Source organism: Pseudomonas sp. MWU12-2345 (genome assembly GCF_023242385.1).
GTDB classification, from domain to species: domain Bacteria; phylum Pseudomonadota; class Gammaproteobacteria; order Pseudomonadales; family Pseudomonadaceae; genus Aquipseudomonas; species Aquipseudomonas gingeri_D.
In genome coordinates, this window is the sequence record NZ_JALLJA010000015.1 from 1 (window position 1) to 115,343 (window position 115,343).

98 protein-coding genes, 1 tRNA gene and 3 pseudogenes (1 of these 102 running past the window's edge) are annotated in these 115,343 nt (G+C 60.4%); 64 read left to right on the forward strand and 38 right to left on the reverse strand.

The window, feature by feature from the left end; genetic code table 11:
- The first annotated feature begins 89 nt into the window (after window positions 1–89).
- From M5C71_RS24535 to M5C71_RS24550, 4 genes are all read left to right on the forward strand, one after another.
- Entirely contained in the window at window positions 90–7,109 is a 7,020-nt protein-coding gene (locus M5C71_RS24535; RefSeq protein WP_248768907.1) for a hemagglutinin repeat-containing protein, read from the forward strand.
- 450 nt (window positions 7,110–7,559) lie between these two features.
- Window positions 7,560–7,829, forward strand: coding sequence for a hypothetical protein (locus M5C71_RS24540; protein ID WP_248768979.1), 270 nt, complete (start codon window positions 7,560–7,562; stop codon window positions 7,827–7,829).
- Complete coding sequence (locus tag M5C71_RS24545) at window positions 7,778–8,032, forward strand: MafI family immunity protein (RefSeq protein WP_248768908.1); 255 nt, start codon at window positions 7,778–7,780, stop codon at window positions 8,030–8,032. The genes M5C71_RS24540 and M5C71_RS24545 overlap by 52 nt, the downstream gene beginning before the upstream one ends.
- Window positions 8,033–8,318: 286 nt before the next feature.
- On the forward strand, window positions 8,319–8,621 hold the full coding sequence (locus tag M5C71_RS24550; protein WP_248768909.1) for a hypothetical protein: 303 nt from the start codon (window positions 8,319–8,321) through the stop codon (window positions 8,619–8,621).
- A 53-nt stretch (window positions 8,622–8,674) separates the two neighbouring features.
- On the opposite strand, the pseudogene M5C71_RS24555 reads toward M5C71_RS24550, so the two are convergent.
- Window positions 8,675–8,812 (reverse strand): annotated as a pseudogene (locus tag M5C71_RS24555) (IS481 family transposase); the annotation flags it as partial.
- A gap of 199 nt (window positions 8,813–9,011) precedes the next feature.
- Between M5C71_RS24555 and M5C71_RS24560 the strand changes: the two are divergent.
- The 4 genes from M5C71_RS24560 to M5C71_RS24575 all read left to right on the forward strand — a co-directional run bounded on the left by M5C71_RS24560 (window position 9,012) and on the right by M5C71_RS24575 (window position 10,822).
- Window positions 9,012–9,260, forward strand: a complete 249-nt coding sequence (locus M5C71_RS24560; protein ID WP_248768910.1) for a hypothetical protein — start codon at window positions 9,012–9,014, stop codon at window positions 9,258–9,260.
- A gap of 331 nt (window positions 9,261–9,591) precedes the next feature.
- Entirely contained in the window at window positions 9,592–10,053 is a 462-nt protein-coding gene (locus tag M5C71_RS24565; RefSeq protein WP_248768911.1) for an RDD family protein, read from the forward strand.
- Window positions 10,054–10,203: 150 nt separating this feature from the next.
- Entirely contained in the window at window positions 10,204–10,467 is a 264-nt protein-coding gene (locus M5C71_RS24570; protein ID WP_248768912.1) for a hypothetical protein, read from the forward strand.
- Window positions 10,451–10,822 (forward strand): hypothetical protein, encoded by a 372-nt coding sequence (locus M5C71_RS24575; RefSeq protein WP_248768913.1) that lies wholly within the window; start codon window positions 10,451–10,453, stop codon window positions 10,820–10,822. Before M5C71_RS24570 ends, M5C71_RS24575 begins: the two co-directional genes overlap by 17 nt.
- 949 nt (window positions 10,823–11,771) lie before the next feature.
- Here the strand turns inward: M5C71_RS24575 and M5C71_RS24580 are convergent.
- A complete protein-coding gene (locus M5C71_RS24580) occupies window positions 11,772–11,981 on the reverse strand; it encodes a hypothetical protein (RefSeq protein WP_248768980.1) in 210 nt (69 codons plus the stop codon).
- On the opposite strand from M5C71_RS24580, the gene M5C71_RS24585 reads away from it, so the two are divergent.
- The 7 genes from M5C71_RS24585 to leuD all read left to right on the forward strand — a co-directional run bounded on the left by M5C71_RS24585 (window position 11,935) and on the right by leuD (window position 17,637).
- Window positions 11,935–12,618, forward strand: coding sequence for a CsgG/HfaB family protein (locus M5C71_RS24585; RefSeq protein ID WP_177101895.1), 684 nt, complete (start codon window positions 11,935–11,937; stop codon window positions 12,616–12,618). The two genes, M5C71_RS24580 and M5C71_RS24585, sit on opposite strands and share 47 nt — an antisense overlap.
- 36 nt (window positions 12,619–12,654) lie before the next feature.
- Window positions 12,655–13,026 carry a DUF4810 domain-containing protein gene (locus M5C71_RS24590; RefSeq protein ID WP_248768914.1) on the forward strand — a complete coding sequence of 124 codons (372 nt, stop codon included), beginning with the start codon at window positions 12,655–12,657 and terminating at the stop codon, window positions 13,024–13,026.
- Complete coding sequence (locus tag M5C71_RS24595; RefSeq protein WP_177101898.1) at window positions 13,023–13,682, forward strand: DUF799 domain-containing protein; 660 nt, start codon at window positions 13,023–13,025, stop codon at window positions 13,680–13,682. Before M5C71_RS24590 ends, M5C71_RS24595 begins: the two co-directional genes overlap by 4 nt.
- Window positions 13,683–13,890: 208 nt before the next feature.
- A complete protein-coding gene (locus M5C71_RS24600; RefSeq protein ID WP_103494757.1) occupies window positions 13,891–14,655 on the forward strand; it encodes an SDR family oxidoreductase in 765 nt (254 codons plus the stop codon).
- Window positions 14,656–14,905: 250 nt separating this feature from the next.
- Entirely contained in the window at window positions 14,906–15,406 is a 501-nt protein-coding gene (locus M5C71_RS24605; RefSeq protein ID WP_152740272.1) for a hypothetical protein, read from the forward strand.
- 198 nt (window positions 15,407–15,604) lie between these two features.
- Window positions 15,605–17,026, forward strand: coding sequence for a 3-isopropylmalate dehydratase large subunit (gene leuC / locus M5C71_RS24610; protein WP_248768915.1), 1,422 nt, complete (start codon window positions 15,605–15,607; stop codon window positions 17,024–17,026).
- Window positions 17,023–17,637, forward strand: a complete 615-nt coding sequence (gene leuD, locus M5C71_RS24615; RefSeq protein WP_248768916.1) for a 3-isopropylmalate dehydratase small subunit — start codon at window positions 17,023–17,025, stop codon at window positions 17,635–17,637. Before leuC ends, leuD begins: the two co-directional genes overlap by 4 nt.
- 68 nt (window positions 17,638–17,705) lie before the next feature.
- On the opposite strand, the gene M5C71_RS24620 is transcribed toward leuD, so the two are convergent.
- From M5C71_RS24620 to M5C71_RS24640, 5 genes are all read right to left on the reverse strand, one after another.
- Complete coding sequence (locus tag M5C71_RS24620; protein WP_103494762.1) at window positions 17,706–18,620, reverse strand: LysR substrate-binding domain-containing protein; 915 nt, start codon at window positions 18,618–18,620, stop codon at window positions 17,706–17,708.
- 71 nt (window positions 18,621–18,691) lie between these two features.
- Window positions 18,692–20,005 (reverse strand): dicarboxylate/amino acid:cation symporter, encoded by a 1,314-nt coding sequence (locus M5C71_RS24625; protein WP_248746981.1) that lies wholly within the window; start codon window positions 20,003–20,005, stop codon window positions 18,692–18,694.
- Window positions 20,006–20,107: 102 nt separating this feature from the next.
- Window positions 20,108–20,983, reverse strand: coding sequence for an alpha/beta hydrolase (locus M5C71_RS24630; protein ID WP_248768917.1), 876 nt, complete (start codon window positions 20,981–20,983; stop codon window positions 20,108–20,110).
- A gap of 198 nt (window positions 20,984–21,181) precedes the next feature.
- The gene (locus M5C71_RS24635) at window positions 21,182–22,123 is read right to left on the reverse strand and encodes a DUF3829 domain-containing protein (protein WP_248746982.1); all 942 of its coding nucleotides are present in this window, start codon (window positions 22,121–22,123) and stop codon (window positions 21,182–21,184) included.
- Entirely contained in the window at window positions 22,123–23,760 is a 1,638-nt protein-coding gene (locus M5C71_RS24640; RefSeq protein WP_248746983.1) for a J domain-containing protein, read from the reverse strand. The genes M5C71_RS24635 and M5C71_RS24640 overlap by 1 nt, the downstream gene beginning before the upstream one ends.
- A 236-nt stretch (window positions 23,761–23,996) precedes the next feature.
- Here M5C71_RS24640 and M5C71_RS24645 point away from each other — a divergent pair, with 236 nt between their 5' ends.
- The 6 genes from M5C71_RS24645 to M5C71_RS24670 all read left to right on the forward strand — a co-directional run bounded on the left by M5C71_RS24645 (window position 23,997) and on the right by M5C71_RS24670 (window position 30,818).
- On the forward strand, window positions 23,997–25,013 hold the full coding sequence (locus tag M5C71_RS24645) for an AraC family transcriptional regulator (RefSeq protein WP_177101909.1): 1,017 nt from the start codon (window positions 23,997–23,999) through the stop codon (window positions 25,011–25,013).
- A 128-nt stretch (window positions 25,014–25,141) separates the two neighbouring features.
- Complete coding sequence (locus tag M5C71_RS24650) at window positions 25,142–26,788, forward strand: AMP-binding protein (RefSeq protein ID WP_248768918.1); 1,647 nt, start codon at window positions 25,142–25,144, stop codon at window positions 26,786–26,788.
- A 135-nt stretch (window positions 26,789–26,923) separates the two neighbouring features.
- On the forward strand, window positions 26,924–27,691 hold the full coding sequence (locus M5C71_RS24655; RefSeq protein ID WP_248768919.1) for an SDR family NAD(P)-dependent oxidoreductase: 768 nt from the start codon (window positions 26,924–26,926) through the stop codon (window positions 27,689–27,691).
- An 11-nt stretch (window positions 27,692–27,702) separates the two neighbouring features.
- Entirely contained in the window at window positions 27,703–28,893 is a 1,191-nt protein-coding gene (locus M5C71_RS24660; RefSeq protein ID WP_248768920.1) for an acetyl-CoA C-acyltransferase, read from the forward strand.
- Window positions 28,894–28,901: 8 nt separating this feature from the next.
- A complete protein-coding gene (locus M5C71_RS24665) occupies window positions 28,902–30,029 on the forward strand; it encodes an acyl-CoA dehydrogenase (protein WP_248768921.1) in 1,128 nt (375 codons plus the stop codon).
- A gap of 15 nt (window positions 30,030–30,044) precedes the next feature.
- Window positions 30,045–30,818 carry an enoyl-CoA hydratase gene (locus M5C71_RS24670; protein ID WP_248746988.1) on the forward strand — a complete coding sequence of 258 codons (774 nt, stop codon included), beginning with the start codon at window positions 30,045–30,047 and terminating at the stop codon, window positions 30,816–30,818.
- 76 nt (window positions 30,819–30,894) lie between these two features.
- Here the strand turns inward: M5C71_RS24670 and M5C71_RS24675 are convergent, their stop codons facing one another.
- Together M5C71_RS24675 and M5C71_RS24680 are read right to left on the reverse strand one after the other, a co-directional pair.
- Window positions 30,895–32,046: an acyl-CoA dehydrogenase family protein gene (locus tag M5C71_RS24675; RefSeq protein WP_103494773.1), complete on the reverse strand. Its 1,152-nt coding sequence runs from the start codon at window positions 32,044–32,046 to the stop codon at window positions 30,895–30,897.
- 3 nt (window positions 32,047–32,049) lie between these two features.
- Window positions 32,050–33,156: an enoyl-CoA hydratase/isomerase family protein gene (locus M5C71_RS24680; RefSeq protein WP_103494774.1), complete on the reverse strand. Its 1,107-nt coding sequence runs from the start codon at window positions 33,154–33,156 to the stop codon at window positions 32,050–32,052.
- A 278-nt stretch (window positions 33,157–33,434) separates the two neighbouring features.
- On the opposite strand from M5C71_RS24680, the gene M5C71_RS24685 reads away from it, so the two are divergent.
- The 4 genes from M5C71_RS24685 to M5C71_RS24700 all read left to right on the forward strand — a co-directional run bounded on the left by M5C71_RS24685 (window position 33,435) and on the right by M5C71_RS24700 (window position 37,679).
- Window positions 33,435–33,914, forward strand: coding sequence for an Lrp/AsnC family transcriptional regulator (locus M5C71_RS24685; RefSeq protein WP_103494775.1), 480 nt, complete (start codon window positions 33,435–33,437; stop codon window positions 33,912–33,914).
- A gap of 256 nt (window positions 33,915–34,170) precedes the next feature.
- Window positions 34,171–35,454, forward strand: coding sequence for a hypothetical protein (locus M5C71_RS24690; RefSeq protein WP_248768922.1), 1,284 nt, complete (start codon window positions 34,171–34,173; stop codon window positions 35,452–35,454).
- A gap of 111 nt (window positions 35,455–35,565) precedes the next feature.
- On the forward strand, window positions 35,566–36,069 hold the full coding sequence (locus tag M5C71_RS24695; protein WP_103495338.1) for a hypothetical protein: 504 nt from the start codon (window positions 35,566–35,568) through the stop codon (window positions 36,067–36,069).
- A gap of 98 nt (window positions 36,070–36,167) precedes the next feature.
- Entirely contained in the window at window positions 36,168–37,679 is a 1,512-nt protein-coding gene (locus tag M5C71_RS24700; protein WP_103495337.1) for a tyrosinase family protein, read from the forward strand.
- 41 nt (window positions 37,680–37,720) lie between these two features.
- On the opposite strand, the gene M5C71_RS24705 is transcribed toward M5C71_RS24700, so the two are convergent.
- The 10 genes from M5C71_RS24705 to M5C71_RS24750 all read right to left on the reverse strand — a co-directional run bounded on the left by M5C71_RS24705 (window position 37,721) and on the right by M5C71_RS24750 (window position 50,899).
- Window positions 37,721–39,676 carry an acetoacetate--CoA ligase gene (locus tag M5C71_RS24705; RefSeq protein ID WP_103495336.1) on the reverse strand — a complete coding sequence of 652 codons (1,956 nt, stop codon included), beginning with the start codon at window positions 39,674–39,676 and terminating at the stop codon, window positions 37,721–37,723.
- Window positions 39,677–39,839: 163 nt separating this feature from the next.
- Entirely contained in the window at window positions 39,840–40,610 is a 771-nt protein-coding gene (gene hbdH / locus M5C71_RS24710) for a 3-hydroxybutyrate dehydrogenase (protein WP_103495335.1), read from the reverse strand.
- 10 nt (window positions 40,611–40,620) lie between these two features.
- On the reverse strand, window positions 40,621–42,012 hold the full coding sequence (locus M5C71_RS24715; RefSeq protein ID WP_248746995.1) for a GntP family permease: 1,392 nt from the start codon (window positions 42,010–42,012) through the stop codon (window positions 40,621–40,623).
- A 298-nt stretch (window positions 42,013–42,310) separates the two neighbouring features.
- Window positions 42,311–43,726 (reverse strand): sigma 54-interacting transcriptional regulator, encoded by a 1,416-nt coding sequence (locus tag M5C71_RS24720; RefSeq protein WP_103495333.1) that lies wholly within the window; start codon window positions 43,724–43,726, stop codon window positions 42,311–42,313.
- Between the two features lie 35 nt (window positions 43,727–43,761).
- Window positions 43,762–45,342: an ABC transporter ATP-binding protein gene (locus M5C71_RS24725; protein WP_248768923.1), complete on the reverse strand. Its 1,581-nt coding sequence runs from the start codon at window positions 45,340–45,342 to the stop codon at window positions 43,762–43,764.
- Between the two features lie 14 nt (window positions 45,343–45,356).
- Window positions 45,357–46,379, reverse strand: coding sequence for an ABC transporter permease (locus tag M5C71_RS24730; protein WP_248746998.1), 1,023 nt, complete (start codon window positions 46,377–46,379; stop codon window positions 45,357–45,359).
- A complete protein-coding gene (locus M5C71_RS24735; protein WP_248746999.1) occupies window positions 46,379–47,446 on the reverse strand; it encodes a microcin C ABC transporter permease YejB in 1,068 nt (355 codons plus the stop codon). Before M5C71_RS24735 ends, M5C71_RS24730 begins: the two co-directional genes overlap by 1 nt.
- Entirely contained in the window at window positions 47,446–49,311 is a 1,866-nt protein-coding gene (locus tag M5C71_RS24740; RefSeq protein ID WP_103495330.1) for an extracellular solute-binding protein, read from the reverse strand. The genes M5C71_RS24735 and M5C71_RS24740 overlap by 1 nt, the downstream gene beginning before the upstream one ends.
- Window positions 49,312–49,398: 87 nt before the next feature.
- Window positions 49,399–49,680, reverse strand: coding sequence for a peptidylprolyl isomerase (locus M5C71_RS33770; RefSeq protein WP_100939307.1), 282 nt, complete (start codon window positions 49,678–49,680; stop codon window positions 49,399–49,401).
- A 127-nt stretch (window positions 49,681–49,807) separates the two neighbouring features.
- Window positions 49,808–50,899 (reverse strand): 3-deoxy-7-phosphoheptulonate synthase, encoded by a 1,092-nt coding sequence (locus M5C71_RS24750; protein ID WP_248768924.1) that lies wholly within the window; start codon window positions 50,897–50,899, stop codon window positions 49,808–49,810.
- 629 nt (window positions 50,900–51,528) lie between these two features.
- On the opposite strand from M5C71_RS24750, the gene M5C71_RS24755 reads away from it, so the two are divergent.
- Window positions 51,529–52,287, forward strand: coding sequence for a carbon-nitrogen hydrolase family protein (locus M5C71_RS24755; RefSeq protein ID WP_248768925.1), 759 nt, complete (start codon window positions 51,529–51,531; stop codon window positions 52,285–52,287).
- Window positions 52,284–52,742 (forward strand): GNAT family N-acetyltransferase, encoded by a 459-nt coding sequence (locus tag M5C71_RS24760; RefSeq protein ID WP_248768926.1) that lies wholly within the window; start codon window positions 52,284–52,286, stop codon window positions 52,740–52,742. Before M5C71_RS24755 ends, M5C71_RS24760 begins: the two co-directional genes overlap by 4 nt.
- Window positions 52,743–52,809: 67 nt before the next feature.
- Here the strand turns inward: M5C71_RS24760 and M5C71_RS24765 are convergent, their stop codons facing one another.
- On the reverse strand, window positions 52,810–53,031 hold the full coding sequence (locus M5C71_RS24765) for a DNA-binding protein (protein WP_103495327.1): 222 nt from the start codon (window positions 53,029–53,031) through the stop codon (window positions 52,810–52,812).
- Between the two features lie 81 nt (window positions 53,032–53,112).
- Between M5C71_RS24765 and M5C71_RS24770 the strand changes: the two genes are divergently transcribed.
- From M5C71_RS24770 to M5C71_RS24790, 5 genes are all read left to right on the forward strand, one after another.
- Complete coding sequence (locus M5C71_RS24770) at window positions 53,113–53,478, forward strand: helix-turn-helix transcriptional regulator (RefSeq protein ID WP_103495340.1); 366 nt, start codon at window positions 53,113–53,115, stop codon at window positions 53,476–53,478.
- A 151-nt stretch (window positions 53,479–53,629) separates the two neighbouring features.
- Window positions 53,630–54,268, forward strand: coding sequence for a UvrY/SirA/GacA family response regulator transcription factor (gene uvrY, locus M5C71_RS24775; RefSeq protein WP_100939313.1), 639 nt, complete (start codon window positions 53,630–53,632; stop codon window positions 54,266–54,268).
- 2 nt (window positions 54,269–54,270) lie between these two features.
- A complete protein-coding gene (uvrC, locus tag M5C71_RS24780; RefSeq protein WP_248768927.1) occupies window positions 54,271–56,094 on the forward strand; it encodes an excinuclease ABC subunit UvrC in 1,824 nt (607 codons plus the stop codon).
- A gap of 32 nt (window positions 56,095–56,126) precedes the next feature.
- A complete protein-coding gene (pgsA, locus tag M5C71_RS24785; protein WP_248768928.1) occupies window positions 56,127–56,696 on the forward strand; it encodes a CDP-diacylglycerol--glycerol-3-phosphate 3-phosphatidyltransferase in 570 nt (189 codons plus the stop codon).
- Window positions 56,697–56,759: 63 nt separating this feature from the next.
- Window positions 56,760–56,835: transfer RNA gene (locus M5C71_RS24790), tRNA-Gly, on the forward strand.
- A gap of 236 nt (window positions 56,836–57,071) precedes the next feature.
- Here M5C71_RS24790 and M5C71_RS24795 read toward each other — a convergent pair.
- The 7 genes and pseudogenes from M5C71_RS24795 to M5C71_RS24825 all read right to left on the reverse strand — a co-directional run.
- Window positions 57,072–57,309: pseudogene (locus M5C71_RS24795) on the reverse strand (IS3 family transposase); the annotation flags it as partial.
- A gap of 26 nt (window positions 57,310–57,335) precedes the next feature.
- Window positions 57,336–58,241, reverse strand: coding sequence for a biotin/lipoyl-binding protein (locus M5C71_RS24800; protein WP_103497306.1), 906 nt, complete (start codon window positions 58,239–58,241; stop codon window positions 57,336–57,338).
- Complete coding sequence (locus tag M5C71_RS24805; protein ID WP_103497305.1) at window positions 58,238–58,990, reverse strand: ABC transporter ATP-binding protein; 753 nt, start codon at window positions 58,988–58,990, stop codon at window positions 58,238–58,240. The genes M5C71_RS24800 and M5C71_RS24805 overlap by 4 nt, the downstream gene beginning before the upstream one ends.
- Window positions 58,991–58,998: 8 nt before the next feature.
- Entirely contained in the window at window positions 58,999–60,129 is a 1,131-nt protein-coding gene (locus M5C71_RS24810) for an ABC transporter permease (protein ID WP_248768929.1), read from the reverse strand.
- On the reverse strand, window positions 60,129–61,550 hold the full coding sequence (locus M5C71_RS24815) for a TolC family protein (protein ID WP_247263050.1): 1,422 nt from the start codon (window positions 61,548–61,550) through the stop codon (window positions 60,129–60,131). Before M5C71_RS24815 ends, M5C71_RS24810 begins: the two co-directional genes overlap by 1 nt.
- Before the next feature lie 383 nt (window positions 61,551–61,933).
- A complete protein-coding gene (locus tag M5C71_RS24820) occupies window positions 61,934–62,995 on the reverse strand; it encodes an ATP-binding protein (protein WP_103497303.1) in 1,062 nt (353 codons plus the stop codon).
- The gene (locus tag M5C71_RS24825; protein ID WP_103497307.1) at window positions 62,992–63,741 is read right to left on the reverse strand and encodes a response regulator; all 750 of its coding nucleotides are present in this window, start codon (window positions 63,739–63,741) and stop codon (window positions 62,992–62,994) included. Before M5C71_RS24825 ends, M5C71_RS24820 begins: the two co-directional genes overlap by 4 nt.
- A gap of 454 nt (window positions 63,742–64,195) precedes the next feature.
- On the opposite strand from M5C71_RS24825, the gene M5C71_RS24830 reads away from it, so the two are divergent.
- Window positions 64,196–64,813: a TetR/AcrR family transcriptional regulator gene (locus M5C71_RS24830; protein ID WP_248768930.1), complete on the forward strand. Its 618-nt coding sequence runs from the start codon at window positions 64,196–64,198 to the stop codon at window positions 64,811–64,813.
- Window positions 64,814–65,065: 252 nt separating this feature from the next.
- A complete protein-coding gene (locus tag M5C71_RS24835) occupies window positions 65,066–66,337 on the forward strand; it encodes an outer membrane protein transport protein (protein ID WP_248768931.1) in 1,272 nt (423 codons plus the stop codon).
- A gap of 67 nt (window positions 66,338–66,404) precedes the next feature.
- Here M5C71_RS24835 and M5C71_RS24840 read toward each other — a convergent pair whose 3' ends face one another.
- Window positions 66,405–67,190 carry an SDR family oxidoreductase gene (locus M5C71_RS24840; protein WP_103497301.1) on the reverse strand — a complete coding sequence of 262 codons (786 nt, stop codon included), beginning with the start codon at window positions 67,188–67,190 and terminating at the stop codon, window positions 66,405–66,407.
- Window positions 67,191–67,256: 66 nt separating this feature from the next.
- Window positions 67,257–68,717, reverse strand: coding sequence for an efflux transporter outer membrane subunit (locus tag M5C71_RS24845; protein WP_248768932.1), 1,461 nt, complete (start codon window positions 68,715–68,717; stop codon window positions 67,257–67,259).
- Window positions 68,718–68,941: 224 nt separating this feature from the next.
- Here M5C71_RS24845 and M5C71_RS24850 point away from each other — a divergent pair, with 224 nt between their 5' ends.
- Both M5C71_RS24850 and M5C71_RS24855 read left to right on the forward strand, forming a co-directional pair.
- On the forward strand, window positions 68,942–70,051 hold the full coding sequence (locus tag M5C71_RS24850) for an efflux RND transporter periplasmic adaptor subunit (protein ID WP_248768933.1): 1,110 nt from the start codon (window positions 68,942–68,944) through the stop codon (window positions 70,049–70,051).
- Complete coding sequence (locus M5C71_RS24855) at window positions 70,048–73,110, forward strand: efflux RND transporter permease subunit (RefSeq protein WP_248768934.1); 3,063 nt, start codon at window positions 70,048–70,050, stop codon at window positions 73,108–73,110. Before M5C71_RS24850 ends, M5C71_RS24855 begins: the two co-directional genes overlap by 4 nt.
- A gap of 104 nt (window positions 73,111–73,214) precedes the next feature.
- Here the strand turns inward: M5C71_RS24855 and M5C71_RS24860 are convergent, their stop codons facing one another.
- The 3 genes from M5C71_RS24860 to M5C71_RS24870 are packed head-to-tail and all read right to left on the reverse strand — an operon-like array spanning window position 73,215 to window position 76,261.
- A complete protein-coding gene (locus M5C71_RS24860; protein ID WP_248747022.1) occupies window positions 73,215–73,565 on the reverse strand; it encodes a RidA family protein in 351 nt (116 codons plus the stop codon).
- Window positions 73,566–73,593: 28 nt separating this feature from the next.
- Entirely contained in the window at window positions 73,594–74,838 is a 1,245-nt protein-coding gene (locus M5C71_RS24865) for an FAD-binding oxidoreductase (RefSeq protein ID WP_248768935.1), read from the reverse strand.
- A gap of 4 nt (window positions 74,839–74,842) precedes the next feature.
- Entirely contained in the window at window positions 74,843–76,261 is a 1,419-nt protein-coding gene (locus tag M5C71_RS24870; protein ID WP_103497295.1) for a PLP-dependent aminotransferase family protein, read from the reverse strand.
- A 444-nt stretch (window positions 76,262–76,705) separates the two neighbouring features.
- On the opposite strand from M5C71_RS24870, the gene M5C71_RS24875 reads away from it, so the two are divergent.
- The 4 genes from M5C71_RS24875 to M5C71_RS24890 are packed head-to-tail and all read left to right on the forward strand — an operon-like array spanning window position 76,706 to window position 79,829.
- Window positions 76,706–77,671 (forward strand): transporter substrate-binding domain-containing protein, encoded by a 966-nt coding sequence (locus tag M5C71_RS24875; RefSeq protein ID WP_248747024.1) that lies wholly within the window; start codon window positions 76,706–76,708, stop codon window positions 77,669–77,671.
- 48 nt (window positions 77,672–77,719) lie between these two features.
- Window positions 77,720–78,496 (forward strand): amino acid ABC transporter ATP-binding protein, encoded by a 777-nt coding sequence (locus tag M5C71_RS24880; protein WP_248747025.1) that lies wholly within the window; start codon window positions 77,720–77,722, stop codon window positions 78,494–78,496.
- Window positions 78,497–78,499: 3 nt separating this feature from the next.
- Entirely contained in the window at window positions 78,500–79,180 is a 681-nt protein-coding gene (locus tag M5C71_RS24885) for an amino acid ABC transporter permease (protein ID WP_103497292.1), read from the forward strand.
- Window position 79,181: 1 nt separating this feature from the next.
- Complete coding sequence (locus tag M5C71_RS24890; protein ID WP_248768936.1) at window positions 79,182–79,829, forward strand: amino acid ABC transporter permease; 648 nt, start codon at window positions 79,182–79,184, stop codon at window positions 79,827–79,829.
- A gap of 66 nt (window positions 79,830–79,895) precedes the next feature.
- Here the strand turns inward: M5C71_RS24890 and M5C71_RS24895 are convergent, their stop codons facing one another.
- Entirely contained in the window at window positions 79,896–80,810 is a 915-nt protein-coding gene (locus M5C71_RS24895) for a LysR family transcriptional regulator (RefSeq protein WP_248768937.1), read from the reverse strand.
- A gap of 109 nt (window positions 80,811–80,919) precedes the next feature.
- Here M5C71_RS24895 and M5C71_RS24900 point away from each other — a divergent pair, with 109 nt between their 5' ends.
- From M5C71_RS24900 to M5C71_RS24915, 4 genes are all read left to right on the forward strand, one after another.
- Entirely contained in the window at window positions 80,920–81,732 is an 813-nt protein-coding gene (locus M5C71_RS24900; RefSeq protein WP_103497289.1) for a phytanoyl-CoA dioxygenase family protein, read from the forward strand.
- Window positions 81,733–81,819: 87 nt separating this feature from the next.
- A complete protein-coding gene (locus M5C71_RS24905; protein WP_248768938.1) occupies window positions 81,820–82,788 on the forward strand; it encodes an ABC transporter substrate-binding protein in 969 nt (322 codons plus the stop codon).
- Window positions 82,789–82,858: 70 nt separating this feature from the next.
- Window positions 82,859–83,710 carry a proline/glycine betaine ABC transporter permease gene (locus M5C71_RS24910; RefSeq protein WP_248768939.1) on the forward strand — a complete coding sequence of 284 codons (852 nt, stop codon included), beginning with the start codon at window positions 82,859–82,861 and terminating at the stop codon, window positions 83,708–83,710.
- Entirely contained in the window at window positions 83,707–84,537 is an 831-nt protein-coding gene (locus M5C71_RS24915) for a glycine betaine/L-proline ABC transporter ATP-binding protein (RefSeq protein ID WP_248768940.1), read from the forward strand. Before M5C71_RS24910 ends, M5C71_RS24915 begins: the two co-directional genes overlap by 4 nt.
- A gap of 104 nt (window positions 84,538–84,641) precedes the next feature.
- Here M5C71_RS24915 and M5C71_RS24920 read toward each other — a convergent pair whose 3' ends face one another.
- Together M5C71_RS24920 and M5C71_RS24925 are read right to left on the reverse strand one after the other, a co-directional pair.
- Window positions 84,642–85,364: a FadR/GntR family transcriptional regulator gene (locus M5C71_RS24920; protein ID WP_103499737.1), complete on the reverse strand. Its 723-nt coding sequence runs from the start codon at window positions 85,362–85,364 to the stop codon at window positions 84,642–84,644.
- Window positions 85,365–85,411: 47 nt separating this feature from the next.
- Window positions 85,412–87,148 (reverse strand): IlvD/Edd family dehydratase, encoded by a 1,737-nt coding sequence (locus M5C71_RS24925; RefSeq protein ID WP_248768941.1) that lies wholly within the window; start codon window positions 87,146–87,148, stop codon window positions 85,412–85,414.
- Window positions 87,149–87,339: 191 nt separating this feature from the next.
- Here M5C71_RS24925 and M5C71_RS24930 point away from each other — a divergent pair, with 191 nt between their 5' ends.
- From M5C71_RS24930 to araH, 6 genes are all read left to right on the forward strand, one after another.
- Window positions 87,340–88,662, forward strand: coding sequence for an MFS transporter (locus M5C71_RS24930; RefSeq protein ID WP_248768942.1), 1,323 nt, complete (start codon window positions 87,340–87,342; stop codon window positions 88,660–88,662).
- 21 nt (window positions 88,663–88,683) lie between these two features.
- Complete coding sequence (gene araD1, locus M5C71_RS24935; protein WP_248768943.1) at window positions 88,684–89,676, forward strand: AraD1 family protein; 993 nt, start codon at window positions 88,684–88,686, stop codon at window positions 89,674–89,676.
- A 10-nt stretch (window positions 89,677–89,686) separates the two neighbouring features.
- The gene (locus M5C71_RS24940) at window positions 89,687–91,267 is read left to right on the forward strand and encodes an aldehyde dehydrogenase (NADP(+)) (RefSeq protein ID WP_248768944.1); all 1,581 of its coding nucleotides are present in this window, start codon (window positions 89,687–89,689) and stop codon (window positions 91,265–91,267) included.
- 80 nt (window positions 91,268–91,347) lie between these two features.
- Window positions 91,348–92,352 (forward strand): substrate-binding domain-containing protein, encoded by a 1,005-nt coding sequence (locus M5C71_RS24945; protein WP_103499732.1) that lies wholly within the window; start codon window positions 91,348–91,350, stop codon window positions 92,350–92,352.
- A 63-nt stretch (window positions 92,353–92,415) separates the two neighbouring features.
- The gene (gene araG, locus M5C71_RS24950; RefSeq protein ID WP_248768945.1) at window positions 92,416–93,957 is read left to right on the forward strand and encodes an L-arabinose ABC transporter ATP-binding protein AraG; all 1,542 of its coding nucleotides are present in this window, start codon (window positions 92,416–92,418) and stop codon (window positions 93,955–93,957) included.
- A 9-nt stretch (window positions 93,958–93,966) separates the two neighbouring features.
- Window positions 93,967–94,935: an L-arabinose ABC transporter permease AraH gene (gene araH / locus M5C71_RS24955; protein ID WP_152740335.1), complete on the forward strand. Its 969-nt coding sequence runs from the start codon at window positions 93,967–93,969 to the stop codon at window positions 94,933–94,935.
- Window positions 94,936–95,118: 183 nt separating this feature from the next.
- On the opposite strand, the gene M5C71_RS24960 is transcribed toward araH, so the two are convergent.
- A complete protein-coding gene (locus M5C71_RS24960) occupies window positions 95,119–96,267 on the reverse strand; it encodes an aldose epimerase family protein (RefSeq protein ID WP_248768946.1) in 1,149 nt (382 codons plus the stop codon).
- 139 nt (window positions 96,268–96,406) lie between these two features.
- Between M5C71_RS24960 and M5C71_RS24965 the strand changes: the two genes are divergently transcribed.
- On the forward strand, window positions 96,407–97,189 hold the full coding sequence (locus tag M5C71_RS24965; RefSeq protein ID WP_103494901.1) for an SDR family oxidoreductase: 783 nt from the start codon (window positions 96,407–96,409) through the stop codon (window positions 97,187–97,189).
- On the opposite strand, the pseudogene M5C71_RS24970 reads toward M5C71_RS24965, so the two are convergent.
- A pseudogene (locus M5C71_RS24970) lies at window positions 97,186–97,290 on the reverse strand (type I glyceraldehyde-3-phosphate dehydrogenase); the annotation flags it as partial. The gene M5C71_RS24965 and the pseudogene M5C71_RS24970 sit on opposite strands and share 4 nt — an antisense overlap.
- Before the next feature lie 127 nt (window positions 97,291–97,417).
- Between M5C71_RS24970 and M5C71_RS24975 the strand changes: the two are divergent.
- The 13 genes from M5C71_RS24975 to M5C71_RS25035 all read left to right on the forward strand — a co-directional run bounded on the left by M5C71_RS24975 (window position 97,418) and on the right by M5C71_RS25035 (window position 113,494).
- Window positions 97,418–97,744 (forward strand): hypothetical protein, encoded by a 327-nt coding sequence (locus M5C71_RS24975; protein WP_248768947.1) that lies wholly within the window; start codon window positions 97,418–97,420, stop codon window positions 97,742–97,744.
- Window positions 97,745–98,502: 758 nt separating this feature from the next.
- A complete protein-coding gene (locus tag M5C71_RS24980) occupies window positions 98,503–100,950 on the forward strand; it encodes a TonB-dependent receptor (RefSeq protein WP_248768948.1) in 2,448 nt (815 codons plus the stop codon).
- Window positions 100,951–101,025: 75 nt separating this feature from the next.
- The gene (locus M5C71_RS24985) at window positions 101,026–101,997 is read left to right on the forward strand and encodes an amino acid ABC transporter permease (protein ID WP_103494885.1); all 972 of its coding nucleotides are present in this window, start codon (window positions 101,026–101,028) and stop codon (window positions 101,995–101,997) included.
- A complete protein-coding gene (locus M5C71_RS24990) occupies window positions 101,990–102,775 on the forward strand; it encodes an amino acid ABC transporter ATP-binding protein (RefSeq protein WP_248768949.1) in 786 nt (261 codons plus the stop codon). Before M5C71_RS24985 ends, M5C71_RS24990 begins: the two co-directional genes overlap by 8 nt.
- Before the next feature lie 29 nt (window positions 102,776–102,804).
- Window positions 102,805–103,752 (forward strand): ABC transporter substrate-binding protein, encoded by a 948-nt coding sequence (locus M5C71_RS24995; protein ID WP_103494883.1) that lies wholly within the window; start codon window positions 102,805–102,807, stop codon window positions 103,750–103,752.
- A 22-nt stretch (window positions 103,753–103,774) separates the two neighbouring features.
- A complete protein-coding gene (locus M5C71_RS25000) occupies window positions 103,775–105,358 on the forward strand; it encodes an FAD-dependent oxidoreductase (protein WP_248747037.1) in 1,584 nt (527 codons plus the stop codon).
- A 23-nt stretch (window positions 105,359–105,381) separates the two neighbouring features.
- Window positions 105,382–105,816, forward strand: coding sequence for a RidA family protein (locus M5C71_RS25005; RefSeq protein WP_248747038.1), 435 nt, complete (start codon window positions 105,382–105,384; stop codon window positions 105,814–105,816).
- A 232-nt stretch (window positions 105,817–106,048) separates the two neighbouring features.
- Window positions 106,049–106,987 (forward strand): aliphatic sulfonate ABC transporter substrate-binding protein, encoded by a 939-nt coding sequence (locus M5C71_RS25010; protein ID WP_248747064.1) that lies wholly within the window; start codon window positions 106,049–106,051, stop codon window positions 106,985–106,987.
- Window positions 106,984–108,309: an LLM class flavin-dependent oxidoreductase gene (locus M5C71_RS25015; RefSeq protein ID WP_248768950.1), complete on the forward strand. Its 1,326-nt coding sequence runs from the start codon at window positions 106,984–106,986 to the stop codon at window positions 108,307–108,309. Before M5C71_RS25010 ends, M5C71_RS25015 begins: the two co-directional genes overlap by 4 nt.
- Before the next feature lie 29 nt (window positions 108,310–108,338).
- The gene (locus M5C71_RS25020; protein WP_248768951.1) at window positions 108,339–109,412 is read left to right on the forward strand and encodes an ABC transporter substrate-binding protein; all 1,074 of its coding nucleotides are present in this window, start codon (window positions 108,339–108,341) and stop codon (window positions 109,410–109,412) included.
- The gene (locus tag M5C71_RS25025) at window positions 109,399–110,397 is read left to right on the forward strand and encodes an ABC transporter permease subunit (RefSeq protein ID WP_248768952.1); all 999 of its coding nucleotides are present in this window, start codon (window positions 109,399–109,401) and stop codon (window positions 110,395–110,397) included. The genes M5C71_RS25020 and M5C71_RS25025 overlap by 14 nt, the downstream gene beginning before the upstream one ends.
- Window positions 110,391–111,185: an ABC transporter ATP-binding protein gene (locus M5C71_RS25030; RefSeq protein WP_248768953.1), complete on the forward strand. Its 795-nt coding sequence runs from the start codon at window positions 110,391–110,393 to the stop codon at window positions 111,183–111,185. The genes M5C71_RS25025 and M5C71_RS25030 overlap by 7 nt, the downstream gene beginning before the upstream one ends.
- Window positions 111,186–111,220: 35 nt before the next feature.
- Window positions 111,221–113,494, forward strand: a complete 2,274-nt coding sequence (locus tag M5C71_RS25035; RefSeq protein ID WP_248768954.1) for a molybdopterin guanine dinucleotide-containing S/N-oxide reductase — start codon at window positions 111,221–111,223, stop codon at window positions 113,492–113,494.
- 2 nt (window positions 113,495–113,496) lie between these two features.
- Here M5C71_RS25035 and M5C71_RS25040 read toward each other — a convergent pair whose 3' ends face one another.
- On the reverse strand, window positions 113,497–115,343 hold the 3' portion of the coding sequence (locus tag M5C71_RS25040) for a TonB-dependent receptor (RefSeq protein WP_248768955.1). It continues 286 nt past the right edge of the window; the window shows 1,847 of its 2,133 coding nt (coding positions 287–2,133); the start codon falls outside the window, past its right edge; it ends in the stop codon at window positions 113,497–113,499.

The window sequence follows — 115,343 nt, forward strand, 5'->3', positions numbered from 1 at the left end:
GCGGCCTGATTCAGGCCCAGCGCCTGGACCTGCAAGCCTGGGGCGGACTCGATAACTACGGTGGCCGCATCGCCGCGCTAACGGGTGATGTGCTGGTCGATACCGGGGCAGGGGACTTCGACAACCGTAATGGCGCGATCCATGCCAATGGGCTGGTCCAGGTCTCGGGCAACAACTTCGATAACAGTGGTGATAACGACGGCCAGATCTCCGGTCGCCAGATCAATATGAAGCTCGCGGGCGCCCTGAACAACCGTTTGGGCATTATCGAGAGCGACAGCACTCTTTCGATCACTGCCGCCAGCCTGGATAACCAGACCGGCCAGCTACGTGCACTGGGCGGCAGCGGCAAGACCGAATTCCAGATCGGCGGGTTGTTTGACAACAGCAACGGCAAGCTGGAAACCGCCAACAGCGATCTGACCCTGGGCGTCGGCAGTTTCATGAACCAGGGTGGCAGCGTGCTGCACACCGGTACCGGCATCTTCGACACCGCCACGGTCAATCTCATCAGGGCCGGCGGTAGCTTGGTGACCCGTGGTGGCCTGACCTTGACGGCCGATGACTGGACCAACAGCAGTGTGATCCAGGTCGGGCGGCTGACGGTCAATGTCAAGAACCTGACCCAGACCGGCAGCGGGCAACTGCTTGCCACAGACAGCTTCACCGGCACTGGCGTCAACTGGAGCAATGATGGGTTGATTGCCAGCGATGGCGCGGCCAGTTTGACCCTGAGTGGCAACTACAGCGGTAACGGACGTTACACCAGCCTGAGTACTTTGGGGCTGAGTGCTGCGCAGGTGAGCTTGGGCAACACCGCCAGTATTGCCGGTGGTGGCAATACCACGATCAATGTCGGCGGTCAGTTGAATAACTACGGCCGCATCACATCGGCTGGCGGCTTGAGCGTCAATGCCGGCTCAATCAATAACTACGGAACCTTGGGTAGCAACGGCAACCTGTTGCTGAGCGCGCCCACCCTGTTGAACCAGGGCGGCCTGATCTTCAGCGGCGGCGACATGGCGTTGCAGGTCAACAGTTTCACCAACCATTCGGCCCAGCTCTACAGCTTTGGCGCGGTCAGTATCGACGGCTATGGCGGTGCGGCGCAGGCGACCGAGGTCATCAATATCTCCGGGGCGATGGAAAGCACCGGCAAGTTCAGCATCAATGCCGCCAACTTCGAGAACCGCACTGAGAGTTTCAGTATGGGGCGCACGTTGGTCTCGGGTGCCATCGCCTACAACTGCACCAAATGCTGGGGGCACGACTATATTTTCAGCACCGTCGTTCGTGAGGTTTACGAAGGGCAGGACAACGACACCAGTGCCTCCGCGTCGCTTTCGGCGGGCAGCGACTTTGTTTTTCGCGGTGGCAACTTTCTCAATAGCAAAAGCACCATCAGTGCCGGCGGCAATATTTCCATCCAGGCTGACAACCTGAAAAACGTCGGTGCGGTTGGCGGTACCATCGAACGAACCCGTAGCTATCAGGAAATAGAGCTCTGGCGTGGGTTCACCGTGCCATTCTTCGGTGAGGTGATTGCTTACAACCAAAGAAACAATCCCGACTTTCCGAACATCTACTACATCAATGGCTCCGGTGGCCTGAGTATCGCGATCCCGGAGAACTATCGCCATCGTGAAGGTGGGCGCGACGGTGACACCATTGAGGAAGTCCGGTTCAAGGATTCTGTCACCGGCCAAGTAGTGACCGGCGTTGATTTCAGTTATGCATACCAGCAGATCCCAACTTCGCAGTATGACCGTAACAACCTGGCGCCGTTGCCTGATCGACTGCAATCCCTGGTTTTGCTCAGCGACGTCGAAGTCGCCAAGGATGGCGCCGGCTCGGGCCGCAGTGCCGTTATCCAGGCGGCTGGCAATGTCTCGATCAGCGCAACCCAGGATCTGAACAATAGCGTTATTCACCAGGACTACGGGTTCAGTGCGGGGGCCAATAAGGTCCAGGGTACCCAGGTGGCGGGCACAGGTGCGCCCGTTGCGGTCCGACTCAATGCTCAACTACCCCCGGACCTTGCCCAGCAGCAGGTGAACCCGCTCGCACTGCCGGGCTTCAGCTTGCCCACCGGGCAGAACGGTCTATTCCGCTTGAGCGGGCAGAGTGGCTCCGCTCAGCAAGGCGCCGTGGTGCCGGGCTGGAGCGTCGTGGGCACCTCCATCGGTATCGCCCAGCGTCTGGCAGGTACAACGGATGTTCAAGCACGTAGCGTCCCGCTATCCAGTGCTGATGGCGCGGTTGCCGCCAGCGGTGGCCAGAGCCTGGCACGTGTCCAGGGCTTGCCGGATACCTCGGGCAAGACCAGTCCGCAGAAGTACCTGATCGAAACCAACCCGGTGTTGACCGACCTCAAGCAGTTTATGAGCTCGGACTACCTGTTGGCCGGTTTGGGCTACAAGCCCGATGAAAGCGCCAAGCGCCTGGGCGATGGTTTCTATGAGCAGAAGCTGATTCAGCAGGCAGTGGTTGCGCGTACCGGGCAACGCTTTATCGACGGCCAGACCTCGGATGAAAAGCTGTTCAAGTACCTGATGGACAACGCCATCAGCAGTAAGCAGCAGCTCAATCTGTCGGTTGGCGTGAGCTTGACTGCGCAGCAGGTCGCGGCCCTGACCCACGACATCGTCTGGATGGAAACGCAGGTCGTCAACGGTGAAGAGGTATTGGTGCCGGTGCTCTACCTGGCCCAGGCCACCAATCGCCTGGCGCCAAATGGCGCTTTGATTCAAGGCGCGGATGTCACCCTGATCGCCGGGGCTAATCTGGAAAACAGCGGGACTTTGCGTGCCAGCGACAACCTGTCGGCGGTGGCGGGCAAGGATCTGCTTAACACCGGCTTGGTTGAAGCGAGCAATCGTCTGGATGCATTGGCGAGTAACAACATCGTCAACAAGTCGGGCGGGATCATTGCCGGGCGCGATGTGAGCCTGACAGCCACTCATGGAGATGTCGTTAACCAGCGTGATATCACTCGTATCGACTCCAACTATGGTGGAACCGCCCAGCATCGAGACTATCTGGATAGCGTTGCACGTATCGAAGCCGCCAATAATCTGAGCGTCAGTGCTGGTCGGGATATTTCCAACGGTGCATCCGTGCTCAGCAGCGGTGCGGACATGAAACTCAGCGCCGGTCGTGATCTGAACGTCAATGCCATAGCTGAGCGCACGACGGATGCTCGTGGAGGTTCCTATCTGAGTCAGCAGATCACCCAGCACGGCGCGGTCGTGACGGCTGGCCGTGACCTGCAAGTGAGTGCTGGGCGTGATATCAGTGCGATCGCCAGTGCTATCGAAAGCAAGCGCGATATGGCGTTAGCTTCCGATGGCGACATCCGCATTGAGTCTGCTGCAAACGAAAACCAATTTGCCTCACGGGGCAGAAGCACACTGGAAACGCGCAGTGTCAGCCAGCAATCCAGCGAGCTCAAAGCGGGGGGCAATATTTCTGTCGACTCAGGTAAAGACCTCGACATTATTGCCAGCCGTATAAAGGCAGGTGGCGATATTGCCTTGAATGCGGTTCAGGACATGACCATCGCTTCCGCCAAGAACGAAAGCTCTTATTACTATTACAAGAAGAGCAGTGGGTCGTTTGGTCGAAGCAGTAGTAAGCAGGTGGAGAGCTACGATAGTACCAACGTAGCTTCGGTGATCGATGCTGGACACGACCTGACGGTTAACTCCACCAAGGCAGCAGACGGCAGCGTCGGCATCAACGGCGGCCGGGACCTCAGTATTGTTGGTAGCAAGCTCAAAGCGGGTGACGACCTGATATTGGCTGCGACCAATAATGTGGCGGTGCTTTCAGGGGTTGAAGAACACGGTTCCTATAGTAAGAAAACCAGTTCTGGGTTCCTGGGGCTCTCCAAAAGTGGAAAGAGCCAGCTGAAAACGGCTGCCAGTCAGGTAGGTAGCGAGCTGGATGCTGGCAACGATGTGGTTGTAGCGTCAGGCAACGATATCCGTCTTCGCGCCAGTCAGATGGCGGCTGGCAATGATGTTGAGCTGAGAGCGGGGTTGGTCACCAAGACCGGTGATATCAACCTGGTTTCGGCCAACGATACCGCCTACAGCAAAACGGAGGAATACAAGAAGAAGGCCGGCCTTTCTGTCTCGGGCGGTTTCATTTCCTTCTCCTCGGCCAAAGAGGCCGGTCGTGAGGCTCAAAGTAGTACCAGTGTGGGCAGTCATGTCATTGCTGATCGTGACGCAACCTTGCAGGCCGAGCGCGATATCAACGTCAGTGGCAGTGGTGTAAAGGCTGGGCGTAACGTCACTTTGGACGCCGGGCGTGATGTGAATGTCGTGGCTGCACAGAATAGTGCCGCGCAGCAGGACTGGGAAAAGAAAAAGCAGTCCGGCATCGGGTTTTCCAGTGACGATAACGGCATCAATGTTTTTGTCGGAACGGATATCAAGAAAGAGAATAATCGTAGTGAGCAACAGACTGCCGCTGCCAGTCAGATTGATGCCGGTGAGAATCTGACCGTTAACGCCAAGCGCGATATCAATCAGGTGGGCTCGGATCTCAGAGCCTCCAATGACATCAATCTGACCTCTGGACGCAACATCAACATTGATGCGGCGCGCGAGACACAGCTTACGGAGCAACAACGTGAGGCCGAACGAAACGGTGTTAGTGCGACTATCAACCACAATTTCGGCAAAACCAAGGACGCTGTTAATGGAGCAGGCAAAGGAGAAGACAATGTCAGTAAAGGCTCAAGCACGCTCAAGGCTGTAGATGCGGTCAGCCAGTTTCTCGCGGGCCCAACTGCGGACGACAAGATTGGCAATAGCAAGCAAAGCGCTACCCAGCAAGTTATTGAGCAAACCAATCGTTCCTCGACGATGAATGCGGGCAACGATCTGAACCTGCACGCTGGCAACGACGTCACGGTCAAGGGCGGTCAGTTGCAGGCCGGACGCGACATCAATGTCAAAGGTAGAGATGTCACCCTTGATGTGGCCAAGGGCAGTGCCAGCCAGGAAAGCAGTCAGAGCGAAAGCTGGGGCGGCATTCATGGTGGTACCAGTGGTGGCTTCAAGATCGGTATTGGTGGTAGCTACGGGGTGGCCACAAGTGACGGCGTTCATGGCTCATCCACCGGGACCCAGGTTGCGGTAGGGCGGGATGTCAATCTGGATGCCAGTCACGATCTGAGTCTGATCGGAACCCAGGTCAAGGCCGGTAGAGACATAGCGCTCAATGCCGGTAATGACCTGAATGTTCGCTCGGTACAGAACGATAGCAACAGCGGGAGCAACCGGCACAATGGCGGCGGCGAGGTTGGTCTTGTCTTCGGTTCTGAAGGTATAGGTGTTTACGCCAGCGTAAGCATGGGCAAGGGGGACCTTGACCGCGAGGGCAAGCGCCAGCAGGAGGCTTATCTTTATGCGGGTGATCGTCTGGGCTTCCATAGCGGCAAGGACACCAATATCGCTGGTGCTACCTTGCGCGGCAATGAGGTTGTCGGTCGAGTCGGGGGGGATCTCAATGTCTCCTCGGCAGTGGATACGGGGACGGTCAAAGGCAAAGAGTTCGACATCAGCGTCACCGCAACTATCGGTCCAGGAGCTGGCGTCAGCGGATCAGTAGGGTATGGTCAGACGACAGGAAAGACTAACTGGGTTGAGCAGCAAACCAGCGTCACTGGTAAAGACAAGGTCGATATCCGTACCGAAAATCACACACAACTTGATGGTGCGTTGATTGCTGCTGACAACGGAAATCTCAAACTGGACACCGGCACCCTTGGGTTCAGCGATATCGCAGGTGCAGACAAAGAACATGGCTACTACCTGAACGTCGGCGGTAGCTACAGCAAGAGCGGCGGCAATGCGCAAGACAGCAGCCAGGTCGGTAAAGGTAAAGAAGGAGAAACTGGTTGGAGTGTCAGCGGCTGGAATTATGAGAAGGATCGAGAGCAGGTTGTACGAGCAACGGTTGGTTCTGGCGAAATTGTGGTACGGAAAGATTCTGAAACAGGAGGTGACTCTTCTAATGGGTTGAATCGTGATGTTGGTAAAGCATACGACATCACCCGAGACCGAGAGAGTCTCACAGACCTTTACGCCAGCAACTCTTCGATCGATGCGATCTCTCATCCGGTGGTAACCACCAAAGAGTGGGCAAAATCGTTCACGGAGTATGATCAGAACGCCAAAGACAATTTCGCACTTCTGGGAAGGGTTGTTGAAGATCAGCTCGACAAATTCAGGTCACCAGGTCCTGGAGATGGTGCCATTGCTGCCGGGGGAGAGCAGATCGCGGAGGAGGCAATGTCTGCGCTGTTGGAGGCGGGTTATCGGCGCAAGGATGCGAGGGAATTACTGGAAGACAAAGATTTCCAGACCCAAGTGTTGCAAATGCTCAAAGAGTTGAACAGCTCGCCGGGGACGTCGGCTGAAAAAGTTAACCAAGTCCAACAAGACTTGATTGAGAAAAATATACAAGTGACTCTTCGCGTCACAAACGCAGAGTTAGCTCTGGACAAAGTGTCGGCGATTAACAAGTACATGACAGATAACCCGCAGAATAGGGAAGCGGTGGAGCTGATCATGGCGGCCTCACAAGGTCCTAAAGGTGTTATCTTGCTAGTGGCCCAGCGAGCCTTGGGCGAGACAGACCTGATGAAGGGGCTTGCGCAACTGCAAGGAGATTTGCAGGCTTATACAGGTCGTCTGTTGGCCGAGAAAATCGAAGGTAAGGATCTTGATCCGGACGTCAATCTGGATGCCTTTCGATTAGGTGGTGGCACGCTGATGGCGGGCGTGCTGATTGGCATGGCAACCGCTAGTACCAATAAATCCAAAGGTGCAAAGGAACCCCGAACACTTGCCTCGCCAGTTTACAAAACTACAAAGGAAGCTAGGCAAGCAGCAGAAGCTTTAGGCTTTGAGAAGATTAATGAAACTGTTCACGGTGGCCAGGCTGTATTTAAGAATGGGAAAGATTACATTACTAGAGATCTTGATGGGCATAATGGTGGGGCGTGGAAAATGGCAGATTCGGTTAAGGCTCTTGGGAGTAAGGAAACGCGGGCAGGAACTTTTGATGTCAATCTCAACCGTATAGGTGATTAATATGAAAAATGATGCTGGGCAACCGGATTGGATTGTCAGGGGGAAGACAATTAAACAATTGATAAAGGAGCTTCAAGGGTTCGAGGATCAGGAACTCTTGGTCGAAATTTCAGTTGATGACGGGGAGACAAAAAAACCTATAAGTCTCGTCAAAAAATATGGAGGGGTATGTCTGCTGGTGAATTGCGAGACGAGATATGTATAATTCGCAGGAATTAAGAGCGAAAGGGGGGGCGCTCATTGGCCAGTCTTGAGTCAAGTCTGAAAATAACCATTCCCTGCAGTTTTTTAACTGCAGGGTTTACTCTTCAGCTCAAATTGACCGGTTGAACCTGTTTCCTCCTTGCTGACTACGAACGAGTCGTGCCTGACGCCCATATGGATCAAACGGCCGCGATACAATATATGCCGCCCTGGCAGTAACTGCCCAGAGAAACGTTGATGCCGCCAATGTTCAAAACACGCCGGCTAATGGGTGTCCCCTTTTTACCCTTTTTAGGAGCCGGTGGGACTTATACAGCTAAAGGAGATGCTGCTAAATGGGTCGCTTATGAAACTCGTGATGGCGTGAGAATGCGAGTTGTATATCAGCCGGCTACAGGAAAGGTTGTCACTGCATTTTCTGATGATGCCCCAATTCCACCTTGCAAACCAATTAAGTGGGATTTATGTTTGCGGATCGTATCATTAAGTTTGGAAAAAAATTTGAAGGTCGATTAAATTCCGATCTTCTCCGAAACGCATTGGATTACGTCGCGTATAGCGAAGAGAGTCTAGCCTTTGAGATACTGTGTGATCATATTTGCGAATATGATATTTCTATAGCGGACGAAGAATATAGAGAGGCTGTTCTGCTGGTTCTGGATATGGGCCTTGATTTAGATGAAGGTCCATTTAAGCACCTGCAGGGGTTGAAACAGTAAATAACTAGAAGTTAGCTGGTGCAAAAGGCGCAGGTGCCGCTGGGAGTGATGTTGAAAAGGTTGTAACAGTCAGCAGGAAGGAAAAGGGGACACCCATTAGCCGGTCTCGAGTCAAGGCAGCGTTGAATGATCCTAATCAAACTGTGGGGCAGACGACCATAAAGTTTAATCGAGAAAATCCAGGATCGGTTAGGCCGGACTCCCTAGAGTTGACTTATACCGTCAACGGTAAAACAGAAACGTTGCGATTTTTAAATGAGCCTAATGTGATTCCGGAGAGTATTTGATGGTTACTGAAGATCTTGAGCTTGTGAAGCAGATTTTTTCGCTGGTAGAGTCAGGCATCGTGAGTGGCTATGATGCGTTTCGTTACGAAGCAGAGGTTTTTGAAGGGTATATGCGAGAGCAGCTTTCAGTTGAAAATAACGGAGTGGAAGTGACGAATGCCGAAAGAGATTTTAATGGGGCTATTTTGTATCGCTTGCTAAGAGAGTTGAAAAATAATGCCGTGAAACGAGGTGAGGACTGGGCTGTGTTTATTATGTCCTGTAGGCGTGGTGGAGAAGTGAAGGCTAATTTCGAATACTAATAAGTGGGGGGGTGGACGAAATAAGGGGAAGAAGGGGGGGTAATGGCACTTACTTAGGTGTTCGGTCCCGGAATTAGATGGTGCGGATCAATTGTGAATCGGTCTGAATTTTGACTCCAAGCCTCGCGGATCACCTTGAAGGGAGTACGCCATCGTAAGGCCTTCAGATGCCTAGCGAAGTTGTACGAGGAAAAGGGGACACCCATTAGCCGGTCTCGAGTCAAGGCTAATGGGTGTCCCCTTTTTACTGTTTTTACTAAAGCAAATCCCTATGTTCCTGGGAGCACTCGTCCTATAAAATTTGACGATGCTCTTGATAATAAGGGTATTAAGCGCTCGCCAGCCAAAGAAGAGCTTGACTGGTTTAATAGCATTAAGTGGGATTAGGTTATGATTGATTTGATTACTGGTCAAAAAATTGTGGTCTTGATTGATGGCGTCTATGGACCCTATGTAAGGGTTTCAAGCTTTCAGGATGCGGGGGCGCTGGAAGATATTCTGGATGAGAAATATTATGTTCCTTACTGGACAAAGGCACCGATAGAGTTGAGGGATACTGGAGGATGTGAATACTATTTTGGGCTGGCGGCGGATCCTGAAAAATTACAAAAAATCCTTGATGATATAGAGTTTGATTGATTGTCGCTCTTAGATCGGCTAATGGGGAGCAGGGCGCTGAGAAAAGGGGCAGCTATTAGCCTGTTTTGAGTCAAGGTTAAAAAACGCCGCTACTTGCGGTTCTTAACTATAGCGTTTTCCCTTTAATCCAATCTGGTCGATTGAATCCGCCGAGCCTGCCTCCCCGTCACTGGCTACGTCCGAGCCGTGCCTGACACTCATGTGGGGCAAACAGTTGTACGAAGAGAAAAGGGGGCAGATTTTAATGCTCCTTCCTTAGCTGCTAAGTACTTGAGTCGAAAGTGAGAAATTGCAATTGGGCGCTGAGCCATAAATTTAACCAAGGAGTTCTATGAAGGGTATTGTCGGCACTAACGCTTCAACGTTCTCTTATGATCTTGCCAGTCCTGGGAAAAGATTGCTTGCTTACATGATTGACCTATTTGTTGTTTTTCTACTCGTCGCTATGGAAGTCGCGCTGGATTTTCTCCCAATTCCAGACAACTCTTTCACAAGGGGGCTTTTCGCAGTGGTAGATAATCTCCTGTTGATTGCAGCCCTTGGTTATTTTTTGTTGGGTGATGCGTTGCCGAACGGGCAGACGGTGGGGAAGCGACTGATGAACATTTCGGTCGTGGGGTTTCCGGTGAACACCCGATGCTCTGTGCTCCAATCGTTCTTGCGCAACGTTCCGAAGGTGCTGTTCAGTGCGGTGGATGCGATTTTTGTGCTTTTTGGTTTCCGACGGCGCTTGGGTGACATGCTTGCCATGACCGTGGTGATTAATGCCAGACAGCCATCTCCTGCTGAATAAAGCCAACTGAAAATGAATAGCTGAAGGGAGGGCGACCGCACGCAGGTTAGTCGATCGAAAACCAGGGAACCGGCGCACCCGAAGTTGCCCTGCGCACGGGCACTGATGAGTGGGAAAAGGGGGCACCCATTAGCCGGTCCCCTTTTTACCGTGACATCATATTACGGAGCCGATAAAACAGGCAGCAGAGTCGGCGACGGAGGATTGGCGGATGCCGTACGCTATGAAAAAACAACAGGCGATATGCTGTCTCCTGCTGGGCATGAACAGAAAGCTATAGAGGTTGGTAATAGATTAAGTGATCTTGTTCGTAATGCTGATAATCAACCGCCCGGTAAATGCCCTTACAGTCAGCGGGATATTGATTTCGCTAAACAGCTTATAAAGGATATTGATAATGCTCTTGGTCGATGAACGGTTTAGAAAGTTTGCTTTGTGGTTGGCTTCTTTACCCTTCTTTTCAGTTGGGGCTCTGGAGGCTGCACTGGAGGAGCTAGGTGGGCTGAATGGCGTTATAGAGAATGAATATTATATTTCCGCATACGAGTGTTTAGGATGCGCTCTAGTACAGGAAAACTCATTTGAGCAAGTGTTGAAATTCCTCCGGGCGGAGGGGGCGTGCCTGAGTGAAAGCCCTGAGTATTTGTATTATTTTGTTGAATCTATAATCGATCATTCTTTGATTCGAGGCGATGAGCCTGAGGTATTAATAAATGCGGCTCCAGACGGTTATAAGATCTTTTTGAAAAAGCGATTTTTGCCGAGGTAAGTTTTTCGTTGTTTGATAATTCAACGAAAACCATTGTCATGAGGGGCGGAGAGGTGGAGCTACTATTTTCGAACGGAAAAGGGGGGGCGGAAAAGGGGCCTGATTTTAATGGCACCTACTTAACGGCTAAATACTGGAGTCGAAAGCAGAAAGTGAAGCAGACAGGTCTTCGATAGACGGGGCCGCTGAGCCCAGCATACCCACTTTTTCTTATAGCAATAAGTTGAAATGTCGAATGGCGTTCACGAAACGGGGAGGCTTGCTCCCCGTCCCGGACCCGATGTGGTATCAGCCACTGACATCTGTCATACGTTTATCCAGCACCGAATCCACCCACAGTTGCGCCACTTATCGCATAACTCCCTAGTTTGATTGGAGCCGCCGCTGATCGCGACTAAACGATGGGGTGGCGGCCGCGCGCAGGTTAGTCGACCGGAAACTAGGGAACCGGCGCACCCTAAGGTGCCCTGCGCACGACCACCATAAAGTGCAGGCGATAAAAAAGCGCCCGTCTCAAGGATGGCGCTGTGCGCCGTAGTTTCGCGGGCGACTAAACCCGATCACTGATGAGCAGTGACAAGGAGGAGACTAGCCAGCGGAATAGGCAGGCGCAAGCGAGTTGGATTTTCTAGGAAATTTCACTCAATGGAAAGAGAGTTATCTTGGTTGGATAACCCGATCGCAGCCTCACTTACCTCTCCACATAAAAAGCTTGCGGAATATATCGTCGATATTCGGCGCAGAGGGTCTTGCGCGGCTTGTGCGCTTGGCCCGTATTCAGCCTTCCGATTTCTTGACGCGCTATTGTCACCACCTTATGATGCGGCCATTAATTTGATATCAAATGTTTCAAGGAATGAACATGTGTGTTTCCACCCTCGGGATGAGGTCCCCCGCGGCCATGCCGTGCCGTTACCCGAGTCTCTTCGTTTCTTCGCAATCCCCCCGTTCAAAACCCTGGAGCGCTTTCAGCAGCCTCCGGCGATAACCCCTTGATGATCACAGGTCCGGCTTCGCCCACGGTGAAGGCCGTTGCCTTGCTGTTCGCCTGAAATTTTTGTCCGCCTGTTTCCCAATATCCCCAGGTCCGATTTTCCCCAGGAGTGTGCTGCATGAAAAAAATCTCACAGGTCGCCATTTTCGGGATGGCAGCGATCACGCTGACCTCCATCGGTGGTTGTGCCACCGAGAGTTCCCGAGCCTTGCCGGTGCAGCAAGTGGAAACCGCCAACCAGGCCTACGCCGGTGTGCGTACCCCCATCGCTGTCGGCAAGTTCGATAACCGTTCCAGCTATATGCGTGGGATCTTTTCCGATGGTGTCGACCGTCTCGGCGGCCAGGCCAAGACCATCCTGATCACCCATTTGCAGCAGACCAACCGCTTCAGCGTGCTGGACCGCGACAACCTGGCGGAGATCCAGCAGGAAGCGAACATCAAGTCCCAGTCGCAGAAACTCAAGGGCGCGGATTTTGTGGTCACCGGCGACGTCACCGAGTTCGGCCGCAAGGAAACCGGCGATCGCCAGTTGTTCGGCATTCTCGGGCGCGGCAAGACCCAGGTGGCCTACGCCAAGGTCGCTCTGAATATCGTCAATATCGTCACCTCGGAAGTGGTGTATTCCAGCCAGGGCGCGGGTGAGTACGCGCTGTCCAACCGCGAAGTCATCGGTTTCGGCGGGACTGCCAGCTACGACTCGACCCTCAACGGCAAGGTCCTGGACCTGGCCATGCGTGAAGCCGTGAACAAGATGGTTCAGGCGATCGACAGCGGCACCTGGAAACCGGGTCGGCCATAAGTACCTCTACAACAAAAACAGGGAGCTTCACGCGTCATGGGTAAAAAGTTCGGTTTGCTAGGTTACATCGCGGCAATAGCAGCAGGCGGCGCCTTGTTGGCGGGCTGCGCTCCGCAGGTCAAGACGCTGTATCAGTGGGAAGGCTATCAGCCTCAGGTTTACCAGTACTTCAACGGTGAGGCCAAGGAGGCGCAAGTCGAGGCCCTGGAAGCCGACTTGCAGAAGATCAAGGCCACCAATCGAGCCGCGCCACCGGGTTATCACGCCCACCTGGGCATGCTCTACGGCAGCCTTGGCAAGGACGACCAGATGGTGCAGCAGTTCCAGACCGAGAAAGCATTGTTCCCTGAATCGACGGCTTACATGGACTTTTTGTTGAACAACGCCAAGAAGGGGATCAAGCAATGAATTCGCGTTTTCTGAGTGCTCTGGCCGCTCTGCTGCTGGTGAGTCTGCTGGGTGGTTGCGCAGCCCCCAAGACGGTGGATTATTCGGCCTACAAGCAGGCTCGCCCAAGGACGATCCTGGTATTGCCACCCCTGAACGAATCTCCGGATATCAAGGCCACCTACAGCCTGTTGTCCCAGGTGACATTTCCGCTGGCGGAAGCCGGTTATTACGTCATGCCGGTGGCGCTGGTGGATGAAACTTTCCAGCAGAACGGCCTGAACACGCCAACCGACATCCACAACACTTCTCCGGCAAAGCTGAAGGAAATCTTCGGCGCGGATGCGGCCTTGTACATCACGGTGACCCAGTACGGTACGCAGTACCGGGTGATCAGCAGCGCGACCATCGTGACGGCCAGTGCCAGGCTGGTGGACCTCAAGACCGGGACCGCGCTCTGGACCGGTAGCGCCACGGCTTCCAGCGAGGAGGGGAATAACAACAGTGGCGGCGGTCTGGTCGGTGCGCTGATCACCGCAGCGGTCAAGCAGATCATCAACAGTGCCAACGACGTCAGCCATCCCATTGCTGGGATCACCAGCCAGCGGCTGTTGTCCGCCGGGCATCCGGCAGGTTTGTTGTATGGACCGCGCTCGCCGAAGTACGGCACGGACTGAGGCCTGGGATAAATAAGGGGGCACGATTCAAGCCTGGTTTGGTCGTGTACAAAGGCTCGAACTGCCCCCTTTTTAACATTTTGATCCTTATCGGGAGGGCGACAAGATGAAAGAGATCGCTGAATGTGACAGCAAGAAACGGATAGGTCGCAGAGCGCCGGGTCACTAGGCTGAGGTTCCGAAATGGAATTGATGCAAGGCTTGGAAAATGAAACAGTTATCAGGAAAAGTGGCAATTGTAACGGGTGCGAGTTCAGGCATTGGCTACGAGACGGCAAAGTTATTCGCGAAGGAGGGCGCGAAAGTCGTCGTAACGGCGCGCCGTCAAGTCGAGTTGGACTCACTTGTCGCCGAGATTGAAAATGGCGGAGGCGAAGCGATTGCCGTCGCAGGAAACATCAAAGACGAGAAACTCGCGCAAACATTGGTGGCGATCGCCGTCGGTCGTTTTGGCGGGCTCGATATTGCCTTCAACAACGCCGGTTCGACAGGGGAGAGTGCATCGGTTCCCGACATTTCAGCTGATGCCTGGAATGCTATTCTCGATACAAACCTGACCAGTGCGTTCCTGGGTGCGAAATATCAGATCCCGGCGATGCTAAAGCGCGGCGGCGGTTCCATCATATTTACATCGACCTTCGTTGGCCACACCGCCGGCTTCCCGGGAATGGGAGCCTATGCGGCCAGCAAGGCCGGGCTGATCGGCCTGATGCAAGTGATCGCTGTCGAGTATGGTTTGCATGGCATCCGAGCCAATGCCCTTCTACCGGGAGGCACGGATACTCCTATGGGACGCGCCGCCACCAATACCCCGCAAGCCCGTGCCTTCGTCGAAGGACTACATGCGCTAAAGCGCCTGGCACTGCCAGAGGAGATTGCGCGATCAGCGCTCTACCTCGCCTCTGCAGCATCGAGTTTCACCACGGGATCGAGTTTGATGGTCGATGGTGGCGTTTCCATTAATCGGACGTAATCAGCGCTTCCTGTTTCCACGGGCGCCTGCCGAGGTCCAGGCGTCCGTTGACGGTCTCAGGCCTCCCCACAATTCCAATACATCTTTTCGATGGGCGATCTGTAACAAAGATTGTATATTTGTACATTCATGTTACATGACTGGAATCATCTCTTTTCTCTCTCTTTGACAGGACACTGCATATGCTCGCCTTGAAAGGACCTCAGCAGCACGGCGACACCACCCGCGCCCGTATGGCCGGAGGTCGGGCATGAGCGGCGGATCAGTAGTCGCCTGGGCCACGGCGCTCAGCACCCGGGTCTTTGAGCGCAAGGCCTCCGATGCGAAGAACGCCAACCTGCAGGAAATCAAGAACAAGCAGGTGCTCAACAACATCCCGAGGGATCCGACCGCCCTCGACACCACGAAGATGCAGAAGGACAAGCTGCAGTCGCAGTTCCAGGGCTTCGACCCGAAATCGGTCACCCCGGATCAACTGGCCAAGTACAGCAGCATCCTCCAGGAAAATGGCCTGATCAGCGCCACCACCGCCGGCCTGCTGTCCAGCGCCGGGGCGAAAGGCAAATCGGGCGAGAAATTCAACGCGCTGGACTATTTCGCCAGCCAGATCAGCACGCTGCAAAGCGGCAGCTCGAACGACCAGTTCTCCAACCATATGATCCCGGAATACAAGAAGGCGATTAACGTGCTGCTGAACCTGCAGCAGTTCGCCAGTTCCGGCGCCAGCATGTCGATCAATACGAAAGTCTGAAACCCTTGCGGTATTGATGGCTGTCTTCGTCGGCCAGGCGCTTGCACAACGCAAGCGCCGATCAAACACGATCCATGTTCCCAGCCATCACCCTCCCGCCATTGATGGTCCGTTCCCGCCGCCTATGATGACGGTGACGCCTGTCGGCCTGCCCGTGATCCGACAGCCTCGCGTACTTTCATTTCTGCGAGCGCCACCATGACTCAAACAAGAACCCTCTACGACAAGCACATCGATTCCCATACGGTGTGTCGCCTCGATGACCAGGGCCATGTCCTGCTGTATATCGATCGTCAGGTCATCAACGAATACACCAGCCCGCAAGCCTTCAGCGGCCTGCGGGAAGCCAGGCGCGGTGTCTGGCGCGCGGAAACCGCGCTGGCCGTGGTCGACCATGTCAACCCCACCGCGCCCAAGCGCGTCGCCGCCATGCCGGACGCCGGCGGTGCCCGCCAGGTGTCGTACCTGGCCGAAAACTGCACCGACTTCGGTATCGAACTGTTCGATGTGCTCGACAAACGCCAGGGTATCGAGCATGTGATCGCCCCGGAGCAGGGCTTTATCCTGCCGGGCATGGTGGTCGCCGCCGGTGACAGCCACACCACCACCTATGGGGCCCTGGGGGCGTTCGGCTTCGGTATTGGCACCTCGGAGATCGAACATCTGCTGGCGTCGCAGACGCTGGTCTATAAGCGCCTGAAAACGATGCGAGTAACGGTCAGCGGCGAACTGGCGCCGGGACTGACATCCAAGGACGTGATCATGGCGCTGATCGGCAAGATCGGCGCTTCCGGGGCCACCGGTTATGCCATCGAGTTCCGCGGCTCGACCATTGATGCCCTGAGCGTCGAGGCGCGCATGACCATCTGCAATATGGCGGTGGAGGCGGGCGCGCGTGGGGCCTTTATGGCACCCGACGAGAAAGTCTTCGCCTACCTCAAGGACAAACCCCGGGCACCCAAGGGCGCACTGTGGGAGCAGGCCGTGACCCGTTGGCGGGAGCTGCACACGGATGCCGGCGCGCAGTTCGACCGTGAAGTCGAACTGGATGCCAGCGCGCTGGAACCCATGGTCACCTGGGGCACCAGCCCGGACCAGGCCGCGCCCATCGGGGCGAACGTGCCGGACCCGCAAGACATCAGCGACCTGATCCTGCGCCAGGACATGCGCCGCGCCCTGAATTACATGGGGTTGGAAGCCGGCATGCCGCTGAACGAGATCGTGATCAGCCATGCGTTTATCGGTTCCTGCACCAATGCGCGGATCGAGGACCTGCGTGACGCGGCCCGTGTGGTGCGTGGTCAACACGTGGCCAAGCATGTGCGGGCGATGATCGTGCCGGGCTCGACCCAGGTGCGTGATCAGGCCGAGGCCGAAGGTTTGGCGGCGGTGTTTATCGACGCCGGTTTCGAGTGGCGGCAGTCGGGTTGCTCGATGTGCCTGGCGATGAACGATGACGTGCTGGAGCCGGGCGACCGCTGCGCCTCCAGCACCAACCGCAATTTCGAAGGGCGCCAGGGGGCCGGGGCTCGTACGCATTTGATGAGCCCTGCGATGGTGGCCGCGGCAGCCATTGCCGGACACCTGACCGATATTCGCCATCTGGAGCCAAGGCCATGAGCATGCAGCCGTTTTCCCAAGTCACCGGCAAGGCCGCGCCGATGCTGGCGGCCAATATCGACACCGATGTGATCATGCCCAAGCAGTTTCTCAAGGGGATCGATCGCAACGGGTTGGACCGTGGTTTGTTCTTCGACCTGCGGGTGTTGCCGTCGGGTGAACCCAATCCTGAGTTCGTGCTGAATCAGCCGGCCTGGAAAGGTGCCAGTTTCATGGTGGTGGGGCCGAACTTCGGTTGCGGTTCCAGCCGTGAACATGCGGTGTGGGGTTTGAAGCAAGTGGGGATCCGGGCATTGATCGGCAGCAGTTTCGCCGGGATTTTCTACGATAACTGCCAGCGCAACGGGGTGCTGTTGATCACCCTGGACGAGGCGACGGCGCAGCGCCTGGGGCAGGTGGTGAGCCAGCCGCAGAGTGCCGAGATCACCATTGACCTTGAGAGTCAGCAGATCCGTTTGCAGGATGACAGTGTGATCGAGTTCCAGATCGATACGTTGCGCAAGACGGCATTGATGCTGGGGTTGGATGCCATTGGCAGCACCTTGCAGCGCAGTGAGGAGATCAGGGCGTTCGAGCGGGCGCATTTGCAGGCCAGTCCCTGGTTGAGCTGAGCCGGGGGCCGGTTCACCGATTCAGGGGACTCATCACATGAGAGTCATGTGGTGAGTCCCGACGGCAGCTAGATCGACAGCTGTCGAAAATGCTCCTGCAAGAACTCCACACACACCCGCAATTTCCCCGAATACGCCAGCCGCGTCGGGTACACCGCCCAGACATTCGCGCTCTGGGTGTAGTCGTGCAGCACCCGCACCAGTCGCCCCTGTTCCAGCAGCGGTTTGACGTCCCACAGCGAGCGCAGCAGGATGCCGCGTCCGTCCAGTGCCCATTGCAAGACAATCTCGCCGCTGTTGGACGACAACGGGCCGCGCACCCGCACGCTGTCCTGGCTGCCGTCGCGCTCCAGATTCCAGATACCGAAGGCGTTGTCACGCTCCTTGAGCACCAGGCAATCGTGCTGCTCCAGGTCGCTCAACTGCTGCGGTGTGCCACGCCGTTCCAGGTAGGCCGGTGCCGCGCAGAGTACCCGGCGATTGCTCACCAGGCGCCGGCCGATATGCTGGCCGGGAATATCGTCGCCCACGCGGATCTCCAGGTCGAAACCTTCGCTGACGATGTCCACCACGCGGTCGAACAGGTCCAGGCGGATTTCCAGGTCCGGGTAACGCTCTGCCAGAAGCGACAGCGCCGGAGCCACATGATTGCGCCCGAAACCGAAGCTGCTGCACAGGTGCAGGCGGCCGCTGGGGCTGTCGTGGGCTTCGGAGAGTTCGTCGTTGAGTTGCTGGAAATCTTCGAGAATACGCACGGCCCAGCGTTGCACTCGCTCGCCGTCCTCGGTCAGGGCGATACGTCGGCTGGTGCGGTGCAGCAGGCGGGTGGCGAGGGTGGTTTCGAGGATCTGGATACGTTTGCTGACGTAGGCGGGCGACAGTCCCAGTTCATCGGCGGCGGCGGCAAAGCCGGCCTTGCGGATAACGGTGAGGAATACGCGCAGGTCTTCGGGCAGGGGCACGGTGTCTTTCTTTTGGCTCATGGGAAAAGCAACGAACGCTGGCGGCAGGAGCCGCCAGAATAGCATTGGATGGCAAGTCGGCTTCTACAGGGCTATGCGCTCTGTTTGGCGGCATCGGCAGCCGCCTGGGCTTCGAGGGCCTTGCGCCCACGCTTGAGGGCGATCGGCGCCATCTTGCTGCGGTCCAGTTCGCCTTCCCAGGCGGCCACCACCAGCGAGGCGACGGCGTTGCCGATGATATTGGTCAGGGAGCGACACTCGGCCATAAAGCGGTCCACCCCGAGGATCAGCACCATCGCCGCCACCGGTACGGTCGGCACCACCGCCAGGCTCGCGGCCAGGGCGACAAACCCCGCACCGACCACCGCACCGGCGCCCTTGGAGGTGAGCATCGTCACCGCCAGCAGGGTCAGTTGCTGCTCCAGGGTCAGGTCGATATTGGTCGCCTGGGCCAGGAACATGACCGCCAGGGTCATGTAGATATTGGTGCCGTCGAGGTTGAAGGTGTAGCCGGTGGGCACCACGATACCCACCACGCCCTTGGAGCAACCCAGGCTTTCCAGCTTCTGGATCAGCTGCGGCAGGGCCGACTCCGACGAACTGGTGCCGAGCACGATCAGCAGTTCCGACTTGATGTAGCCCAGCAGGCGGAAGATGCTGAAACCGGCATAACGGGCGATGCTGCCCAGTACGCAGGTAATGAAGATGAAGGCGGTCAGGTAGAAGGTGCCGACCAGCTTCATCAGCGGCAGCAGCGAGCCCAGGCCGTATTTGCCGATGGTGAAGGCCATCGCGCCGAACGCGCCGATCGGTGCCACCCGGGCAATCATGCCGACAATACGGAAGAACACCTCGCTGGCCTGGTGGATCACGCCGACCAGCGGACGGGCCTTTTCACCGACCATCACCAGCGCCAGGCCGAACAGGATCGAGACGAACAGCACCGGCAGGATCTCCCCCTGGGAGAAGGCGTCGAAGAAGGTGGTGGGGATCACATGCAGCAGGAAGCCGGTGATGCCTTCGCCATGCTGGGCCTGGCCGACAAAGTTGGCGATGGCCGAGGTGTCGAGGGTTTTCACGTCGACGTTGAAACCCGAGCCGGGATGCAGGGCATGGGCCGCCACCAGGCCGATCGCCAGGGCGAAGGTGGAGACGATTTCGAAATACAGCAGGGCCTTGCCGCCAACCCGCCCGACCTGTTTCACGTCGTGCATGCTGGTGATACCGGAGACCACGGTGCAGAAGATGATCGGGCCGATGATCATCTTGATCAGTTTGATGAAACCGTCGCCCAGGGGCTTGAGGTCGATGCCGGTCTGCGGCCAGTGGTTGCCGATCAGCACCCCCAGCACGATGGCGATGACCACCTGGATATACAGGGTTCCCAGCAGTTTGCGGATTGTCATTGTTATTATCTCGTCACAGTTTTTGGGCAAGCCGATCCCGTCCTGGGTCGTTGGCGGCGGCCCAGGGGGAAGGGGTGGATCAGGTTCTTTGCGTCAGGCTGTTCAGCGCAGGAAGGTCAGGACTTCGCCGAGCAGCTGTTCCGGGATTTCTTCGGCCAGGTAGTGCCCGCCGGGCAGGGCCTTGCCGCGTACATCGGTAGCCACCTGCCGCCATTCGTGCAGCGGATTGAAGCAGCGACCGACAGTGCCTTCGGCGCCCCAGAGCGCCAGCAGCGGCATATTCAACTGGCGTCCGGCCTCGAGGTCGGCGCGGTCGTGTTCCAGGTCGACGGTGGCGCTGGCGCGGTAGTCTTCGCAGATGCCCCGGGCGCTACCGGGCAGGCTGATGCAGCGCAGGTATTCGCTGAAGGCTTCGCCGGTAAAGGGCTTGAGGCCGGCACTGCGGCTGCCCATCACGCTGCGCAGGTATTGTTCCGGGTTGGCTTCGATCAGGGTTTCCGGCAGCGGTGCCGGACGGATCAGGAAGAACCAATGCCAGTAGGCGCGGGCAAAGGCTTCGTCGGTCTGGGTGTACATCGACAGGGTCGGGGCGATATCCAGCAACACCATGCGTTGCACCACCTGGGGATGGTCGAGGGCCAGGCGATGGGCAACGCGGGCGCCGCGGTCGTGGGCGAGGACCGAGAACTCGCTGAAACCCAGGGAGTCCATCAGGGCCACGCCGTCGCGACCCATCTCGCGCTTGGAGTAGTTGAGGTGCTGTTCGTCGGCTGCTGGCCGGGCGCTGTCGCCATAGCCGCGCAGGTCGGCGGCGACCACGGTGAAGTGCTTGGCCAAGTCGCCTGCGATCTTGTGCCAGATGACATGCGTTTGCGGGTGGCCGTGCAGCAGGAGCAGGCCCGGTCCGCTGCCGCCGATGCGGTAGGCAATGTCCACACCGTTGACGTGGCGCTGGTCTTTCTGGAATCCGGCGAACATGGAGTGACTCCTTATGATTGTTGCGTACATCCTAAGACCCACAGCGCACGGGGCAAGGCGCAAAGCGTGGTGCACTTGTTCATGAAGTGTGTTGTTGGACCAGTTCATGTCATTGCGGGGCGATGACTTCCGGCTTTCATCCGAGGCGCCGCCACGCCGCCCGTCGCCTTGGTTGCTCTGGCGGTTTCGAACCGAGGGTTAGAAATCGATGTCCGCCTGTTTGTTGTAGCGGTCCAGCAGGACATCGTAGCGGTGGGTCACGTTCCAGAAATCGTCGCTTAGCACTTGCGGTTCGGCGTGATTGCGCCAGTCCGTCGCCAGTTGCTCCAGGGCGGCCTGGTAACGCTGTGCGGGCTGTTCCAGCGAGGACCACAGATCATGAACCGGGCCTTTGCGTTGATTGGTGGGGAGGCTGTCGCGATAGGTCTCGCCCGCTTGTCTGGCCTGGCGCACAGTCTCGGTGGTAGCGCTCAATAGGGGCAGGTCCAACTGCTGGCTATTGGCGGCTTCGGTCAGGCGGTTGACACTCTGCCGGGCCTGAATCATGTAGTTCAACAGGTGCCAGTGAAGGTCACGGCCCAATCGCAACTCCAACTGTTTGAGCTGTTTCGGGCGTAGCGCGAGATCGAGCCATTCGAGTTCGTGGCGCAGCGCATTGGAGGCCGGTAGAAACGCTTCGATCCTGCCATCATAGTAGTCGTCATGGAAGCTCCATCCCAGTTTAGCGCTCGCCGGAGAGGCACGTTGTAGCTCCTGGTGACGTTCCAGTACATCGGCGAGTGTCGAGGTATAGCGATCCACCAGCGGCGTTATCTGCTGCGTACCTTTGAGCAGGCCGGCCTTTAAGGCGATGGCCGGCTTGCAGATGTCATGTCGTACGGCGTTGAGATCATGGCGTTGCAAGTAGAGGAAGTCACCGCTGTTGTTGGCGGCCTGAGGTACTCGGTCGAGCCGCCAGGGCACGTCGGCAACGTTGATGCATTTGATCAAGGGGCGCAGCGCATTGGCCTCGGCAATTTCCTCGCTGCTTTGGCGATCGAGCCAGAGGCCGAAGCGGCTCTGCTGCTGTTCGGTACCGATGGTCACATAGATCAGGCAGGTCAGCACCACGCCGAGGGTAAGAAACCAGCGCATGTCCATCAGTGGCGCTCCTTGCCGTACCATTGTTCCCGGGTCGCCGGTGGGCGGCAGTCTTCGACGCTGGCCGGTATTCGACTGCACAGGCGTTCGGGCCAAGGCTGCAGGCCCTGGTTGCGCCCGGCGACGGTCAGGCCGTGAGCGGCATACAGGGCCAGGGTGGCCAGTGAGATGATCAGGATCAGGCTCCAGGCCAGCCACCAGGAAGTCGGGTGGGCCGAGGTTGTTTTCGGCGCGGCGCGGCTTTTCTTGGGGCGGTCGAGCCAGGCCATCCCCAGCATCGCGCCACCGTAGGCAAGCAGAGGGATGATGCCGAGCCAGGTGCCAATGATGCCTGCCACCAGCCAGCAAGGCAGCAGCTCACGCAACACCAGTGGCGGTGGGCGGCGCGGGCTGAGTCTTGTCGAAAGACGCTGGCTCAGGCGTTGGTCGAGCGTCCAGAGGGTGTCGGCGATACCAGGCCAGTACAACAACAGGATGCCGTTCAGCCCGCACAGCAGCAGCGACCAGAGCGCAATGGCGCTGGCGGTTTCGTTCAGCTCGTTGCCCGGCAGCAGATGGCGCTGCACCGCCGCTACGCCGCAGGCCAGCATCACGGCGGCGAAGCCGAGCCAACCGGTGCCAGGGGACTCCCATTCGCGCCAGAAAAAGGCATCGGCGCCGGGCAGCAGGCTTTGCAGTCGTGGATGGTTGGCCTGTATCGATCGGGCCAGTTGATGGCAGGCCTGCCAGTCTTCTTTATGGAAGCGGCGAGAGAAGTCGCGGCGTTGGGCCAGTGTCATATCGGCAAACAACAGCTGCGCTACCCGGTTGTCGGGGGTGTCCGGTGGCAGGCCGAGACGGTGTTGCTGGTTGGACAGGAAAGTTTCGCTGCGGCTGCGCTCCAGCAGGCGTGTCCAGTAGGGTTCCGGGCAGTTTGGCGTTAGACTGCCGCTGTTCCAGTGATTGAGCTTGCAGACGGTGTTGAACAGCTTGGCCGACCAGAACGGGCTTTCCAGCAGCAACTTCGCCAGCAGCTCGTTGAGGCGCGCTCGCCGCTCCAGGCTCTTGAGCCAACCGAGCTGCTCCAGGTTGGAGTATTCGCGCCAGAATCCTTCGACATCCCCGCGCCCAAGCAGGCCCGCCAGGGGCTCTTCCAGGCTCTTGAACAGACGCTGATCGAGTTCGAGCAATGCTTGTTTCGGCAAGTCGGCGCGTTGCCAGGGGCTCAGCCACTGGAAATGCTCCAGCCCCCAGTGGGCGAGGGCCTGGAAGTCCTGCCCGGGCTCCAGGCTGCGCAGCAGCAGTTGTTCTTCGAACTCGCGCTGAGAGTAATAGAGGGTCGCCCGGGCAAAACGCTCGTCGAGCAAGGCCGGGGTGATGCCTTCGAGCAATTCTCTGGCAACCCGTTGTGCAGCGGTGGGGCCAGAGGGGAGGATAGGCAGGCCGGTTTCGGTAGAACGTAGGACCGCTTCGACGACAGGCGCCGGCTCCCACGCCTGCGGGTTCCAGTCGAGGGCCTGCTCGTAGGCTTCGCGTAGCCGCTGGAAGCCCTCCGGGTCGTCGTCCGGGCGGGTCTGTTTGAGCAGGGTCGCGTATTGGCGTTTGATGCTGCGGGTATCGGCGTCCGCTGACAGCCCGAGAATCTCCCAGCAACTCATCGAGCGGACACCGAGCCTGGTCTCGACGCAGGAAAGTTGCCGCTGTGCGACGCTGTTACCACGACCATATCGAATAAAACTCCCTGGAAATGCGACTCCGTACTGGCGACGAATCATAACAACGCCGAGTCTATCGACGCTACGGCGGGTTTTATGAAGGGATCACGCTGGCTTTTTGCTCGGTGCTGCCTAAGATGGCCGTCAAAAGGATCAGCACAGGGCTTGAGTGACGGCCAATGTCGGAAAAAGACACCATCTCCATCCATCTGGTGCACGAGGCACTGTTGCAGAGTTGCGCTCCCGGTGCGGACACCGTGCAGGTGCTGGACAAGGTCGGGATCGACTCGACGCTGCTGGAACAGCCTGATGCCCGGGTGCCGGCCAGTGACTATGCGCGCTTGTGGCGCCTGTTGGCGCGGCGCAACGATGACGAATTCTTCGGCATGGACCCGCGCAAGCTGCGCGCTGGCAGTTTCGCCTACCTGTGCCGCGCCGGCATGGCGCAGCCGACGGTGACGGCCGGGCTGGACTCGGTGCTGGATTTCCTGTCGTTGATGCTTGAACGTCTGCCGGCTCAACTGGTGCGCCAGCAAAGCCTGGCGGAAATCGTCCTGCTGGAGCCGGAAGGCGAGGGGCGACGGCCGTTTACCTATTTCGCCTACTGGATGATCGTCCACGGCGTGGCCTGCTGGCTGGCCGGGCGGCGTATCCCGATCCTGGCCATCGAGCTGCGCTGCGCCGAACCGGATTACTGCGAGGACTATCGGGTGATGTTTTCCGAGAACCTGCGTTTTGACCGGCCGCGCACCCGGATGATCTTTTCCGCCGACTGCCTGGACCTGCCGATCAAGCGCAGTGCCGAGGAACTGCAACGCTTCCTGGCGCTGGCGCCGGCCAATATCCTGGTCAAGTACCGCGATGCCCAGAGCCTGGCCAGTCGGATCAAGCAGGACCTGCGCCAACAGCCGGCTGAAGACTGGCCGGAAACCGAAGGGCTGGCCGTGCAATTGTGCATGTCGGCCTCGACCCTGCGCCGGCGGCTGGCGGAAGAAGGGCAGACTTACCAGGGCCTCAAGGACAGCGTGCGCAAGGAATGGGCGATTGCCTGGCTGGCGGAACCGTCGATCAGCTTCGCCGAGATCGCCACCCGGCTGGGCTTCGCCGACGCCAGTTCGTTCTACAAGGCCTTTCGCAAATGGTCCGGGTCCAACCCGGGGCATTACCGCAGCCTGATCCTCAACGAGGTGCACTAGGCCGCTTATTGGCCAAACCAGTCAATCAGGTTGAAAGCTTTGACCATTGTCCCAAGTCCCTGACAGCGCGACTATTTCCAGGATTTTTCTACGGTTCCTTCCAATAACAAGACCGAGAGATTCTGGACATGCGCGACTATCAGACTGCCACTGCGGACTTCGATTATCAGCAAGCGGCCCAAGCGGGCCTGAAAGGGACTTTGACGGCGCTCAACGCCTGTGTCGAATGCTGCGACCGGTATGCCTTGCCAGGGCGCATCGCGCTGTTCTGGGAAGGCCGCGACGGCAGCAGTGCGATCTACACGTTCAGTGAATTACAGGACAAGGCCGCGTGTTTCGCCAATTTCCTGCTGACCCAGGGCGTGCGACGTGGCGACAAGGTTGCCGCGCTGTTGCCGCGCAATGTCGAACTCCTGATCACGCTGTTCGCCACCTGGCGCATCGGCGCCGTCTACCAGCCGCTGTTTACCGCTTTTGGCCCCAAGTCCATCGAGCACCGCCTGGGCGGCTCCGGGGCCAAGCTGGTGGTTACCGACGCTGCCAACCGCGACAAACTCAGCGAAGTCGCCGATTGCCCGGCCATTGTCACGGTCGGCGGCCCCAAGGGGCAGGGCATCGTGCGTGGTGATTTCAGCTTCTGGGCCGAACTGGACAACTACCCGGCTTACTGCGAACCGGTGCTGCTCACCGGCGAAGACCCATTTCTGCTGATGTTCACCTCGGGCACCACCGGCCCGGCGAAACCCCTGGAGGTGCCGCTCAAGGCGATCATCGCCTTCCAGAACTACACCCGCGATGCGGTCGGCCTGCGTCCTGAAGATGCGTTCTGGAATGTCGCCGATCCGGGTTGGGCCTACGGCCTGTATTTCGGCATCACCGGGCCCCTGGGCATGGGTCATCCGATCACCTTCTACGATGGCCCGTTCACGGTGGAAAGCACCTGCCGGATCATCGAGAAATACGGCATCACCAACCTCACCGGATCACCTACCGCCTACCGGTTGCTGATTGCCGCCGGCGAAGCGTTCGCCAGCAAGGTCAAGGGCCGCCTGCGGGTGGTCAGCAGCGCCGGCGAGCCGCTGAACCCGGAGGTGATCCGCTGGTTCGCCGATAATCTGGGGGTGACCATTCTCGACCATTACGGCCAGACCGAAATGGGCATGGTGCTGTGCAATCACCACGGCCTTGAGCACCCGGTGCATATCGGCTCGGCGGGGTTCGCGTCGCCCGGGCATCGCATCGTGGTGCTGGACGAGCAGCAGCGCGAGTTGGATGTCGGGCAGCCGGGGATTCTCGCGCTGGATCGTTCCCAGTCGCCGATGTTCTGGTTCAACGGCTACCAGGGGTTCGAGACCAAGGCTTTCGTTGGCCAGTACTACCTCAGCGGTGACACCGTGGAACTGAATCCGGACGGCAGCATCAGCTTTGTCGGGCGTAGCGATGATGTGATTACCACTTCGGGCTATCGGGTCGGCCCGTTCGATGTCGAAAGCGCCCTGGTGGAGCACCCGGCGGTGGTGGAGGCGGCGGTGGTCGGCAAGCCTTGCCCGGAGCGCACCGAGGTGGTGAAGGCCTTTGTCGTGCTCAGTGCGCGCTACCGTGCCGAGCCGCAACTGGCCGAGGAGTTGCGCCTGCATGTGCGCAAGCGCCTGGCGGCCCATGCCTATCCACGGGAAATCGAATTCGTCGACGAGCTGCCCAAGACCCCGAGCGGCAAGTTGCAGCGTTTTATCTTGCGCAATCAGGAAATTGCCAAGGCCCAGGCCGCGACCTGAATACAAGAACCCCTTGTGGGAGCTGGCTTGCCAGCGATGGCGGCCGGACAGGCGATGCAGGGCTTACGGGCCTCATCGCCGGCAAGCCGGCTCCCACAGGAGAGCTTATTTACGGTTTTAACGAAGGACACTGCAATGGACATTCAAGACAAGGCTTTCATGGTCAGCGGCGGGGCTTCCGGCCTCGGTGCGGCCACCGCTGAAATGCTGGTGGCCGCCGGCGCCAGGGTGATGCTGGTGGACCTCAATGCCGAGGCCGTCGCCGCCCAGGCAAAAAAGCTCGGCGCGCAAGCCCGTAGCGTGGTCGCGGACATCACCCAGGAAGCCCAGACCCAGGCGGCGGTGCAGGCTGCGGTCGAGGCTTTCGGCGGCTTGCATGGCCTGGTCAACTGCGCCGGTATCGTGCGCGGCGAGAAGATCCTCGGCAAGAACGGCCCGCACCTGCTGGAAAGCTTCAGCCAGGTGATCAATGTCAACCTGATCGGCAGCTTCAACCTGCTGCGCCTGGCTGCCGCGGCCATTGCCGAAACCGAGGCGAATGCCGACGGCGAGCGCGGGGTGATCATCAATACTGCCTCCGCCGCCGCCTATGACGGCCAGATCGGTCAAGCCGCCTACGCCGCGTCCAAGGGCGCCATTGTCAGCCTGACCCTGCCGGCGGCCCGTGAACTGGCACGTTTCGGCATCCGCGTCATGACCATCGCCCCAGGCATTTTCGAAACCCCGATGATGGCCGGCATGACCCCGGAAGTCCGCGCTTCGCTCGCGGCCGGCGTGCCGTTCCCGCCGCGCCTGGGCAAGCCCGGCGAGTACGCCGCACTGGTACGGCATATCATTGAAAACAGCATGCTCAATGGCGAGGTGATCCGTCTCGACGGTGCCTTGCGCATGGCCGCGAAATAGGAGAAACGATCATGACCAGCAACGATCCCATTGTTATCGTCAGTGCCGTACGCACCCCCATGGGCGGCTTCCAGGGCGACCTGAAAAGCCTCAGCGCGCCGCAACTGGGCGCCGCCGCGATCCGTGCCGCCGTCGAGCGCGCGGAACTGGCGTCGGACGAAGTCGAGCACGTGCTGTTCGGCTGCGTGCTGTCCGCCGGTCTCGGCCAGGCTCCGGCTCGCCAGGCGGCCCTCGGCGCCGGGCTGGACAAGTCGACCCGCTGCACCACCCTGAACAAGATGTGCGGTTCCGGCATGGAGGCGACCATCCTCGCCCACGACATGCTGGTGGCCGGCAGCGCCGAGGTGGTGGTGGCCGGCGGCATGGAAAGCATGTCCAACGCGCCGTACCTGCTGGACCGTGCCCGTAGCGGCTACCGCATGGGCCACGGCCAGGTGCTCGACCATATGTTCCTCGACGGCCTGGAAGATGCCTACGACAAGGGTCGCCTGATGGGCACCTTCGCCGAGGACTGCGCCGAGACCCACGGTTTCAGCCGTGAAACCCAGGACGCCTTTGCCGTGGCCTCACTGACCCGTGCGCAAGCCGCGATCAGCGAGGGCCGTTTCCGCGCGGAAATCGTGCCGCTGACGGTTACCGTGGGCAAGGAGCAGCGGCTGATCAGCGACGACGAACAGCCGCCCAAGGCCAAGCTGGACAAGATCGCCAGCCTGAAGCCGGCGTTCCGTCCGGGCGGTACGGTCACGGCGGCGAACTCCAGTTCGATTTCCGACGGCGCGGCGGCGTTGGTGCTGATGCGTCAGTCCGAAGCGCAGAAACGGGGTCTCACGCCCTTGGCTGTGATTCGCGGGCATGCGGCGTTCGCCGATACCCCCGGGCTGTTCCCGGTGGCACCAGTAGGCGCCATTCAGAAGTTGATGAAAAAAACCGGCTGGTCCCTGGATCAGGTCGATCGCTTTGAAATCAACGAAGCCTTCGCCGTGGTCACCCTGGTGACCATGCAGAAGCTGGAACTGCACCACGACAAGGTCAACGTCCACGGCGGCGCCTGTGCCCTGGGCCATCCGATCGGTGCGTCCGGCGCGCGGATTCTGGTGAGCCTGCTCTCGGCCCTGCGCCAGAGCGGCCTGAAGCGCGGGGTCGCGGCCATTTGCATCGGCGGCGGTGAAGCCACGGCCATGGCCGTCGAGTGCCTGTACTAGGAGTTCCCATGCTACCCACCGATGAACAACAACAGATCGCCGAAGCGGCCCGGGATTTTTCCCAGGAGCGCCTGAAACCCTTCGCCGCCGAATGGGACCGCGAGCACCGCTTTCCGAAGGACGCCATCGGCGAAATGGCCGGGTTGGGCTTTTTCGGCATGCTGGTCCCGGAGCAGTGGGGCGGCTGCGACACCGGCTACCTGGCCTATGCCATGGCCCTGGAAGAAATCGCCGCCGGCGACGGTGCCTGCTCGACCATCATGAGCGTGCACAATTCGGTCGGCTGCGTGCCGATCCTCAAGTTCGGCACCGAGGAACAGAAAGCCCGTTTCCTGCCACCACTGGCCAGCGGTGCCATGCTCGGTGCCTTCGCCCTGACCGAGCCGCAAGCGGGCTCCGATGCCAGCGGCCTGAAGACCCGTGCCAGGCTTGAAGGCGACCATTACGTGCTCAACGGCTGCAAGCAGTTCATCACCTCCGGGCAGAACGCCGGGGTGGTTATTGTCTTTGCCGTGACCGATCCGGCCGCGGGCAAGCGTGGTATCAGTGCCTTTATCGTGCCCACCGACTCGCCGGGCTATATCGTCGCCCGGGTCGAGGACAAGCTCGGCCAGCATGCCTCCGACACCTGCCAGATCCTTTTCGAAGACGTGAAGGTGCCCGTGGCCAACCGCTTGGGCGAGGAGGGCGAGGGTTACCGTATCGCCCTGGCCAACCTGGAAGGTGGCCGGGTCGGTATCGCCGCGCAATCGGTGGGCATGGCCCGGGCTGCCTTCGAGGCCGCCCGCGACTATGCCCGCGAGCGGGAAAGCTTCGGCAAGGCGCTGATCGAGCACCAGGCCGTGGCGTTCCGCCTGGCTGACATGGCCACCCAGATCGCCGTGGCCCGGCAGATGGTGCATTACGCCGCCGCCCTGCGTGACAGTGGCAAGCCGGCGCTGGTGGAGGCCTCCATGGCCAAGCTGTTCGCGTCGGAAATGGCCGAGAAGGTCTGCTCCCAAGCCTTGCAAACCCTGGGGGGCTATGGCTATTTGAGCGACTTCCCGTTGGAGCGGATCTACCGCGACGTGCGGGTCTGCCAGATTTACGAAGGCACCAGTGACATTCAGCGCATGGTCATTTCGCGCAACCTGTGATCAAGGAATCTATCGATGAGTTATGAAACCATTCTGCTGGACATCAAGGACCGTGTCGGCCTGATTACCCTGAACCGCCCCCAGGCGCTCAACGCCCTGAACGCGCAGATCGTCAGCGAGCTGAACCAGGCGCTGGACACCCTGGAAGCCGATCCGAACATCGGTTGCATCGTCCTGACCGGCTCGAAAAAAGCCTTTGCGGCGGGTGCCGATATCAAGGAAATGGCCGAGCTGACCTACCCGCAGATCTACCTCGACGACCTGTTCAGCGACAGCGACCGGGTGGCCAACCGGCGCAAGCCGATTATCGCCGCGGTGTCCGGTTTTGCCCTGGGCGGCGGTTGCGAGCTGGCCCTGATGTGCGACTTTATCCTGGCCGCTGACAACGCCAAGTTCGGCCAGCCGGAAATCAACCTCGGCGTGCTGCCGGGCATGGGCGGTACCCAGCGCCTGACCCGCGCGGTGGGCAAGGCCAAGGCCATGGACATGTGCCTGACCGGGCGCTTTATCGATGCGGTGGAAGCCGAGCGTTGCGGGATCGTGGCGCGGATCGTGCCGACCGATGAACTGCTTGAGGAAGCGCTGAAGGTCGCGGCACTGATTGCCAGCAAATCGGTGCCGATCAGCATGATGGTCAAGGAAAGCGTCAACCGCGCCTTCGAGGTCAGCCTGTCGGAAGGTGTGCGTTTCGAGCGCCGGGTATTCCACGCGGCGTTCGCCACCCAGGATCAGAAGGAAGGCATGGCGGCGTTTATCGCCAAGCGTGAGGCGCAGTTCAAGGACAGTTGAGTCGCAGGATGATTGGGTAGGGTGGGTGAGTGTGGCGAGCGGGCTTGCCCGCTCGCCATAAGGCCGTGCTCTGCAGTTACACCAGGTAGTGCTTCAGTTCCCGCGCGATCAGCATCCGCTGAATCTCGCTCGATCCTTCATAGATCTGCGTGATCCGCGCATCGCGGTAATAGCGCTCCACCGGATAATCTTCCAGGTAGCCATAGCCACCATGAATCTGCATGGCCGAGGAGCAGACCTTCTCGGCCATTTCCGAGGCAAACAGCTTGGCCTGTGAAGCCTCCGACAAACACGGCCGCCCGGCACTGCGCAGGCGCGCCGCGTGCAGGATCAGCAGGCGTGAGGCATTGATCCGGGTGTGCATGTCGGCCAGCAGGTTGGCGATGCTCTGGTGCTCGATAATCGGCTTGTCGAACTGCACCCGTTCCCGGGCATAGGCCAGCGCCGCTTCGAACGCTGCCCGGGCGATGCCCAGTGCCTGGGCGGCGATACCGATACGACCGCCTTCCAGGTTCGACAGGGCAATGGCCAGGCCCTTGCCGCGTTCGCCCAGCAGGTTGGCTTCAGGCACGCGGCATTGGTTGAGGGTCACCGCGCAGGTATCGGAGGCGCGGATGCCCATCTTGTGTTCGGTACGGTCGACGATAAAACCCGGCGTATCGGTGGGCACCAGAAACGCTGAAAGGCCCTTCTTGCCCAACTCAGGATCAGTGACGGCAAATACAATCGCCAGCTCGGCGCGCTTGCCGTTGCTGACAAACTGCTTGGCGCCATTGATCACCCACTCGCCGTCCTTCAGTTCGGCCCGGGTCCGCAGGTTGTGGGCCTCGGAGCCGGCCTGGGGTTCGGTGAGGCAGAAGCAGCCGATGGCCTGGCCGGTGGCGAGGCGTTCCAGCCAGGTTTCTTTCTGGGCCTGGCTGCCGTAGTTGAGGACCGGCCCGCAGCCGACCGAGTTGTGAATGCTCATCAGGGCGCCGGTGGCACCGTCACCGGCGGAAATTTCTTCCACGGCCAGGGCGTAGGCCACGTAGTCGACATAGGTGCCGCCCCATTCCTCGGGCACCACCATGCCCAGCAGGCCCAACTCGCCCATCTTGGCGACCAGGCCGTCATCGATCCAGCCGGCCTTTTCCCAGGCCTGGGCATGGGGCGCGATCTCGCCGCGGGCGAAGTCCCGGGCCATGTCGCGGATCATCACTTGTTCTTCGCTCAGTTCGATATCGTGCATGCTTCAGTTCCCGCTCGTGTCGAGGCCATGGAAAAAGCTGGCGACCTGTTCGGCATCCAGTTCGCGCAAGGTCGGTGGGTTCCAGCGCGGGGACTTGTCCTTGTCGATCAGCAGGGCGCGCACGCCTTCCATCAGGTCGCCACGGTCGAACCACTGGCGATCCAGGTGCAGTTCCAGGGCGAAACAGTCCTCCAGGCTCAGGTGGCGGCCACGGCGGAGCATTTCCAGGGTGACGGCCATGGCCAGGGGCGAGCGGCTCTCCAGCAGGTCGGCGGTTTCCCGAGCCCATTCATGGCTGTCGGCGACGGTCACTTCGCGCAGTTGCTCAACCATGCTCGGGACATCCGGCAGGGCGAAGAAGTGGTCGATGGCCGGGCGCAACGCGTCGAGCGGCGCATCGGGCAGGGTTTGCACGGCGAGTTTGGCCAGCAGGCCCTGGAGGTCCTTGAGCGGTGTTTCGTGCCACTGCAAGCGGTCGAGGCGTTCGTCCAGTTGGGCCAGTTTGTCGCTGGTCAGGTACCAGTCGGCCAGGTCGCAGTAGAGGGCGTCGGCGGCGCGGATCTGTACGCCGGCGACCCCCAGGTAGATGCCCAGTTCGCCGGGAATGCGCGGCAGGAAATGACTGCCGCCGACATCCGGGAAATAGCCGATGGCGACTTCCGGCATGGCCAGGCGACTGCGCTCGGTGACCACCCGCAGGTCGGCGCCTTGTACCAGGCCCATGCCGCCACCGAGGACAAAGCCGTCCATCAGCGCCAGCACCGGTTTGCGGTAGCGGTGGATCGCCAGGTCCAGGGCGTACTCCTCGACGAAGAAATCTTCGTGCAGGCGCCCGCCGCTCTGGTAGCTGTCATACAGCGAACGGATATCGCCACCGGCGCAGAAGGCCCGCTCACCGGCACCGCGCAAGACCACCGCGTTCACCTCGGGGTCGTGGGCCCAGGCGTCGAGCTGCTGCTGCAGGGCGCGGATCATGTCCAGGGTCAGGGCGTTGAGGCCGGCGGGGCGGTTGAGGGTCAGGTGACCGATATGGTTGCGCACGTCGGCCAGGACATCGGCGCCGGTGGTGTCGAGGTCCGGGGTGGCGGAGGATGAAACCCGAGCAGTCATTGCTAACTCCCTGCTTTTATTGTCTTTTTTGATGTGTTCGGCGGGCGAACGATACCCGATCGTAGCAGTGCAAATTTGCCGTGTACAACCCGAATATTCGCAGGTCGAATCTGCGTTTTTGCCTGGATCGATTCGGTGTGCAGATGCCGCCCCTAGACCTTAGTCGTGCCTGGGCTTCAACGCGAACAAGGCCGTACAATGCGCGGATGCAGGACCCCGCGCAAAGCAGACGACTGCAAGCGTTTCTCTCTGACCGTTTGAAGTGAGGCAAGCCATTTATGGCGGATGTTCGTGACCTGTCGATCATTCTGGATCGTATCGACCAGGCAATTATCGAGGTGCTGCGCCACGATGGGCGTATCACCTACCAGAAGCTCTCCGAACGTGTGCACCTGACCCCCCGACCTTGCCTGGAACGGGTGCGCAAGCTGGAGCAGTTGGGTGTGATCCGCGGCTATGGGGCGATTATCGACGAGAAGAAACTCTCGGCGGGGTTGTCGCTGCTGGTGCTGGTGGCGTTGTCGAACCAGAGCGGGCGGGCGGCGCAGAAGGCCTTCGAGGCCAAGACCCGAGACTGCCCTCAGGTGCTGGAGTGTCACTTGATCAGCGGTGCGTTCGACTACAGCCTGCGCATGCGTTGCCGCGACATGGAGCATTATCGGGTCCTGACGGAAACCTGGCTGGAAGACCCGGAGCTGCATATCGACAAATTGGTCAGTCATCCCGAGTTGGCCATGGTCAAGACTTCGATGGAATAGCGGGTGGTGCCTGGCGGGGGATTGCGTCGAAAAACCTGTCGATCAACCGTCATCTGCCAACCCTGTTCTTGGCCTGAAAGTGTTTCGGATGCCCGGGGGAATGAAAAAGGGCTGCAAAGTCAGTGTTCTGGCTCGGAAAAGCGGTAGAACTGTCATTTCTGACAGTTGTGGGGCGCGGCGATGAACGATTGAATAGCCGGCAGCCCCACCTGCCGGCACGGTATGGAAGGGCGCCACTCCCAGGGAGGACCCGCTCATGATACTGGAGGAACTGCGAGGCTATCGACTTGGCCCGGCGGGCGAAGCGGATTCGACGTTTGGGCAGTCGGGTACGGTCAGGTTGCAGTTCCCCGGTTGTCTGTCGAGCCTGGCCAATGACGTAGTGGCCTGTGCCGATGGCAAGGTCCTGGTGGCACTCAAAGTGGGTTTTGCCGACGGTTGCCGTTTTGGTCTGGCCCGCCTGCATGAGGATGGTGCGCCGGACGCTTCCTTCGGTGACGGCGGTTTTGTCTGCGGTAGCTTCCAAGCCGGTATCGAGGCCATGGCCAGTAGCGTGCAGTTGCTCGCCGATGGACGCATCCTGCTGTTCGGCCTGCACTACCTGGACGACGAGCATACCTTGCCGGGCGTGGTGCGGTTTGACGCCGATGGACGCCTGGATCCGACCTTCGGCGACCAGGGCGTGAAAGTGCTGCGCTTGCCCGGCGGCCTCGCCGAGGGCCCGCGGGACGGCTGGTTACCACCCGGGCTGCCGGGCGTCGAGGCCTGCGCGGGCGTGGTGCAGGAGGACGGCAAGATCCTGCTGATCGCCAACCACACCTACACCTTCGCCGACTATGTCGGATTATTGATCCGTCTTCAGCCCGACGGCACCCTGGACCCGGCGTTCAACGGGCGGGGGTTTGTCGTGGTGCGGCATTTGTTGATGAACTCCTGGCTGAGCTGCGTCCGGGTCCAGGCCGACGGCAAGATCCTGGTGGGTGGCTCGGTGGGCTTTCCCCAGTTGGGACTGATGGTGCGCTACGAGGCCGACGGTCGTCTCGATCATGACTTTGGCGACCTGGGGTTTCTCTCGTTCGGCTTTGCCGGGGCCAGCTCCCTGGTAACAAACCTGGCGGCTGGCAATGAAGGGCGACTGCTCTGTGTCGGCAACCGTTTCAATCCCATGCGCGGTGCCTTGCAGGGGTTCAGCGCCCACGGCGGCATGGACTCCGGTTTTAATGATGCGGATGCGGCGATGCTTGAGCTCGATACCCCGGGCAGTCTTTGGGCCGACCTCGTGGTCCAGGCCGACGGATCGATTCTGGTGGCGGGCTCGACGCTGATGGGCTTTGGCTCGGACTTTGTACTGGCGCGTTACCTGGCCGACGGCCAACTGGACCGGGACTTCGCCGGTGGGCGCGGCTGGGTGCGTACGAGCCTGGGCCACAGCCTGGACACTGTCACCAGCCTGGCGGTGCAGGACGATGGGCGGATCCTGGTGGCCGGCCATTCGTTGTTCGGCAGTTTCAGGGCAGTGGTGTTGCGTTACCGGGGCTGATGGGCCTGCACGGGCACACGACCGTTGGGCTGCCAGATCGTTGCGCGGGCATGGGGGTGCCATAGTAAAGAGCAGCGGATGTAAAAAAACGCTCTGTTTTGGAAGGTGGGTATGTGGCGTTTCAGCCTGTTGTTTGGCGTGATCCTCGCGTTGTCTTCTACGGCTTGGGCGGACGATATGCTCTATGATGTTGTGCAGCCGGTCGAACTCGGCGTCGGAAGGACGCAGGTCGAATTGCAGGCATCGATGCCCACTGATCAAGGGTTGGCGTCCTGGATGGGGCGAGGGCCGTTGGTCCTGGCCTTGTCCGGTATCTGGGCGGCCGAGGCGCCGGCGGTCGCCTATCATCTCTACCTTGATTTGCCGCGGGACAGCATTCCCGGCGTTGATGATCCCGGCTACCTGGGGGGGCTGAATTTTTACGACACCCCCGACCGCTACGTGGCCGAGAATCCCAAACGGCTCAGCTTTCTGCTCGACCAGGCGCTGGTCCGCTTGCGCGATGCCGGGCGGTTGACGCAGCCGCCTACCTTGACCTTCATTCCTGTGCGCCCCGAAGAGCCGGGCTATTCGCCGCGGGTCGAGCATATTTCGATCATCATGACATCTGACTGATGTAAAGGTTCCCACTTTTCTGGAGGAAAACCCCTTCGCTGCTACTCTGAGCGTGCTGTTGATTGTGGAGATCAATTCGTACGGCTCAAGGAGTGAATATGACTGTCAGTCGAAGGAAGGTGCTGAAAGCAGGGCTGGTGGGCGGTGGGATGGCGATGCTGCCGTTCGGTCTTATGAAAAACGCCTGGGCGGCCCCAGGCAAGACCCTGGTGCGTTACAACGTGCTGTCCCAGGAAGGGCAGAAGATGTTGGCGATTTATGCCGATGCCGTGAAGAAGATGATGGCCAAGGATCCCAGGGATCCGCTGTCCTGGACCTTCCAGTGGTACACCCATGCCATGCCCGGCGATCGACCCAAGGCGGAGACCATCGAGAAGATGTACGGCCCCGGTAGCAGTCCGAACAAGGAGTTGGCGAAGGCCATGTGGTGGACCTGCGAGCCCCACGCCAGCAAGGGTGTCAATTCCAATGCCTTTCTGCCGTGGCACCGTATGTATGTGTTGTATTTCGAGCAGATTATCCGCGCTGTTTCGGGCCGGCCCGATTTCACACTGCCGTACTGGGACTATACCGGTCCCTACAGCGCCAGCGGCAACAACTACAGTGTCATGCCCAAGCAGTTTCTGCTGGAGAAGGACCCCGTCTGGGGGCCCCTGTATCGTCCCGATCGCAACCCAGGGTCGAATGCGGGTAAACCCGTGGTCGATGCGGGTAACCCGCTCGACTTGTCCTGCATGAAATGGCCCAACTATGCTGACAAGGGTACGGTGGCGGGGTTCTGTTCCAACATCAATGGCAACCCCCACGGCGCCCTGCATGGCGATGTCGGCAATCAGAAAGGCATGGGCCAGGTCCCTTGGGCGGCGAACGATCCGATTTTCTGGCTGCACCATGCCAATATCGACCGTATCTGGGCCAGTTGGAACAAGAGCGGCGGAAAGAACCCCAATGACAGTGCCTTCCTGAACGAGACCTGGGTCTTTGCCGATGGGGCGGGCAAGGGCATCAAGGTCAAGGTGTCGGAAGTGCTCGACACGACGACCCTGGCCTATCCCTACGTTTATGCGGAGTATGCCGAGCGTCCCAAGGGCAGCCTGCCGTTTCCCTCCGCTCAGAAAAACTTCCAGCTGCGTGCCGAGAGTGTCGCACCTGGCGCCACGGCCAAGGCGATCGCCTTGGGTGGAAAGGCCACCAGCGTGGCCTTGCAGGTGCCCGTCGCCGTCAATGCGCTCAAGCAATCCTTTGGTGCGCAGCTCAAGGCGCTGCCTTCCAACAGTGTCTACGCCTTGTCGTTCGATGCCATCGACGCGAACGGAGAGCCAGGCAACAACTACCTGGTCTATCTGGGGTTGCCGGCCGGGGCCGCGCCGACACCGGAGTATCTGGTGGGCGGCATCAGTATGTTCGGGGTGGGTATGCAGGGCATGCATGGCGGGCATCATGCCTCCTCCACGCGTGTGAGCTTCCTGGTCGGCGAGCGCATACACGGGCTGCTCGCCGCAGGGGGACTGGAGGCCGCGCCCACGGTGACCCTGGTGCCCATCGGTGAGCCAAATCCGGGCACCGAGCCGACGATTGGCAGCATCACATTGCAGTCCCTGGCGGTCTAGCACGTTGGCAGGAGCCGGTCAGCCGGCTCCTGTCGTATGCGTCAGGACTGGAGCTCCGTCCTATCTCTGAACTGCTCCAGCGCCTCGGGATTGGCCAGGGCGTCGGTGTTTTTCACCGCCAACCCGTGCACTACGTTACGCACCGCCAGTTCCACGATCTTGCCGCTGAGGGTGCGCGGAATGTCCGTGACCGCGAGGATCTTCGCCGGCACATGCCGGGGCGTGGTGTTGGCGCGGATCACCTGGCGGATCTGTTGCTCCAGGGCCTCGTCCAGTTCGACGCCCTCGCGCAGACGGACGAACAGCACCACCCGCACATCGCTCTGCCATTGCTGGCCTATGGCGATGCTCTCCAGCACCGGTTCAACCTTTTCCACCTGCCGATAGATTTCCGCCGTGCCGATGCGCACGCCGCCGGGGTTGAGCACGGCGTCGGAGCGACCATGGATCACCATCCCGCCGTCGGCGAATTCTTCGGCATAGTCGCCCTGGGCCCAGACTCCGGGAAACTGGCTGAAATAGGAGGCCTTGAGCTTCTCGCCCTGGGGGTCGTTCCACAAACCCACCGGTATGGCCGGAAAGTGCCGGGTGCAGACCAGCTCGCCTTTGGCATCGAGCACCGGCTGGCCGTTGTCGTCCCAGACCTCCACCGCCATGCCCAGGCTCTTGCTCTGCATCCGGCCACGCACCACGGGCAGTGTCGGGTTTCCGCTGACGAAGCAGGAAACGATATCGGTGCCGCCGGACATGGAGGACAGGCAGAGCTCCTCCTTGATCTGGCGATAGACGTAGTCGTAGCTGCGCAGCGACAACGGTGAGCCGGTGCACAGCAGGGTTTTCAAACTGTCCAGCCGATGGCTCTGGCGTGGTACGAGCCCGGCGTCCTCCAGGGCGGCGAGGTATTTGGGGCTGGTGCCGAAGGCACTGATGCCTTCGCTGTCGATCAGGTCCAGCAGGCGTTGCGGGCGGGGGTGGAACGGCGAGCCGTCGTAGAGCACCAGGGTGGCGCCGACCGCGAGGCCCGAGACCAGCCAGTTCCACATCATCCAGCCACAGGTGGTGTAGTAGAACAGGCAGTCGTCACGGCCCAGGTCGACATGCAGGCCGTGCTCCTTGAGGTGTTGCAGCAAAACCCCGCCGGTGCTGTGAACGATGCACTTGGGCACCCCGGTGGTGCCGCTGGAATAGAGGATGTAGAGCGGATGAGCAAACGGCACGGGAGTGAATTCGGGATCGCCGCCGGCCTGGTAGAAGTTGTTCCATAGCGCCACGTTGGCCTGGGTGCGGAAGTCTTCGGCGCGCGCTTCGGGACGGGCGTAAGGGACGATCACCAGTTGCTGCAAGCCGGGCAGGCGTTCGAGGATTTCGTTGAGCTTGGCGGTCTGGTCGATCAGCTTGCCGGCATAACGATAGCCGGCGCAGGTGATCAGCACCTTGGGTTCGATCTGGCCGAAGCGGTCGATCACGCCCTGGGTGCCGAAGTCCGGCGAGGAGCAGGACCAGATCGCCCCGAGGCTGGTGGTGGCGAGCATGCCCACCAGGGTTTGCCAGGTGTTGGGCATGCAGGCGGCGACCCGGTCGCCGAGGCCGACACCGGCGGCCCGCAGGCTTTTTTGCAAACCCGCGACCTGGGCGGCGAGTTCGCCGTGGGTCAGGGTCTCCCGACGTCCGTCTTCGCTGACGGCGACCACGGCCAGGTGTTCGTCGCGGCGGCGCAGCAGGTGTTCGGCGAAGTTCAGGGTGGCCCCGGGGAACCACTGGGCGCTGGGCATCTGCGGGCCTTCGTGCAGTACCGCGCTGGCCGGGCTGTGGAATTCGACGTCGAAGAAGTCGACGATGGCCTGCCAGAAGTCCTCCCGGCGCTCGATGCTGAAGCGGTGCAGGGCGGGGTAGTCGTCCAGTTGCAGGTCGTGGCGATGATTGACGAAGCGCCGGAACGCTTCGATCCGGGTCTTGCTGACACGCTCGGCGTCGGGGCGCCAGAGGACTTCGGCCATGGTCTTTACCTTGTTTTTTTCGAACCGGTCTTTGGCAGCGCACGATCATTGTGGGAGCTGAGCTTGCTCGCGAAGGGGGCCGCGAGAACGCCAAAAGCTTCGCGGGCAAGCCCTGCTCCTACAGGTGTGGTGGTGTTTTCGAGAGCGGGTGTCAGGCAATCAACTATTGTGCCAACCAGCCACCATCGATATTCCACGCCGCGCCGCGCACCTGGCTACCGGCCTCGCTGCACAGGAACAGCACCAGCTCGCCCAGGTGCGCCGGGGTGACAAACTCCAGCGACGGCTGTTTCTCCGCCAGCAGATCGTGTTGCGCCTGTTGCGGATCGACCCCGCCGGCGGCACGGTCGTCGATCTGTTTCTGCACCAGCGGGGTGAGCACCCAGCCCGGGCAGATGGCATTGCAGGTGACATTACTCGTGGCGGTTTCCAGGCCCACCACCTTGGTCAGGCCGATCACCCCGTGCTTGGCCGCGACATAGGCGGCCTTGCCCACGGAACCGACCTGCCCATGCACCGAGGCGATATTGACGATCCGCCCCCAGCCCTTGGCGCGCATCCCCGGCAGCGCCAGGCGTGTACTGTGGAACACCGACGACAGGTTGATGGCGATAATCGCATCCCAGCGCTCCACCGGGAACTCTTCCACGGTGGCGACATGCTGGATGCCGGCATTGTTGACCAGGATATCCACCCCGCCGAACTCGCGCTCGGCGTAGGCGAACATCTCGGCGATCTGCGCCGGGTCGCTGACATCGGCCGGGTGATGGCCGACCCGGCCACCAAACTGCTGGACCTCGGCGATGACCGCGCCGGCATCACCGAAGCCGTTGAGCACTACGTCAGCCCCGGCCCGGGCCAGGCCCAGGGCGATACCCAGGCCGATACCGCTGGTGGAGCCGGTGACCAGGGCGGTTTTACCTTTGAGACTCATAGTCGATTCCTCACACGATGCCGGTGGCATAGAAGGTGGCGATCACCACGAAGACCGCCACGGTCTTGATCAGGGTAATGCAGAAAATATCTTTATAGGCTTCCCGGTGGGTCAGCCCGGTGACGGCCAGCAGGGTGATCACCGCGCCGTTATGGGGCAGGGTGTCCATGCCGCCGCTGGCCATGGCCGCGACCCGGTGCAGGACTTCCAGCGGGATATTCGCGGCATGGGCGGCGCTGATAAAACTGTCGGACATCGCCGCCAGGGCGATGCTCATGCCGCCGGAAGCCGAGCCGGTGATCCCGGCCAGCAGGGTGACGGTAATGGCTTCGTTGACCAGTGGATTGGGAATGCTCTTGAGCCAGTCGGCCAGCACCAGGAAACCCGGCAGCGAGGCGATGACCGCGCCGAAACCGTATTCCGAGGCGGTGTTCATCGCCGCCAGCAGGGCACCGCTCACCGCGCTTTTACTGCCTTCGGCGAGCTTGCCGCGAATGGTCCGGAAGCCGAAGATCAAGACCATGATGATGCCCACCAACAGAGCGGCCTGCACCGCCCAGATGGCGGTGATCTTGGCGATATCGGTCTGTACCGGCGTGGCCATGCCCGCCAGGCTGAGGGTGTGGGTCTTGCCGTACCAGAGCGGAATCCACTGGGTGAACAGCAGGTTCATGATGCCCACCAGCAACAGTGGCGAGAGGGCGATCCAGGGGTTGGGTAGGCGGATGTCCTCGGCGGTTTCCGGCTCATTGCGCAGTTCGGTGCCGTAGCCTTCGCCGGCGCGCTGGGCCTTGTTGCGCTGGCGTTGGAGGAACAGCATGCCGGCGCAGAACACGAAGATCGTGCCGATCAGCCCCAGCCAGGGCGCGGCCCAGGCAGTGGTATTGAAGAAGGTGCTGGGAATGATGTTCTGGATCTGTGGCGTGCCGGGCAGGGCATCCATGGTGAAGGAGAACGCGCCGAGGGCAATGGTCGCCGGCATCAGGCGCTTGGGGATATTGCTCTGGCGGAACATCTCGGCGGCGAAGGGGTAGACCGCGAACACCACCACGAACAGCGAGACGCCGCCGTAGGTGAGCAGGGCGCAGACCAGCACGATCACCAGCATCGCCTGGCGGGTGCCGAACAGGCGGATGGCGGCGGCGACGATGGAGCGCGAGAAACCGGACAGCTCGATCAGCTTGCCGAATACGGCACCAAGCAGGAAGACCGGGAAGTAGAGTTTGACGAAACCGACCATCTTTTCCATGAACACCCCGGTAAAGGCGGGGGCGACGGCGGAAGGGTCGGTGAGCAGGACGGCGCCGAGGGCGGCGATGGGGGCAAACAGGATGACGCTGTAGCCACGGTAGGCGGCCAGCATCAGTAATGCCAGCGCCGCGAGGGCGATGATCACACTCATGGTGTGTCTCCAAATTGTTATTTTTGTAGGTTAGGTCTGAATCTCCTGTGGGGTCTGCGAGTTTTGTGCCATTTATTCAAGTGATTGAAATATATGGTTTTTTTAGTGAGGTTGGTGAGCGAGGGGGATTTTTGTCTCTGTAGTGAGACGTTGGCGTGTTCGAAGGCCTCTTCGCTGGCAAGCCAGGCTCCCACAGGACAGCGTCGAACACCCCTCTGAGGTACAACAAAATACTGTAGGAGCTTGGCTTGCCAGCGATAGAGTGCAGGGCACTCTCGCTAATGAGATGGATATCTCTCTATTGAGACTCGACAATCCCCAACGCCACCATCTTCTTGTACAGCGTCGACCGCCCCAGCCCCAATCGCTTTGCCGCCTCCACGACCTTTCCGGCACACTGCGCCAACGTCGCTTCAATCAATTGCCGATCAAAACGCTCCCGGGCCGCGCTGAACGTCTCGTTGCCCAGCGGCTCCATGGTCCGCTCCGGCGGCCGTTCCAACGGTTTGAACGTACCAATCGCCCCACGAATATCCGCCGCACTCAACACCTGTGCATCACTCAACAGCGCCGCCCGTTCCAGCACATTGCGCAACTCGCGGACATTCCCCGGCCAGGCGTGCCGGCCCAGCAACTCCAAGGCCTCGGCCGCCAGTTCATGGTGGCTGCGCAGCTCTTCGAGAATCGCTTCGCTCAACGCCGGCAAATCTTCCAGACGCTCACGCAAAGGCGGTACCTGAATCGGCAGGACATTGAGCCGGTAATACAAGTCCGCGCGAAACTCGCCGCGCTGGATAGCCGCCTCAAGGTCGGTGGACGTAGCGGCGATCACCCGCACATCGCTGCGCAGCACCTCGTTGGAACCCACCGGCTCGAACTCCTTCTCCTGCAACACCCGCAACAACTTGCTTTGCAGGGGCAGCGGCATATCGCCGATCTCATCGAGAAACAGCGTGCCGCCCTGGGCGATCTGCAGCTTGCCGGGACGGCCCTTGCGATCCGCGCCGGTAAAGGCCCCTGGCGCGGTGCCAAAGAACTCGGCCTCCAGCAAGGTCTCCGGAATCGCCGCGCTGTTGATGCTGACAAAGGCCTTGTGCGCCCGTGGCGAAGCACTGTGGATGGCCTGGGCGAGCAGTTCCTTGCCGGTGCCGGTTTCCCCCAGCAGCAGGACCGGTGAGTCGCTGCTGGCGCCACGCCGGGCCCGGCGCTTGACCTCCAGGCTCGCGGCGCTGGTGCCGATAAAATGGGCGAAGTTGTATTTGGTCTGCCGCGAGCGCAGCAGCGAGCGCGTTGACGCCAGTTCGGCCTGCATGCCCTGGTAGCGCTTGAGCACGGGCGACAGGCTATGCAGCTCGTCGAACAGGGCGAAGCCGATGGCGCCGATCACCGTCCCGGCGGCATCGTGGATCGGCAGGCGCATGACCACCAGGGGTTCCTTGGGAGTGTCTTGCAGATCCAGCAGGATCGGCTGTCCGGTGCGCACCACCTCACGCAGCAGGCTGCTCGGAATCACACTCTCGCAGGCGCGGCCGATGGCTTCGCTGGCATTGGCCAGGCCGAAACGCCGGGCATAACGCTCGTTCATCCAGACGATGTTGGCATCGCGGTCGACGATCACCGTGCCTTCGCTGGATTGCTCGATGATTTCGAACAGCGAACGAATCGCGAGCAGGCGAACCTGCTGGTAGTCCTTGAGGCTTTCGGTGTCGGTCATGGCAGGTGCGTCCATTGCCGGCGGGCGGCGATCGATCAGGTCGGGGTCAGCAGCGTAGCGGCGAGCAGTTCTCGAGTATAGGGATGCTGCGGCGCATCGAATACCGCGCAGGTGGCGCCGTGTTCGACCACCTGGCCGTCCTTGATCACGATCAGGTCGTGGGCCAGGGCGCGCACCACCGACAGGTCATGGCTGATAAACAGGTAGGTCAGGCCGTGTTTTTCCTGGAGATCGCGGAGCAGGGCGACCACCTGTTTCTGCACCGTGCGGTCCAGCGCCGAGGTCGGTTCGTCCAGCAGGATCAGCGCCGGCTTGAGCACCAGGGCGCGGGCAATGGCGATGCGCTGGCGCTGGCCACCGGAAAACTCATGGGGGTAGCGGTGACGGCTTTGCGGATCGAGGCCGACTTCTTCCAGCGCACGGATCACCAGGGCGTCGCATTCAGCGGGGGTGTTGGCGCAGTGCACCTCCAGGCCCTCGCTGATGATCTGCGCCACCGACATGCGTGGGCTGAGGCTGCCGAACGGATCCTGGAAGACCACCTGCATCTGTTTGCGCCAGGGCCGCAGTTGCTTCTGGTTCAGGCCGTCGAGGGCCGTGCCCTGGAAACGGATGCTGCCCTTGGAATCCAGCAGACGCAGGATCGCCTGGCCGAGGGTCGACTTGCCGGAGCCGGACTCGCCGACAATGCCCAGGGTCTTGCCGCGCTGCACACTGAGACTGATGCCGTCCACCGCCTGCAGGTATTCCTTGCGTCGGAACAGTCCGCCGCCGACCTGGAAGCGCACGCGCATGCCCTCGGCCTGCAACACCACCTCGTTGTCGTCCAGCGGTAGTGGCTGGCCCGCCGGCTCGGCGTCCAGCAGCACGCGGCTGTAGGGATGCGCGGGGTGGTTGAACAGGGTTTCGCAGTCCGCCTGTTCGACAATTTCCCCGGCCTTCATCACGCAGACCCGCTGGGCGATGCTGCGCACCAGGTTGAGGTCGTGGCTGATCAGCAGCAGCGACATGCCCAGGCGCTGTTGCAGGGATTTGAGCAGCAGCAGGATCTTGCGCTGCACCGTCACGTCGAGGGCGGTGGTCGGTTCGTCGGCGATCAGCAGCTCCGGCTCGCAGGCCAGGGCCATGGCAATCATCACCCGCTGGCGTTGGCCGCCGGAGAGTTGATGGGGATAGGCCTTGAGACGTTCCCGGGGTTTCTGGATGCCCACCAGTTCCAGCAGTTCGAGAATCCGTGCCTGGGCCGCCTTGCCGCCCATGCCCTTGTGCAGCAGCAGGGTTTCGCCGATCTGCTTTTCCACGCTGTGCAACGGGTTGAGGGAGGTCATCGGCTCCTGGAAGATCATCGCGATGCGGTCGCCACGGATGCTGCGCAAGGTGCCATCATCGGCCCCCAGCAGTTCCTGGCCGCGATAACGCACGCTGCCGTCGGCCTGGCAGCCGCTGCGTGGCAGCAGTTGCAGGATCGAGTGCGCGGTGACCGATTTGCCCGAGCCGGACTCGCCCACCAGGGCCAGGCATTCGCCGGCGCGGATATCCAGGCACAGGTTGCGCACCGCCGGCTGGCCGTTGAAGGCAACATTGAGCTGGCGGATTTCAATCAGGTTGTCGGTCATCGCGGGCGCCTGGTTCATGAGCGGGGGTCGAAGGCATCGCGTAGCGCCTCGCCGATAAACACCAGCAGCGAGAGGATCAGCGCCAGGGTGAAGAAGGCGGTGAAACCGAGCCAGGGTGCTTGCAGGTTCTGTTTGCCCTGGCCGATCAATTCGCCCAGGGAGGCGCTGCCGGCAGGCATGCCGAAGCCGAGGAAATCCAGGGCCGTCAGGGTCGAAATCGCCCCGGTGAGGATAAACGGCAGGTAGCTCAGGGTGGCGTTCATGGCATTGGGCAGGATATGCCGCAGGATGATCTTGCGGTCGGTCAGGCCCAGGGCCCGGGCGGCCTTGACGTATTCCAGGTTGCGCCCACGGAGGAATTCGGCACGCACCACGTCCACCAGGGCCAGCCAGGAAAACAGCGCCATGATGCCGAGCAACCACCAGAAATTCGGTTCGACGAAGCCGGACAGGATGATCAGCAGGTACAGCACCGGCAGGCCCGACCAGACTTCCAGCAGACGCTGGCCGAGCAAGTCGATCCAGCCGCCGTAGTAGCCCTGCAGGGCGCCGGCGGCAATACCGATCAGGGCGCTGACGGCGGTCAGGGCAAGGGCGAAGAGAATCGACACCCGGGCACCGAAGATCACCCGCGCGAGCACGTCCCGGGCCTGGTCGTCGGTGCCTAGCCAGTTCACCGTGGTGGGTGGGCTGGGGGCCGGTTTGTTGAGGTCATAGTTGGGCGTGTCGGCACTGAAGGGGATCGGCGGGAACAGCATCCAGCCGCCATCCTTGGTGATCAGCTGGCGTACGTAGTCGCTGCGATAGTCGGCCTGGAAGGGCAGCTGGCCGCCGAATTCCTGTTCGGTGTGGCGCTTGAACACCGGGAAATACAGTGAACCCTGGTAGTTGAGCACCAGCGGCTTGTCGTTGGCGATCAGCTCGCCCCCCAGGCTCAGGACGAACAGCGCGGCGAACAGCCACAGCGACCACCAGCCCCGGCGATTGGCCTTGAAGCGGTCGAGCCGACGCCGGCTCACGGGCGAGAGTCTGAACATCAGGCGTTCCTCGCGGCGAAGTCGATACGCGGGTCGACCAGGGTGTAGCAGAGGTCGCCGACCAGTTTTATCAGCAGGCCGAACAGGGTGAAGATAAACAGCGAACCGAACACCACCGGATAGTCCCGCGACACCGCCGCTTCGTAGCTCATGCGGCCGAGGCCGTCGAGGGAGAAAATCACCTCGATCAGCAAGGAGCCGGCGAAGAACACGCTGATAAAGGCCTGGGGAATACCCGAGACCACCAGCAACATCGCGTTGCGGAACACATGGCCGTAGAGCACCCGGCGTTCGCTCAGGCCCTTGGCCCGAGCCGTGACCACGTACTGGCGGGTGATCTCATTGAGAAAGGAGTTCTTGGTCAGGATGGTCAGGGTGGCGAAGCCGCCGATCACCAGCGAAGTGACCGGCAACACCAGGTGCCAGAAGTAGTCGGCGACCTTGCCCAGGGTCGACAGCTGGTCGAAGTTTTCCGATACCAGTCCACGCACCGGGAACCAGTTCAGCGAGGTGCCGCCGGCGAAGGCGACGATCAACAGCATGGCGAACAGGAACGCCGGCATGGCGTAGCCGATGACGATGGCGGTGCTGCTCCAGACATCGAAGCGGCTGCCGTGGCGGGTCGCCTTGCGGATGCCCAGGGGAATCGACACCAGGTAGGTGATCAGCGTGGCCCAGAGCCCCAGGGAAATGGTCACCGGCATTTTTTCCAGGATCAGGTCGGTGACCTGGGCGCCGCGAAAGAAGCTCTTGCCGAAGTCCAGGCTGGCGTAGTGCTTGAGCATCAGCCAGAAGCGCTCGGGGGCCGGTTTGTCGAAACCGTACTGGCGCTCGATATCGGCGATCAGCTTGGGGTCCAGGCCACGGCTGGCCCGCGAGGCGCTTTGCACCGCATCGCCGCCACCGCCGAGGGCGCCGGCACCCGCGCCGCCGATGCCCTGCAAGCGGGCGATGGCCTGTTCCACCGGGCCGCCGGGCGCGGCCTGGACGATGACGAAGTTGACCAGCAGGATCATCATCAGCGTCGGAATGATCAGCAGCAAGCGCCGCAGGGTGTACGCCAGCATCAGTGCTGTCCTCCGGAACTGCCGCGCTTGATCAGCTCGGCGGTCATCTGTTCGTTGGTCAGCGGGGTCGTGCTGACTTCCCACCAGGTTTCCACGGCAGGGTCATTGCTGGCCTGCTCCTTGGGGTAACCGAAACGGTTCCACCAGACCGTCGAGGTGCCCGGCGGGTAATAGTTGGGAATCCAGTAGTAGTTCCATTGCAGCACCCGGTCCAGGGCATGGGCGTAGCTGAGCATCTGCGCCTGGGTATCGGCCTTGATCAGGCCGTTGATCAAGGTGTCCACGGCCGGGTTCTTCAGGGCCATGAAGTTGCTCGAGCCGGGGTCGTTGGCCGCCGCGGAGCCGAAGTAGTTGTACAGCTCGATGCCCGGCGAGGTGGTGACCGGGTAGCCGCTGACGATCATGTCGTAGTCGCGGGCCTTGAGGCGGTTGACGTACTGCGAGGCGTCGATGCGGCGGATATCCATGCGGATGCCGATCTGCGCCAGGTTGCGTTTATATGGCAACAGCAATCGCTCGATACCGTTCTGCGCGTTGAGAAAGGTGAAGGTCAGCGGTTCGCCCTGGGCGTTGACCAGGCGGTCGCCGTCGGGTTTCCAGCCGGCCTGTTCCAGCAGGGCCAGGGCCTTTAGCTGTTTGTCCCGCAGATTGCCGCTGGCGTCGGTTTTCGGCGCTTCGAAGACCTGGGTGAAGACTTCGTCGGGAATCTGTCCGCGCAGCGGTTCGAGGATCGCCAGTTCCGCCTTGTCGGGCAACTGCCGCGCGGCCAGGGCGGTGTTGGAGAAGAAGCTCTGCTGGCGGATGTACATGTTGCGCATCATCTGCCGGTTGCTCCACTCGAAGTCCCAGAGCATGGCCAGGGCTTCGCGCACGCGGCGGTCCTGGAACATCGGCTTTTGCAGGTTGAACAGATAGCCCTGCGCGGATTGCGGCGCTTCCTGGGCCAGGTGGGCCTTTTGCAGGCGGCCGTCGGTGAGGGCCGGGCTGTCGTAGCCGATGGAATAGCCGGTGGCGGAAAACTCGCGATTGTAGTCATAGGCGCCGCCGCGCAGGACCTGGCGGGCGACGTCGGTGTCGCCGAAGTATTCGAGGGTGAAGCGGTCGAAGTTGTAGAGGCCGCGGCTGACCGGCAGGTCCTTGCCCCACCAGTCGGGATTGCGCTCGAAGGTGATGCTGCGCCCGGAGTCGATCTTGCTCACCTTGTAGGGGCCGCTGCCCAGGGGGGCTTCGTAGCCGCCGCCGTCGGCGAAGTCGCGGGTTTTCCACCAGTGTTCCGGCAGCACCGGCAGGCTGGCGATATCCAGTGGCAGCGAGCGGTTGTCGTTGTTCTTGAAGTCGAAGCGGACCTGGGTCGGTGACTCGACCTCGACGTCTTTCACCGCTTCGAACTGCATGCGGTAGCTGAGGCTGCCCTGGGTCATCAGCAGGTTGTAGGTGTAGCGCACGTCTTCGGCGGTGATCGGCGTGCCGTCGGCGAAACGGGCCTTGGGGTTCAGGTAGAAGCGCAGGGACAGGCCGTCATCGCTGCGCTGCATTTTTTCCGCCACCAGGCCATAGACGGTGTAGGGCTCGTCGAGGGAGCGCACGGCCAATGGCGAGTAGATCCAGCCGTCGACCTGGGTGACGCCGGTGCCTTTGTCGACATAGGGCAGGATATGGTCGTACTGGCCGATCTCGATGGCCGAGCGGCGCAGGCTGCCGCCTTTGGGCGCGCGGGGGTTGGCATAGTTGAAATGGCTGAAGCCGGCGGGGTATTTGGCCGGTTCGCCGTAGACGGTCAGCGCGTGCTGTGGCGGGGCGGCGTTGGCGGACAAGCCGGGAAGCAGGGTCAGGGCGGTGAGTAGCAGGGATAGGGCCAGTCGCATCTTCAGCCTTAGAAGCCGGTTCGGAGTATCAGCAGGAACATGCACCATGGCGAGGGGGCAAGCCCCTCGCCACAGGAGCGGGCAGGATCAGTCCTGACGACTGGTCACTTCCAGCAGGTGGTAACCGAACTGGGTTTTCACCGGGCCTTGCACGGTATTGACCGGGGCGCTGAAGACCACGGTGTCGAACTCCTTGACCATCTGGCCCGGGCCGAACGAGCCCAGGTTGCCGCCGTCGCGGCTGGACGGGCAGGTGGAGTTCGCTTTGGCGATCTCGGCGAAATCGGCGCCGCCTTCGATCTGGGCCTTGAGTTCGTTGCACTTGGCTTCGCTGGCAACCAGGATGTGACGGGCAGTGGCTTTGGCCATGGGGTGATGCTCCTTTCTAGAAAGTGTCGAGATTACCGGAATCAGGCCGGATTTTCCTGGCAAAAGTTCCCGGCAGCGCGGAGTGTCGGACCTGTGGCGAGCGGGCAGGCCTGCTCGCCACAAGGTTTCAGGCGCCGACAACCTCCGCCACCTGCTGCTCACGCAACTTCCCGGCCGCCCCGAGCAGCAACGCTTCGGTCGCTTCCCAACCCAGGCAGCCATCGGTGATCGAAACGCCATAGCGCAGGTTCGGGCTCAGTGCCTGGCAGCCTTCGAACAAATGACTCTCAATCATCATCCCGACCAGCGAACGATCGCCCCGCAAACGCTGCTCCAGCACATCGGCGAACACCGCCGGCTGGCGCAGCGGGTCCTTGCCGCTGTTGGCGTGGCTGCAATCGACCATGATCCGCGGCGCAATCGACTGCTTGGCCAGGCCGGCCCGTACCTGCGCCACACTATGGGCGTCGTAGTTCGGCCCGCGATGGCCGCCACGCAGCACCAAGTGCGTGTCCGGGTTGCCCGCCGTCTGGATGATCGCCGGGTGGCCCTGGCTGTCGACGCCGAAATGCCGATGGGCATGGGCCGCCGAACGCATCGCATCCGCCGCGATCCCGACACTGCCATCGGTGCCATTCTTGAACCCCACCGGCATCGCCAGGCCGCTGGCCATTTCCCGGTGGATCTGCGACTCCGTGGTCCGCGCGCCAATGGCGACCCAGCTCAGCAGGTCATCGACATAACCGGCGGCCATGGGTTGCAGCAGTTCGGTGGCAATCGGCAGGCCCAGGCGCAGTATCTCGCGCATCAGTTCACGGGACAGCGCCAGGCCGCCGGCCATGTCATCGCTGCCATCCAGGTGCGGGTCGTAGGCCAGGCCTTTCCAGCCCACCGTGGTCCGGGGTTTCTCGATGTAGGCGCGCATCACCAGGAGCATCTGGTCGCTGACCTCGCTCGCCAGGTCGGCCAGTCGGCCGGCGTATTCCAGGGCCGATTGCGGATCATGGATCGAGCAGGGGCCGACGATCACCAGCAGGCGTGGGTCTTCACCGTTGAGGATGGCGCGCACGGTGCGGCGGTGGCGCTCGACCTGTTCGCCGAGGCTGGCATTGAGGGGCAGATGCTGCTTGAGTTGCAACGCGCTGGGCAGGCGTTGGGTCAACGGCTCGTTGGCCGATGGCAGGACGGAGGACGGCAGGGCGCAGAGAGAAGAATTCATGTTCGGGCTTCCTGGGCTGGCGGCGGGTGCTTCCCGCGCGCCGCCCTACTGGGGTGTTCGACAATCAGCCGGACTGGCTGTGAGTGTGTGCGTGCCACCTGTGCGTGACCGTTCGGAGGCGGCGTGCTGTCCCGAGCGGAGGTTGCTAAATCGCCAGGCGCCGGTGATGTCGTAGCGGTAATAGGTGGAGTCGTTCATGTCGGTATTCCTTGATTTAAAAAGTCGGTTGCAAAATGTGGGAGCCTGAAAAAACAAAACCCCCGGTCGGGAGGCCGACCGGGGGTTGAGAATTCTCTGGTAGGCGACCCCTGTATTCAGTGGGCGCCGGTTGGGTATCAGGCGCGCCAGTGGCTAAACCAATACCCAAAATAAAAGCTTGCGCGGGTGCCGACCGTGCTCATCCGGGCAGCCGAAACCGAGCGCGAGGCGCTGGCGGTGTGGCGATGGGCGGATTGAGTCAGGTGCATGGTGCAACTCCGTGTGAATGTCGCCGAGCTTACTAGAGCGGTATCGCCCTGTTCAATCAGAAAATTCTATGGGAACCCGAGAGCAGGCTCTATCGCTTAAATGTGACAGGTCTTTATGACACACTCGACGGATATTTCCGATCTGATTGTCAGGACTGAATCATGAGCGTGTTTACCCTTGCCGCCGCCCAAGCCGTTTCGATTGCCGGAGATCTGCAGGCCAATATCGCTCGACACCTGGTGTTCATGCGCCAGGCCGCGGAGCGTGGCGTGGCGTTTCTGCTGTTCCCCGAATTATCGTTGACCGGCTATGAACGCGGCCTCGCGGCCGAGTTGGCGATTACCCCGGACGACCCGGTACTGACACCGTTGCGCGAGCTGGCCCGAGAGCTGAAGCTGGTGACCGTAGTAGGCATGCCGATACGCCTGTTCGCCGGCGGCCCGGTGCTGATCGGGGCACTGACATTCGGTGCCGACGGTTCCTTGCAGGTCTACAGCAAGCAACATCTACACGATGGTGAAGAAGTCGCATTTACCCCTGGAAGCGGCGGTGAGCTGTTGACAATCGTCGATGAGCGTATTGCTCTGGCGGTTTGTGCTGACTTTTCCCACGCTAGTCATCCGCTACAGGCCGCGCAATCTGAGGCTAACCTTTACGCTGCCAGTGTGTTGATCACTGAGAACGGTTATGGACCCGATACTGCTTTATTGCAGGGCTATGCCCGGGACCACGGCATGGCGGTGTTGATGGCCAACCATGGCGGTATGACGGGCGGCTGGCAGTCGGCGGGGCGGAGCGCGCTCTGGGCGGCTGGCGGGCAGCGGGTGGTGGTGACAGAGGGGGAAGGGGATGTGTTGGTGATCGGACGACGTGTCGCCGGCCAATGGTCCGGGGAGGTGGTGTCGGTGACGGGCTTGTGAGCGGGCACTGGCGTTTTCGCCCGGCCTTGGGCGCGGACCTGGCATTCGCCCGGGAGCTCACGCGCCAGAACATGATGGCTTACTACTGTGAGTACAATCTGCTTTGGTTGGACGAGGCCTTTGACCAGGCCTGGGCCGGGCGCCAGAACGAGCTGTTGTGTGATGGCGAGCAGGTGCTGGGTTTTGTCAGCTTCAGTCGCGATGCCCGAGCGTTGTACATCCGTGAGTTACAGCTGATCGAGGCGGGCCGAGGCCAGGGCCTGGGCGGTTGGCTGATCGGGCAGGCACGGGAAATCGCCTTCAGAGAGGGGCGTCGTGAGTTACGCCTGACTGTCTTCAAGAGCAACCCGGCCCAGCGCCTGTATTTACGTCAGGGCTTGGCTGTAGTCGGTGAGGACGAGTGCTTTTTGCGCATGAGTCTTGCCGCTTTAAAAACTGCGTCTGGCAATAACTGACAATACTTTGAGAATTGTCCTATAAATCGCTACACGAAGTGCATACTGGGCCTCATAAAGCCGGGAATTACTCACTCGACTTATCGGTGTCGGATGGGATGATTCCATCCTTCATGCCCAATAGGACCGCGACCTTATGGGCTTCCCCACGCCGTCCCTTTTTTCGCCCAGCGAGCACTTGATAGGTGGTTGCCGGGTCGACGCCATGCTCGCGCGCAAACTCCTGAACCGATTTTCCTTGGTGTTCCAGCCAAGCCTTGGCTTGTGCGGCAGTGCGAATACCGGGCATAGTTCAAAACCGTTCAAATGTGTTTAATGCTTGTTGAGTATATCACCCCTAAGGGTGTTTAAAATGGGATCTTACATCCAAATGAGTGGAATTGGTTCGCGATTGCGGCAAGAGAGAGAGCGGCTGGGTTTGTCGCAGAAGGCTTTTGGTGAAATCGGAGGCGTTGAGGCCAACGCACAGGGCAAATACGAAAGCGGTGATCGCGCACCGAAGGCCGACTATTTGTCCCGTGTGGCCGCACGGGGCGTCGATGTGCTTTACGTCCTGACTGGTCAACCGACACCGATGCAACTGGACAATCTCAGCCAGGTAGAAGAAAAAGTATTGGGCAACTATCGGGTGCTGCAAAAGGAAGATCAGGACGCGATCCATCGACTGACCACTACCTTGGCTGAAACCGCCGGGCCTTATGGGCCAAACGGCCGTGCAGGCTCCAGTGACTCCTGAGTCATTTCATTCCTGACGAAACGCGCTTGCCGTCCGGCAAGCGCTTATAGCGCGTTGATACTCTTATGTGACGCTTGTAACTAGGTCAGGCCCGTGGTTTTTTGCTAAGGTGGTCAATAACCTGATAAGACCAAATTCGTGAGGTGTCTGCTTGATTAGGGTGCTAGTAGTCGATGACCATGATCTTGTGCGTACAGGCATTACGCGGATGTTGGCGGATATCGACGGTCTGCAGGTCGTGGGACAGGCTGAATCGGGAGAGGAAGCGTTGCTCAAGACGCGGGAGCTCAAACCCGATGTCGTCCTGATGGACGTCAAGATGCCTGGCATCGGCGGCCTGGAGGCCACGCGTAAATTGCTGCGCAGTCATCCGGACATCAAAGTGGTGGCGGTGACCGTCTGTGAAGAAGATCCGTTCCCGACCCGCTTGTTGCAGGCCGGAGCAGCCGGTTACCTGACCAAGGGCGCGGGCCTGGCGGAAATGGTCCAGGCGATTCGCCTGGTGTTTTCCGGGCAACGCTATATCAGCCCGCAGATTGCCCAGCAGTTGGCGCTCAAGTCCTTCCAGCCGGCCAGTGACTCTCCGTTCGACGCCTTGTCCGAGCGCGAGATCCAGATTGCGCTGATGATCGTCGGCTGCCAGAAAGTCCAGATCATCTCCGACAAGCTGTGCCTGTCGCCGAAAACCGTGAATACCTACCGCTATCGGATTTTCGAGAAGCTGTCGGTCAGCAGTGATGTCGAGTTGACGCTTCTGGCGGTTCGCCACGGCATGGTCGATGCCGGCTGACAATGACTGACCTGTTCGATTCCAGTGCCTTCCTGTCGACCTGTAGTGGCCGCCCCGGCGTCTACCGCATGTTCGACGGCGACGCGCGCCTGCTTTATGTGGGCAAAGCCAAGAACCTGAAGAAGCGTCTGGCCAGTTACTTCCGCAAGACCGGCCTGGCGCCGAAGACGGCGGCATTGGTGGGGCGTATCGCCCAGGTGGAAACCACCATCACCGCCAATGAAACCGAGGCGCTGCTGCTGGAGCAGACGCTGATCAAGGAATGGCGGCCGCCCTACAACATCCTGCTGCGCGACGATAAATCCTATCCCTATGTGTTTCTCTCGGACGGCGACTACCCGCGGCTGAGCATTCACCGTGGGGCCAAGAAAGCCAAGGGCAAGTATTTCGGGCCTTACCCGAGCGCCGGGGCGATTCGTGAGAGCCTGAGCCTGCTGCAAAAGACCTTCCTTGTCCGCCAGTGCGAGGACAGCTACTACAAGAACCGCACCCGGCCCTGTCTGCAGTACCAGATCAAGCGCTGCAAGGCGCCGTGTGTCGGGTTTGTGGAGCCCCAGGTGTATGCCGAGGATGTGCGTCACTCGGTGATGTTCCTCGAAGGGCGCAGCAATGCCCTGACCGACGAATTGAACGCCGGCATGGAACAGGCGGCCAGCACCCTCGATTTCGAGCGGGCGGCGGAGCTGCGGGACCAGATCTCGCTGCTGCGCCGGGTCCAGGATCAGCAGAGCATGGAAGGGGGCACCGGCGATGTCGACGTGGTCGCGGCCTTCATCAACCCGGGCGGCGCTTGTGTGCACCTGATCAGCGTGCGCGGCGGGCGAGTGCTGGGCAGCAAGAACTTCTTCCCGCAGGTTGGTATCGAGGAAGACGTGTCCGAAGTGCTGATGGCGTTTCTCGGCCAGTACTTTATCGGCAGTCCCGAGCGCGACCTGCCGAGTGAACTGATCGTCAACGTGGTCCACGAAGACTTCCCGACCCTGATCGCCGCGATTGATGGGCTGCGCGGCCGAGAATTGGCCATCAGCCATCGGGTGCGCGGTACACGGGCGCGCTGGCAGCAATTGGCGGTGACCAATGCCGAACAGGCCCTGGGTGCGCGCCTGGCGGATCGTCAGCATATGGCCGCACGCTTCGAGGCCCTGGCCGAAGTGCTGAACCTCGACGAGCCACCGCAGCGCCTGGAGTGTTACGACATCAGTCACTCCAGTGGTGAAGCGACGGTCGCGTCCTGCGTGGTATTCGGCCCGGAAGGCCCGATCAAATCCGATTATCGCCGTTACAATATCGAAGGCGTTACGGCCGGCGACGATTACGCGGCGATGCACCAGGCGCTGACCCGGCGTTTCAGCAAGATCAAGGATGGCGAGGGCAAGTTGCCGGACATCCTCCTGGTGGACGGTGGCAAGGGCCAGTTGTCCATGGCGCGCGATGTGCTCGATGAGCTGTCGGTGCCGGACCTGATCCTGCTCGGCGTGGCCAAGGGGGCGACGCGCAAGGCCGGTTTCGAGACCTTGTACCTTAACGACGCGGCCCATGAATTCACCTTGAAAGGTGATTCGCCGGCCCTGCATTTGATCCAGCAGATCCGCGACGAAGCCCACCGTTTTGCTATTACCGGGCATCGGGCGCGGCGCGGCAAGACCCGCCGAACCTCAACCCTGGAAGGGGTGGCGGGGGTGGGGCCGAAGCGTCGCCGTGAACTATTGAAACATTTTGGTGGATTGCAGGAGCTGTCCCGTGCCAGCATCGACGAGATCGCCAAAGCACCCGGGATCAGTAAAAAGCTCGCTGAGTCGATTTATGCAAGCCTGCACAGCGAGTAGAATGCCTTTCAACCTCGTAGCCAGTTGTGCCGATGAATATCCCTAATCTGATCACCGTTCTACGCGTCGTACTCATTCCGATTTTCATTTTGCTGTTTTACCTGCCTTACCAGTGGAGTTACACGGCGGCCAGTTCGGTGTTTGCCTTTGCGGCGGCGACGGATTGGCTGGACGGCTACCTGGCCCGTCGCCTGGAGCAGAGCACGCCGTTCGGCGCGTTTCTCGACCCGGTAGCGGACAAGCTGATGGTGGCCGTGGCGCTGGTCTTGCTGGTGCAGGAGCATGGCAACCTGTGGTTGACCTTGCCGGCGGCGGTGATCATCGGTCGTGAGATCGTGGTTTCGGCCCTGCGCGAGTGGATGGCTGAAATCGGGGAGCGGGCGCAGGTCGCCGTTTCCAACATGGGCAAATGGAAAACCGCGGCGCAGATGCTGGCGTTGGTGATCCTGCTGGCCAACCCCTCGGACTTCAGCTTCTGGGTGCTGGTGGGCTATGCCTTGCTGATGGCGGCGGCGGTGCTGACCCTGTGGTCGATGCTGCAGTATCTGCGGGCGGCGTGGCCGCATTTGAAGTTCAATTCGGAAAATCCTGAAAAGAAATAAAACTATTTTGAATCAAGGGGTTGACGGGGTGCGTAGATTCTATAGAATGCGCATCACCAAGACGCGGGAATAGCTCAGTTGGTAGAGCACGACCTTGCCAAGGTCGGGGTCGCGAGTTCGAGTCTCGTTTCCCGCTCCAAATATAGCGCCGCAGAGTTCCATTGAATTCTGCAGGCGATTGAAAACAGGACCTTCGGGTCCTTTTTTCGTTCCGGCGGGTACCCTGAAATCCAGCGCCATAATGAACAGCTCAATGCTCGTTGACTGCCAGTTGCTAGGATAGAACAGTTCCGTTTTCAGCCGGCCGAAGCAGCCTTCACAAGCCGCTTTGTCAGGCGAGCATCCCTTGCGCGACATCGAATGATGTCAGTTCTGCATTCGGGCTCGATGATAGAAATTAGAGCTTCGGGCCAAGCCCAGCGCTTCAAACGGCTCTGACAAGGAGTTAGGGCATCAGCCCGCAATGTCTTCTCACGATTGGTCAGGACTTGCCGGTCGATGCCCGTATCTTTTTTATGAGTTCATTCGCCTTCATCAACAGGTCGTACTCAAGCTGTAGACGGCGCACGTTGAACCGAAGAGATCCAAGTTTCCGTTCCAACTCTTTTCGTTCCGATGACGATGGAGTTTCTTGGAGGGCTATTGTGCTCCGAACCGCACAAGCATTCGTTGCCCCACGCGCAGCGACGCCGGAGGGGGCTGGTCGAGTGCCAATATGCATTCAACCATGCGCATATTGGCTCGTACCAATGGGTCGTCTTCGAGTGTGCTGTTACCCAATACCGCGCTGATGCGTACTACATGGGCGGAAAGGGGCGGTAAACCGTTGTCGCTGTCATTCGACACGTAGGCCTTCATCCCTGGGGTCACAACACCGGTAAAGGATTCATTCAGCTCGGCGCGCACGATGCGTGCTTCATTTGGTAGCAATATGAAGGACGGCCCCGATTGTGGAGAGACTGTAGCGCCAGGCTGGATCAGGCGCCGGACCACCTCGGCTTCGAACGGTGCATAAAGGCTGCGTTGCGCTAGTTCATAGTTCGCGGTGGTGAGTTTTCTTGCTGCCATTTCAGCTTCGCCATGGTTCTTTTCAATGTCGTCGCGCAACTGCTCGGCAGCCTCCCGGGCGTCATCGGCGCTCTGGATGTCACCAGCGCCCGCAGTAGCAGCCGCCATCAGGCGTTTGGCTTTCTCGTCGGCAAACTTGAAGCGTCTTTCCAATTGCCTGTTTTGATCCTTTACTCGCTGTTGCTCGGCCTGTGCCGTGTGCACGGCCAGGCGTGAGAGTTCGCTGTCCAATGAGGCCAGCAACTGACCTCTCTTGACGTGGTCGCCTTCTTTGACCTTGATATCGATAACCACACCGTCGCGGGTGACACCCAGTTTGAGCAATCCTCCTTCCACATCAATACGTCCACGGGCAACAGCCAGATAGGTGGGGTTCAAGACCGCCGCCTTCGGCGGTGCTTCGTCCCGCGGGCAGCCGGTCAAAAAGAAAAGTGCGCTAGTCAGAACCAGCCATGGGCCAAGTGAATGCGAGTTCATAAAGAGTGTTCCTGGGGGCCGGTAACGTTGGCCGGTCGAAGGGAAGGGGAGTGATCGCTCAAGATGCGGCCGTCTTCTATGGTCAAGACACGGTCCGTATGGCTGACCAGGCGCGGGTCGTGGCTGACACACAGCACGGTCGTACCGCGTACACGGGCAATGCGGTGCAATATGTCGATCACGATTTGGCCGTTGGCGGAGTCCAGGGCGCTGGTTGGTTCGTCGGCGAACAACAATTCGGGCGTTTTGGCTACGGCGCGAGCGATGGCGACACGCTGCTTTTCGCCGCCGGACAGCTCGGCCGGACGCAACCTCATGCGCGGTCCCAGTCCGACTTCTTCTAGTGCCTCAATGGCGCGCCTTTGCACTTCCTTTTGTGGGAGTCCGAGATAGCTCAGAGGCAGTTCGACCTGTTGCAATGCACTCAGGGCCGGAAACAGATTGAAACCCTGGAATACAAAGCCCGTGTGATGGAGGCGAAAGCGCTCCAGTGCCCGTGCGTCGAGCCCTGCCAGATCTTGTCCCAACGCCATGACCCGGCCTTGATCGGGACGCTGCAAGCCGCTGAGAATGGCCAGCAGGGTGCTTTTCCCGCAACCAGAGGGCCCCGAGATCAATGTCAGCTCGCCCGGCCGTACTGACAGGGTGAGTTCATGCAGCACGCTGGTGGCGACCCGCCCTGACGCAAACGACTTACTGATACCCTTGGCCTGAAGCGTGAAGGGGGTTACCGATATCTGGTTTTTCATGGACTGTGTTATCTCAAAAGACTCGCCGGGTCGGCGTGGCGTAAGGAGCGGATGGCGGCCAGGCCGGAGACCAGCGCCAGGGCCAAGCTCAAGAGCAGGCAAGTCCCGGCCGCAACAGGTGAAAGTTCCACTGGCACGTTGAAGTGCCCCGCAAGCGCGAAGAGCGCGCCAGCCAGGATGCTGCTGCCCAGCAGTCCCAGCGCCCCGACCCAGAGCGCCTGCTCCATCACCACTTTGCGCAGAGCATTCACGCCGACGCCAAGGGCGTTCAAGGTCGCGTATTCGCGGATTGAACCAATGACCGCGGCCACCAGGGTCTGGCTGGTAATCACCGCGCCCACCAGGAACACAATCGCCGCCAGAAACAATACGCCGGCTCCGGCCCCGGTATCGAACATCCAATACATCTGCGAGCGGTAAGCGAATTGTTTTGCTGTCCACACCGCGTAGTTGCCAAACGCTGGCGCGCCGTTAAGGCGATTGGCAACGGTATCTGCCTGGCTTGGGTCGCGCACCTTGGCCACGAGGTAGGTGATTCGGTCGACGGCGGCGGAGGGATCGAGTTGCTGGGCCGTGGCCAGTGACGCCACGACGTTTACCCCGCCCAGTGCCCGCAACCCGCTAGTGATACCCACTACGCGCACCCGACGACCGTTGATGGTGGCTGCGTCTCCGAGGTTAACCCCCAGGTTACCCAGGTCGGCCCGGTCGACGATCACGGCACCGGGCTCGTTCAGACGTGCACGCAGCGTAGCCGGCAGTACGCGTTCAAACATCAAGCCTTGCGGCCCGGCCTCGATGCCGGAGACAAATACCGAGACGCCTCCTGTATCACGTGTGCCACGCCAATCGGCGTCCACCCAGCGGAACGGCTCCACCCTGAGTACATCGGGATCCATCCGCAACCGCATCTCCACATCTGAATCGATCGGCCTTCCCAGGTTGACGCTTTGGGTGCCGGGATAACCCACCCAGAGATCGGCTCTAGAGCCGGTGATGTACACGCTGGCACTACCGAAGATCCCCAGTACCAGGGCGGCCTGGAGCAATTGCAGCAAACCGGCGAAGCCCACGGCAATCATCGCGGGTAGGAAGCGGCGCCACTCATGGATCAAGGTTTGACGGGCGAGTGCAACCATCAGTCAGCATCCTTCAGGGGGGCTACCGGCAACGGCGCGCCGCCGAGCGCCTTGTACAGCGCTACATAGGCGATATTGCGCTCGGTACTGGCCCTGTCGGTCCGTTGTTGGGCGCGCAGTTTTTCCACCTGGGCACTTGCCAAATCCAGGTTGCTCAGCAGTCCCGCTCGGGACCGCTGTTGCAATGCATCCAGGCGCGCCTGCGTGGCGGCATAGGCCTGGCGGGATGATTGCTCGCGCAAACGCAGTTGCTCCAAGTCGCTCATGGCGATTTCGGCTTCGGCGACGCCCTGCAATACCGATTGCCGATAAGCCAGTACCGCGGCTTGCATTTGATGGTCCTTGGCTCGCGCATTGGCCACACGCAGGCCCCAGTCGAACAATGGGATACTGATCCCCGGTCCGACCGAGAAGATGCTGTTGCCGGAGGGAGTCCGCTTGCGATTGCTGGCAATGTTCAGCGACCACTGCAGTGATGTGCCGAAGTTGATGTGCGGATAAATATCAGCCTGGCTCATGCCCAGCTCTCCGGCTGCGATAATGACCTCGGCTTCGGCGCTGGCAATTTCAGGGCGCGTACGCAGCAGGTCTGTCGGTACGCTGCTGAGTTGCCATTGGCCAAGCTTGGGTTGCAGCCCTGGTTGCAGCCAAAGAGGTTCCGGGCCAGTCTGGCCCGACAGTAATGCTAACTGTTGCGCGTTGCGGCTTATCAACTGGCGCGGCTTGGCCAGAGCCATCTCGGCCTGCGCCAGTTCGGCCCGGGCGCCATCAACGTCCGAGAGTGGCGCCAATTTTAAATGCTCGCGAACGAGTACCAGCTTTAGTTTTTCACGCTGAATGTCGCGGACTGTTGCCAGGGTACGTTCCATTTGTTGCGCAGACCGCAGCTCGATCCAACACCGAGTGACCTCTGCGACCAACGACACCTGGACGGTGCGCAAGTCGGCTTCTACCAGCGCCTGGTTTCCCTGGGCGAGGCGATTGGCACTCTGTTTTGCACCAAACAATGGAAGCTCCCACAATGCATCGAACCCGATCAGGAAGTACGAAGTGCTGGTATCGGGGCTGACGGAATCTCGGGTCTTTATGCCCAGCGTGGGCCGGAAAGGCGACTGGGCATGCTGGCTCAGTCCCCGTGTTGCACGCAGGCGTTCCGTTGCTTGAGCCACGTTCAGGTTGTTGCGCAGCGCCTGATCGACCAGAGCATCCAGCTTTGGGTCATTGAAGGCGTGCCACCATTGATTAAAGTCTGGTCGCAGTGGCAAAGCATCGGACGGCATGTTGCGCCAACTGTAGGGGGTCGGGGCTTTCAACGCCGGCAATGGGGCGACCGAACAGCCGGCCAACACCGACACCACCAGCGATAGAGTACACAGAGTTCGATAGGACTCCGGTCTGATAAGATGTTTAATCGTAGTCACCTACATGTGCAGATGTTGCTGTTTCGGAAGGTGTGATCGTGTTGACTGGATATGGTTGTTCCGGCACTGATCAATACGCCAGTCAATGGGGCGGTAATCAATCCGTAAAAATATGCATCCGTGGTCCTGGTGAGTGAAATGCCGAGGTCGTACAGTGTCCGTTTCTCGCGATCTGAAAATATTTAAATTATCAAAGCGATGCGAGGGGATTCATTCAAGTAAATTTCACGTCGTTGACGTTTGTCCGGTGGCCCTTTTTTATATTAAACCGCAGCTATTGAAAACAAGGCGGTGTCCACGCGAAGCGAGTAAGGAAAAGTGTCGGTATTGCTTTTTCCTAAAGCGTCTCAATACAGCGATGCACACGGTGATCACTTTTTTGATTAGGCTGGCCAGCTGAGTTCGAACAGTGTTCCCCTGTTTGCCACGCTGCGACAGATAATGGTTCCTCCATGGGCAAGGGCGATGGCTCGCACGACAGCCAGACCTAACCCGCTTCCACCCTGGGCCCTGGACCGAGAGTTTTCACCGCGCTGGAACGCTTCAAAAATATGCTTGGCGAGTTTTTCATCAATGCCAGGGCCTTCATCTTTGACTCTCAGGTAATTGATTTCATTTTTGCTACTAAGCTGCACGATGACATTTCCCGGTGTGGCATGCCGTCGAATATTATCCAAGAGTGCCAATAACGCTTGCCGAATCCTCGCCGGGTCACAGCGCAAAGGCCGTCTTTGCAGATCCAGTTGTAGAGCAAATCCAGCAGACTGCAGAGTGGGCTCGAATAACTGCGCATCGGCCTCGATCTCAGTGGCCAGATCCGATTCCTGCAGGGTAAGTTCGAGGTGTCCGCCGTCCGCCAAACCAACCACCCGAAGATCTTCGATCAATCGGGTCAATCCTTCGACTTGAGTCAGCAAACTATAGAACTGCGAGGTGTCCGGTTCGAATACGCCTTCAGCCAAGCCCTGTAAACGTCCACGCAAGATGGTCAGGGGAGTGCGTAGTTCGTGTGCAATCGCCGCATTCCAAAAAGCCTGTTCTTCTGCCATGCGCTTCAATCGTTTAGCCATGCTATTAAAATCGTCCACTAATAAGGCGGCTTCTCCCAGCGACTGGTCGCCGGCCACCGCTCGAGCATCAAGGTCGCCATCGGCCAACTTTCGAAGACTACCGGCCACGGAGTTCAGGGGCATTAAAATTCGCCGAGATAACTTTATCGCCGCGATGGCCCCCACGCCCAAACTGACACCGGTGGTCAATATCATCCATGCCCACTCGATCTTTGTCGGTAACCACTCGTCCAGCTCCGCACTGGTAGGAGGCCAGAGCGTCCATAGCAACGCATAAAAAACATAGGAGCCCACTATGGCCAAGGCTATGACGCAGAGCACCACGGCAGACATGGACAAAACAATCTGCCGGCTCAAGCCATTAGGCATCCTCATTCGATACTCCCGAATCGGTAGCCAACGCCTCGAATACTCGCAGGCACACCCTGTAGTCCCAGGTCTTCGATCTTTCTGCGTAACTTGCTGAGATGGCTGTCGACTGTCCGCTCCAAGCTCTCACTATCCGGTGAACAGGCGGCCAGCAATTCTGCCCGGCTGAATACTCTCTTGGGCGATTTTGCCAACTGAGCCAGTAACTTGAACTCCGTTACCGTCAAGGAAAGCGGGAATTTTTCAGCGCCGATGCACACCACGACTTCATGACTTTCGATGTCGATTTCAAATGCATCCACGCGCAACACATTACGACAGGCGCTGTAGCCATAATTGCTCGATCGTCGCAAAACCGCCTGGGTCCGTGCGACTACTTCGGCCGGGTTGAACGGTTTGACAATGTAATCGTCGGCACCGATACGCAGGCCCATCAGTTTGTCCATGTCCTGGTCCTGTGCCGTCAGCATGATCACCGGAGTGTTGCCCCGGTGTCGAACCTCGGCGAGCACCATCCAGCCGTCCAAATTCGGCATCAGCACATCCAGCAGCATGAGATCCGGCTTGAGTGTCTGATGCATTTCAAGGGCGCGACGACCGTCAAGGGCGTGGGCCGTTCGAAAGCCGGCGCGTTTCAAATAGGCCGTCAGAATATCCGCGATTTCAGGCTCGTCTTCCGCGATCAGTACAAGCGCCTTGGACTCTCTGGCACTGTCAATTCGGGGCGCCGATGCCGCGGGGAAGTCGCTCATGTCGTACTCTGTCAATGTGTTGTGGGCTTTCTTGTGCATATTCCCACGGTTATCTATCTTGTCCATGATCAAAGATCGAATCTTGGATCACAGAAGCTATGTCTTGCCGATTTTGGCCTTCGCATACCGATGTGGAGGAGTCGAAGGGGCTTCATAACCGCCGACAGAGCGCGCTCCATTGGGTTGAATTGTCTATAAGAAGGGTGGAGAGATATGGGAGGTTCTGTGGAGGAATGATGGAGAGCCGAAATATTTATTTTGGTTTTTCCCATCGTGGCAGCGGCTCATCGCTGTCAAAATAACGAGTATCGATCAGAAGCGGCTCGTAACTGGGGTGGAAGGCATCCAGTAGATTGCGTAGACGCAGTCATATCCTCAGAATGATTTTTTTCGTGACGATATTACAACTCGGTCACTGGTTGTCAGCCGCCTTTGAGGTGAGTAAGCTGTTTGCATGAACCAGCCAATACCAGCACCCAGCGTCCGTGGTCCAGTGGACCATGAGATCCGAGACCAGATTGTCGCGGCGGCCAACGAACATTTCAGTCAATATGGTTACGGCAAGACCACTGTGTCCGACCTGGCCAAGGCCATCGGGTTTTCCAAGGCTTACATCTACAAGTTTTTTGATTCCAAGCAGGCGATCGGCGAAGCCATTTGCAAAAATTGTCTGACGCAAATCGTTGCCGCCGTGGAGAAGGCCATCAATGTCGATGGTATTTCGCCAACGGAGCGCTTTAGACGTTTGGTCAAGACCCTGGTGGCCACGGGCGCGGACTTGTTCTTCAATGACCGAAAGCTCTACGACATTGCCGCGTTTTCTGCCTCGGAGCGCTGGCCAAGCTCGGAGGTCTATGACGCACAAATCAAAGGCTTTGTGTTGCAAATCGTACGGGAGGGGCGAGAACTCGGTGAGTTCGAGCGCAGAACGCCACTGGACGAGACGGTAGATGCGATACATCTGGCACTACGGCCTTTCGTCAATCCGTTGCTGTTGCAGTACAACCTCGATCTCATCGAGGACGCCCCCACGCTCACCTCCAACCTCATCTTGCGTAGCCTCATGCCCTGAGCTTCGGCTGAGGGCTGCATATCCTTCCAATGTAACGACGCGTTGCCCCCTCTGCGATTCCCCCCCTCAATGAAAGGTATTCATTTGCCTGAATTGTGACTATTGACACAAATGGTCACATGAATAAGTATGGCGCTTCCGTTCTTGAGAGATCGCCATGATTCGGAGCCGCTGCAGGCCTCCGTTTTTCTCCGGTCAGGTCTTTACCCGCTCCATCCAGCCATTTCAGCTGCTGTTCGAAGGGTTCTAATAATGAAAAAAATATTGCTCAGGACCCCACTAGGCCTCGCGGTTGCGCTCGCAACTTCTCATGTGCTTGCGAGCGGTTTCGCTCTGAATGAACAAAGCATCAGCGGGATGGGAACCGGGTTTGCCGGTCGCTCGTCCTCTGCTGAAGATGCGAGCACCGTTTATGGTAATCCGGCGGGCATGTCTCGCTTGAAGAGGGAGCAGGTCAGTTTGGGGGTGGCGACGCTTTTCGCGAAGTCCGAGATAAGCCAAACCCGCAGCACATTCGGAGGCCAGGAAGATGGCGACATGGTGCCCACGACTGCGGTACCTATGGGTTACTACGTCAAACCTATTGATGAGCACTGGGCGTTCGGCGTTGGGTTTTATGTGCCTTTCGGCCTGATTACCGATTATGGCAGCGGCTTTGCCGGGCGTTACTACGCTAACAAAAGCGAGATCACGACACTTACGTTCCAGCCCACCGTCAGCTATGCCTTTAACGACAAAGTTTCGATCGGGTTCGGCCCCACCATCAATCGTATCAGCGGCGAGTTGTCCGGGATGGTGCCCAATCCGCTCAGTCCTGGTCGCAACGACGGAAAACTCAAAAGCACCGGCGACGATACGGCCCTCGGTTTCAACGCCGGCATTCTGGTGCAGGCTACAGATCGAACTCGCCTCGGATTGACCTACCATTCCAAGGTGAGTTACCACCTGGATGCCAAGACCAAGGTCACCAACGGCATCTTTGGCGTGTTGGGGGTTAGTGGCCGCAGCTATGACGCTTCGCTGGATGTGGATACGCCGGAGTCAGTGGACTTCTCGGTAACTCATCAGCTCAGTAATGACTGGACTCTGTACCTGGGGAGCACCTGGACCCGCTGGAGTCGCTTCAAGGAGTTAACCATCGAGAACAAGGGTTTACCGCCTTCATTAAGCGGCTCGCTGGGCACTGTTACCGAAGAACAGAACTGGCATGATACGTGGGCTCACGCTATCGGTACGGCGTACCAACTGAACGAGCATTGGGTGCTTCGTGCAGGCTTGTCAGTCGACCAGTCGCCCACCAACAACACCAATCGTGGACCACGTATTCCAACGGGTGACCGAACGGTTATCAGCTTCGGTGCTGGCTGGACTCCGGTGGACAATGTCACAGTCGATGTCGCTTATTCCTATCTGTGGGAAGAGAGCGTGCGGGTCAACGATACTTCGGCAACCCAGGGAGCCTACAGCGCCAAGTACAAAAACAGTGCGAGTGGTTTCGGGACTTCAGTCAGCTATCGCTTCTGACCGAGTCCCGCTTTAGCGGCCGGGAGTGTAGGCTGACTCCCGGCTTTTAGAGCATTTCGCCGTGTTTTCAGGCGCCCATGATGCGTGCCATGAGACCTTGGTGGAACCGACGCGGCGTGGCCCAGGTCAGGACGGTCATAGCCTTGTTGCCAAAGCCCGGCACGACACTCAATCGTCCGGCTTGCAGCGCTCGAATGCCTGCGCGGACCACGGGTTGTGGCTGCATCATGATCATTTTCAAGGCTGGCGTAATCGTTTGCCTGGCGCTTTGTGCAAAACCGGTATCCGACATCCCCGGACAGAGTGCCGTCACGATGACGCCGTCGCTTTTGAGTTCACGATGCAACGCATCAGAGAAGCGCAGCACGTAGGCTTTAGCGGCAGAGTAAACGGCAAAATTCTTCACGCCTTGAAAAGACAGCAGGCTGGCGACCATCAGGATGTGTCCACGCTTGCGGGCTCGCATGTCTAGCGCGAAGACGTGAGTCAGGGCCGTCAGACTGGCGATATCCAGATCGATCATGGCCAGGGAGCGATCCAGGGACTGATCCAGAAAAGGCCCTTGCAATCCATGTCCCGCATTGTTGATGAGCACATCGACCACTATTTTGCGCTCGCTCAGCCGCTGATGCAGTTCGATGACCGCGGGGATCGACGACAGGTCTACTTGCTCGACGATCACATCGATGGCGAAACGCTGGCGCAACTGCGCTGATAACGCTTCGAGCTTATCCAGTCTGCGTGCTACCAGGACAAGCGATTTCCCCTGCGCGGCATATTGTCGGGCAAACTCCTCGCCAAATCCGCTTGAAGCGCCTGTGATGAGTACCCAGGAATGTTCGTTTGGTTTCATATCGATGATCTCGGGTTGTTGAGCCAATAGAGGAGGGGGTATGAAGAACTGCCGGGGCTGATCAACTCAGCGACTGGCCACTGGTTTGGTTTCTGGCGGTTGCCAGCCACCCCCCAGGGCCCTGAATGCAGCGACCGCCGCCCGTGCCGATTCCGTTCGCGCTTGCGCCCTGGCATCTGAGGCTTGCAGCAGTGTCTCGTCGGCAGTCAGAACATCGATCAGGCTGGCCGTGCCTTTCTGATAGGCAATGAACGACGACTGCTGAGCCTGTGCCAACGACGCTTCGCCCCGGGTGAGGGTGGTTGTCTGGGCCTCTCGATTCACCAGTGCGGAGAATGCGTTCTCAACGTCCTCGGTGGCGCGCAGTACGGACTGGCGATATGCGGCGAGGGCTTCGGCTTCCTGTCCCTTGGCTTGATCGATTTGGGCGTTGATGCGGCCAAAGTCGAAGAGTCTCCAGCGCAGACCTAATGTGCCCGCCGACTGGCTGGCGCCGTTGCTGAAAAGATTGCCGCCGGATAGGGAGGTGGCGCTGCCCAGCAATGCGCTGAGGGAGAATTTGGGGTAGTACTCGGCAACTGCCTCTGCGATGCGCGCATTGGAGGCCGCGAGGCGGCGTTCGGCCACGATGAGGTCTGGCCTGCGGCGCAGCAAATCGGCCGGTGTTCCTGTGCCCTTTATCTGCGGCGCGAGAGGAATGTTTCCCGCGTTTGCCAGTTGCGTGCGATGAGTGCCGGGCGGGGTGCCTAACATGATATCCAATGCATTCATTGCGGCATCCAGGCCAGTCTGCAGAGCCGGCACTGTCGCTTGGACCTGGGCCAGCGTGCCCTCGGTCTGGCGAACCTGATAGCTGGCGGCGAGGCCCTTGCTGTAGAGCAGTTGGACCTTCTCCAGCAGTTCCTGCTGCGTTTTGACCTGTTGGTTCGCAATGTTCAGGCGGGCCTGCAATCCTCGGACGGTGATGTAGATATCGGCGGTCTGCGCCGAAACCGCCAGCCTTGTGGCTGCGGCGCCCGCCTCGGAAGCTTGGTACTCGGCCAATGCTGCTTCGCGTCCACGACGCAGGCCACCAAAGAGGTCCACCTCCCAGCTGGCACCGAGGTTGAGTTCGTAAGCACTTCCGTACCGATCATAGCCAGGCGTTGAATTCAGCACCTGGCCGAGCGGGGTTTCGACTGATTGGTGGGCGCGCGCAGCCTGGCCGCTGATATTGCCCGAGGGTAGTAAAGCGGCATTGGCCGAACCCAGGCCCGCCCGCGCCTGCGCGACTCGCGCCGAGGCCTGCGCCAGGTCCAGGTTCTGCTCGAGTGCCTTGGCGACGAACTCGGTCAGCGCCGGATCATCAAAGCCTTCCCACCAGTCCACGAGACTGGCGGGCATCGCCGCGGGCCGCTGTTCGACAAGGGGCTGACCCAGGAAACGGTCCGGAAGCGGAGCGTCCGGACGGTGGTAGTCCGGACCGACCGCGCAACCTGCCATCAAGCTGGCGCTCACCAAAAGAGCTACGGGGCGGAAAGAAGGCATTGAGATTCCTTGAGTCGAAAATGATTTGTGACTATATTTCATAATGGTCACTCGTTGTCAATTGACGCTCATGGGCTAAATAATCTGGAGGGGATACAGAAGGCGTCGGTGCATATAGCCGCGTTGATGTTGCGCAGTTTGGCACCCTGAATGTGACCATTGACAGTAATGGTTACTAGTCTGAGAATGTGGCTCCTGTCCTATTCCATTCAGTAAGGGTACCTATGCACCGGCTTCGACCTATCACCATTGCCGCTTGCTTGTTGCCTCTCGTCCTGGCGGCGTGTGGCGATTCATCCACCGCCCAAGATCCGCGCACGCTTGCGCCCCTGGTCAGGGTCTCTGAGGTTCAGGGTTCGTCCGACACCGCGCGATCTTTCACCGGTGTCGTGGCGGCTCGCGTCCAGAGTGATCTGGGGTTCCGGGTGTCAGGCAAGGTACTTGAGCGTCTGGTCGATACCGGTCAGGCGGTCAAGCGTGGTCAGCCGCTCATGCGTCTCGACCCCATCGACTTGGGGTTGCAAGCACGAGCGCAGCAGGAAACGGTCGCTGCCGCCAAAGCCCGAGCCAAACAGACCGCGGATGACGAGGCTCGCTATCGCGACCTGGTTGCCGCCGGTGCCATTTCCGCCTCGAGCTACGACCAGATCAAAGCCGCAGCCGATACCGCGAAGGCGCAACTGAGCGCCGCGCAAGCCCAGGCTGACGTGGCCCGTAATGCGTCGGGCTATGCCGTGCTGCTCGCGGACGCCGACGGTGTTGTGATGGAGACGTTCGCCGAGCCAGGGCAGGTGGTCAGCCCTGGGCAAATCGTGATTCGACTGGCGCGGGCCGGGCAGCGCGAAGCCATCGTGCAGTTGCCAGAGACGTTGCGTCCGGCCACCGGGTCCACCGAGCAGGCGACGCTTTATGGCAACACCTCGGGGGCGGTCACTGCGAAGCTGAGGCTGCTTTCCGACTCGGCGGATCGTGTGACGCGCACCTTTGAGGCGCGGTATGTATTGGAGGGCGCGCTGGCCAATGCGCCGCTGGGTTCGACCGTCACCCTTCGGATCGCCGAAGGCTCTGCGCAAGGGCCGGTCCTGCAAGTTCCTATCGCTGCCGTCTATGACCCGGGCAAGGGAACGGGTGTGTGGGTCATTGCCGGCGAACCGGCGAAAGTCAGCTGGCGACCTGTTCAGGTCCTGGGCTTGAGCGACGACGCCGCCCGAATAGCCGGTGATCTCAAGGTTGGCGAGCGTATTGTCGGGCTGGGCGCGCATCTACTGCGCGATGGCGAGGAAGTGCGGCTGACCCAACAGGGTGATGTGAAGGTTGCCGGGGGCCGTCAATGAGCCTCAATTTATCGGCGCTCGCCGTTCGCGAGCGTTCTATCACGGTGTTTCTGATCTTCCTGATTGCCGTCGCGGGTACGCTGGCGTTCTTCCAGCTGGGGCGTGCGGAGGACCCGCCGTTCACAGTCAAGCAATTGACCGTCATCACTGCCTGGCCGGGCGCGACGGCCCAGGAGATGCAGGATCAGGTCGCAGAACCCTTGGAAAAGCGCCTGCAAGAATTGAAATGGTACGACCGCACGGAAACCTACACCCGTCCGGGACTGGCTTTCACCATGGTGTCGTTGGTCGATCGCACGCCGCCTTCGCAAGTACAGGAGGAGTTCTATCAGGCGCGCAAGAAACTCGACGATGAGGCCGCGAGACTGCCGGCGGGCGTTATCGGGCCGATGGTCAACGACGAGTTTTCCGATGTGACATTCGCGCTGTTCGCCCTCAAAGCCAAAGGCGAACCGCAGCGTCTATTGGTGCGTGATGCTGAGTCGTTGCGCCAGCGCCTGTTGCACGTGGCGGGCGTGAAAAAGGTCAACATCATCGGCGAGCAGGCCGAACGCATCTTTGTTTCCTTCTCCCATGACCGGCTGGCCACCTTGGGGGTCTCGCCCCAGGATATCTTCGCCGCGCTGAACAGCCAGAACCTGCTCACGCCCGCTGGCTCGATCGAAACCAAAGGGCCACAGGTCGTCCTGCGGGTGGACGGCGCCTTCGATAAATTGGCGAACATTCGTGACACCCCCCTTGCGATTCAAGGTCGCACGCTCAAGCTCTCGGACGTCGCGACAGTCGAGCGCGGATATGAAGATCCGGCCACCTTCCTGGTGCGCAATAACGGCGAAGAGGCGCTGTTGCTGGGTGTCGTGATGCGTGAAGGCTGGAACGGCCTGGACCTGGGCAAGGCCCTGGACGCGGAAACGGCCAAGATCAATGAAGGCATGCCGCTGGGCATGACGCTCACCAAGGTCACCGATCAATCGGTGAATATCGACTCGGCGGTCGGCGAGTTCATGGTCAAGTTCTTCGTCGCGCTGCTGGTGGTGATGCTTGTCTGCTTTCTCAGCATGGGCTGGCGGGTCGGTGTGGTGGTCGCGGCGGCTGTGCCGTTGACGTTGGCCGTGGTGTTTGTAGTGATGGCGGCCACCGGAAAGAACTTCGACCGTATTACCCTCGGTTCGCTGATCCTGGCACTCGGGCTGCTGGTGGACGATGCCATCATCGCGATCGAAATGATGGTGGTGAAAATGGAGGAGGGCTACGACCGGATCAAGGCCTCCGCGTATGCCTGGAGCCATACGGCCGCACCGATGCTGTCCGGTACGCTGGTGACGGCTATCGGCTTTATGCCCAACGGCTTCGCACAATCGACTGCCGGCGAGTACACCAGCAACATGTTCTGGATCGTCGGCATTGCCCTGATTGCTTCCTGGGTGGTCGCCGTGGCCTTTACCCCGTATTTGGGCGTGAAGCTGTTGCCGGACATCAAGAAAGTCGAGGGTGGTCACGGGGCCATCTACAACACCCCTCATTACAACCGCTTTCGCCGGATTCTGACCCGCGTCATCGCCCGTAAATGGTGGGTGGCCGGCACTGTGATCGGTACCTTTGTCGTGGCCATTCTCGGCATGGGCCTGGTCAAGAAACAGTTCTTCCCGACCTCGGACCGTCCAGAGGTGTTGATCGAAGTGCAAATGCCGTATGGCACCTCAATCGAGCAGACTAGCGCCACCACCGCCAAAATTGAGGCGTGGCTGCAAAAGCAGGCTGAGGCAAAAATCGTCACGGCGTATGTCGGGCAAGGTGCGCCACGTTTCTATCTGGCCATGGCGCCGGAACTCCCCGATCCGTCTTTCGCGAAGATTGTGGTGCTGACGGATAGCCAGGAGGCGCGCGAGGTCCTCAAGTTCCGTCTCCGCGAGGCTGCGGCCGAGGGACTTGCCCCAGAGGCGCGTGTCAGGGTGACTCAGCTTGTTTTTGGGCCGTACTCGCCATTCCCTGTTGCCTACCGGGTGATGGGGCCTGACCCGTCGAAATTGCGTGAGATCGCAGACCAGGTCGAGGGTGTCATGCAGGCGAGCCCGCTGATGCGGACCGTCAATACCGACTGGGGGACGCTGACGCCGACGTTGCATTTCAGCCTGGACCAGGATCGCCTGCAGGCGGTAGGCCTGACGTCAAATGCCGTCGCCCAGCAGTTACAGTTCCTGCTCACGGGGGCGCCGATCACGGCGGTTCGCGAGGACATCCGTTCGGTGCAGGTGGTCGGTCGCGCCGCGGGTGATATTCGGCTCGATCCCGCCAAGATAGAAGGTTTTACCCTGGTGGGCGCGGCGGGGCAGCGTATTCCGCTGTCCCAGGTCGGAGAGGTTGATGTGCGCATGGAGGAGCCGATCCTGCGGCGACGTGATCGTACCCCGACCATTACCGTGCGTGGCGACATTGCCGAAGACTTGCAGCCGCCAGACGTATCGAGCGCGATCCTCAAGGAACTGCAACCGATCATTGACACCCTCCCTGACGGCTATCGAATCGAGCAGGCGGGGGCGATCGAGGAGTCGGGAAAGGCGGGCAAAGCGATCGTGCCGCTGGTCCCGATCATGGTCGCCCTGACGCTGCTGATCATCATCGTTCAGGTGCGTTCGATCTCGGCCATGATCATGGTGTTCCTCACTGCGCCGCTTGGGCTGATCGGCGTGGTACCGACCTTGCTGGTTTTCAACCAGCCGTTTGGTATCAACGCCCTGGTCGGCCTGATCGCCCTTTCGGGCATCCTGATGCGCAATACGCTGATCCTGATCGGACAGATCCATCACAACGGACAAGACGGGCTGGTTCCTTTCCATGCGGTGATCGAAGCCACCGTGCAACGGGCCCGTCCGGTATTACTGACGGCATTGGCGGCCATCCTGGCGTTCATCCCTCTGACGCACTCAGTCTTCTGGGGGACGTTGGCCTACACCCTGATCGGCGGCACGTTCGTTGGCACCATCATGACGCTGGTGTTCCTGCCGGCGATGTATTCCATCTGGTTCAAGATCCGTCCCGATAATGAGAGGGGCCAATGATTGATCTCGAAGGTCAAAAACAAATCGTAGTCACGGGCGCCGATGCAATTGTATCGAATCGCTCGTCGACGACACTCGTGCCATGTCTGGGGGACGTGCATTGATCAGCCTATGGCTGCACAGACAATAATTTCCACCAGCAACCGCGGATCCGCCAGTTTCGCCTCGCCACAGGCGCGGGCGGGGGCGTGGCCGGTTGGAACCCAGCTATCCCAGACGGTATTCATGGCTTCGAAGTCGGCCATGTCCGCGAGCCAGATGGTGACTTGCAGCAATTGTTCTCGCGTTGAACCCGCCTCCTTCAGCAAGGCATCAACGCGCGCAAGCGCGTCGCGGGTCTGCTCGGTGACATCGTGCCGGGGGTCACCGACTTGTCCGGCCAGATACAAGGTGTTGCCGTGGATGACGATCTGGCTCATGCGTGGGTTGGTGTGTTTGCGTTCGATGGTTTGCATCAATTGCTCTCCTGCAAAATGGCGGCGCTCAGAAACGTCGCACCGAAAAACGTTCAAGCCATTGTGGCGTTTTGCCGGCAATGCAGTCCGCGACCAACTCTCCGGTCGCGCCAGCGAGGGTCAGGCCCAGGTGTTGGTGGCCGAAGGCGTAGATCAATCGAGGTTCGTTCGGTGAGGGCCCGATGACCGGCAACGAGTCGGGCAGCGACGGCCGGAATCCAAGCCATTTCCGAGCGACAGGTTCTGTCAGTCCCATGACTCGGCGCACATGCCGCTCCAGATAATCAAACCGCTTGGGGTTGGCCGGGTCGTTGATTGAACCGAGCTCGACCGTACCCGCGACTCTTAACCGCCCGGCCATGGGCGTCATGTAGAACGCACTTTCCACCGGGCAGCATGGACGGTTGAGCAGAGGGTCTTGCAGGTCAAACTCAATGTGATAACCGCGCTCGGTATCCAGTGGAATGTGATCGCCGACCTGACGTGCCAGCGCCGCGGACCAGGCGCCGCCACACAGCACCACTCGGTCGGCGCGATAGGACTGGCCTTCGGCGCTGAGCAGATGCAGGCCGTCGCTGTGCCTTTGCAGGCTGGTGATCGTTGCCTGATGCAACGCCCCTTCAGCCACCAGCGGTGCCGCCAGCGCTTCAATGAAGGCACGCGGGTCATCCATATGGGACGACTCGGGAAACAGGATGCCGGCTACCGACTTGCCCGCCAGGGCCGGTTCCAGCTGTTCGACATCGGCAGTGTTCAGTACCTGCTGTGCGATACCCAGCGAGCGGCGCAATTCGATGGCGGCCTGGGCGCCGGCAAAACCTTGCTCGGTACCGTAGGCATAGAGGCAGCCGTTGTGACGCAGATGCTGGTCGGCCTGGGGGCAGTCAGCCAGCAATGGCGCATAACCGCTGTAGGTGTGTTGCAGTATTTTGCTCAGGGCCAGTGTGTTGGCTTCACAGCGCGAGGCGCGACATTCATTGAGAAACCGCAACAGCCAGGGCATCAACCGGGGCAGGCGTGCCCAGTTGATGACGAAGGGCGAGTCCGGCGAAAACAGCAACGACGGGATCGCCTTCAGCAACGATGGCTGGGCAATGGGCATCACGCCGTAGGGCGCGAGGGTGCCGGCATTGCCGTAAGAGGCCCCGGAGGCGATCGCGTCGCGCTCGAGCAACAACACCCGGTAACCCTGGCGACGTAGCCAGAGTGCGCTCGCAACCCCGACGACACCTGCACCGATAACGGCAATTTCGCAATGGACTGGCTGTGTCATGTCCTCAGATCCGGTTGTGCATGTAGAGATGACCCTGGCGCGCCAGTTGGCTGATCACCCCCAGGGCCTTGACCAGATGCTCGCGCGACAGGGCCGCGGAGATATTGATGCGCACGGCTTGCGGCGACAGTTCCGGACGCAGGGTGAAGGCTCCACCGGCCAGTAGCACGACACCGCGGTCCTGGCACAGCCGGGCGAAACGCGAGCCGGTCCAGGGTTCCGGCAGCACCAGCCAGGCATGGGTGCCGGTAGCGCTGTGCTGGAATTCCAGGCCTTCAAGATGAGTCGCCAACAGTGCCTGGCGGATCCGCAATTCTTCGCGCTGCTCCGAGACCAGCTGTTCGGCGTGGCCATCCTCGATCAATTGGGTCGCGATCAGTGCCGTCAGTGGCGAGGTGCTCCAGCAATCGATGCGTTGCATGGCGGCAATGTCTTGCACCAACGGCTGGGGCGCCATGACAAAACCCATGCGCAGCCCGGGGGCGATGCATTTGGAGAGGGCTGAAATATAAATCGTCCGTTCAGGCATCAGTGAGGCGAAGGAGGGCGGCGATTGATCCAGCAGGGGCCGATAGACATCGTCCTCGATCACCAGCAGGTTGGTTTCGCGAATCACCGCGGCCAGTGCCTCGCGGCGCTCGGCATCCAGGGTAATGGCGGTCGGGTTATGGATCGAAGGCACCAGAAACAGCAGCCGTGGCTGATGTTCGGCGCAAGCCAGGCGCAAGGCTTCGGGTGACATGCCGCGCGCGTCGGCGTCGACGCCGACCAGAATCAGGCCCAGCGAGCGGCACAAGGCGTTGATGCCTTGGTAGGTCACGCTGTCGGCCAGCACGGTGTCACCGCTGTTGGTCAGGCTGCGCAGGGTATTGGCGATGCCATGTTGAGCGCCCTCGACGATCAGCATCTGCCCGGCCTCGGCGTGTACGCCGGTGTGGCGTAGCCACTGCGCGGCGGCTTCACGGGCCCAGAGCGGGCCTTCGGACGGGTGATAGTCCTTCATGTCGCTAAAGCGTGGATCGCTGGAGAGACGCGGTAGTAACTGCGCCAGTACCCGATTGAAGCCATCGGTGGCCGGCCGGTTGACGCTGAGGTCCACGGTGCCCGGGTCGTTGCTCGGCGCCGACTGGAACTGTGCGGCCGGATGCCGCGGCAGGGCGACTTGGGTGCCACGCCCCGGCCGGCTTTCGACCAGGCCTTTCTGCTGCAGCACGGCCATGGCCTTGGTCACCGTGGTGATGTTCAGCCCCAGTGCGCTGGCGAACTCGCGATGCGGCGGCAGGCGCTCGCCCGGCTTGAGCTTGCCGTGGCGGATCGCTTCAGCCAGTGAGTCGGCCAATTGGGCGTAAAGGGTTTCCGCTTTGTCACGCTGCAAGGCCGCGCTGGCCTTGAGTTCGTCCAGCAGTTGTTCGAATTGACTCATGGTGCTTTATCCCTGCTTGTCATGCTTGTAGCAAGACAATAAGCAAATTTGTATTGCTTTTTATCCGATACAAGTCCTGTTGACAAGCGAAAAAACCGTGATTAGTGTGTGAGTTGTAATGCTTGTAATGCATAACAATAAGAGAAAATGGCTGTCACTCCCAACGCAGTGGGTATGCACATGGTGATCGACATGTTCCAGCCGGACTCGTCCCGACAACCACCGGCCGTTCAGCTCGTTGCTGGGCGGCACAGAGTATGCAGGAGCCACGGCGGCGGCGCGACCGAGCTGCGAAATGTGGCGGTTGGCGTGGTTGCCCTAAGCTGTGGTGAGCGTGATTACGGGTGTTTTGGGTGATGCAACCCAGGACGATCGAACCATGGATGGCGTTTGAATTGTACGGCTTGTAATGGTCCAGAATAATCATTAACCAATAGGTGATCTATGTCCGACTTCAAATTCGACACCCTGGGACTCTCTCGGCGCGGGCTGCTCAAAGCCGCCGGCTACGGTTCACTGGCGGCCTTGGTGGGCAGTGCGATGACCCCGATGTCCTTCGCCTTCGCCGCTGGGAAACCGATCAAGACCGTACGTCCCGGCTACCTGACGGCCGCGTGTCTCGGCGACATGCCCTTGGGCGCGTTGCGCGAAGGCGTTCCGGTCGGCACCGACCTGGAGTTGCTGAAGATCATTGCCGATCGCCTCGAACTCAAGCTCGATGTACTGACCATGGGCTTCCCGGCGGTTGTCGAAGCCGTCAGGTCGGGACGTGCCGACTGGTTCGGTGGCAATTTCGCCTGGAACCCGATGCGCTCGAAGATCCTGCTGTTGACCGACCCGGTGTTCTACACCGGTGCCTACGTGATCATGCGCGACAGCGAGCCGTTCGAGACGTCTATCACCGTGAACGATGTCAAAGGCCGCACCATCGGTGCCATCACCGGTTATTTCACCATCCCCGACATGAAGAAAATCGACGGTGTGAAAGAGGTCAAGCTCTATGACAACACCGACTCCTGCCTGCGTGACGTGCGGGCCGGGCGCCTGGATTTTGCCGTGCTGGACGCTCCGACCATCGACTACATGATCCTTCAGGACCCCAGCCTCAAGCTCAAACAGATCCCCATGTCCTACGATGAAAAATTCCCCAGCCTGACCGCCAAGTTCGAGGCGATCTGGGGCGTTCATCCGCAGAACCAGGACTTGTTCGATGGCGTGAACCAGGGCCTGCGCTGGCTCAAGAGTACCGATCAGATCAAGCCGGTCCTTGCCAAGTACGGGATCAAGAACCCCGACTACCTTGCGCCTCCCGCCAAGGATCCGCGCATCGGTGTCGACCGGGACGAGAAGGGCAACCTTATCGGGCCGTTCGAGCACCCGCCGCGGGATTTCAGCCAGTCCTTCGCCTGAATCGACGTCACGATCACGCTTGGCCTCATCCACTCACGGACATTACACATGGCTGAATCAACCCCACTGGTGCGGATCGAGGGACTCTACAAGTCCTTCGGTAGCCTGGACGTTCTCAAAGGTATCGACCTCGATGTACAGCAGGGTCAGAAGATTTCGCTTATCGGGCCCAGCGGGTCGGGCAAGACCACCCTGCTGCGCTGCGTCAACTACCTCGAAGAACCGACCCGAGGTGATATTTACATCGATAACGAACTGATCGGCCAGCGTCTGGTGGGCACACGGAAAGTGCCTATGAGCGATAAGGAGCTGGCGCGCATGCGCACCGAGATCGGCATGGTGTTCCAGCGCTTCAACCTGTTTCCGCACCTCTCGGTCCTGGAAAACATCATCCTCGGGCCGCTCAAGGTGCAACAGCGCAGTCGCGCGGAAGCGGTGGAGCTGGCCGAAGACCTGCTGAACAAGGTGGGCATGTTCGCCAAGCGTGATGTCTATCCGGAACAGCTCTCGGGCGGGCAGCAGCAGCGTATTGCGATCGCCCGGGCGCTGGCGATGCGGCCCAAGTTGATGCTGTTCGACGAGGCAACCTCGGCGCTGGACCCGGAACTGGTGGGTGAAGTACTGACCGTCATGCGCAAGCTGGCGGAAGAGGGCATGACGATGATTATCGTGACCCACGAAATGCATTTCGCCGAAAGTGTCTCCGATCAGGTGATCTTCATGGCCGACGGTAACATTGTCGAGCAGGGGCCGCCCCGGCAGATTTTTCGCGAGAGCCAGGTCGAACGCACCCGTTCCTTTATCCGTGCCGTGCAGGAGCATTGATCGATGCTCGATTCGACTGCACTGCACAAAGCCATCGAGATGCTGCCGTACTTTTTGAAGGTGCTGGGCATCGGTGCGCTGACCACTGTCGGCTTGACCGCCGCGGCGTTCGTCGTGGCGACGTTGCTGGGCTTTTGCCTGGCATTGATGCGGCTCTCGCGCAGCCGGGTCTTGAGTTTGCTGGCGAGCCTGTACCTGGAGGTGTTTCGCAACATACCGATCCTGACCCAGCTGTTCATCCTCTACTTCGGGCTGACGTACATCGGCATCACGCTGCCGGCGATCGGGGCGGCGATCATCGGTTTTGGCCTGAACGGTGCGGCGATCCTGTCGGAAGTGTTCCGTTCAAGCATCCGTACGATCGATCGCGGGCAAAGCGAAGCGGCGTTTTCCATCGGCATGACCCGCGCACTGGCGATGCGCATCATCGTATTGCCCCAGGCATTCAAGGTCGCCATTCCGGGGATGGCCAACTTCGCCATCGGCCTGCTCAAGGACACGTCCCTGGCATCGGCGGCGGCGGTGCCGGAGCTGACGTTCAAGGCGCGGATGCTGGTCAGTGAAACCTACCAGACCAATCAGATCTACTTTCTGCTGGCGATCATCTACCTGGTGTTGAGCCTGGTACTTTCCCACTGGGCGGCGCGAACCGAACGGCGACTCAAAGTCGTGAAGGAGAATTGATATGGGTTATGGCGAGTTGTGGGAAGCAACCCATGTCGAGTTGTTGGCTGCGGCCTGGGCCACGCTGCAGTTGGCGTTTGGCGCGCTGGTCATCGGTTTGATCGTCGGCCTGCTGGTGGCGCTGGCGAGACTCTCGAGCAATCGGCCATTGCGCCGTGCGGCGCTGATCTACATCGAGGTGTTTCGCGGCACCCCGGCGCTGGTGCAACTGTTCATCGTCTACTTCAGCCTGACCGAAGTCGGCGTTCAATTCAGCTCTTTCCAGGCGGCCATGATCGGCTTGGGGCTGAACGCGGCGGCTTATCTGTCGGAGATTTACCGTTCGGGCCTGGAGGCGGTGCCCAAGGGGCAGGTGGAAGCGGCGAAGGCGATTGGCATGCCTCATCTCAAGGTGTTGCGCTGGGTTGTGTTGCCCCAGGCCATTCGTATCGTGCTGGCACCCATCGGCAACGTGGCGATCTCGTTGTTGAAGGACACGTCCGTGGCATCGCTGATCGCGGCGCCGGACTTGATGCTGCGGGCCCAGGACTTGAGTAGCGTGTACTTCATGCCGCTGGAGATCTACATCCTCGTGGGCGTGATTTATTTTGCCCTGTGTTACCCGCTATCGCTGGGGGTGCGCTTACTGGAGCGCAAGACGCGGCATTGAGCCAATGGCTTGTCCGGCTTTTATCCGGACAGGCCGCGCTGGATGCGGATACACCCCGCGCAATGGTCAATTTGACGCAAACGGCAGTCGCTCCGCGAACCAGGCCACCGCTTGGAGCTTGAACACTTCGGCCGGTGGCGTTAAAGGGTAGCGCTGATCATAGGCCAGGACGATGCGCTGGGCCGGCAATTCTTCCTGTATCGGGCGACAGACCAGGGGCTGGCCGTCGTAGCTACGGTCGCCGTAGGGGCGGGTGTAGGTCAGCGCCACGCCGAACCCGTTGGCCACCAGGCTGCGTTGGAATTCGAAGCTGTGGGTCCGTTGGACGCTTGCGGGGGAGAGCCCATGGAAGCTGAACAGATCCAGCACATGCTGCCAGCTATGGATCTGATCCGTCACCACCAGGTTGCATTCGCTCAGCGCCGCCAGACTCACCCGGGACTGGTTTGCCAGCGGGTGGTCGGCCGGCAACAGGGCATGGGCGGTCAACTGGCACAGCTCCACGCATTCCATGTGGGCCGGCAACCCGAGATCGTATGTCAGCGCCAACTCCAGGGCGCCTTCGGCAAGGCGCTTGCCCAGGTATTCGAAGCTGCCTTCGCGCATATCGACAGTGACCTGGGGGTAGTCGCGCTGGAGGTGCCGCAGGATCTGCGGCAGGCAGTACGGAGCCAGGTCCGCGTAACAGCCCAGCACCAGTTCCCCGGCAAAGTCGCTGCTATTGCTGCCGATATCCGCAAAGCTCCGTGCTTCGGCCAGGACGCGTTTTGCCTGGGCCATCACCGTGCGGCCGAAGGGGGTGAGGGACACGCCGAGCCCTCGCTGGCGAACAAACAGCGGCTGGCCGAATAGCACCTCGAGTTCGGTAATGGCCGTGGAAATCGAGGGCTGGGAAACGTGCAGCTCTTCGGCCGCCAGCGTGAGATTGCCGTGCTTGGCCGCGGCGAGCGCGTAGCGGAGTTGTCGCAGGGTGAACTTCATAAGTTTTTCTTGGGAGATAAATCAATACTTATTATTTTATCATTGTTGTGTGCCGTGAAATATTTGTCCAGCGCCCACATTTATTTCCTCCTTCAAGGAGTTTCAGGTCATGGCACACAGCGCATTCACCCTTGACGAAAAAGATATCGAAGCCTTCCAGCGCGATGGCGCGGTTTGCCTGCGCGGTATTTTCACTGATTGGATCGAGACGATTGCCACCGGTATCGAACGCAACCTGACGGAGCCTGGCGTTTACGCCAGTCACTACGTGGAGAAGGACGACAAGCCGGGTGGTTTTTTTGATGACTATTGCAACTGGCAGCGGATTCCAGAGTTTCGCGCAACGGTGGAACAGTCGCCTGCCGCCGCTATTGCCGCGGCCGTCATGCGTTCGCGTTCGGCGCAGTTCTTCCATGACCATGTGCTGGTCAAGGAGCCGGGGGCGCAGAAAGCCACGCCCTGGCATCAAGACATCCCCTATTACTTTGTCGAAGGACAGCAGAGCGTCAGTTTCTGGATCCCGGTGGATCCGGTACGCGAGTCGACACTGCGCCTGCTGGCCGGCTCGCACCGCTGGGAAAAAGGCATAAAACCTGTCCACTGGGCCGATCAAAGCGATTTTTACCGGGATGCGGATGGATACCGCGATGCGCCCGATCCAGATAAGGAAGAGGGCCTGCAGATCCTCGAGTGGGAGATGCAGCCCGGCGATGCGGTGCTGTTCGATTTTCGCACCGTGCATGGCGCCAGGGGCAATGCCTCGGCGCAGCGTCGACGGGTGCTGTCGCTGCGTTGGCTGGGCGACGATATCCGTTATTTCGAGCGTCCAGGACGGACCTCTCCACCGTATCCAGGGCATGCGATGCAGACCGGTCAGAGACTGCGCGAAGATTGGTTCCCGACGATACATCAAGGAGTTTGAGCTTCACGTTGAAAACCGATGTTCGCCACTGCGATGGCGAACACTTGCACTGCCATAACCCTGTTCTCTGTGTTGGAGCGTGCGATTGTGAAAATCAAAAAAAACCTTACCGCCACACTGATTTCCCTCGGCCTGTTGGCCGGTAGTGCTGCAAGCCAGGCCGCCAGTTGGTGCGAGTCGGGTAAACCGGTGAAATTCGCCGGGCTCAATTGGGAGAGCGGCATGTTGCTCACCGAGGTGTTGCAGATCGTGCTCAAGGACGGCTACGGCTGTGCAATCGACACCTTGCCGGGCAACTCCATCACCATGGAGAGCGCCTTGGGCAGCAACGACATCCAAGTCTTGTCTGAAGAGTGGGTCGGTCGCAGCGAAGTCTGGAACAAGGCGGCAGCGGCCGGCAGGGTAGTCGGTGTCGGCGCACCGATCGTTGGCGCCACCGAAGGCTGGTACGTGCCACGTTATGTGGTCGAAGGCGACGCCAGGCGCAACCTCAAGTCCAAGGCGCCCGGGCTGAAGAATATCGCCGACCTGGGTCAATACGCTGTGTTGTTCAAGGACCCGGAAGAGCCGAGCAAAGGCCGCTTCTACAACTGCCCGGCCGGCTGGACCTGTGAGCTGGAAAACAGCGAGATGCTGAAAAGCTACGGTCTGGAAGCGAGCTACACGAATTTCCGTCCGGGTACCGGCCCGGCGCTGGATGCCGCCGTGCTGTCGAGCTACAAGCGCGGCGAGCCGATCCTCTTCTACTACTGGTCGCCAACGCCGCTGATGGGGCAGGTCGATCTGGTCAAGCTGGAGGAGAAGCCGGGTGTCGACAAAAAGATCAGCATCCAGGTGGGGCTGTCCAAGGCTTTCCATGACCAGGCACCAGAACTGGTCGCGGTGCTGGAAAAGGTCAATCTGCCGATCGACCTGCTGAACCAGAACCTGGCCCGGATGACCAAGGAGCATATCGATTCTCCCAAGTTGGCGAAGATCTTCTTCAAGGAACACCCTGAGATTTGGCAGGCTTGGGTCAGCGCTGACGCTGCCCGGAAAATCAACGCGGCTCTGTAGGTCGACCCTCTTCCGGCTAGCCGAGAGGCTGGCCGGGAAGCTTGCCACAACCACTTGATCGAGGGTTCCAATGTTTCCCGAGCGTTTCACATTCTCCATCGCCGACTGGGTCAACCGTTGGGTCGATGCACTGGTGACCAACTACGGCGATGTGTTCCGCCAGATCTCCGACACCCTGCTGTGGGCCATCGTCAATCTCGAGGGCCTGCTCCGCGCAACGCCCTGGTGGTTGATGTTGGTGATCGTCGGCGGTATCGCCTGGCACGCCACCCGCAAGCTGGTCACCACCACCGTTATCGTCGGCCTGCTGTTTTTGGTGGGGGCCGTCGGCCTGTGGGACAAGCTGATGCAGACCCTGGCCCTGATGTTGGTGGCGACGCTGATTTCGGTACTGATCGGCATTCCCCTGGGTATTCTCTCGGCGCGCAGCGATCGCCTGCGTTCAGTGCTGATGCCGTTGCTGGACATCATGCAGACCATGCCCAGCTTCGTGTACCTGATTCCGGTGCTGATGCTGTTCGGCCTGGGCAAGGTACCGGCGATTTTCGCCACGGTGATCTACGCCGCACCGCCGCTGATCCGCCTGACCGACCTGGGCATCCGCCAGGTCGACGGCGAGGTGATGGAGGCGATCAACGCCTTTGGCGCCAGCCGCTGGCAGCAGCTGTTCGGCGTGCAACTGCCGTTGGCCCTGCCGAGCATCATGGCCGGGATCAACCAGACCACCATGATGGCCTTGTCGATGGTGGTGATCGCCTCGATGATCGGTGCCCGTGGCTTGGGTGAGGACGTGCTGGTCGGGATTCAAACCCTCAATGTCGGACGCGGCCTGGAAGCGGGCCTGGCGATCGTGATTCTCGCGGTGGTGATCGACCGCATTACCCAGGCCTATGGTCGGCCACGGCATGAGGTGAGCAAATGAGCATGGCATCGATGAACAAGATCGAAGTGAAAAACGTCTTCAAGATCTATGGTGCCCGCGCTGAAGATGCGTTGAACATGATCCGCCGGAAGAAGACCAAGGATCAGGTGCTGGCCGAAACCGGCTGCGTGGTCGGGGTCAATGACCTGTCGCTGTCCATTGGCAGTGGCGAGATCTTTGTGATCATGGGACTGTCCGGTTCGGGGAAGTCGACCCTGGTGCGTCACTTCAACCGCCTGATCGACCCGACCTCCGGCGCGATCCTGGTCAATGGCGAAGACATCATGCAATACAACATGGAGGCCTTGCGCCAATTCCGTCGGCACAAGATCAGCATGGTGTTCCAGAGCTTCGGCCTGCTGCCGCACCACACCGTGCTGGATAACGTCGCCTACGGCCTGAAAGTCCGTGGCGAGAGCACGGCAATGTGCGCCGAGCGTGCGCTGCACTGGATCGCTGCCGTGGGGCTCAAGGGCTACGAAAACAAATACCCGCATCAACTGTCTGGCGGCATGCGTCAGCGGGTCGGTCTGGCTCGGGCCCTGGCCGCCGACACGGATATCATCCTGATGGATGAAGCTTTCAGCGCCCTCGATCCGCTGATCCGCGCCGAGATGCAGGACCAGTTGCTGGAGCTGCAAGAAAGCCTGCAAAAAACCATTGTTTTCATCACCCATGACCTCGACGAGGCCGTGCGCATCGGCAATCACATCGCCATCCTGAAGGACGGCCGGTTGATCCAGGTGGGTACCCCGAAGGAAATTCTCTACTCGCCTGCCGACGAATATGTCGATCGTTTCGTCCAGCGGCGTGTGGTCACTTTATAAAATGATCGACGACTCAGCGCTTATAACCTGGCAGGGCAAAGGAGCGGCCTAGCCAGTCGGTATGACTCGCGGCGGTGCCTGGCAGCATCCCCCTGCAAGCAAGACTATAGCGGCGTCAGCACATTCATCACCGTATCCAGTGCCACGCGCGTATCGTCCAGTTGCACCAGCGACGCATGCCGGGCGCCGAGGGCGTCACGGTTCTTGATCGCGGTGAGGATCGCCTTGTGCCGGGGCAGGCTGAGGCGCTGGATATCGGGGCGGCGGTTGGTGATGCTGATGGACTCGCGCAGCGGCAACGACAGCATGTTGCACATATAGGCGAGCAAGTCATTGCGCGTGGCGTCGGCAATGGCCCGGTGGAAGTCCAGGTCGGCCTGCAGCAGCGCGTCGTGGGTCTGCGCCGTCTCCATGCCCCGGTAGGCATTTTCGATGGTGGTGATGTCTTCGTCGGTCGCGGTGGACGCGGCCATGGCGGCAATTTCCGGTTCGAGAATGCGGCGTACACCCGCCAGGGTGTTGAAAAACTCGCTATGGGGCGTGGACTGCATCAGCCAGGACAGCACGTCGGGGTCGAGCAAGTGCCATTTCACGCGAGGCCGTACCACCGCCCCTACCCGTGGCTTGGAATACACCAGGCCCTTGGCGCTGAGTACGCGGGTCGCCTCACGCAACACCGAGCGGCTGACTTTGTACTCTTCGCAGAGCGTGGCTTCCATGGGCAGTCTTTCTTCCGGCTTGAAGCGTCCGGAAACGATGTGCATGCCCAAATCCTGAACGATTTGGGCATGCATGCTCTTACGCGGCTTGGGCGACTGCTGATCCATAACGAGGAGGTTGCTCTGGCTAAATACCCTGCATCATACCATTGCAATTAGTGGGAATGACGCGGGACTTCCGCCCCACGGCAACCCACCAGGAAATCGAAGTCGCAACCCTGGTCCGCCTGCAGCACATGATCGATATACAGCTGGCGATAGCCGCCGACGAGCAACGGCTGTGGCGGCTTCAGGTCCGCCATGCGCGCGGCCAGCTCGGCATCCGGGATGTCCAGGTGCAGGCGGCCGTTGGCGCAGTCGAGCTCGATCCAGTCGCCTTCGCGAACCGCGGCCAAGGGCCCGCCGGCCGCGGCTTCCGGTGCCACGTGCAAGACCACCGTGCCATAGGCCGTGCCGCTCATGCGCGCATCGGAAATCCGCACCATGTCGGTCACCCCTTGGGCCAGCAGCTTGGCCGGCAAGCCCATGTTGCCGACTTCCGCCATGCCCGGATAACCCTTGGGCCCGCAGTTCTTCATCACCAGGATCGAATGGGCATCGACGTCCAGCTCCGGGTCGTTGATCCGCGCCTTGTACATGTCGAAGTTCTCGAACACCACCGCGCGGCCACGATGCTGCATCAGTTCCGGGCTGGCCGCCGAAGGCTTGAGCACCGCCCCCAGCGGCGCCAGGTTGCCGCGCAGTACGCAGATGCCGCCGTCTGCGCGGATCGGGTTGGCGAGGGTACGGATCACTTCGTCCTGGCCGTAGATCGGCGCGTCTTTGGTGTTGTCGCCAAGGGACCTGCCGTTGACGGTCAGGGCGTTGGGGTGCGGGATCAGGTTGGCTTCACCGAGGCGGCGCAGCACCGCCGGCAGGCCGCCGGCATAGTAGAACTCCTCCATCAGGAAACGCCCCGACGGTTGCAGGTCGACGATGGTCGGTATGCCGCGACCCATGCGGGTCCAGTCGTCCAGGTCGAGCTCGACGCCGATGCGTCCGGCGATGGCTTTCAAGTGAATCACGGCGTTGGTCGAGCCGCCGATGGCCGCATTCACGCGGATCGCGTTTTCAAAGGCTTCCCTGGTGAGGATTTTCGACAGCTTCAAGTCCTCGCGCACCATCTCCACCGCGCGCATGCCGGACATATGCGCCAGCACATAACGGCGCGCATCCACCGCCGGAATCGCCGCGTTGTGGGGCAGGGAAGTGCCCAGTGCTTCAGCCATGCAGGCCATGGTCGACGCGGTGCCCATGGTGTTGCAGGTGCCCGCCGAGCGCGACATGCCGCCTTCGGCCGCGAGGAAGTCATCCAGGGTAATGGTGCCGGCCTTGACCTGTTCGCTGAGCTGCCACACCACGGTGCCCGAGCCGATGTCCTGGCCCTTGTGCTTGCCGTTCAGCATCGGCCCGCCGGTGACCACGATGGCGGGGACGTCGCAACTGGCCGCGCCCATCAGCAGCGCCGGAGTGGTCTTGTCACAGCCGGTCAGTAGCACCACGCCGTCGATGGGGTTGCCGCGAATGGCTTCCTCCACATCCATGCTCGCCAGGTTGCGGGTGAGCATGGCGGTGGGGCGCAGGTTCGATTCGCCGTTGGAGAACACCGGGAACTCCACGGGAAAGCCGCCGGCCTCGATCACCCCACGTTTGACGTGCTCGGCAATCTGACGGAAATGCGCGTTGCAAGGGGTCAGTTCCGACCAGGTGTTGCAGATCCCGATGATCGGCTTGCCGTGGAACTGATGGTCGGCAATGCCCTGATTCTTCATCCAACTGCGGTACATGAAGCCGTTTTTATCGGCGGTACCAAACCACTGGGCGGAGCGTAGGGCGGGCTTTTTATCAGACATGACGACTTCTCTTATTGTATGACTATATGTTCTTTATGTGGCTAACCATAGGCGCAAAATCTTCTGTTTGGAAGCATTGTTTAGTAAATAGTACTACTATATAGTCGTTTTCAGATGAGGTACGACCCTGGCGGATTTCCGCGAGAGGCGTTCCCCGAGCTTCTATAAAAATAACAATCGGAGATCGATCCATGAGCCAGGAACCGCGGCTTATACGTCGTATCACGCTGAAACTGATCCCCTTCCTGATCCTGCTGTACCTGATCGCCTATGTGGATCGCTCGGCCGTGGGTTTCGCCAAGTTGCACATGGGCGCCGACGTTGGCATCGGTGACGCGGCGTATGGCCTGGGGGCCGGTCTGTTCTTTATTGGCTACTTTCTGTTTGAAATTCCGAGCAACCTGATGCTTGACCGCTTCGGCGCACGGCGCTGGTTCGCGCGGATCATGGTGACCTGGGGCGCCATCACCCTCGGCACGGCGTTCGTCCAAGGGCCGTACAGTTTCCATCTGATGCGCTTTTTGCTCGGCGCGGCGGAAGCCGGGTTTTTCCCGGGGGTGCTCTACTACATCACCCAATGGTTCCCGGTACGCCATCGCGGCAAGATCCTCGGGCTGTTTATCCTGTCCCAACCCATCGCGATGATGATCACCGGGCCTGTCTCAGGCGGCCTGTTGGGGATGGACGGCCTTCTTGGCCTGCACGGCTGGCAGTGGCTGTTCATCGTCATCGGCACACCGGCGCTTCTGCTGACCTGGCCGGTGTTGCGCTATCTGCCGGACGGCCCGAAGCAGGTCAAATGGATGAGCGAGGACGAAAAGACCTGGTTGGCCGGCGAGCTGAACAAGGACTTGCAGGCCTATGGCCAGACCCGCCACGGCAACCCGCTGCACGCCCTGAAAGACCACCGCCTGTTGCTGCTGGCGTTGTTTTACCTGCCGGTGACGTTGAGCATTTACGGCCTGGGCCTGTGGCTGCCGACCTTGATCAAGCAGTTTGGCGGCAGTGACCTGACCACTGGTTTCGTTTCGGCGGTGCCCTATATCTTCGGCATCATCGGGCTGTTGATCATTCCCCGCAGTTCCGATCGCTTGAATGATCGTTACGGTCACCTGGCGGTGCTTTACGTGTTGGGTGCGGCCGGCCTGTTCCTCAGCGCCTGGCTGAATGTGCCGGTGCTGCAACTGGCGGCGCTGTGCCTGGTGGCGTTCGCGCTGTTTTCCTGCACGGCGGTGTTCTGGACGCTACCGGGGCGGTTTTTCGCCGGTGCCAGCGCGGCGGCGGGCATTGCGTTGATCAACTCGGTGGGCAACCTGGGCGGCTATATCGGCCCATTCGTGATCGGTGCGCTCAAGGAGTACACCGGCAACCTGGCCTCCGGGTTGTATTTCCTTTCCGGGGTGATGGTGTTCGGGCTGCTGCTGACCGGCGTGGTCTACCGCGTGCTGGAGCGCAAGCACCTGCTGCCGGCCGACTCGTTCGCTGCCAGCGCCCGCAGCGCCACGCGTACTTAATCGACTATCAGGAGAAGACACATGCGTTTGGTTCAGTTCGAATTGCGTAACGGTGAGCGTCGGGTAGGCGTGGTTGAAGGCAGCACCTTGCGCGAAGTACGAAGCGCACACAGCGTGCGCGAGCTGGCGCTGGCCGCCATCGAGGCGGGCGTCAATTTGCAGCGGCAGGTGCAAAGCCTCGGCTTGGGTGACAGCCATGACTACGCCGCGCTGTTGGCTGACCTGAAAGTCCTGCCTCCGCTGGATCACCCGGACCCGGCCCATATGTTGGTCAGTGGCACCGGATTGACTCACCTGGGCAGTGCCTCGGCGCGGGACAAGATGCATCAGCAGGCCGGTGATGACAGTGCGATGACCGACACCATGCGCATTTTCAAATGGGGCGTGGAGGGCGGTAAGCCGGCGTCCGGACAGGCGGGCGTACAACCGGAATGGTTCTACAAGGGCGACGGCAGCATCGTGGTGCGTCCCGGCCAGTCGTTCCCGGTGCCGCCGTTTGCCGAAGACGCCGGCGAGGAGCCGGAGATCAGCGGCCTGTATGTCATCGGCCCTGATCGCAAGCCTTATCGCCTGGGGTTTGCGGTGGGCAACGAATTCTCCGATCACGTAATGGAGCGCAAGAATTACCTGTACCTGGCCCACTCCAAGTTGCGCAGTTGCAGCTATGGTCCGGAGCTGCGGGTGGGGGAGTTGCCCCGGCACCTGGCCGGCACCAGCCGTATCCTGCGCAACGGTGTGGTGATCTGGGAAAACGAATTCCTCAGTGGCGAGGCCAACATGTGCCATAGCCTGGAAAACCTCGAATACCACCATTTCAAGTACAGCCAGTTCCTCACGCCCGGCGATGTGCATATCCACTTCTTCGGCACCGCGACCCTGTCATTCGCTGACGGTATACGTACCCAGCCAGGCGATGTGTTCGAGATCAGCCAGGCCGAATTCGGTGCACCGTTGATCAACGGTGTCGGCAACGTCGATGCGGTGTTCGAGCCCGGTAACGTCGTCACTCTTTAAGGAAATCACCATGACCCGGTTTTCAGGCCATAACTATATCGGCGGTCAGCGCAGCGCCAACGGCACCGTCAAGTTGCACAGTGTCGATGCCAGCAGTGGTGCGGCCTTGCCCCATGATTTCTACCAGGCAACCGCGCAAGAAGTCGATGCCGCCGCCAAGGCTGCCGCGGCGGCTTACCCGGCTTACCGCGCCTTGAGTGCGCAGCGCCGCGCGAAATTCCTGGAGGCGGTGGCCGACGAGCTGGACGCGCTGGGGGATGATTTCGTCGAGCTGGTCTGCCGCGAAACCGCGTTGCCCGCCGCCCGTATCAAAGGCGAGCGCGGTCGTACCAGCGGGCAGATGCGCCTGTTTGCCACGGTGCTGCGGCGCGGCGATTTCTACGCTGCGCGCATCGACAGTGCATTGCCTGATCGCCAACCGCTGCCGCGTCCGGACCTGCGCCAATATCGCATCGGTCTGGGGCCGGTGGCGGTGTTTGGCGCCAGCAACTTCCCCCTGGCGTTTTCCACGGCGGGGGGGGACACCGCTGCGGCACTGGCGGCGGGATGTCCGGTGGTGTTCAAGGCCCATGGCGGTCATATGGCGACGGCCGAGCAGGTCGCCGATGCAATCCTTCGTGCGGCACAGGCCACCGGTATGCCGGAGGGTGTGTTCAATATGATCTTCGGTGACTGGGTCGGTGAAGCGCTGGTCAAGCACCCGGCGATCCAGGCGGTGGGCTTCACCGGCTCGCTCAAGGGCGGACGCGCCTTGTGCGACATGGCGGCGGCACGTCCACAACCGATCCCGGTGTTTGCCGAGATGTCGAGTATCAACCCGGTCATCATTTTGCCCCAGGCGCTGCATGTGCGAGCGGAAACGGTCGCCCGCGACCTGACCGCTTCGGTGGTGCAGGGCTGCGGTCAGTTCTGTACCAACCCCGGCCTGGTGATCGGTATTGCCTCGCCGGCGTTCACCGCGTTCACCCAGCAGGTCGCGCGGCTGATGGCCGATCAACCGGCGCAAACCATGCTCAATGCCGGCACCTTGAGCAGTTATGGCAAGGGCTTGGAAAAACTGCTGGCGCACCCGGGCATCCAACACTTGGCCGGTAGCGCTCAAGCGGGTAATCAGGCGCGGCCACAGCTGTTCAAGGCTGATGTCCAGTTACTGATCGACGGTGATGAGGTGCTGCAGGAAGAAGTCTTCGGCCCGACCACCGTGTTCGTCGAAGTCGCCGACCAGGCGCAACTCAGCGCTGCCCTGGGCGGCCTGCACGGTCAACTCACGGCGACGATCATTGGCGAGGCGGCTGACCTTGAACAGTTCGCCGAGCTGACGCCCTTGCTGGAACAGAAAGTCGGCCGGATCTTGCTCAACGGCTACCCAACCGGTGTCGAGGTCTGCGATTCGATGGTCCACGGCGGTCCGTATCCGGCGACGTCCGATGCCCGGGGCACCTCGGTCGGGACCCTGGCCATCGACCGTTTCCTGCGCCCGGTGTGTTTCCAGAATTACCCCGATGACCTGCTGCCCGACGCGTTGAAAAACGCCAACCCGTTGCGCATTCAGCGGCTGGTGGACGGCATGCCATCGCGCGACCCGCTGTAACGCGCGCACCGATTTGCCGGATAAGGTCCGGCTTCACCGCTGTACTACGTACTCTCAAAAAAACAACAAGGAGTCATCGTATGAATAGTCGTCGTGGTATCCGTTCCCTGTGCTGCGCCGCCGTGGCGGTCTCGGCCATGAGCTTGAGCGGGCTGTTGCTGGCCGCTGAAGAAGTGAAGATCGGCTTCCTGGTCAAACAACCCGAAGAACCCTGGTTCCAGACCGAGTGGGCGTTCGCCGAAAAAGCCGGCAAGGACCTGGGCTTCACGGTGATCAAAATCGCCGTGCCGGATGGCGAGAAAACCCTGTCGGCCATCGACAGCCTGGCCGCCAACGGCGCCAAGGGTTTTGTCATCTGCCCACCGGACGTGTCCCTCGGCCCGGCCATCGTGGCCAAGGCCAAGGCCAACGGTATGAAAGTGATCGCCGTGGATGATCGCTTCGTCGACGCCAAGGGCGGTTTCATGGAGGACGTGCCGTACCTGGGCATGGCCGCGTTCGAAGTGGGACAGAAGCAGGGCGCCGCCATGGCTGCCGAAGCGAAAAAACGCGGCTGGGACTGGAAAGACACCTACGCGGTGATCACCACCTATAACGAACTCGACACCGGTAAGAAGCGCACCGACGGCTCGATGAAATCCCTGGAAGAAGCCGGCATTCCCAAAGACCATGTCCTGACCGCGGCCCTCAAGACCCTGGACGTCCCCGGCAGCATGGACGCCACCAACTCGGCCCTGGTCAAGCTGCCCCGTGGCGCGAAAAACCTGATCATCGGCGGCATGAACGACAACACCGTGCTCGGCGGCGTACGTGCCACTGAAAGTGCCGGGTTTGCCGCGGCCAACGTGATCGGTATCGGCATCAACGGCACCGACGCCATCGGCGAATTGAAGAAAGCCAACAGCGGTTTCTTCGGATCGATGCTGCCCAGCCCGCACATCGAGGGCTATAAAACCGCGCAGATGATGTACGAGTGGGTCACTGCCGGCAAGGAACCGCCGAAATACACCGCGATGGATGAAGTGACGCTGATCACCCGTGACAACTTCAAGCCGGAACTGGAAAAGATCGGCCTGTGGAAATAAGGCGGCTCGCTTTCCCTGGCGGCCCTGGTAGCCGGGCCGTCTGATGGCTGTGATGAGGTGGTTATGCACGCGCAACTGAACGAACGACACACTGCTGGTGCCAGCCTGTGCTTCAGCGGCATCGGCAAGACCTTTCCCGGGGTCAAGGCGCTCGATGACATCAGCTTTACCGCCCATCCGGGCCAGGTACATGCCCTGATGGGCGAGAACGGCGCGGGCAAGTCGACGCTGCTCAAGATCCTCGGCGGCGCCTACATCCCCAACAGCGGCACCCTGCGCATCGGCGAGCAGACCATGGCGTTCAAATGCGCCGCCGACAGCATTGCCAGCGGCGTCGCGGTGATCCACCAGGAATTGCACCTGGTGCCGGAAATGACCGTCGCGGAAAACCTGTTCCTCGGGCATCTGCCCGCGCGTTTCGGTGTGGTCAACCGCCGTCTGCTGCGTCAGCAGGCGCTTGTCTGTCTCAAGGGCCTGGCCGATGAGATCGACCCCCAGGAGAAGCTCGGTCGTCTGTCCCTGGGCCAGCGCCAATTGGTGGAAATCGCCAAGGCACTGTCCCGTGGCGCCCACGTGATTGCGTTCGACGAGCCCACCAGCAGCCTGTCCGCACGGGAAATCGATCGTTTGATGGCGATCATCGGGCGCCTGCGGGACGAGGGCAAAGTGGTGCTGTACGTGTCCCATCGCATGGAAGAGGTGTTCCGCATCTGCGATGCGGTGACGGTGTTCAAGGACGGGCGCTACGTGCGCACGTTCGAGGACATGGGCACGCTGACCCACGATCAACTTGTCACCTGCATGGTCGGTCGCGATATCGAGGACATCTACGACTACCGTCCACGGGAGCACGGCGCGGTGGCCCTCAAGGTCGACGGCCTGCTGGGACCGGGCTTGCGCGAGCCGGTCAGCTTCCAGGTGCACAAAGGCGAGATTCTCGGCCTGTTCGGGCTGGTCGGCGCGGGACGCACCGAGCTGCTGCGTTTGCTCAGCGGGTTGGCGCGCAGTAGCGCCGGGCATCTGGAACTGTATGGGCAAAAGCTGCTGTTGCGTTCACCGCGCAATGCCATTGCCGGTGGCGTGCTGCTGTGCCCTGAAGATCGCAAGAAGGAGGGCATCATTGCGCTGTCGAGCGTGGCTGAAAACATCAATATCAGTGCCCGTGGCGCGCATTCGGGCTTCGGCTGGTTGTTGCGCGACAACTGGGAGAAGAGCAACGCCGACAAGCAGATCAAGGCGCTGAAAGTCAAAACCCCCAACGCTGAGCAGAAGATCATGTACCTGTCCGGTGGCAACCAGCAGAAGGCCATTTTGGGCCGCTGGCTGTCGATGCCGATGAAAGTACTGCTGCTCGATGAGCCGACCCGGGGCATCGATATCGGGGCCAAGGCCGAGATCTACCAGATCATCCATAACCTGGCCGCCAGCGGTATCGCGGTGATCGTGGTGTCCAGCGACCTGATGGAAGTCATGGGCATTTCCGACCGCATCCTGGTGCTGTGCGAAGGCGCGCTGCGTGGCGAGCAACGCCGCGAACACGCCACTGAATCCAACCTGCTGCAACTGGCTTTGCCGCGCCAACGCGCCGACGGCCAGGCGAACTGAGAGGTAACTATGACCAGCCAAGACCAAGCGCTGCCGATGGCGCGCAAACCCCTGGACCTGCGCAGCCTGCTCGACAATTGGGCGATGTTGCTGGCGGCGGTGGGGATCTTCCTGCTCTGCGCCTTGCTTATCGACAACTTCCTCTCGCCGCTGAACATGCGCGGCCTGGGCCTGGCGATTTCCACCACCGGGATTGCCGCCTGCACCATGCTGTATTGCCTGGCGTCCGGGCATTTCGATTTGTCCGTGGGCTCGGTGATTGCCTGCGCCGGCGTGGTGGCGGCCATCGTGATGCGCGACACCGACAGCGTGCTGCTCGGCGTCGGCGCGGCGCTGCTGATGGGCCTGATCGTCGGACTGATCAATGGCATCGTGATCGCCAAGCTACGGGTCAACGCCCTGATCACCACCTTGGCGACCATGCAGATCGTGCGCGGCCTGGCTTATATCTTTGCCGATGGCAAGGCGGTCGGGGTGTCCCAGGATCAGTTCTTTATCTTCGGCAACGGCCAACTGCTGGGCGTACCGGTGCCGATCCTGATCACCCTGGTCTGCTTCCTGTTCTTCGGCTGGTTGCTCAACTACACCACCTATGGCCGCAACACCATGGCTATCGGCGGCAACCCGGAAGCTGCGTTGCTGGCTGGGGTCAATGTCGATCGCACCAAGATCATCATCTTTGCCGTGCATGGTCTGATCGGCGCCCTGGCGGGGGTGGTCCTGGCCTCGCGCATGACTTCCGGCCAGCCGATGATCGGCCAGGGTTTTGAACTGACGGTGATCTCTGCCTGTGTGCTGGGCGGGGTGTCGTTGAGCGGCGGTATCGGCATGATCCGTCACGTGATTGCCGGGGTGCTGATTCTGGCGATCATCGAGAATGCGATGAACCTGAAGAACATCGACACCTTCTACCAATATGTGATCCGTGGTTCGATCCTGCTGATGGCCGTGGTGATTGACCGTATGAAACAACGTTGAGAGCGATGATGCTCAGCGGTTGGTAACGCTCCAATCTCCAATGTAGGAGCTGTCGAGCTTTAGCGAGGCTGCGAAAGTGGTGGGTCAGCCAAATCCATGTTGACTGTACTGCCGCTTTCGCAGCCTCGCTAAAGCTCGACAGCTCCTACAGGTTCAGGTGCAGGTTCAGGTGCGGGTACAGGCTCAGTCGGCGGAGAACTTCAGCACCGTCTTCTGGGTATAAGTCTGACCCGGGTCCAAGCGTGCTGAAGCGAAGTTCGGCTGGTTGGGCGCATCGGGAAAGTGCTGGGTTTCCAGGGTAAACGCACCCCAATGGTTGTAGGTCTTGCCCGCCTTGCCCTTGACCGAACCATCGAGGAAATTGCTGGTGTAGAACTGCACACCGGGCTCGCTGGTGTAGAGCTGCAAACGGCGTCCGGACGCCGGGTCGCGCACGTCGGCGGCCAGTTTGCCGACGTCACCCTGGGTGTCCAGTGCCCAGTTGAAGTCGAAGCCACCCTGTTTCGGTTCGGCGAATTTGAGCTGGGCGTGATCGTCCTTGATGTGTTCGCCAATGGCGGTGGGTTTCAGGAAATCCATGGGCGTGCCCGCGACAGGGGCCAGTTCGCCGGTGGGAATCAAGGTGCTGTTGACCGGCGTGTAGTGGCTGGCGTGCAGGGTGGCGAGCTGTTTGAGCACATCGCCGTTACCGGCACCGGCAAGGTTGAAGTAGCTGTGGTTGGTGAGGTTCAGCACCGTGGGTTTGTCGGTGCTGGCTTTGTAGTCGATGTGCAGCTCGTTCTTGTCGTTGAGACTGTAAGTGACCTCGGTGGTCAGGTTGCCGGGAAAGCCCATTTCACCGTCTTTGGACAGGTAGGTCAGGGTGACACCGACCGAATCCTTGTTCTTGACGGGCTTGGCTTTCCACACGTGTTTGTCGAAGCCTTGGGCGCCGCCATGCAGCGAGTTCGGGCCGTCGTTGAGCGGCACCTGGTAGCGCTTGCCGTCCAATTCGAAGGTGCCGCCCGCCAGGCGATTGCCAAAGCGGCCGATGGTGGCGCCGAAGAACGCCGTGCCGCCCTGATAGCCCTGGACAGTGTCAAAGCCCAACACCACGTCGTCGAACTTGCCGTGCTTGTCCGGCACCTTCAATGACTGCAGCACGCCGCCGTAGGTGATGACCGTGGCTTGCACGCCATGGCTGTTGCGCAACACGTATTGCTCGACGGCGGTGCCGTCGTTGGTTTTGCCGAAGGGTTTATGTTCGCTGGAGAGGCCGTCCGCCTGGGCACAGAGGCTGGTCATCACCAGCGAGAGGCCGATGCCGGAAAGCAGGTGTCTGGATTGCCGCATGACTGAGCTACCTTTTATTGTTTTTGATTAAATAGTTAGACTATTATCTTTTTAAAGCGGAAAAGACGGTTTATTTATAGACAATGCCTCGACATTTGCAATATAAAATAAGACTAAATAAGAGCGGAGTGACCGTCACATGAATACCCAACACCCATCTGGCCGCCCAGCGTCATACCCGGATCTGCAAGATAAAACCGTGCTGATTTCCGGCGGCGCTTCGGGCATTGGTGAATCCATGGTCCGTGCCTTTGCGCGCCAGGGTGCCAACGTCGCTTTCGTCGATCGGGCACAAGCTCAGGGCGAACGCCTGGAGGCGCTGTTGCGTGCCGAGGGTCACAGCGTCGAGTTCGGTCATTGCGATATCACCGACGAGATCGCCTACAAAGCCGCCATAGGCCGTTTCGCCCAGACCCTGGGGCCGATCAATGTGCTGGTGAACAATGCCGCCAATGACGTTCGCCACACCCTGGATGAAGTTGATTCGAACACCTTCGACAGGCTGATCTCCGTCAATCTCAAGCACGCCTTTTTTGCCGCCAAGGCCGTGGTACCGATGATGAAGGAAATCGGGAGCGGTTCGATTATCAACCTGGGCTCCGTGGGCTGGATGATGGCTTCCAGTGGATACCCGGTGTACGCCGCCAGCAAGGCTGCCGCCCATGGCATGACCCGAGCCCTGGCCCGTGAACTGGGGCCCAGTCGCATCCGTGTGAATACCCTCGTGCCGGGCTGGGTGATGACCGAAAAACAACTGACGATGTGGGTGGATGACGCGGCCAGGGAACTGATCGCCCGCAGCCAGTGCCTGCCGGGCAGTGTCGAGCCTGAGCATATCGCCAATATGGCGTTGTTCTTGGCGTCGGATGTGTCGGCGATGTGTTCCGCGCAGAACTTTATCGTGGATGGGGGATGGGTTTAAGCCAGCCCAACCATCCTGGCCAGTTCGACGGTACGATTGGCATAGCCCCATTCGTTGTCGTACCAGGCATAAACTCTGACTTGAGTACCATTGATGACCATAGCCCCATGCGGCCATTGGTACTGTCATGAAGTCAATGAGTTCTGTTTTACACCGATTGCAGCGCATCGCGGCCAAGACTGATAAAATCCATTAGCTTCCTAAGTAAATGACCATGAGACGCCCATAATGAGTAATGAACTGAGCGAGGAGGAGATGCGCCTGGCGCTATTTGGCCCCTCCAGCCCAAGCAGCGATCCTTTACCAACGCCTGAACCTGAACCCGTGTTCGTACCCGCTTCTGCGCCAACCCCCAAGCCTCGAGGTGTTGCGAAAGCACTCTCGCCAAAGCTGCGAGTCACGCTGCGTGCGACCAAGCAGTTCGGCGGTGACGTCGAGGTGCTGACCTATGATGCCAATACCCTGAGCACCTTCATCGCTGAGCAGGAGGCCAAGGCCGAGGCCAAAAAGAAGAAGTTCCGGTATTTCGAGTTGGTGTCGATCGAGCCCATCTAGCGGCTGTGATTCGGCTCACCGGATAGCTAGCGTCGGTGGAGTTCGTTGCCCGTGAAAATGATAGGTGTCCTACTGCGCCGAAGGGAAGCTATCGTCGGGGGCGGAACGGTGAATTCAGTGTGCTCGGCATCTACGGTGTACGACCACGTCCAACGGTAACTAGCGGTCATTCATCAGCCAATGATCGGCGTCTTCCTGGCTGGTTTTCTGGCCCTTAAAGTATCATTTTTTGGAATTAAGATGTTTGTTAAGTATTAAAAATAATAATATTAGTTTATAGCTAAATAGAATTATATTTTTGATATTGATTCCGTTATGTTTGGCCCCTACAACCTACCCCTAACCTCGGATGGTACCAATCGTGATCGAGATTCTGCGTACCATGCCGCAGAGCGCAGCTCGGACCCACCTCCGAACCTGCGTGGCATGACAGGGTGATCTGCCGCTGATCCCTGGAGCAGAGTCGTTGGAAGGGAGTTCGACGTATGTTGCTCATTCAATCCTGTGATGTGATTTTTTCCTCCCGTCTTGTCCCTGACAGACGCTACGCAATACTGCGGCCCCCTCCTGGTTTTCCTCCCGGCGCATAGCTTGGTCTCCCGAGTGCCACGCCCCATCGCGCAGGTTTTCCAGCGCTTGTAATGGGCGCTCGGCACCCATCGGAAAAACGCGTATGCCGCGCTGTCCTGACGACAGCGTGAATACCCGACTTCGCGATTTGGATGCATCGCCAATGATGGCGACCCGCTGGAGTGGATATGAAACGAGTCATACAACATGCCTGGGAGTCGACTTCAGCCTTGCGGCTCAGTCCGGCAGTCGTGGCCATGGGGAGCATGTTGCTGTCAGGAGGAATCCAGGCCCAGGAGGCCTCGAATCAGGATGATCGGACCTTGTCCACCGTGGTGGTCACCGGTAACCGGGGGGGCGAACAGCGCACGGTGACCAGCAGTCCGGTGCCGATCGATGTGGTCAGCGCCAAGCAATTGCAGAGCACCGGCAAGCCCGGCTTGATGGAAGCCTTGAGTGCGCTGATTCCATCTTTGACCCTGCCGGAAAAAACCGGCTGGGACGCCAGTGGCATGGCTCGCGCGCCCAACCTGCGGGGCTTGAGCGCCGCTGAAGTGTTGGTACTGGTCAACGGCAAGCGCCGCCACACCAGCGCGACCTTGAACATCAACGGTATCAACACCGGTGCGGCGCCGGCGGACCTGGATTTCATCCCCATCAGTGCCATCGATCATGTCGAAGTGCTGCGCGATGGTGCCGCCGCCCAGTACGGCTCCGACGCCATTGCCGGGGTCATCAACGTCATCCTCAAGGCCGACACCAGCGGCACCTCGGTGACGAATGCCGGCATCGGCTATGACGGCAAGAAGCAGACCGTCCAGCAAAGCCTCAACAAGGGCTTCGAGATAGGTGACGGCGGCATCGTGCAGTTGGCCCTGGATGTACGCAGTCAGAACGATGACAACAAGGCCAGCGCCAATGGCTATAGCTACGAGCAGGCCTATGGTCTGGCGGGCAAGTCCACCTATGGTGGGTACGGCATACCCAAGATCAATCTGCAGACCCTGGGATACAACGCCGAGTTGCCGATTGACGACCGGTTCAGTCTGTATTCCTTCACCACCTATTCGCACCGCAAGGCCGAGCAGGGGCAGAACTTCCGCTTGCCGACCATCACCAACACGATTACCACCGGCCCCAATGGTTATCCGGCGGGGTATGTGCCGACCTGGTACATCGATGAAGACGATTTCCAGGCGGCGTTCGGCGGCAAGGGCAAAGTCGGCCAGTGGGACTGGGACCTGTCCACCACCTATGGGCGCAACGCGGCGGAGCAGGGGACCTGGGACAACCAGAACCCGTCCCTGGGTGAGGCGACACCCAACAGCTTCAAGTCCGGCACCTGGATTTCCACCGAACTGACCACCAACCTGGATTTCAAGCGCGGCTTCGATATCGGCCTGCAAAAGCCACTGGACCTGTCCTACGGCTTTGAGCATCGACGCGACGGCTACGAGGTGAAGGCCGGGGACTGGGCTTCCTATGCCGACGGTGGTTACTGCGTTGCACCTGGCAACTGCGCCTCTTCCGGAGCCCAGGTCACCAACGGCATCTCCCCGGACGAAGCCAGCAGTGCGTCGCGCAACAGCCTCGCCAGCTACGTCGATGTGGGCTTCAACCCGGTTCCGGATTGGTACGTGGGCACGGCGCTGCGCTATGAGCATTACAATGAAGGGGTAGGCGCGACCCGCAGCGGCAAGCTGACCACACGTTATGATTTCACCCCGCAGTTCGCCGTGCGCGCGACCGTGAGCAATGGCTTCCGTGCGCCGTCCCTGGCCAACAGTTTGTTCAGTGCCCGCTCGACCACCTACGGTGTGGTGGATGGTGTCTATCAGTCGATCAATTACGGCGTGCTGCCGGTGGGCTCGGCCGCCGCCAGGGCCTTGGGTGCCGAAAACCTCAAGCCCGAGCGATCCACCAACTTCAGCCTCGGGTTCACCCTGACACCCAGCGATCGCCTGAGCCTGACGGCCGATGCCTATGTGATCAACCTGCGCGACCGCATCACCCTGACCAATACCTTGCTGGGGAGTGAAGTCACCCAGGTGCTGCTCAACAACGGCATCAACTCGACCTCCGGCGGGCAGTACTTCATCAATGGTGCCGACACCCGCACCAAGGGCGTGGACCTGGTCGGCAATTACAGCCAGGACCTGGGTCGGTTCGGCTCCCTGAAGTGGACCGCGGCGTTCAACTGGAACCAGACCCGGATCCTCGACTACAAGGCCTCCACCTCGATCCTCGGCACGTCCTATGAACTGATGGATCGCCAGGCGCGCAACCTGATCACCGACATCCAGCCCAAGACCAAACTCATCCTGGGGGGCGACTGGAGCATCGACCGCTTCAACCTCAACCTGGCTTTGACCCGTTACGGCTCCTACAAGGAGGTCAATGACGCCAACGACCGCTCCCTGGATCGGGTGTATGGCGCCAAATGGATTGCCGATCTGGACCTGGGCTACAACCTCAGCAAAGCGCTGAACATCGCCATCGGGGCCAAGAACCTGTTTGACACCTACCCCAAGAAACAGGGGGTGCCCAGCAGCACCATGGTCAGCAGCTACGGCACTTACTCACCCTTTGGATTTACCGGCGGCTACTACTACACCCGCCTGACCTACGCCTTTTAAAGGCGGCCGCCGCCGACTCCGTTCGGTCCCCCTGGAAAAACACCCTGATGTGTTATCGCGTGCGAGGAATAGATCATGCCCATTGTTGCCAAACCCTTTGACCTCATCGATGAGGTGAATGCCTACCCGGTTCGCAAGAGCCGCGCACCGACTGCGATCAAGGCTTTGCGGGTGGTGCCGTCCCGTCATCCCTGGCGCTGGGCCGGATCGGTGTTCGCCGTGCTGGTGCTGTTTGCCATCGGGCATTCCCTGGCCACCAATCCACGTTGGGAATGGGGGGTGTTTGGCCAATGGTTCTTCTCGGCATCGGTGCTGCGAGGCCTGGCGCAGACGCTGTTGCTGACCCTGTTGAGCACGGTGTTCAGCATCCTCCTCGGCACCGCGCTGGCGCTGGCACGCCTGTCCGGTTCGCCGTTGCTGGCGGCGCTGGCCTGGGGGTATATCTGGTTTTTCCGCTCGATGCCGGCGTTGCTGGTGCTGATCATCCTGTACAACTTCGCCTATCTGTACGACCACATTGTGCTGGGCGTGCCGTTCACCGACCTGGTGTTTGCCCAGTGGTCGACGGTGGATGTGCTCAGCCAATTCACCGTGGCGGTACTGGGCTTGAGCCTGATGCAGGGTGCCTATGCGGCGGAGATCATTCGTGGCGGCCTGATCGGTGTGGACGCCGGCCAGCATGAAGCCGCGGCGGCGCTGGGATTGCCGGCGTCGCGGCGGGTTTTCCGGATCATCCTGCCCCAGGCGCTGCGTTCGATCCTGCCTTCGGGTTTCAACGAAATCATCGGCCTGGTCAAGGGCACTTCCATCGTTTACGTGCTGGCCCTGCCGGAGCTGTTCTACACCGTGCAGGTGATCTACAACCGCACCCAGGCGGTGATCCCGTTGTTGATCGTCGCCACGGTCTGGTACCTGATCATCACCACCGTACTCACCAGTGCCCAGTACTACGTCGAGCGGTACTTTGCCCGCGGCACGGCGCGGGTCTTGCCGCCGACGCCATTGCAGCGGGTGCGCCACTGGCTCAAGGAGCAATCCCATGGCTGAGGCCGCCATCCAGGTGCCCGCCGGGCGCATCCAGATCCAGGGCGTAGGCAAGCGCTTCGGCAATCAGCAGGTGCTCAAGGACATCGACCTGAGTATCGAGCCGGGCCAGGTCACGGTGATCCTGGGGCCTTCCGGCTCCGGCAAATCAACGCTGCTGCGCACCATCAACCACTTGGAGCAAATCGACAGCGGCCACATCACCATCGACGGTGAATACGTCGGCTATCGACGCAAGGGCGACCTGCTCTACGAACTCAAGGAGCGGGAGGTTCTCAAGCGTCGGGTCGAGGTCGGCTTCGTGTTCCAGAACTTCAACCTGTTCCCGCATCTCACGGCCTGGGAAAACATCGCCGAAGCACCGCTGGCCCACAAACGCTGGAGCAAGGCCCAGGCCCGGGCCAAGGCCGGGGAACTGCTGGCCCGGGTTGGCCTGGCGGATAAAGCCGATGCTTATCCGCGCCAGCTTTCCGGAGGCCAGCAACAGCGGGTCGCCATCGCCCGTGCCCTGGCCCTGGATCCCAAGGTCCTGCTGTTCGATGAACCGACCTCAGCCCTCGACCCGGAATTGGTGGGTGAGGTGCTGGACGTGATCAAGGGGCTGACCCGCTTGGGCGTCACCCTGGTCATCGTCACCCACGAGATTGGATTTGCCCGGGAAGTGGCGGATCACGTGGTGTTTCTCTGCGATGGCCAATTGATCGAACAAGGGCCGCCGGAACAGATCTTTCGTCAGCCCCGTCATCCACGCACCGTCGCCTTCCTCGGCAAGGTGCTGTGAATTTTCCCGTGTTAAAGGAGTAACTGCCCATGTTGGTAAAGACTGCCCGTGTGACCTTGTTGGCGCTTGCCGTCAGCCTCGCCCTGCCGGTATTGGCCGCTGAAAGCGCCAGTGTGCCGACTGTGCAAAAGGTTGATCTGAGTCCCGACCGCCAGCGCATCCATGCCCCGCGCAACGAGGCGGCCATCGCGCAAATCCCCCCGGGCTTCAAGTTTGCCCAGCCCGGCAAGTTTACCGTGGCTGTGTCGGGGGTGGCCGGGCCGCCCCTGGCGCTGCTGGCCAATGACGATAAAACCACGATCGGCAGCGAGGCCGACACCGCACAGTTGGTGGCCGACAGCCTGGGTCTGCAATTGAACGTGGTGCAGACCAGTTGGGAGGATTGGCCCCTGGGCGTCAGCTCGGGTAAATACGACGCGGTGATCAGCAACGTGACCGTGACCGAGGCCCGCAAGAAGCGCTTCGACTTCGCCACCTATCGCCAGGACGTCCTGGGTTTCTACGTCAAGACCACCAGCAAGATCACCTCCCTCAAGGAGGCCCGGGACATCGCCGGGCTGAAGATCATCGTCGGCTCCGGCACCAATCAGGAAAAAGTCCTGCTGGCCTGGAACGAGGCCAACGAAAAGGCCGGTATCGCACCGGCGCTGTTGCAGTACTTCGATGATCAAGCCGCGGCGCAGCTGGCGGTGCAGTCGGGACGCAGCGACGCCCTGTTTGGCCCCAATTCGGTGTTTGCCTATTCGGCGGCGATCACCGGCGGCATCAAGCTGGTGGGCATCGTCAACGGCGGCTGGCCACTGCGGGCCGATATCGCCGTGACCACCCGCAAGGACAATGGACTGGTCCAGCCGATCCACACCGCCCTGGAAGGCGCGATTGCCGGCGGTCAATACGAACAGGTGCTCCAGCGTTGGGGCCTGGATGTGGAGCGCATCGACAAGTCACTGATCAACCCACCCGGCTTGCCGGATTGAAACCTTCAGGGGAGTAATGAACATGGGACTGACTCGACGTGAAGCGCTTTCCAGCATCGCCGCCGTGGGAGGCGAGAAAGCGCTCAGGGATGCGCTTGCCATATTGGGATTGGGGCCGTCGTCGCACCGACGGCCGCAACCCTTGAAGCTGCAAAAGGACCTGGGGCAGGGCACCCGTGTGCTGGTGCTCGGCGCCGGGATTGCCGGGTTGGTGACTGCCCTGGAACTGACCCGGGCCGGGTTCAAGGTGCAAGTGCTGGAAGCCCGTGACCGTGTGGGGGGCCGTACTTGGACCCTACGCAACGGTGATCGGGTCGACTACAAGGATGGGCGCACGCAGACCGTGGCCTTTGACCCGGGCCTGTATTTCAACGCAGGCCCGGCGCGGATTCCCAGTCAACATCGGACCTTGCTCGATTACTGCAGTGAACTGGGCGTGCCGCTGGAAGTATTGGTCAACAGCAGCCATGGCGCTCAGGTGCGCCCGGACCTGCAACAGCCGGCGTTCACCGTCGGCCAGGCGGTCAACGATGCCCGTGGGCATCTGTCGGGGTTATTGGCCACGGCGGTGCGCCGTGATGCCCTGGACGATGTGTTGAGCGCCGAGGAACGTAGCCGCCTGCTGGCGTTCCTGCAGGTCTATGGTGATCTGTCACAGGAGCTGGCTTTCGAAGGCAGCATTCGCTCCGGCCACCTCGAATCGCCCCGGCATCCCGGGGCATTGCCCGCTCGCCCGACCCCGGTGGCCCTGGAGCGACTGCTGCATCCGGAGCTCTGGGGCGCGTTGCTGCACACTGAGTTTCCCGAGTTCTCGGCCACCATGTTTCAGCCGGTGGGCGGGATGGATCGCATCACCGATGCCTTCTACCTGCGCCTGACCGAACAGGTGCAACTGGGTGCCCAGGTGCGCCGTATCCGTCAGCTTGAGGACGGCGTGGCGGTGACCTATCACGATCAGCACAGTGGCCGCGAACAGGTGGTGCGTGCCGACTATCTGGTGTCGACCTTGCCGCTGCCACTGCTGGCCAGACTGGACACCGACTTCAGCGATCCGGTGAAGGCGGCGCTGCTCAGCACCCGCAGTGATCAGGCAACCAAGGTGGCCTGGCAATCCCCGCGCTTCTGGGAAACCGATTACCGCACCTACGGCGGGTTGTCCTGGATCGAACACCCGGCGCGGGTGCTGTGGTACCCCAGCAACGACCTGAATACCCGCGAGGGACTGTTGGTGGCCGGCTATGTCACAGGTCCTGGTGCCGATGCCTTCGGCGAGCAGCCCCTTGAGGCGCAATACGCGACCTCCCGGGAGGCGGTCGAGCTGCTGCACCCGGGGTACTCCCGGCAACTGCGTCACCCTCTGGCGGTGTCCTGGGAGCAGATCCCCTACAGCGAAGGCCCATGGCTGCAACGCGAACACTTTCCCGCCGAGGCCAGCGCCCTGCTGGAAGAACCCCATGGCCGGGTGTATTTCGCCGGCGACGGCCTGGTGCAAAGCGGTGTCGGCATCTGGCAGGAGTCGGCCGCCAATTCGGCGCGCCATGTGGTCGGGCAGTTGGCCGAGCGAATCATCCAGCAGCGACAGACAGCGGCCCTGGCCGCGTCATAAGCATTCATTGAAGGAGAAACAAGATGAGCAGCAGCATTCAACGTACCAGCGTCGGCGATTTCCCTATCTCGCAAACCGTGACCGTGCCGGCCTCCGCCGGCCTGGTGTTCGTCAGTGGCACCTTGCCGGACCTCGCTGACCCGCAAGCCCCGGCGGGTACTCCGGCGGCCTATGGCAATACCCAGGTGCAGACCGTTTCAGTGTTCAACAAGCTGCGCAAGATCCTCCAGCAACAAGATCTGGACCTGGGGGATATCGTGCAGTTGCGAGTGTTCCTGGTAGGCGCCGAGGAGACGGGCGGCAAGCTCGATTTTGCTGGGCTGCAAGCTGGGTATACGCAGTTTTTCGGCACCCGCGAGCAGCCCAACAAACCGGCGCGCACGGCCTTGCAAGTGGTGGCCCTGCCATTGCCCGGCGCCCTGGTGGAAGTCGAGGCGATAGCGGCCAGGACGGCTTGATCGTTCGCCCTATAACCCAAATCGCATTGGCTCGGAGCAAGTCGGGACTCGTGTCTCTGCGCTCAGGGCCATGCGTTGAAAGCGGAATAACCATAGAATTATATGATTCTTTCATAATTAATCATCGTCAATATAATCAAATCGTCTTTAAAGCCAGCTTTGAGCCTCGTCGGATGCCACACGACTGACTCGGTTTTTCTCTCCGTCTCGCCGACCCCTACCAAGGCCTTTCATCAAGTTGAAAAAACTCATCATTGCCGCCAGCCTGTTGCTCGTCACAGCCGTGGCTCATGCCCAGCAAACCCTCGATATCAGCTACCAGCGCTCCTCGACGCTGTGGATACTGCTCAAGCAAAACGGCCAGTTGGAAGAGCGCTTGAAGCCTTTGGGTTTTACCGTCAACTGGCATGAGTTCAGCACCGGCCTGCTCAGTTCCATGAACGCGGGCAGTGTCGATTTGCATGCCGATGTGGCGGATGCCTTCGCGCTGTTCACCCAGGCCGCCGATGCACCGCTGACCTACTACGCCCGGGAACAACCGTCACCCGGCGCCCAGGCGATCATCGTTCAGGAGAACTCACCGATCCACGCCGTCGCTGATCTGAAAGGCAAGACCGTCGCGGTCTCCAAAGGCTCGGGCAGTAACTACCTGCTGATTTCGGCGTTGAAAAAAGCCGGACTGAGCCTCACGGACATCACTGTGCGTTATCTGGAAGCACCGGATGGGGGCGCGGCATTTGCCAACGGCAGTGTCGATGCCTGGGCGATTTGGGACCCGTTCCTCGCCACCCAGCAGTTGGATCATCATGTTCGGACGCTGGCCGACGGCAGTGATGGCCTGGCGGATTACAATCGCTTCTACCTGGCGGGCAGCTCATTCGCCAAGGCCCATCCCGAAGTGCTGAAAATTACCTTCGATACCCTGCGCGAGACCGGAAAGTGGGTCAAAGCCCACCCGCAAGAGGCCGCACGGATCCTCGGCCCGCTGTGGGGCAATATCGCCCCGGCCACCGTGGAGTTGGCCAACAGCCGCCGCAGCTACGACATCATCCCTGTGAAGGTCGAAGAACTGGCCGAGCAGCAACGGATCGCCGACACCTACTACGCCGCCAAGCTGACGCCCAAGCCGTTGAAGGTGGGGGATATCAGCGTCTGGACACCGCAGCCATGAGTCGTCAAATCCACTTGTCCGCGTTCCTGCTGACGGGGCCGGTCATCCACAGCCATGCGGTGTGGCGGCATCCGGAAACTGTCGGCAATTACCTGGACCCCGAGTACTACGCTCGGGTGGCCAAGGTGGTGGAAGAAGGCTTGTTCGACTTCCTGTTCTTCGCCGATCGCCTGGCGGTGGGCGACCAGATGGGGGGCTCCCGGGACTTGGCCCTGCGCTACGGTGCCCAGGATGCCACCCGCTTGGACCCGTTGCCGATCCTCTCCTATCTGGTAGGCCAGACCCGCAAACTGGGCCTGGGGGCGACCCGTTCCACGACCTACTACGAACCGGCCCATATCGCCCGGGAATTCGCCACCCTCGATCACCTGTCCAAGGGCCGTGCCGCCTGGAACATTGTCACCTCCATGAATGACAGCGAAGGGCGGCTGTTCGGCAAGGACAGGCACCTGGAGCATGACCTGCGTTACAACCGTGCCGACGAGTTTGTCGAAGTGGCCCTTAAGCTCTGGAGCAGTTGGGGGGCGGATGCCCTCAAGCCGGATCGCGAAAGCGGGGTGCTGGCCGATCCGTCGCGGATTCGCTCGGTGCAGCATCGCGGCGAGTGGTTCAAGGTTGAAGGTCCATTGAATATCCCGCGCACGCCCCAGGGCCGCCCGGTACTGATCCAGGCCGGTTCATCCGGGCGTGGCCGACGTTTCGGCGCTCGCTGGGCTGAGGCGATCTTCACCATCCACCCGCACCTGAGCGCCATGCGTGCCTTTCGCGATGACGTGCGGGCCCAGGTGGTGCAACAAGGCCGTGACGCCGATGGCTGCAAGGTGCTGACGGCGGTGATGCCGTTCATTGGCGGCAGCGAAGCTGAAGCCCGGGCCAAACGCGATCGGCACAACGCGCTGGCCCGGCCGGAGCTGGGGCTGGTGACGTTGGCCTCGCAGTTGAATGTCGACCTGTCGCCATTTCCGCTGTCGGCGACGTTGGCCGAGATTGCCCAATTACCGTTGATACACCCGGCGGCCGCCGAAAAACTGCTGATGCAAGGTGCCGACACCACCCTGGAACAACTGGGTCGGATCTTCGCCAGCAGCGTGCGCGTGCCGCAGCCGGTGGGCACCGGTGAGCAGATCGCCGATCAATTGGCCGAACTGTTCCTTGGCGAAGGCTGCGACGGTTTCGTGATTTCGCCGGGCTATCTACCAGGCTCGTTCAGCGAATTCGTGGAAAGCGTGATTCCCCATCTGCAACGCAAAGGGTTGTTCCGTCGTGCTTATGAAGGCTCGACATTGCGTGAGCATCTGGGGCTCGGCGAACTGAAAGATTGAGCTCCTCCATTAACCAAAGGGATATTTGAATGGCCGTTTCCGAACGATTGACCCGTCGTCATTTACTGGGCCTGGCCAGCGTTGTCCTGGCGAGCCCGCTGCTGATGTCGTTGCCGCGCGCGAGTCGGGCTGCCGACGAACACGCTGGACACGCTGTCGATACCGCAGCCGAGCCCGCGGGTACCGGTGATTTCATCCGCCTGGACACCCCCCGGGCACTAAAGCTGGCGGTCAATCTGAATGCGGTATGCCTGGCGCCGGTGGTCATCGCTCACGGACAGGGCTTTTTCAAGAAGCACAACCTCGATGTCGAGTTGGTCAACTTTGGCAACTCCACCGAAGTACTGCTTGAAGCCATCGCCACGGGTAAGGCGGATGCCGGCGTCGGCATGGCGTTGCGCTGGCTCAAGGCGCTGGAGCAGGGCTTTGACGTCAAACTCACCGCGGGTACTCACGGGGGGTGCCTGCGTTTGCTCAGCGCGGTCAATGGCGACATGCATACGATCGAGGACCTCAAAGGCAAAACCATTGGCGTCACCGACATGGCCAGCCCGGACCGCAATTTCTTCTCGATCCTGCTGAAAAAACACGGCATCGATCCGGTGCGCGATGTGCAGTGGCAGCTGTACCCGGCGGATCTGCTGGGCACGGCGCTGGAGCGTGGCGAAGTGCAGGCGGTCAGCGGCAGTGACCCGTTCATGTACCGTCTGATCAATACCGGCAAAGCCCGGGAACTGTCCACCAACCTGGTCGAAGAATACGCCAACCTCAGTTGTTGCGTCGTTGGCGTTACCGGCAAGCTGGTGCGTGAAGAAAAGCGCGTGGCGGCGGCCCTGACCCAGGCGATTCTTGAAGCTCACGATTACTCGGTAAAAAATCCCCGGGCCGTGGCCAAAGGCTTCCAGGCCTACGCGCTGAATACCTCCGTCGAAGAGGTGGAGGCGATTCTGCACGACCATACCCATGGTCATCATGCTGTTGGGGAGTTGCTGACAACAGAAATCACCACCTACGTCAGCGACTTGAAAACCGTGGAAGTCATTAGCCAGGGGACCGACGCCCGAGGGTTCGCCAAGGAGATCACCGCCGATGTCTTCAGATGAAACGACAACGCTGAGCGGGTCGTCGGCGCGGCGGCGCTTCAAGGTCTGGCGCCAGGGAGCGATGGCGGTGGCGGCATGGGTGGCGGTTGCGCTGCTGGTCAGCTATTGGCCCAACGCCACGCGCCTGTGGCCGATGACCCAGGGGTTGGCGAATCTGTGCCTGGCGGTGGCGGCCCTGATCGGTTTGCTGGGCATCGTCGGTCATTGGTCGGTAAAGGTTGCCGCGCGCGTTCGGGCTGCGGGAGCCTGGTTGATTATGTTGCCGATTCTGTTGGGGATCTGGGAGCTGCTGACGGCCAAGTCGGGTCTGCTGCCGGTGCCATTCTTCGCACCGCCGCAAGCCCTGCTCTCGGTGTACGTCGAAGACTGGCCGCGCCTGACCGACAGTCTGCTGCATTCGGCGCTGTTGCTGGGGAGCGGAGTCGCGCTGGGCGCTGCGAGCGGTTTTGTGGCCGGGGTGGCCATCGGTTGGTCGAGTCATATCGGCTACTGGCTGCATCCGGTCTTGCGCATTCTCGGGCCTGTTCCTTCGACGGCGTTGTTGCCACTGTGCTTCTTTTTGTTTCCCTCCAGTTGGAGTGCCAGTGTGTTTCTTATCGCCCTGGCCACCTGGTTTCCAGTGACGGTGCTGACGTGGTCGGGCGTTGCCAGCGTCGATAAAGCCTATTACGACGTGGCACGGACCTTGGGTGCGAAGCCGGGCTTTCTGATTTTCAAAGTGGCGATCCCGGCGGCCTTGCCCCACGTGTTCGTTGGATTGTTCATGGGGCTGGGCGCTTCATTCTCGACCCTGGTGGTCGCGGAAATGATGGGCGTCAAATCCGGCATCGGCTGGTACTTGCAATGGGCTCAGGGTTGGGCCGCCTACGCCAATATGTACGCGGCGCTGTTGGTCATGGCACTGGCCTGCTCGGGCTTGATCTCCGCGCTGTTCCTGATCCGCGACCGGTTGTTGGCCTGGCAGAAAGGAGCGATGAAATGGTAACGCCGGCACCGGCAATAACGGTTTCTGCTCCAGCAGGGTTAGCCCTGAACATTGACAACCTGAGTCATGGTTTTGCCCTGGACGGCCAGCACTTGCCGGTACTGAAGCGGGTTTCCCTGCAGGTGGCGCCCGGCGAGTTTGTCGCCTTGCTCGGCCCTTCGGGCTGCGGCAAGTCCACGTTGTTACGGCTGGTGGCTGGGCTGGAGTCGGCCAACTCGGGTACTTTGCTGGCCGATGGTGTGCCTATTACCGGCCCGGATCCCAGTCGGGTTGTAGTGTTCCAGGACCCGACGCTGTACCCGTGGCGACGAGTATGGGAGAACGTCTCCCTTGGTCTGCAAGCCCAGGGCATCCTTAAAACCCATTTCGCCAAGGTCGATGTCGCACTGGAAAAAGTCGGCCTCAGTCAGTTCGCCCGGGCTTATCCCCGGCAGTTATCCGGCGGCATGGCCCAGCGTGTCGCATTGGCCCGGGCGCTGGTCAACGAGCCGCGCCTGCTGATTCTGGACGAGCCGTTGGGCAAGCTGGATTCGTTGACCCGCATCATCATGCAAAAAGAACTGATCGACTTGTGGCAGCGCCAGGGCTACTCCGCACTGCTGGTCACCCACGATGTCGAAGAAGCCTTGCTATTGGCCAATCGAGTGATCGTCTTCAGTGACCGACCGGGAACGATCAAGGCACAACTGACCATCGAGCGGCCTTATCCGCGGCATCGCGACGATCCTTACCTGGTGGACCTGCGCCGCCAGATTATGGGCTTGCTCGGGTTGGGCGAGAGTTGGTAGTCGGTATCTGAAAAGGTTCGGGAGTTCATCGCACCATGGGGCTTACTTCAATGCATTGGGGGGCGTACCACCCGCAGGTGGTCGACGGAAAACTGGAGGCGATGGTGCCGGTGGCGTGGGACCCGGATCCGTCGCCCATCGGAGCCTCAATTCCCGAAGCCATGACTTCGCCGACACGGATCATGCGGCCTGCCGTGCGTCGCAGTTATCTCGCTGACCCCGGCGCTCATCCAGAGCTGCGGGGTCAGGAGCCTTTCGTCGAAGTGTCGTGGGATATCGCGTTGGCGCTGGTTGCCGGGGAACTGAAGAGAGTCAAAGCCGAGCTCGGCAACCAGGCGATTTTTGGTGGTAGTTATGGTTGGGGCAGCGCCGGGCGCTTCCATCACGCGCAGAGTCAGTTACACCGTTTTCTCAATCTGTTCGGCGGCTATGTGTTCAGCATGGACAGCTACAGCCTGGGGGCCGGGCGGGTATTGATGCCGCACATCGTCGGCAATATGGATTGGCTGCTGGCGGCGCACACGTCATGGAAGAACCTGGCGCAACACTGCGAATTGTTCGTCGCTTTCGGTGGCCTGCCGGCGAAAAACGCCCAGACCAGCCCGGGGGGGGCCAGCGAGCATCTATTGACCCGCGCACTGGAGGCGATGTCCGAGGCCGGTGTGCAGTTCGTCAATGTCAGTCCCTTGCGCGACGATCTGACTGGGCCGACAAACAATCAATGGCTGCCGGTTCGCCCCGGTAGCGATACCGCGCTGATGATGGCGTTGTCCTACGTACTGGTCAGCGAAGGTTTGCACAACGAGCACTTCATCCGGCGCTACACCGTGGGCTACGCGCGATTTCGCGAGTATCTGCTCGGCCATGTCGACGGCCAGCCCAAAGACCCGCAGTGGGCGCAGGCACTGACAGATATTCCGGCGCAGCAGATCATCGAACTGGCACGACACATGGCCAGTAAACGCACCATGATCAATATTGCTTATTCCCTGCAACGTTCGGTGCACGGCGAGCAACCGTTCTGGATGACGGTAACCCTGGCAGCGCTGCTCGGGCAGATCGGCCTGCCAGGAGGTGGTTTCGGACTGGGCTATGGCTGTATGAATAACACGGGTAGCGGGCGCAAGGCCTTTTCCGGGCCGCGATTTTCCCAAGGGGTCAATCCAGTCAAGGATTTCATTCCGGTAGCGCGGGTGACAGACATGCTGCTCAACCCGGGCGCGCCCTTTGATTACAACGGCAAGACCTTGCATTACCCGGATATCCGCCTGGTCTATTGGGCGGGCGGTAACATCTTCCACCATCACCAGGATCTCAACCGGTTGCTGGTCGCCTGGAGGCGGCCGGAAACCATCGTCGTTCATGAACAGTTCTGGACCGCCCAGGCCAAGTACGCGGATATCGTGTTACCGGCCACCACGGTACTGGAGCGCAACGATATTGGCAGCTCCGCATCGGACCGCTTCATGATCGCGATGCAGCAGGCTATCGAACCCGTGGGCGAATCCCGGGATGACTATTCGATCCTGGCGGATATCGCCGAACTCCTGGGATTCGGCGAAACCTTTACCGAGGGTCGCGATGCCGAGGCGTGGCTACGTTTTACCTATGACGAATCCCGCGGCAGGGCGCGGGAACAGGGGATTGAGCTGCCGGACTACGACCGGTTCTGGCAAGACGGGCTGTTTGAAATCGCCTACCCCGAGACCGATACGGTATTGCTCAAATCCTTCCGCGAAGACCCGGACGCAAACCCGCTGCCGACGCCTTCGGGGCGGATCGAAATCTTTTCCGAACGCATTGCCAGCTTCGGCTACGCCGATTGCCCCGGTCATCCTGTGTGGTTGGACAAGCCGTTGGCGCAGTTCCCGTTGCAGCTGTTGTCGAACCAACCGAAAACCCGCCTGCACAGTCAATACGATCACGGCACCTACAGCCGGTCTTCGAAAATCCGGCAGCGTGAGCCGTTGACCCTGAATATTGCCGATGCGTGCGCTCGGGGCATTGTCGATGGTGACGTGGTCAAGGTGTTCAACGAGCGCGGCGCTTTTCTGGCCGGGGTGATTGTCTCGGATGGAATCCGCCCGGGTGTCGTGCAGATTGCCACTGGGGCTTGGTTCGACCCGTTGGTGAAGGGTGAGCCAAACAGTCTGGATAAACATGGCAACCCGAACATGATCACGGCCGATGTCGGCTCTTCGAGCCTGTCGCAGGGTTGCTCGGCGCAAACTGCCTCGGTGGAGGTCCGGAAGTGGGATCAGGCGTTGCCGCCTGTATCGGCTTTCGAACCACCGTCGATGATTGGATGAGATCAGAGATCGTAGCGCACCGACAACAACAGGGTTCGCGGATCGTTGATCGAGTAGTAGCGGGCGCCACTGGACGGCACATAACCGACCGCTTGCGGATAGGCCCGGTCCAGCAGGTTCTTCACCGACAGCGTGGTGGTCCAGTGACCGTCGCCGCTGACATAGTTGGTGTGGGCGTTCCAGAAGGTTTGTGTCGGGATTTCCTGGATATCATCGTTCAGCGCATTGGCGTAGGACTTGGTCTGGAATTGCGCGTCGGTGCCGGCCTGCAAGGTGCCGGGCAGCCCGATCGGGATGGTGTAGTTGAGGCCGACGCTGGCGTTCCAGCGTGGCGAGTACACCAACTGCTTGCCGTCGGCATTGACGCCGGCGCCGCCGGCATTTGCGAAGTCGTCATACTTGCTTTGCAGATAGCCGAGGTTGGCGGTCAGTTGCAGGTCGCTGGTCAGTGCAGTCAGGGTTTCCAGCTCGACGCCGTAGGTGTGGGCCCGACCGACATTGGTCCGTAGGCTCACGCCCAGCGCCGGGTCGTAGGCGTTGGTCTGCAGGTCCTTGTAGTCGTTGTAGAACAGGGCGACGTTGGCCCGCAGGCGTTGGTCGAAGAAGTCACCTTTGAAGCCGGTTTCCCAGGTGGTGACGTCTTCCGGGGAGAAGGCCTGTTCGGCGGCGGCCAGGGTCGGCGCGCGGTTGTCATAGCCACCGGCTTTGAAACCTTTGGCGACGTAGGCGTACTGATTCAGATGCGCTGTCCAGGCGTATTCGACGCCGAGTTTCGGACTGGTGGATTGCCAGGACTTGCTCGCGTCGGCGGTGAAGTTGATGCCGGTGATCTGCCGGTTGGTGTTGACGATGTAGTTGGTGTAGTCGAAGTTCTTGTGCTCGCGGGTAAAGCGTAGCCCGGCGATCAGCGACAGCTGGGGCGTGATTTTGTAACTGCCCTGGCCATACAGCGCGTAGCTTTCGGTGGTAGTTGTGCTGTATTGCCCCTGGCCGATCACTTGGTTGCGCGCAATCGAGTAGGTCAAGCTGTCGCGCTCGGCGTCGAACTTTTCGCGGTACAGGTACAGGCCGGTGCTGAAACTGAAATCGTCGTAGTTGCCGTTGAGCTGGAACTCCTGGGTGGCGTAGTCCTGCTTGTAGGTGATCAGGCTGTTCTGAATCAGTGCTGCCTGTCCCGAGTTGTCATAGTCCACAGGCTGGTTGAACGCGGAATAGGCGGTCACCGATTTGAAGTTCAAGTGGTCATCGATCGCATAGATTGCGCGCAGTACCGAACTGCCCTGATCGAGGCGGTTCTTTGGGTCGAGGCTGCTGTAACTCTTGAATTTGTCGAAGTGGCCGTTGGCATCAAAAGGGGTGTAGCTGGTGGTGTCGCCACGGTCGAAGGTGCCGGCCAGGGTCAGTTGCACGTCCCACGGCGAATCGATGGGATTGAAGCGCAGCTTGCCGCGGTAGGACTGTATATCGATGTTGTTCACGTCCTTGCCACGGGTGGGGTCGGAGACGGTGCCGTCCCGGCTCAGGCGAATCGCCGAAAAACTGCCGAATAATGCGTTGTCCACCAGCGGACCACTGATCAGCAGGCGGGCGTTCTGCGCGTCGTAGTTGCCGGCGCCGAGTTCGAAGAAACCCCGGGTTTCCTGGGTCGGGTCGCGGGTGATCACCCGGATGGCCCCGGCGCTGCTGTTGCGCCCATACAGCGTACCTTGAGGGCCGCGCAAAACTTCGACGCGCTCGACGTCGTTGAAGTCGAGCATCGAGGAAATCGCCCGTGGGATATACAGGTCATCGGCGTAGACCGCGACGGCGGACTCCTGGATCGGATCGGTCTCGCCGATGCCGCGAATGC

Coding starts and splice junctions, on each gene's coding strand:
- M5C71_RS24540 (WP_248768979.1), top strand. CDS start 7,560: ATGTTCAAAACACGCCGGCTAATGGGTGTCCCCTTTTTACCCTTTTTA.
- M5C71_RS24545 (WP_248768908.1), top strand. CDS start 7,778: ATGTTTGCGGATCGTATCATTAAGTTTGGAAAAAAATTTGAAGGTCGA.
- M5C71_RS24550 (WP_248768909.1), top strand. CDS start 8,319: ATGGTTACTGAAGATCTTGAGCTTGTGAAGCAGATTTTTTCGCTGGTA.
- M5C71_RS24560 (WP_248768910.1), top strand. CDS start 9,012: ATGATTGATTTGATTACTGGTCAAAAAATTGTGGTCTTGATTGATGGC.
- M5C71_RS24565 (WP_248768911.1), top strand. CDS start 9,592: ATGAAGGGTATTGTCGGCACTAACGCTTCAACGTTCTCTTATGATCTT.
- M5C71_RS24575 (WP_248768913.1), top strand. CDS start 10,451: ATGCTCTTGGTCGATGAACGGTTTAGAAAGTTTGCTTTGTGGTTGGCT.
- M5C71_RS24585 (WP_177101895.1), top strand. CDS start 11,935: ATGAAAAAAATCTCACAGGTCGCCATTTTCGGGATGGCAGCGATCACG.
- M5C71_RS24590 (WP_248768914.1), top strand. CDS start 12,655: ATGGGTAAAAAGTTCGGTTTGCTAGGTTACATCGCGGCAATAGCAGCA.
- M5C71_RS24595 (WP_177101898.1), top strand. CDS start 13,023: ATGAATTCGCGTTTTCTGAGTGCTCTGGCCGCTCTGCTGCTGGTGAGT.
- M5C71_RS24600 (WP_103494757.1), top strand. CDS start 13,891: ATGAAACAGTTATCAGGAAAAGTGGCAATTGTAACGGGTGCGAGTTCA.
- M5C71_RS24605 (WP_152740272.1), top strand. CDS start 14,906: ATGAGCGGCGGATCAGTAGTCGCCTGGGCCACGGCGCTCAGCACCCGG.
- leuC (WP_248768915.1), top strand. CDS start 15,605: ATGACTCAAACAAGAACCCTCTACGACAAGCACATCGATTCCCATACG.
- leuD (WP_248768916.1), top strand. CDS start 17,023: ATGAGCATGCAGCCGTTTTCCCAAGTCACCGGCAAGGCCGCGCCGATG.
- M5C71_RS24620 (WP_103494762.1), bottom strand. CDS start 18,620: ATGAGCCAAAAGAAAGACACCGTGCCCCTGCCCGAAGACCTGCGCGTA.
- M5C71_RS24625 (WP_248746981.1), bottom strand. CDS start 20,005: ATGACAATCCGCAAACTGCTGGGAACCCTGTATATCCAGGTGGTCATC.
- M5C71_RS24630 (WP_248768917.1), bottom strand. CDS start 20,983: ATGTTCGCCGGATTCCAGAAAGACCAGCGCCACGTCAACGGTGTGGAC.
- M5C71_RS24635 (WP_248746982.1), bottom strand. CDS start 22,123: ATGGACATGCGCTGGTTTCTTACCCTCGGCGTGGTGCTGACCTGCCTG.
- M5C71_RS24640 (WP_248746983.1), bottom strand. CDS start 23,760: ATGAGTTGCTGGGAGATTCTCGGGCTGTCAGCGGACGCCGATACCCGC.
- M5C71_RS24645 (WP_177101909.1), top strand. CDS start 23,997: ATGTCGGAAAAAGACACCATCTCCATCCATCTGGTGCACGAGGCACTG.
- M5C71_RS24650 (WP_248768918.1), top strand. CDS start 25,142: ATGCGCGACTATCAGACTGCCACTGCGGACTTCGATTATCAGCAAGCG.
- M5C71_RS24655 (WP_248768919.1), top strand. CDS start 26,924: ATGGACATTCAAGACAAGGCTTTCATGGTCAGCGGCGGGGCTTCCGGC.
- M5C71_RS24660 (WP_248768920.1), top strand. CDS start 27,703: ATGACCAGCAACGATCCCATTGTTATCGTCAGTGCCGTACGCACCCCC.
- M5C71_RS24665 (WP_248768921.1), top strand. CDS start 28,902: ATGCTACCCACCGATGAACAACAACAGATCGCCGAAGCGGCCCGGGAT.
- M5C71_RS24670 (WP_248746988.1), top strand. CDS start 30,045: ATGAGTTATGAAACCATTCTGCTGGACATCAAGGACCGTGTCGGCCTG.
- M5C71_RS24675 (WP_103494773.1), bottom strand. CDS start 32,046: ATGCACGATATCGAACTGAGCGAAGAACAAGTGATGATCCGCGACATG.
- M5C71_RS24680 (WP_103494774.1), bottom strand. CDS start 33,156: ATGACTGCTCGGGTTTCATCCTCCGCCACCCCGGACCTCGACACCACC.
- M5C71_RS24685 (WP_103494775.1), top strand. CDS start 33,435: ATGGCGGATGTTCGTGACCTGTCGATCATTCTGGATCGTATCGACCAG.
- M5C71_RS24690 (WP_248768922.1), top strand. CDS start 34,171: ATGATACTGGAGGAACTGCGAGGCTATCGACTTGGCCCGGCGGGCGAA.
- M5C71_RS24695 (WP_103495338.1), top strand. CDS start 35,566: ATGTGGCGTTTCAGCCTGTTGTTTGGCGTGATCCTCGCGTTGTCTTCT.
- M5C71_RS24700 (WP_103495337.1), top strand. CDS start 36,168: ATGACTGTCAGTCGAAGGAAGGTGCTGAAAGCAGGGCTGGTGGGCGGT.
- M5C71_RS24705 (WP_103495336.1), bottom strand. CDS start 39,676: ATGGCCGAAGTCCTCTGGCGCCCCGACGCCGAGCGTGTCAGCAAGACC.
- hbdH (WP_103495335.1), bottom strand. CDS start 40,610: ATGAGTCTCAAAGGTAAAACCGCCCTGGTCACCGGCTCCACCAGCGGT.
- M5C71_RS24715 (WP_248746995.1), bottom strand. CDS start 42,012: ATGAGTGTGATCATCGCCCTCGCGGCGCTGGCATTACTGATGCTGGCC.
- M5C71_RS24720 (WP_103495333.1), bottom strand. CDS start 43,726: ATGACCGACACCGAAAGCCTCAAGGACTACCAGCAGGTTCGCCTGCTC.
- M5C71_RS24725 (WP_248768923.1), bottom strand. CDS start 45,342: ATGACCGACAACCTGATTGAAATCCGCCAGCTCAATGTTGCCTTCAAC.
- M5C71_RS24730 (WP_248746998.1), bottom strand. CDS start 46,379: ATGTTCAGACTCTCGCCCGTGAGCCGGCGTCGGCTCGACCGCTTCAAG.
- M5C71_RS24735 (WP_248746999.1), bottom strand. CDS start 47,446: ATGCTGGCGTACACCCTGCGGCGCTTGCTGCTGATCATTCCGACGCTG.
- M5C71_RS24740 (WP_103495330.1), bottom strand. CDS start 49,311: ATGCGACTGGCCCTATCCCTGCTACTCACCGCCCTGACCCTGCTTCCC.
- M5C71_RS33770 (WP_100939307.1), bottom strand. CDS start 49,680: ATGGCCAAAGCCACTGCCCGTCACATCCTGGTTGCCAGCGAAGCCAAG.
- M5C71_RS24750 (WP_248768924.1), bottom strand. CDS start 50,899: ATGAATTCTTCTCTCTGCGCCCTGCCGTCCTCCGTCCTGCCATCGGCC.
- M5C71_RS24755 (WP_248768925.1), top strand. CDS start 51,529: ATGAGCGTGTTTACCCTTGCCGCCGCCCAAGCCGTTTCGATTGCCGGA.
- M5C71_RS24765 (WP_103495327.1), bottom strand. CDS start 53,031: ATGCCCGGTATTCGCACTGCCGCACAAGCCAAGGCTTGGCTGGAACAC.
- M5C71_RS24770 (WP_103495340.1), top strand. CDS start 53,113: ATGAGTGGAATTGGTTCGCGATTGCGGCAAGAGAGAGAGCGGCTGGGT.
- uvrC (WP_248768927.1), top strand. CDS start 54,271: ATGACTGACCTGTTCGATTCCAGTGCCTTCCTGTCGACCTGTAGTGGC.
- pgsA (WP_248768928.1), top strand. CDS start 56,127: ATGAATATCCCTAATCTGATCACCGTTCTACGCGTCGTACTCATTCCG.
- M5C71_RS24800 (WP_103497306.1), bottom strand. CDS start 58,241: ATGAACTCGCATTCACTTGGCCCATGGCTGGTTCTGACTAGCGCACTT.
- M5C71_RS24805 (WP_103497305.1), bottom strand. CDS start 58,990: ATGAAAAACCAGATATCGGTAACCCCCTTCACGCTTCAGGCCAAGGGT.
- M5C71_RS24810 (WP_248768929.1), bottom strand. CDS start 60,129: ATGGTTGCACTCGCCCGTCAAACCTTGATCCATGAGTGGCGCCGCTTC.
- M5C71_RS24820 (WP_103497303.1), bottom strand. CDS start 62,995: ATGAGGATGCCTAATGGCTTGAGCCGGCAGATTGTTTTGTCCATGTCT.
- M5C71_RS24825 (WP_103497307.1), bottom strand. CDS start 63,741: ATGAGCGACTTCCCCGCGGCATCGGCGCCCCGAATTGACAGTGCCAGA.
- M5C71_RS24830 (WP_248768930.1), top strand. CDS start 64,196: ATGAACCAGCCAATACCAGCACCCAGCGTCCGTGGTCCAGTGGACCAT.
- M5C71_RS24835 (WP_248768931.1), top strand. CDS start 65,066: ATGAAAAAAATATTGCTCAGGACCCCACTAGGCCTCGCGGTTGCGCTC.
- M5C71_RS24840 (WP_103497301.1), bottom strand. CDS start 67,190: ATGAAACCAAACGAACATTCCTGGGTACTCATCACAGGCGCTTCAAGC.
- M5C71_RS24845 (WP_248768932.1), bottom strand. CDS start 68,717: ATGCCTTCTTTCCGCCCCGTAGCTCTTTTGGTGAGCGCCAGCTTGATG.
- M5C71_RS24850 (WP_248768933.1), top strand. CDS start 68,942: ATGCACCGGCTTCGACCTATCACCATTGCCGCTTGCTTGTTGCCTCTC.
- M5C71_RS24855 (WP_248768934.1), top strand. CDS start 70,048: ATGAGCCTCAATTTATCGGCGCTCGCCGTTCGCGAGCGTTCTATCACG.
- M5C71_RS24860 (WP_248747022.1), bottom strand. CDS start 73,565: ATGCAAACCATCGAACGCAAACACACCAACCCACGCATGAGCCAGATC.
- M5C71_RS24865 (WP_248768935.1), bottom strand. CDS start 74,838: ATGACACAGCCAGTCCATTGCGAAATTGCCGTTATCGGTGCAGGTGTC.
- M5C71_RS24870 (WP_103497295.1), bottom strand. CDS start 76,261: ATGAGTCAATTCGAACAACTGCTGGACGAACTCAAGGCCAGCGCGGCC.
- M5C71_RS24875 (WP_248747024.1), top strand. CDS start 76,706: ATGTCCGACTTCAAATTCGACACCCTGGGACTCTCTCGGCGCGGGCTG.
- M5C71_RS24880 (WP_248747025.1), top strand. CDS start 77,720: ATGGCTGAATCAACCCCACTGGTGCGGATCGAGGGACTCTACAAGTCC.
- M5C71_RS24885 (WP_103497292.1), top strand. CDS start 78,500: ATGCTCGATTCGACTGCACTGCACAAAGCCATCGAGATGCTGCCGTAC.
- M5C71_RS24890 (WP_248768936.1), top strand. CDS start 79,182: ATGGGTTATGGCGAGTTGTGGGAAGCAACCCATGTCGAGTTGTTGGCT.
- M5C71_RS24895 (WP_248768937.1), bottom strand. CDS start 80,810: ATGAAGTTCACCCTGCGACAACTCCGCTACGCGCTCGCCGCGGCCAAG.
- M5C71_RS24900 (WP_103497289.1), top strand. CDS start 80,920: ATGGCACACAGCGCATTCACCCTTGACGAAAAAGATATCGAAGCCTTC.
- M5C71_RS24910 (WP_248768939.1), top strand. CDS start 82,859: ATGTTTCCCGAGCGTTTCACATTCTCCATCGCCGACTGGGTCAACCGT.
- M5C71_RS24915 (WP_248768940.1), top strand. CDS start 83,707: ATGAGCATGGCATCGATGAACAAGATCGAAGTGAAAAACGTCTTCAAG.
- M5C71_RS24920 (WP_103499737.1), bottom strand. CDS start 85,364: ATGGATCAGCAGTCGCCCAAGCCGCGTAAGAGCATGCATGCCCAAATC.
- M5C71_RS24925 (WP_248768941.1), bottom strand. CDS start 87,148: ATGTCTGATAAAAAGCCCGCCCTACGCTCCGCCCAGTGGTTTGGTACC.
- M5C71_RS24930 (WP_248768942.1), top strand. CDS start 87,340: ATGAGCCAGGAACCGCGGCTTATACGTCGTATCACGCTGAAACTGATC.
- araD1 (WP_248768943.1), top strand. CDS start 88,684: ATGCGTTTGGTTCAGTTCGAATTGCGTAACGGTGAGCGTCGGGTAGGC.
- M5C71_RS24940 (WP_248768944.1), top strand. CDS start 89,687: ATGACCCGGTTTTCAGGCCATAACTATATCGGCGGTCAGCGCAGCGCC.
- M5C71_RS24945 (WP_103499732.1), top strand. CDS start 91,348: ATGAATAGTCGTCGTGGTATCCGTTCCCTGTGCTGCGCCGCCGTGGCG.
- araG (WP_248768945.1), top strand. CDS start 92,416: ATGCACGCGCAACTGAACGAACGACACACTGCTGGTGCCAGCCTGTGC.
- araH (WP_152740335.1), top strand. CDS start 93,967: ATGACCAGCCAAGACCAAGCGCTGCCGATGGCGCGCAAACCCCTGGAC.
- M5C71_RS24960 (WP_248768946.1), bottom strand. CDS start 96,267: ATGCGGCAATCCAGACACCTGCTTTCCGGCATCGGCCTCTCGCTGGTG.
- M5C71_RS24965 (WP_103494901.1), top strand. CDS start 96,407: ATGAATACCCAACACCCATCTGGCCGCCCAGCGTCATACCCGGATCTG.
- M5C71_RS24975 (WP_248768947.1), top strand. CDS start 97,418: ATGAGTAATGAACTGAGCGAGGAGGAGATGCGCCTGGCGCTATTTGGC.
- M5C71_RS24980 (WP_248768948.1), top strand. CDS start 98,503: ATGAAACGAGTCATACAACATGCCTGGGAGTCGACTTCAGCCTTGCGG.
- M5C71_RS24985 (WP_103494885.1), top strand. CDS start 101,026: ATGCCCATTGTTGCCAAACCCTTTGACCTCATCGATGAGGTGAATGCC.
- M5C71_RS24990 (WP_248768949.1), top strand. CDS start 101,990: ATGGCTGAGGCCGCCATCCAGGTGCCCGCCGGGCGCATCCAGATCCAG.
- M5C71_RS24995 (WP_103494883.1), top strand. CDS start 102,805: ATGTTGGTAAAGACTGCCCGTGTGACCTTGTTGGCGCTTGCCGTCAGC.
- M5C71_RS25000 (WP_248747037.1), top strand. CDS start 103,775: ATGGGACTGACTCGACGTGAAGCGCTTTCCAGCATCGCCGCCGTGGGA.
- M5C71_RS25005 (WP_248747038.1), top strand. CDS start 105,382: ATGAGCAGCAGCATTCAACGTACCAGCGTCGGCGATTTCCCTATCTCG.
- M5C71_RS25015 (WP_248768950.1), top strand. CDS start 106,984: ATGAGTCGTCAAATCCACTTGTCCGCGTTCCTGCTGACGGGGCCGGTC.
- M5C71_RS25020 (WP_248768951.1), top strand. CDS start 108,339: ATGGCCGTTTCCGAACGATTGACCCGTCGTCATTTACTGGGCCTGGCC.
- M5C71_RS25025 (WP_248768952.1), top strand. CDS start 109,399: ATGTCTTCAGATGAAACGACAACGCTGAGCGGGTCGTCGGCGCGGCGG.
- M5C71_RS25030 (WP_248768953.1), top strand. CDS start 110,391: ATGGTAACGCCGGCACCGGCAATAACGGTTTCTGCTCCAGCAGGGTTA.
- M5C71_RS25035 (WP_248768954.1), top strand. CDS start 111,221: ATGGGGCTTACTTCAATGCATTGGGGGGCGTACCACCCGCAGGTGGTC.